The following is a 115,343-nucleotide window of genomic DNA, read 5'->3' as shown; positions in this document are numbered from 1 at the left end:
CCGCTGTTCGTCGCCGGCCAGCTCGGCATGATGATCTCGCACCCGTCCGACTACAATGTGATGCTCGACCTGCAGAAGAAGGCGACGGGCACCGACAAGGACAAGGCCCAGACCGTCATCGACAACATGCGCTACGGCCTCATTCCGACTGGCCCCGACGGCAAGCGCGCCGTCGTGTTCGGGGGATCGAACATACACATTTTGAAGCCCGAATATGTCGAGGGCGGCAAGGTGGACGAGCCGGCTGCAAAGGCCATCATCTGCATGTGGACGAGCCCTGAATGGTCGCTGAAGATGGCCTACGCCGGCTCCAACCCAGGCAACCTTAACGGCTTCAAGACCAAATGGATGAAGGAACGTCTGGACAACATCAAGTTCCTCGATGTCACGACGTCGATGCTGCCATACGGCATCCCATTCCCAGCACTGCCGCAGTCCCCCGAGATCATGAACATCATCATCCCGGACATGCTGCAGAATGCCCTGACCGGAGCGATGACCGTCGACCAGGCGGCGGACGACGCGGCCAAGAAGGTAAAAGACCTGATGGGTGGACTCTAGTCCAAGCCTGACCTGCGATCTGACCGGCTGCGCCAATAGCGCGGCCGGTTCGTTCCGAACAACAAGGGCATACCACAAGTGACGACCGTGACCGGCAAGGCCGAGGTTCGCCGAAGATTGCCACCCGGCAGGTTCGGCGTGCTGCGCAAGATATGGGAGCATCGCGCGGACTACGCCTACGTGCTCCCTGCGATCGCCGTGATGCTCGTCGTCATCGCCTATCCGATCTACTACACGATCGAACTGTCGTTCTTCAAGACGCCGCCTGGCCTGCAGCTCCGTGACAAGACCTTCATCGGCTTCGGCAACTACACGGCCATCCTCACCAGCGACGTGTTCTGGAGAGTCACCTGGAACACGGTGATCTGGACAATCGGATCCACTTTCATTTCCTTTGTCCTGGGATTTGCCGCCGCGCTGGCACTACACCGGGACTTTGTCGGCCGTGGTGTCCTGCGCGCTATCCTGATCATTCCCTGGGTCATCAGCGCGGTTGCCGCCTCCTATATCTGGAAGTGGATCTACCATTCGGACTTCGGGATCATCGGTGCGGTGCTGGTCGGCCTCGGATTGGCGGACCGGCCGCCGAACTTCATCGACAATGTCAGCACGGTACTGCCCTCCCTGATCGTCGTCAACATCTGGCGCGAGTTTCCGTTCGCCATGATCATGATGATGGCCGGCCTGCAGACAGTCCCCGACCAGTTGCTGCGCGCCGCGGAAGTCGACGGAGCCAATGCATGGCAGCGCTTCTGGCACGTCACCTTCCCGCATTTGCGCAACGTCTCGACGGTGACGATCCTGCTGCTCGCGGTGGCCAACTTCAATTCCTTCATCATCCCGTGGATCATGACCGGCGGCGGACCGTCCAACGCATCGCATATCTGGATCACGCACATTTATGAGCTCGCCTTCGGCCGGCAGCGCTGGGGCGTCGCATCGGCCTATTCGGTGCTCCTGTTCCTCATCCTGATGACGCTGGGCTATTTCTACGTCCGCGCACTAAGCGGCAACGACCGGAAGGAGGGGAGCCCATGAGCACGATTGCCGAGACAGCCTCTCGAGCTCAGACCCGCCGCCGCGTGCGCGTTGACGGATGGCGGTGGGGCGGACGCATCTTCCTCGTGTTCATGCTGCTTTACACCGCGGTGCCGATGATCTGGATGCTGATCACCTCGATCAAATCCGGGTTCGCGGCGACGCAATTCCCGCCGCAATGGTGGCCGGACGAGCCTACCCTCGCCAGCTACCAGAAACTGCTCGATCCGCAGAACAGCGTCGGCCAGGACTTCCTCCGCTTCTTCTGGAACAGCCTTTTCGTATCGACCGCCACGACAATCCTTTCCGTGATCGTGGCTGTCCCCGCGGCCTACGCGTTTTCGCGCTTCAGTTTCCCCGGCCGGAACTTCCTCTTCTTCACCGTGCTGCTGCGCAATATGTTCCCGGCGGTGATTTTTCTCGTGCCGCTTTTCATCCTGATGCGCGCGATAGGGCTGGTGAACACGCACGGCTCGCTGATCCTCACCTATCTCACCTTCGGCCTGCCGCTGGCGATCTGGCTGCTCAAGGGTTTCTACGACAACATCCCGGTGCAGCTCGAGCAGGCGGCGCGCATCGATGGGGCGACGCGGTTCCAGGCCTTCATCCTGATCGTGATGCCTCTCTCGACGCCCGGAATCATCGCCACCGCGATCTATTCCTTCATCGGCGCGTGGAACGAGTACATCTATGCCTATACCTTCCTTTCCAAGAACGAGCAGTTGACCCTGCCGGTCGGCATACAGCGTTTCTTCTCGGAAAATACGACGGACTTTCCCGGCCTGATGGCGGCCAGCTTCATGATGAGCGTGCCCGTCGTGGTGCTGTTCCTCGTCCTGCAACGATACTTCGTACGCGCCCTTACAGAAGGCGCGGTCAAGCACTAGGGAGTTGTTGCCGATGGCCCACGTGGTCCTCAAAGATCTCGTCAAGGCCTATGGCGGCTTCAAAGCCGTCAACGATGTTTCGCTGACGGTCAATGACGGCGAGTTCGTTGCGCTCGTCGGCCCTTCAGGCTGCGGCAAGACAACCACGCTCAATCTCGTCGCGGGATTGATCCCGGTCACATCGGGCGACATCGTCATCGGGGACCGGGTGGTCAACGACCTCGACCCAAAGGACCGGGACATCGCAATGGTGTTCCAGAACTACGCGCTCTACCCGCAGAAATCGGTCTACAAGAACCTGGCGTTCCCGCTGCAGATGCGCAGATTGCCCAGGGAGGAGATCGACAGGAAGGTCAAGGAAGCGGCACGCGTGCTCGACATGACGCATCTGCTCGAACGCAAGCCGCGCGAACTTTCAGGCGGGCAGCAGCAGCGCGTCGCCCTGGGCCGCGCGCTCGTCCGCGACCCGGCCGTGTTCCTCATGGACGAGCCGCTCTCCAACCTCGACGCCAAACTGCGCGTGCAGATGCGGTCGGAGATCAAGCGCTTCCACCAGGATCTCAAGGCGACGATCATCTATGTGACGCACGACCAGCTCGAAGCCGTGACGATGGCCGACAAGATGGCGGTGATGAACGGCGGCAACCTGCAGCAATATGATTCACCGGCGCAGGTCTTTGCCCATCCGGTGAACATGTTCGTCGCCAGCTTCATCGGCAGCCCGGCGATGAGCCTTATTCCGCTCACGGCATCGACCGCAAACGGCAGCACTGTGTTGACCGGCGCGGAGGGCTGGAGCCTTGAGCTCTCGCCGCACAACGCCCGGAAGGTCGCGAGGGCAACGACCAAGAAGGTGGTGCTCGGAGCGCGACACTCGACGATCAAGCTGCACAAGAGCGCCGTCCCCGGTGCCATTCCGGCCAAGGCCTACACTGTGGAACCAACCGGAGACGTCACCTTCGTGCAGGCATTGCTGTCCGGCGCCATCGTCAACATCAGTGTGTCGCCCAACGTCGCCGTCGCACCCGACGAGCAGATCTGGCTCGAATTCGACCAGGAGCGCACGCACCTGTTCGACGGCGAAACTGAAATGGCCCTCAAGGCCGACTGAGACAAGGCGGTTCGTTGGGTGGGCTGGATGACCGAGAAGCTTAAGATCACCGCGATCAAGCCCTACCCAGTGTGGGTAGGAACGCGCAACCAGATGCTCGTCAAGGTTGAGACGGATCAGGGAATCTTCGGCTGGGGCGAGAGCGGCTTGAGCGGTCGCGAGAAAGCCGTGGCCGGCGCGGTCGAGCACTATCGCGAGTTTCTCATCGGCCGCGACCCCATGCAGATCGGGCGGATCTGGCAGGAGGTCTATCGCAGCCAGTACTTCGAAGGCGGGCGAGTTCTGCAGGCGGCGATTTCCGCCATCGACATCGCCCTCCACGACATCAAGGGCAAGGCGCTGGGGGTGCCGGTCTACGAACTGCTGGGCGGCAAGCAGCGCGACCGCATCCCCACCTTCGCCTCGACCGGTGACGAGGCCGAGGGTGATGTTGCCATCGAACGCGCCCGCGAACTCCGCGCACAGGGTTGGCAGGCGATCCGCTTCTTCCCCATCGGGCAAAGCAGCAGGGACATCTTCGAGCCGCGCGAGTCGATCGGCGCTACCGCAAGTATGCTGAACAAAGCGCGCGAGGCGCTGGGCGACGACGTCGTCCTTGGCCTCGATTATCATCATCGCCTGTCTGTGGCCGAGGCGGCGAGCTTCTGCAACAAGCTCGGCCGCGGCGTGCTTGATTTCCTTGAGGAGCCGATACGGGCCGAGACACCGGAGGCCTACGAATCCCTGCGCACGATGACCGATATCCCCTTTGCCATCGGCGAGGAATTTGCCAGCAAGTGGGATTTCTTGCCCTACATCGAGCGCGGCATCCACCAGTTCAACAGGCTCGATGTTTGCAATGTCGGCGGGCTCACCGAGGCGATGAAAGTCGCTGGCTGGAGCGAGGCGCACTATGTGGACCTGATGCCGCACAATCCGCTTGGTCCGGTGTGCACCGCCGCGACCGTGCATCTCGCCGCCGCGGTGCCGAACTTCGCGTGGCTCGAGACCAGGGCACCCGAAAGAAAGCTGGGCTTCGACAATTCGGACTTCTTTCCCGTACAACCGCGGCTCGACGGCGCAGATTATCCGGTCGGGGATCTGCCGGGGCTCGGCATCGAAGTCAACGAAGCGGCGGTCCAGGCGCAGAGCCTGCGCTTCTGGGAAGCCCCTCACCTCAAGCGCCGCGACGGTTCTGTTACGAACTGGTAGTTCCCTTCAACCGGAGTCCGACAATGACGCATACTCCCGACATCACGAGGCCGCCCAAGGACCTGATCGATGCGCTGAGGGAGATCGGCGCCGCGACGGTTGCCGGCACGCTTGGCCACATGGGCTTCCGCAATCCGCACATGGTCGGTCCGGTGGCGCAGAACCACGGGAAATCGATCGTCGGGCCGGCCCTGACGCTGCAGTTCCTGCCGCAGCGGCCTGACCTGTTCAACGAAGGTGAATATGCCGATCCGGAAACGCAATTGCACCGGCACGTCCTCTACCATGCGCAGCAAGGCGATGTGGTGGTGGTCGACGCGCGCGGCGACATGAGTTCGGGCGTGTTCGGCGATATGATGTCGACCTATTTCAAGGGCAGAGGCGGCGCCGGCATCGTCATCGACGGATGCATGCGCGACCGGCCCAATGTCGAAAAGCTCGATCTGCCCCTATGGCTGCGCGGTTGGACGCCAAACTACCATGTGCAGACCAGCATCTATCCCAATGCCGTCAACGTTCCGATTGCCTGCGGCGGTGTTACTGTGATCCCAGGCGACATTATCGTGGCCGACGACGACGGGGTGGTGGTGCTTCCCGTCGCAATGGCCCGGAAGGTAATCGAAGAATCACAGAAGCATCACGATTGGGAGGAGTTCTCGCGAGAGAAGCTGATGGAGGGCGGATCGTTGCAACGCTACTATCCGCTGCACCCAAGCGCGGGCGAAGAGTACGAGGCTTGGCGGAAAGCCAATCCCAAATCTTGATAGACCGGACACGCTAAAGAAAACGCGACGAATCGAGAAGCTCGGCAACGCCGTCAAGTTCCTTGTGCAGGCGATGCCAGCGACGATCGAGATAGACCAGCGAATGCGCCTCAGGAGGGACTTCGTCCGGCTGCACCTCGCCCTCCAGCAGCTCCGCCGCGACCAGCGTCGCCCCCTCGATAGGCAGAACGCCGAGCCGGCGGGCACGGAACCAGGTCGAAACGCCGGTGTAGCGCGGTTCGCCAGTGGGCAGCCGCGCCCAGGCACCTCCCGGCGGGAACCGTTCCGCGCCGCTTGACGCGCAGAGTTGCGCCAGGTCGATGTCAGTGAAGCGGAGCAGATGGATCACCATCGTCTCGGCCCGCAGCAGGGGCTCGGACGAGGTGGATTTCATCGAGAGCGAGAAGGCGACGACCGGCGGCGCGGCACTTACCGAAATCAGCGAGGACACGGTCATCGCTACCGGCCGGTCACCGGGGTCGGCCGTGATCACGGCGACACCGGCTGGATGGCGGCGAAAAGCTTCGCGGAAGGCGTTGGTCATCGGATGCGGGAAGCTCATCGAAATATCTCTTCTGCAACATGAAAAGGGGGCCAGGCGGCGTCCGCTGCCCAGCCCTTCGAACTACTTCTTCTCGATCAGGTCGTAGAACTGCCAGACGCGATCACTCCACAAGCCGCCGATCTCACGCCCTGCCGAGGTGACGATCGAGGGTGCAATGGTGAAGTGGTTCGCAGCCACCATCATCTCGCGGAAGACGCGCTGCATCACGCCTGCGCGAAGCGATGCGCCGCCCGCCGCGCGATAGGCGAAGTTGCAGATATCGACGCCGACCTCATGGATCTCGGACTTGGCCAGGTGGACGAGGCTGATCTGCCGCGTGGAGGTTCTGTTGCCCGCCTCGACCGTCGCCTCGATGTCGCGCCAGACTTCGAAGACGAAGGCACGGGCCGCGCGATAGCGGGCTTCGGCACGGCCATAATCGTGCCAGAACTTCTCGCTCTCGCCGATCAGCCCGGCGCGGCCCGATTTGGTGCGCGCGAACTTGGCGATCTCGTCCAGCATCCGCCGTCCGGTGCCAAGAGCCCAGCCGGTATGGCCGATGGCGGCCAAGCCGACGACCCCGAGACTGAAGAACTCCTTCTGGCGCAGCGGCGGTGCGGTCATGATCGGAAAGACGAGATCGTCGGCGATGAAGACGTCCTCGGCCGCGTAGTCGATGCTGCCGGTGCCGCCGAGGCCCAGAACGTCCCAATTGCCGAGCTGCTTGTGCTGAGAGATCGGCGCATGGGCGCACATGATGATCATATTGCCCTTGTCGTCCTTGGCCGGCTTGCCGGTGCCATCGTCGACGAAGGCGGCACTATGGCTGTATGTGGCGTGGCTGAAGCCGCTGCCATAGCTCCACTTGCCGTTCAGCCTATAGCCGCCATCAACCTTCTTCAGCATGCCGAGCGGCGCGCCCTGCCCTGAGAAACGGTTGTCGGTGCCCGGTGCAAAAAGCCGCTCGACCGCACTGTCGGGCAAGAAGGCCGCCGACATTGCGCCGATGCAGCAATGCACCATGGAAACCCAGCCAGCCGACCCCGAATGCCAGGTGATCGCCTCTATGAGTTCGAGGCCTTGGGTGGGTGGCAGCTGCGCGCCGCCAAGGCTCTCGGCAGCGAAGATGTGCGACATCCGCAGCGGCTTCAACGCCTCGAACGTGCCCGGGGTCAGTTCGCCGCTCTCCTCATCGGCGGCGGCATTGGCTTCCAGGATCGGCCCGATCTCCGCGATCTTCTCCAGCAAGTCGCGATGATCGACTGTCGTCCCCCACGAGCCATGCTTGATAGGTTTATTCATGATCTCTTCTCCTCATTGAAATCGGTTGAGCGCGCGAGGAAATCGCCGATCTTGGTCAGGGTCCCGGGTTTTTCCTGCTGTACGAAATGGCCGGCGTCCTCGACCAGGATCAGCCGTGCGTCGGGCAGCGCCTCGACAAAGAGCGGCGCCTGGCTCGCCGGCAACATACGGTCCTTGGTGCCCCAGACGACCAGCGTTGGATTGGTGATGCGTGCCAGGAAGCGGCGCAGGTTCGGGTGCCCCATGCCGAAGGGCGTCAGCAGACGGCCGAGCGTCTCGCCCTCGCGTGCTCGGTCAGCGCCGAAGGCCTCCGCAAAGGCGGGATCCGAACCATCCGGGAAGTAGCGGAGCGCCACCGCGACGTCATGCGCCAGATAGGCCGGCAGGTCCTGTGGCGCGACTGCGCCCAGATCGGTGGCCGGATGCGCGGGGTCGTTGAGCCCTGCGGGGGCAATCAGCACCACCTTGTCGAAACGCTCGCGCGCAACGCCAGCGAGTTCGGTCGCCATCCAGCCGCCCATGGAAAAGCCCATGAGATGAGGCTTCTCCGGCAGGTCCAGAACATCGAGCAGGTTCAGATAGTGCAGAACCATGTCGGACATCGCAGCCACATGCGGCGCCGCGCCCGAAAAGCCGAAGCCCGGATGGCTGGGGCAGAGCACGCGGAAGCGGTCGGCGAGGCCTTCCGCGAAGTCGAAGCCTTCAAGCGTCGAGGCGCCATGCAGGAACAGCACGGGCTTGCCTTCACCGATGGCCTTGACCACAGTTTTCGTGCCACCGACATCGTATTCGAGCGTTTCGAATTGAACGGCCATTTCACTCTCCTCAAACAAGGTCCGGCCTCAAACCAGGGCCGGCTGGATCAGCACTTTGCATTGCGTGGTGCGGCGGCGAAGGCTCTCGAATATCCGCGGAACCGGCGAGAGGTCGATCCGATCGGTGATCAGCGCCTGCGGCGCAAAAGGTCCGCCGCGCAGCGCATCGAGGGCGACGCCGAATTCGTTGCGTTGATGGAAGAAAACCGAAAACAGCAGGTTCACTTCCTTCGTCAGCGCAATGAACGGGTCCCACTCGTCGCCGCCGATGCACAGGCCGACGCCGACCACCGTGCCCTGCAGCCGGACGGCTTCAACCGCCGCACCGATAAGGCCGCGCTTGCCGACGCATTCGAAGATGATATCGGGCGCCCCGCCGCAGAGATCGGCGAGGTTCTCGGCCAGCTTTTCGCCTGAGAGCGCGAAGCCGGTCGCGCCGAGAGCAAGCGCGCGCTCGCGTTGATGGCTGTGGATGTCGGCGACCACGGCACGCGAGGCCCCCATCCTCCGCGCCCAGAAAGCGACGAGCAGGCCGATCGGTCCGGCGCCCAGGATAGCGACCCGGTCTCCCGGCTTCATGCCCGAGCGAATGATGCAATGCAGCGCGACCGAGAGCGGCTCGGCCAACGCACCATCCTCGAGTGCCACTTCGTCGGGCAGGATGTGGCACTGGCGCGCGGCGACGGTCACGTACTCGGCATAGCCGCCGCCGATCAGCACCATCTCGGGGCAGCGCGCCGGATCGCCTCGTGCGCAGGCTTCGCAGTGCCCACAGCCGCGCATCGGTACGACGGCCACGCGGTCACCGATACGAAGACCGGTCACCTCCGATCCGGTGCCGACGACCTCACCCGCGAATTCGTGGCCGAGGACGAAACCGCCGCCGATGCCGAAGGGTGCCGGATCCTCGGTGATGTGGAGATCGCTGCCGCAAATGCCGCATGCGGCAACGCGCAGCAGGACTTCGTCGGGCGCCGGTGCCGGGTCGGGCACCATGGCGATCCGCAGCGGACTGCCGACCGTATCGAAAATGGCCGCTTTCATGAGATCCTCCCTGTCAGCGATACGAATCGACCAGCTTGCGCTGGATCGGGAACCATGGCGCGTCCCATCGTTTCGAAATCAGGCCCCAGACGCCGGTGCGGGCGTAGAGCGCCACCAGCAGCGTCATCAGCCCGAGGACGACGAAATAGGTTGCGCCGTATTCACCGAACCAACGGTCGGCGATGAAAAAGATCAGAGACCCGATCAGAACGCCCTCGATGGACCCAATGCCGCCAACCATGACAATGAAGATCGCGACGTTCGCCCACATCGGATCAAAGGCCGAACCCGGAGTGATGCGCAGCTGCGCCATGAAATAGATCGCGCCCACAAGGCCGCAGCCGACTGCCGACGCGACGTAGATCAGGAAGCGCAGCCTCACGACGTTCACGCCCTGGCTGGCGGCCGCGACCGGATTGTCGCGCATAGCGATCAGCGCGAGGCCGAAGCGCGAGCGAAGCAGCCAATAGCTGCCACCCAGCGTGACGAGCAGCATCCCCGCGCAGAGCAGCGACATGGCGATGTTCCGTTCGAAGGCCGAATAGTCCTTCATCACGCGCAGCGACATGCCGGCGCCGGAATTGACGAGCGGCAGGTTCGAGGCGGTCAGCCGGAAAACCTCGGCCACCACCCATGTGCCGATCGAAAAATAGGGGCCGTCCAGGCGATGAAGCAGCAGGTAGATCGGCACGGCCAGCGCGGCCGGCACCAGGAGCGAAAGGAAGACCGCCACAAACGGATCGACGCCGTAAGTCTGCGCCAGCACGAAGAGCGCATAGCCGGCCGCGCCCATGAAGGCGTGCTGGCCCACCGAGACGAGGCCGGCATAGCCGGCGAGCAGGTTCCACATCTGCGCCACGGCGATATAGCAGCACAGCACCAGGACCGACCGGATCGTGCCGGTCGAAGCCCACAACGGCATGACAGCGACGCCGATCATCGCCAGCACCGCCAGGGCCATCGCGATGCGGCCCGATGGCGTCTGGCGCTGAACCAAGACCTCGGGCACCTCCGTTGCGGCATAGGGGATTGCACTCATGACAACGCCTTTCCGAACAGACCCTGCGGTCGACTCGCCAACACCGCCAGGAAGACGATATGTCCGGCGAGCACGCCGAAGCCCGGATCGATGCGGAAGCCTATGGCCTGCGAGATGCCGAGAACCATCGAGCCGACGAAGGCACCCCACACCGTGCCCATGCCGCCGATAATCACCGCTTCGAACGCGTAGATCAGTTGGGCGGGTCCATCGGCCGGCGCAACGGTCGAGCGCAGCGCCTGGAAGACGGCCGCAAAGCCGAGGATGCCGACCGCAGCCGCCGTCGCCATCGCATAGACGGCGCGCGGGTTGATGCCGGTCATCGCCGCCGCCTCGACATCGGCCGACGCGGCGCGGAGCGCCCGGCCGAAGCGCGTGCGTTTCAGCGTCAGGTCGAGGCACCATGTCAGCCCCGTGGCGACGGCCAGCACGATCAGCGGCAGCAGGCCGACATAGATGCCGCCGATCTCGAGGGACTGGCTCTCGATCCCATGGCCGGGCAACGATCGGCTGTTCGCGGACCATATCTGGAGCATCAGGTTCTGCAGCGCGATCGACAGCCCGAAGGTCGCGATCAGCGAGGGCAGCGGGTCGCTGCCCACCACCCGGTTCAGCACGGCCTTCTGCAGCACCCAGCCCATCAGCACCGCCAGCGGCACCAGCACGACCAGCACCGGCAGCGGTCCCAGACCCCAGGCCGTGGCGATCGAGATGCCGATCAGCGACAAAAGGATCACCAGATCGCCATGGCTGATGTTGACGATCCGCATGACCCCGAACATCAGCGCCATGCCGAGCGCATACTGGGCATACATGCCGCCCAGCAGGATTCCCTGCACCAAGGCGTCAAACCACTGCATGGCCCGCTCCAAAATAGGCTTTGCCGATCTGCTCGCGCGTGATTTCGGCGGACCTGCCGGTCAGGGTCACGCGGCCCTCCAGCATGCAGTAAAGGCGGTCCGAGGCGGAGCGGGCGAGGCCGACATCCTGCTCGACCACGATCATCGCGGTGCCGGTGGCACGTATCTCGGGCAAGGCGGCATAGATCTCGCGGATCACCTTGGGCGCAAGACCGAGGCTGATCTCGTCGCAAAGCAGCACGCGCGGCTGGCAGAGCAGTGCGCGGCCGATTGCCACCATCTGCTGCTGGCCGCCCGAGAGGCTTTGCACCGGCGCGCGGGCCTTTTCCTTGAGGATCGGGAACAGCCGGTGCAGCCGCGGCAGCGTCCATCCACCCTTGGCGCCCATGCGCGCGGCCTGGTCGATGGCGACACGCAGATTGTCCTCGACCGACATACCGGTGAAGAGGCGGCGGCCCTCCGGCACGATAGCGACGCCCTTCTGCACCATGCGGTCGGTAGCGGTGCCGCCAACAGGCTCGCCGTGCAGCAGCACCATCTCGCGCCCGACCGGGAGCAGGCCCATGATCGAACGCAGGAGGGTGGATTTTCCTGCGCCGTTGGCGCCGATCAGAGCCACGGCCTCACCCTGGTGCAGCTCGATGTCGACGCCGTAGAGTGCCTGGAAGTCGCCATAGCGGGCCACGAGCCCGTGGGTGGAAAGAACGGCCGTCATGCTTCGATTCCCATGTAGACGCGCTGGACCTCGGGCAGCGCAATCACTTCGGCGGGCACGCCTTCCGCGATCTTTTCACCGAAGTTCAGCACCAACAGCCGGTCGGCCACCGCGAGCAGCGCGTGCAGCACATGCTCGATCCACACGATGGTGATGCCGCGATCGCGAATGCGGCGCACCAGCGCCACCAGCGCCTTCGATTCATCGTCGGTCAGCCCGCCCGCGATCTCGTCCAGAAGCAGCAGCTTCGGATCCGATGCCAGCGCGCGCGCCAGTTCCAACCGTTTGCGGTCGAGCAGTGTCAGGGCGCCCGCCGAGACATTGGCTTTGTCGGAGAGCTCGCAATCGCGCAGGACCTGGGCGCAGAACGCATAGCTTTGCTTCTCCGTGCGGCCGCCGCCGAACGCGGCGGCGACCAGCAGGTTTTCGAAGGTTGTCATGCCGGAATAGGGACGCGGGATCTGGTAGGTCCTCCCGATCCCCATCTTGCAGCGCCGGAAAGGCGGTTCGCCGCGGAGCACTGTGTCGCCGAGCTGGATCTCGCCGCCGGACGCCTTCAAATCGCCGCTGATCATGTTGAACAGCGTCGTTTTGCCCGCTCCGTTCGGGCCGAGGATGCCCAGCACCTCGCCCCGATGCACGTCGAAACTCACCTCATGCAGGACGCGGACGGCGCCGAAGGACTTCGACACGCTATGCGCTTTCAGCAGGACTTCTCTATCCATGGCTCTGCCCGCGTCCCCGCTCATGTCACCAGGCGATCGGCTTGATCGCCTGTTGGGGCGCGAAGAGCTGATTGACCGTGTTGTCGACGATCCTCAGGTCATAGGGCCATTTCTCGCCTTTCACCCACTGACCGCCGAAGATCGGCGTCTTGCAGATATTCTTGTGGGTAGAGCCGTCGAACTTGATGTGCCCGACCAGCGTCTGCAGATCGGTAGCGACCAGAGCATCACGGTTGGCAGCACGGTCGAGCGGATTGGAAGAGCGCTTCAGGACGTCGAGGGCAACCTCGAGCAGGGCGTGCGAATAGCCCAGTGGCTGTGTCCACTGGCGTTTCGTATCGGCTTCCCATTGGCTGGCGATGTCGTTGCTGACCTGTCCGGTCAGCGACGACTTGAACGGGAAGGCCGGCGTCCACCAGACCTCCGAGGACATGCCGTTGCCAAGAGGACCCATCGCCTCGACACCGCCCGGGAACAAGAGGGCCGCCGCCACCGTGATCGCCTTCGGCTTGAAGCCCTGCTGGTTGCACTGGGTGACGAACGTCTTCAAATCGTCTGGATAGGTGATGCCGCCGATGATCTCGCAGCCCTGCTTCTTGAACTCGGCGATCTGCGCGGAGAAATCATTGGTGCGCGGCTGGAAGTAGCCGGGCACCACGACCTCGTAGCCGGCCTTGCGGGTCGGCGCCGGCAGGCCGTATTCGTCGTTGCCCCAGGTCTCGCCGTCGATGTTCTGGGGAAACAGCATCCCGACCTTCTTGTTGGTCTCCAGATGGTTCCACAGTCCGACGAAGGTGTTCAGTGCCTCGTCGAGACCCCAGAAGAAATGATAGGTCCAGTCGAAGGTCTGCTTGCCGCCGCCGCGCGGCATGATCACCGCCTGCCAGGGAGCGCCCGAGGAAATACAGGGTGTCTCATAGAGCTCGGACTGCTCGGCGGCCGGCAGGATCGTGTCGGTGGTCGAGGCCGGAACGAGCAGATGCACCTCGTCGTTCAGGATGAGGTTGCCGGCGATTTCGGATGCCTTATTCGGATTGGACTGGCTGTCGCGATCGAGGATCTCGATCTCGTAAGTATTGCCGTTGGCGCATTGCAGCTGGCCGCCAAGCAGAGCGCGGATCTTCTGCAAGGTGTAGCCATCGGTTTCGCCAAAGAGGGCGAGCGGTCCGGTCGTCGGGCTGAGATAGCCGAGCTTGATCTTCCCCGCGGTCGCGGCGCGCACATAGGCCGGCATGCCCAGCGTGCTGGCGGCAAGGCCGGCTCCAATCCCCTTGAGCACGCTTCGGCGGCTGGGCCGCAATCCCGATTTCACCAGTCTGTTGTAATAGGTCACCGTCGTTTCCTCCCTTGGTTAAGTCTCTCCGGCCCGCCCTCTCAACGGGAACCGGCCACAGTTCAAAACGTGTTCAGGTCATCCGCAGCAACGAACCGCCATCGATGACGATCAGCGAGCCCGTGACGTAGGACGAGGCAGGCGAGGCCAGATAAAGCGCCAGACCCTTGATCTCTTCAGGGTCGCCGATCCGGCCGAGCAGCGACTGGGCCTCGAAGGCCTTGCGGTCCGCCGGATTGCGCAGCCGGCCGCCGGCGATGTTGGTGATGAACGGTCCGGGCAAGATGGCGTTGATGCGGATGTTATAGGCGCCGAGTTCCATCGCCATGTGGCGAACGAGATGGTTCACCGCGGCCTTGGCGGGCATGTAGGGCGTGCCCACGATGCTCTCGTTGATCAGCGAGGCGATGGACGACGTGACGATGATCTGGCCGCCGCCATTCGGCTTCATGTGCCGGACGGCATGTTTGATCGTGGTGTAGACCGAGGTCAGGTTGATCTCGATCACCTTGTCCCAGTGCTCGTCGGGCAGGTTCTCGATGGCGCCCTCGGGATTCCTTTCGCCGGTCGGGGTGTTGAAGCCAGGTCCGGCGTCGATCCCGGCATTGGCGAACACGACGTCGATCGAGCCCGCCTTCTCGGCCACCTTGTCGAAAGCTTCGGCCATGGCCGCACGGTCGCCAACGTCGACAATCTGGCCCCAGACATCGCCACCCGTCGCCCTGATCGCCGCCACGGTCTTCTCCAGCCCCGCGGGGTTCAGGTCGAAGATGCAGACCTTCGCCCCATGCTCGGCCATGATCTCGGCATAGGCCTGCCCGATGCCGCTTGCGCCGCCGGTGACGATCACCGACTTGCCTGCGACATCGAACATTTTCTCAAGTGCGGCCATCAGTTTCCTCCCGTTCGGCGCCTGATGCGCAGGGTCACTTGGTCTTCTTTCGCGAAAGCACGAAATCGAACTCCACGTCGTAGAACGGGGCCGCAACCTCGACCTTGGCAGCGGCCTCAGCGTCCTCGACCTTGCGAAATTCGGCGAGCAGGCTCTTCTTCACGCCGAAGACGGCGTCTGAATCGATGTACGGGTCGTCCGGATCGAAGATGTGCGTGGTCAGCGCGTCGAAGCCCTCGGCCTCGACGATATAGTGGAGATGCGCCGGGCGATTGGGGTGACGCCCCAGCGCGCCCAGCAGCTTGCCGACCGGGCCGTCATCTGGGATCGGGTAGTATTTGGGCTTCACGCCGCGGAACCAGTAGTGCCCGTCCGCGCCGGTGCGGAAGACGCCGCGCAGGTTGAAGTCGGGCTGGATGCCCTTCTGCTGCACGTCGTAGAAGCCCTCGTCGTTGGCCTGCCAGACGTCTATCTTGGCGCCTGCGATCGGATTGCCTTCTGTGTCGAGGATGCGGCCATGCACGAACATCGGCTCGCCCTTCTGGTCGAGGCAGATGTTCGAGCCCATCGGCAGTTCGGGCGCATCGGCGACGTGGAAGGGCCCCAACACCGTGGATTCCGAGGCGCCCGACGGCTTGCGATTGTTGATCGCATCGACCAGCATCGAGACGCCCAGGACATCCGACAGCAGGATGTACTCTTGCCGCCACTCGTTGCAGATCTGGCCCGTCTCCGTCAGGAACATGATCGCACCGAACCATTCCTCCTGTGTCGGCTCGATCTCCTTCACCGCCTCGTGCAGCTTGCGGGTGATGACCTCCATCAACTGGCCGAGCCGCTCGTCCTTGGCGTTCCTGTTCCGCGCCACGACGATCTCGGCCGAGTTCGCTTCGGTGAAATAGCCGGATTCGTGTTCGTCGATCATGGGATCCTCCTCAGCGCGCCAGAACGGATTTGAAGACCCGGCGCAGTTCGGCGAGAGGATCGGCCGCCAACCTCTCGGAGCGCCAGGCAACGTGGTGGTCGGGACGAACGATCAGGCAGCCGGCGTCGCGGATCTCCCGCGCGCCGGCCCAATCGCCGGCATGATCCTCGATCGCGCGGCGCGGGCCGATCACATGGCTGCGGATCGGCAGACCGAACTCGGCGGCAACCGTCTCCGCCGCGGCGACCCACGCCTCGCCGCCAATGCCGGTCAACATCGTGAACTCGCCATGCCCGCAAAGATCGAGCGTCGAGACCTTCCTGCCCGTGCGCTCGAAGACCCAGACATGCGGCAAGCGCGCGCCCGGCCAGGTCGTCGGCGCATAGTGCAACTCGCGATCCTTCTCGAAAGCCGGCTCGCACTGGCCGTCGGTCACCACCGCCCCCGACGCATAACGCTGGTTCATCTCGACGCCATGGGCGTCGAATTCGTACTTCTTGAAGGCGATGGCCTTGCGGAGCGCCCCGCGCTGCGCTTCGGCCGCGGGCGTCGCATCGGCGCGAGCCTCCATGTTCCTGTGGATCTTGTCGTGGTCCACGCCGCCATCCATGCCGAGCGCCTCAAAGATCGGGCCGAATTCGGCGATGGACCGGTTCGCGCGCGTCACGATCTGGCGCGCGATCGGTGCGCGCTCGGCCGAGTAGCTGTCCAGAAGCCCGATGCCTGCCTGCGCCTTGACGACTTTGGCAAGCTTCCAGGCGAGATTGAACCCGTCCTGGATCGAGGTGTTCGAGCCGAGCCCGTTCGAGGGCGGATGCCGGTGCGCGGCGTCGCCCATGATGAACACCCGCCCCTTCTGCATGTGCGTCGCGAAGCAGTTGTTCACGGTCCATGTGTTGGCGCCCAGGAGCTCGATCTCGAGCGCGGGATCTCCGACCAGCTGACGCGCGACGCTGGTGGCCAATTCCGGCGTCACGTCCGGCGGCGGCTGGTTGATGTCATAGCCCCAGACGATCAGCCACTCGTCCCACGGCCGCACCATGCGAACGAGACCCATGCCGATGCCGCCGACGTCGGCGCCGGGCTGCATGACCCAGTAGAGGACGCTCGGCCGGTGGGCGACAAACCTCGATAGATCGGCCCGGAACAGGATGTTCATCGACCCGCCGACGCCCATCTTGCCCTCGAGCGGCAGGCCCAGATGCTCGGCCACCAGCGAATTGCCGCCGTCGGCGCCGACCATGAACTTCGACCGCACGGTGAAATCCTTGCCCGTCAGCCGATCGCGGCAGGTCGTGGTCACGCCGTCCGCATCCTGGACATGGCTGACATATTCCGTGCTCATGCGTGCCTGCGTGCCGCGGGCACAGGCCGACTTGAACAGGATCGGCTCCATGAAGGTCTGGGGCAGATCATTCATGAAGCAGGGAGACGACAGGAGGTGTTCGGCCTTGGAGAGCGGGCCAGTGCCCCAGCTCTTCATGCGGCCGATCTCCTCGCCCGCCAGGCTTTCGCAGAACACGTTCTCGCCCATCAGTTCCTGCGGCGAGGCGTGCATCATGGCCTCGGCCTCGATCTCCGGCCCAAGGTCGCGCAGCACTTCCATCGTGCGCTGGTTGGTGATGTGGGCACGCGGCGTGTTCGACAACCAGCGATAGCGATTGACGATCATATTGGCCACGCCGTAGCTGGATAGCAGCGCCGCCGTGGCCGAGCCGGCTGGGCCCGTGCCGACGATCAGCACGTCGGTTTCGATATCCGCCATCAAATTCCTCCCTCGATCTTCGGACCGGTCAGCCTGCGGCGGACCGGAAACAGGTGCAGGCCACTGCGGGACGCGATCAGCCCCCACAGCCCCTTTGGCGCAAAAAGCATCACGACGACGGCGATGAGGCCGAGCGTCATCAGGTACCAGCTGCCGCAGTCCGCCAGCGCCGAACGCAGCGCAAAGAAGACCAGCACACCGAGGATCGGCCCCTCGATGGTGCCGATGCCGCCGATGACGACAATGAAGATGACGTTGGCGATCCAGTCGGTGACGGCAAAGGCCGCACCCGGCGAGATACGGGCCGTCTGCAGGAAGATCAGCGCGCCGGTCAGCCCGGTGGCGGCCGCGGCAATCAGAAAGACCGCCCATCTGAGCCGACCGGTATCGACACCCACCGATTGCGCCGCGTCGACATTGTCGCGCACCGCCGCCAGCGCCAGCCCGAGGCGACTGCGCAGCAGCCAATAGACGCCACCCGTCACAGCCACCACCAACGCCAAAGCCAGCCAATAGGCCAGCACGTCGCGTGCCGCGGCCTCACGGACGCCGAACAGCGCCCGGATCGCATCGGTGCCCATGATGCTGCTCGTCGCCTCGCGCGGCAGCGAGGTACCGGTGCCCCCACCGAGCGCCTTCCACTGCGCGACCAGCAGGCGCGTTACTTCAGCGATTACCCAGGTGCCGACGGCGAAATAGGCGCCCTGCAAGCGGAATGCGAAGAAGGCCGTCGGAACCGCCAGCACCAGAGCCGCAAGGCCGCCCAGCGGGATCGCCAGGACCGGGTTCCAGTCGAGCAGGATCACGCCGGCGAACATCGCATAGGCGCCGATGCCGACGAAGGCCTGCTGGCCCACCGAGACCAGGCCGCCATAGCCCGCCAGCAGGTTCCATATCTGCGCCAGCGTCAGCATGGTGAGGATGAAGAAAAGATCCTGCATGACGCCACGCGAGGCCAGGGCGGGCAGCGCGAGCGCGACGACGATAAAGACGGGCACGGTGATCGCGGTCACGGTTCCGGCGCGGGTGCGGGTTGTCAGTCGATACATGCCGCCCCTCAATCCACTGCGCGCGGAAAAAGCCCGCGCGGCTTGAGCAGCATCACGGTCAGGAAGGCGATGTGGCCGGCCAGGATCTGCCATTCCGGATTCAGCGCCGCACCAAACGTCTGTGCCACGCCGATGATGATCCCGCCGGCCAGGGTTCCCCATAGGCTGCCGAGTCCGCCGATGATCACCGCCTCGAAGGCATAGATCAGCCGCGCCGGCCCGATCGAAGGGTCGAAGTTCGCTCGCATGCCGAGATAGAGGGCCGCCAGCGTCACCACGACCATCGCGATCCCGGTGGCGACCGCGAAGATCCGCTTCGGTTCTATCCCCATCAGCCCCGCCGTCACGGCGTCGTCCGAGGTGGCGCGGAAGGCACGGCCGAGGGCCGTGTGGTAAAAGAGCCCGTTCAGGGCAATGATCGTCACGATCGCCGACGCAAAGGTCATCAACGGCATGATCCCCACCGTGACCAGCCCGAGATCGAGCGATGCCCCCTCCAATGCGCCCGCCGGGATGCGGCGGCTGTCGGCGGAGAAGAGCTCGAGCAGCCCGTTCTGCAGGGCGACCGACAGGCCGAACGTGACCAGAAGCGGCGGCAGGATGTCCTTGCCCAGCACGCGGTTCAAGACAGCGGCCTGCAACAGCCACCCGAGCGCGAACATCACCGGCATGGCGACCAGCGCGGCGATCCAGGGCGACAGACCGAGCAGCGTGACACCCATCAACACCAGATAGGCGGCAAGAATGATGAGGTCGCCATGGGCGAGATTCACCAGCCGCATGATGCCGAAGACGAGGCTCAATCCCGCTGCGAACAGGGCATAGAGCCCGCCCAGCAGGGCTCCCTGCACGAGGGTGTCCAGCCAGATCATCGCCGCGCCACCCCGTTCAGGCCACGAGAGCGCTGCGCGAGCAAACGAAGGAGCCTCGGTTCCCTTGTCATGCCGCCACTCCAAAATAGGCGGAATGGATTTCATCGCGCGTGACCTCGGCCGCCTTGGCGACCAGCGTGACGCGACCCTCCATCATGCAGTAGACGCGGTCTGCCACCGCCAGCGCCTTACCGATATCCTGCTCCACCACCACGATCGCGGCGCCGCCTTCGCGGATCCTGGGAAGCGCGGCGTAGATATCGCGGATAACGACAGGCGCGAGGCCGAGGCTGATCTCGTCGCAGAGCAGCAATTCGGGGTTCGACATCAGCGCCCGGCCGATCGCCACCATCTGCTGCTGGCCGCCCGAGAGCGTGGTGGCGGGGTTCTTGCGCCGCTCGCGCAGGATCGGGAAAAGGTCATAGACCGCGTTGAGGCTCCACGGCCCGGGCACCTTGCGCGCCTGCCCGCCGACCAGCAGATTTTCCTCGACAGTCAGCGAGGGGAACAGCCGGCGTCCTTCCGGCACCATGGCGATGCCGCGCTTCACGATCTCGGCCGAAGACAGCCCGCCAATCGGCTCGCCCCTGTGCAGCACCATGCGGGGCTCGTTGCCGATCACGCCCGTGATCGAACGCATCAGGGTGGTTTTTCCGGCGCCATTGGCGCCGATGATCGCCAGGCATTCGCCCGCGGCGACGGTGATATCCACACCGAACAGCGCCCGGAACTGGCCGTAATTCGCGGTGAGGTGGCGCGTTTCCAGCATCAGACCTCGAGCCCCAGATAGATGTCGCGAACCTCCTTCGAGGCCATGATCTCATTCGGCGCACCGATCCCGATCACGCGGCCGAAATCCAGCACGAGAAGCCGCTCGACCACCGACGTCAGGGCATGCAGCACATGCTCGATCCAGATGATGGTGGTTCCCCTCGCATGGATGGCTCTGATCGTCGCGACCAGGGCCTTGCATTCGCCCTCCGTCAGGCCGCCCGCGATCTCGTCCAGAAGCAGAAGCTCGGGGCCCGTAGCCAGGGCGCGGGCGAGTTCCAGGCGCTTGCGATCGAGAAGGCTCAGCGAGCCGGCCACGACGTTGGCCTTCCTGAGAAGCTCTGTCTCCTCGAGGATGCGCGCGCAATCGTCGACCATCTCGGCCTCGCGCCCGACCCGGCCGAAGGCGGCGGCGGTCAGGAGATTTTCGAACACGGTCAGCCCCTCGAAAGGCTGCGGAATCTGGAAGCTGCGGCCGACGCCCATGCGCACCCGCTCCATCGGCGGAGCGCGGGTCACGTCGCGGCCGAGGAAGTTGATGCGACCCTCATCGGCGAACAAATTGCCGGTGATCAGGTTGAAGAGCGTCGACTTCCCAGCCCCATTCGGACCGATGATGCCCAACGCCTCGCCGCGCGGCACCGTGACGGTCACGCCGTCCGTAACCTTCAGGGCGCCGAACGACTTCGAGACGTTTTCCAGCCTGAGCATCATTGCTGCCATTCTTGGGCCACCATCCTTGGATTGCGACGAACGACGACGGCGGCATCAGCCGCCCTCGGCAGCGTCAGACCAGGGCTTCCATCTTGCCGGCGGTGGGAATCCCGGAGGCAGCAGCGTTTTCGACGATCACCAGATCGAAACCGCCGCCGGCCCTCTTCCGCCACTGCCCGCCAACGAGCGGCGTCTTGCAAACATTCTTTGCGGCGAAAGGCGGCAGTCCCGCACCGCTCCAGGCCACCTTGCCGACCACGGTCGTCATGTCGGTGGCCGCTATGGCCGCCGCGATCGCCTCGGCACTGGTCGGATCCGAAACGCGGCCCATGACATTCGCCGCCACCTCGAACAGCGAATGGACAAAACCGATCGGCTGGGTCCAGGGACGCCCGGTCTTGGCGGTGAAATCCGCCGCGAGTTCCGCCGAGCTCTCGCCCGTCACGGACGATTTGAACGGGTGCGAGGCCGACCACCAGACTTCGGACGAGAGGTTGTGGCCGGCATCGCCGAGCGTCTCGACCGATTGCGGGAAGAGGATTGCCTTGGCCACCGTCACCGCCTTGGGCTTGAAACCCTGCTGGCGGGCCTGGTTCCAGAAGGTGGTGAAGTCGGGCGGAATGACCACACCGGTGACGATCTCGGCATTGGCCGCCTTGAAGGCGTTGACCTGCGCGGTGAAATCATCCGAGAGATTCTGATAGCGACCGGGATCGGCAAGACCGAAGCCGGCGGCATCGAGGCCCGGCTTCAACCCATTTTTCGGATCGCCCCAGGCATTGCCGTCGGCATCGTTCGGGAACAGTCCGCCCACCTTGCCATTGGTGGAAAGCTGCTTCCACATGCCGGTGTAGACAGTGATGATGTCTTCGAGACCCCAGAAATAGTGATAGGCGAAGTTGAAGGGCTTCCACGACGACGGATCGGCCGGATTGCCCTGCTGGCCGATGAACCAGGGCTGCCACGGCGCCATCGTCGAGATGACCGGCACGCCCTCCGCCTCGCAGGTTGTAGCCACCGGATTGGTGTTCTCGGGCGTGGAGCCGACGAGCATCAGGTTGATCTCGTCGTCGACGATCAGGCTCTTGGCCACCTCCGCCGCGCGATTGGGGTTCGACTGGCTGTCCTTGACGATGACCTCGAAGTTCTTGCCAGCCTCGGAAGCGAGGAAGGTCTTGATGTTGTAGGCATCGCTCTCCGCGAAGCCGGCGAGCGGCCCCGTCTGCGGCGAAACATAGCCCAGGCGGATCTTGGCGCCTTGTGCGATGGCCGGCGTCGCCAGGCGCGAACCGGCGAGCGCCAGGCTTGTCGCCGCCGAGGCCTTCAGTAGGTTCCGTCTTGTGATCATGGTGGTTCCTCCCTCTTGTTTTTGTTCTCAGTCCCCCGGACGGCGTCCCTCCCACGCCGCCTGAAGGAGTTCCCTTATGGATCCCGGATCGATTGGCCTCGGATTCGCATAGGCATTCTTCACCGCGATCGCCGCCGCGCGGTCGAGATCAGCCTCCTCGATGCCGATCGCCTTCAGGCTCAGCGGAGAGCCGACCGACTGTGCGAAATCCCAGAGCCCGCCGCCCGCCGAGCCACCACCGAATGCTTCGGCGATCGGGCGCAGCAGATCGGGCACCGCCGCTTCGTTGAAGGCGGTCGTGTACGGCAGCAGGATGGCGTGGGTTTCGGCGTGCGGCGTGTCGAACGAGCCGCCGAAGACATGCGCCAGCTTGTGATGCAGCGCCATCGAGACATAGCCGAGCGCGGTCGAGCAGCACCACGCCGCATAGAGCGCCTGCGTCCGCGCCGTGCGATCCTGCGGATCGCCGATCAGCCTTGGAATGCCGTCCCGGAAGGCAACCATGGCATCCCTGCACATGAGCACGACCACCGGATTGCGATCGGGAGCATAGAAGGCCTCCATCGCATGAGCGATCGCGTTCATCGCCGAGGTGACGGTGAGGCTTACCGGCAGGCTCAGCGTCAGATCGATGTCATAGATCACCGTCTCGGGGCGGATGTCCGGCGAGCGGCGGGTGGTCTTCTCACCGGCCGCCGTCTCGCCGAGGATGTCGGTCATTTCCGAGCCGGCATAGGTGGTGGGAATAACCACCTGGTCGGCGCCCGTGCGCACCGCAATTGCCTTGCCGAGCCCAGTGGTCGAGCCGCCGCCGAGGCTGACGACCGCCGAAGCGCCGCTGCCGCGGAAGGCATCGACGGCCTTTTCCGTAGTCTCGACGGGGGTATGCATGACCGCGCCGGCAAAGATCCCGGCGGCGAGGCCGCCAAGGTTTGCGGCCAGTCTCTCCGCATCGCCCTTCTGGTGCGGCGTCGACAGCACCATCACCTTGTCGTGGCCGAGCCGCCGGACTTCCTCCTCGACGCGAGCCATGGTGCCGGCACCGAAGACCACCCGTGTCGTCAGGCCCGGAAAGGTGAAGCTGTCCATCATCGCGCTGCCTCCATGCGCGGGCCACGCCCGGCCGCGAGGTCGTCGAGGATCGTGCCCAGCATTACGATCTCGGCGTCCGAGACCTCATGGCCCCGGCCCGGGAACAGGTCGGCCCGCAGGCTCGCGCCAACGCGGCCCAGCGATTGCGCGGCATCGGCAAACGCCGAGACCGGAATCCAGGGATCGGCATCGCCACCGGAAAGATAGATCGGCATTCGGGCCGGCACGGCCTCGGACCTTTCGTCGGCCGGAACACCGACACGACAGCCCGTGAAGGCCGCCAAGGCGTCCGGCGGCGGCAGCCCCGCGCAGAGATATTCGATCGAGAGACACGCCCCTTGCGAGAAGCCCGCGAGGAGAAGCGGCAGTCCGGGCAGTTCCGCCCGCGCCGCGGCCACTGCGGCCGCAAGGTGATCGAGCGCGTCGGAAAGCTGCGCGCGGGCGACCGGTGTCAACGGGTCGACGGCACGCGCCTCCCACCACATGCCGAGCGGCGCGCGCGGCAGGATGAAGGCCACGGCGGAAGCGGAAAGCCGCGACAGCACGTGGGACTGCATCTCTTCGGGCGATTGGCCGCGGCCGTGGACGAAGACGCAAATCGCCTTCGCCTCCGGGCCCCTTGGCCCAAGCCGGAGCGGACCGCTGCCCGAACTCATGCGAAATCCGCCTGCTCCAGGCCGGCCTGCAATTCGCTCTCGCGATCCTTGAACCACGGCGGGAAGACCAGCGTCTTGCCGATCTGGCCCGGGGGCTCGTCCTTGGCCCAGCCTTCCGGCGTCGTCCAGGCAATTTCGAACAGTGCGCCTCCGGGCGAGCGGACATAGCAGGACTTGAAGTAGTTGCGGTCCTTCTGCTCCGATATGTCCGTGAAGCCGAGGCCCTCGATGTGAGCGCGCAGTTTCAACTGGTTCTCTTCGTCGCCGGTGTTGAGAGCGAGGTGGTGGATCGTGCCGCCCGCGAGCGTCCAGGTGCCCTGCGGGCTATCGCGGTCGACAATGACCTCCACGCGCTGCGCGACGCCGGTCGCGTCGGGCACGCGGAACACGAGCCCCTCATGGTTGTCGGCCTCTTTCTCCAACGGCAAGGCGATGGTCAGAAAGTCGTCCATGGCGGTGCGGTCCATTACCGCCACCACGGCACCGTAGATTCCCTTGATGCCTTGGGCCTTGCCGATGCCCTGTGCCTCGTTGGTGATGGGCGCGCGCGGATCGCTGTCGCTTTCGACCAGCTCGTGCGGGATGCCACAGGGATGTGCGAAAGCCGCACGGTCGGCGCCAAAGCGTGTGATCTTGGTGGCCGCGATGCCACGCGCGTTCAACCGGTCCACCCAGAAATCCGCGGCGCCCTTGGGGATCGACTGCATGATGGTGCGCGACTGGTTGGTCCCGCGGCGGCCATAGATGCCTGGCTTGCGGAACGGAAATGTGGTGATGATCGTCGAGGCATCGCCGTTGGGCGAGCCGTAATAGAGGTGATAGACAGGGATGACGCCGTCGAACAAAACGGTGCGCTTCACCGAATGCAGGCCCAGTGCCTTGGTATAGAAATCAAAGTCTTCCTGAGCGCTGTCGGTCGACAACGTCAAATGATGGTAGCCGCTGACACGCGCCATCGTTTCATCTCCTCCCAGAGGTTGCGGTTTCGCCCCGCCGCCGCGGGCAGAGCACGAGGGTGAGGTCGAGCGCGTACTTCCGCTTTCCTCCATTGGGCGGCAGCGCGCGGAACTCGGCCATGAGTTCGGGCTTGACCCCGAAAATGGCATCCCGACCGATCGCGGGATCCGACCGGTCGAAGATGTGGGTCGTCAGCGTTTCGAAGCCTTCCGCCGAGACGCGGAAATGGATGTGGGCCGGCCGCTCGAGGCCCAGGCCAAGCGCTGACATCAATTGACCGACCGGTCCGTCCGACGGTAGCGCATAGCCCTTCGGCTTTACCGTCGTGAAGCGGAACTGGCCCTGCGGATCGGTCCGGAACCGTCCGCGCAGGTTGAACTCTGGCTGCTTGTCCGGTTCCTGGTTCTCATAGAGACCCTCGGCATTGGCTTGCCATATCTCGACCACCGCATCGCCGACCCCCCCGCCGTCAAGCGCAATGATCCGGCCCGCAACCTCCAGCGGCTCGCCCTTGTGATCGCGCGAGATATTCGCGCCAAGCGGCATCTCCGGCATATCGGCGCGGTAGAAGGGGCCGGCCAGGGTGTTTGGGGTCGCGCCGGCAGGGCGTGGGCTGTTTTGATCCTCAATGAGCGAAGACACGCCCAGGACATCGGCGAACAGCACCCACTCCTGGCGCCGCGCATCGGCGTAGTGGCCAATCTCGGTCAGAAAATCGATCGCCTGCCGGAATTCCTCGCCGGAGGGTCGCAACTCTACGGTCAGCGCGTGCAAACCATCCACGGCTGCCTGTGCCGCCGCCGCCAGACGGGACTGGCCGATTGCGGTCAGACGCCGCGAGAATTCCTCGGCCTGCGTCGAGATCGCGTTGGGAACTTCATCCCTCTTCGGGTCGTGCTGGCCGTGCATTCCGCCGGGGCCTCCCTTCCCCTTGCCAAGCGGGATAGCACGGCCCGACGCAATGCTTGATGAGATGTGACGTCCCTTGTATAGCGTTTTGTTATGAAGCTGAACGAGCGCCACCTCATGCAGCTCGCCGCGGTGCTGGATGCTGGCGGCGTGTCGGAAGGAGCGGCCATGCTGGGCCTGACCCAGCCGGCAGTCAGCCGATCGCTGGCCATGCTGGAGGCGCGGGTGGGTGAGCCGCTCTTCCTCAAGGGCCGCCGGCCGCTGCAGGCGACACCGCTCGGCTTCCAGCTGGCGGCGCAGGGCCGTACGATCATCACGGCGTCGCGCAAGGCGTCGGATGCGGTGCAGGGTTTCATGAAAGGCACGAAGGGTGTCGTCCGCGTCGGCGGCGTGCCTTTCTTCATGGATGCGATGATCAGCCGGATGATCGGAGAATTCCAGAAGCTCGAGCCCGAGGTCACCGTTCAGCAAAGCTATATGAACCTGCCCGAGATGGTCGCGGCGCTGGAGAGCAACCAGATCGATCTCGGGATCGTGCCGATCGGCGTGCTCGACCTTGGACCCGGCTTCGAATTCACCGAAATCCTGCCCGGACGCAATGTCGTGGCATGCCGGCCCGACCATCCTCTGCTGCGAAATCGCCGCCTCAGGGCGCATGACCTGACCAGCTTTCCCTGGGTGGCTCCCCTGCCCGGCTCTCCGCTGATGTCGGACCTGCAGATGATCCTGATGAGCATCGGCATGTCGGACCTCAACGTTCGCTATTCGGGAGGCTCGCTGATGAGCGTGATCAACTTCCTCGCCGAAACCGATGCGCTGGCCGTGCTGCCGTTCTCCGTGGTCTTCGCGCAGCGCAAGGAGAACAGGGTGACGGTGCTCCCCTATGAAATCCCGCAGCCCAGCCGCTCGCTCGGCATCCTGCGCCGGGTTAACGGGCCACGCTCGCCAGCGGCAGAGCGCTTCGCGGGCCACGTCACCACCGCCTTCGAAAACCTGAAGCACATCATCAAACGGCATGAGAATGCCGTAGTCTGGGGGCGGTGAGTAATCGGCCCGTCCCGTCGCCTCCAAGGCGCCCCGGGCGAGTTCCCGACGCCCTGGGGCCCTATAGTTGAGACGCGCCGCCATCCACCGGTAATTCGGCGCCCGTCGTGAAGGTCGCGTCGAACCCCAGGAAAGCAACTGCGTGCGCGATCTCGTCAGGATCGCCGAACCTTTTCATGGGATTGTTCTCCCGCATGGCGCCCCGCGCTTTGTCTGCCGCCTCTTTCCCCAGAGCCTTGTCGAGAATGGTCGTCGCGATTGGGCCTGGACTAACCGCATTCACCCTATAGCGATCACAACCTTGTCCTTGAAGCGTGGCATCATTCTTCTCGCAAACAGTGGGTAATCCCCCGACAACGGTCGACGACTATGAACGTTCCGGGAGAAGCTGAGTTGGCAGCCGACGGGGTCCAGGCTGATCTTCGACCTCGAACAGTTGAAGTTTGCCGAAGCGTGAATCGGCGGCGGTACTCGTCCGAGGAGATAGGCGCGTTGTTCGCAATTCCTATCCCCCAGCAGGTTCGAATCCCTCGGCCCGTCGGAGGGAACTCGACGTTCGCTTTTGTGCTTCGAAAGTCGCGCAAGCACTGTGGCACTTGCTCCCCAGACCTGATCTTGTATCGGGGTAGCCAGGCTGCCATCTGTTCTGTGACAATCTGCTTCACACCGCATTTGCTATGGCCCTCCTACAACGACTTGCAAAGAGCCACGATTTTCGAAGCGGCTCATAGCCCATAGGTGAGATCCTGGCTGGTCAGGGGAAAACATGGACATCCGACCTTTCAATATTCATGTCGATGAGCGTTTACTTGCCGATCTGAAGCAACGTCTCGAGAGCATTCGCTGGCCGCGGTCCCTTGACGCCGAAAGTTGGGACGACGGCGCCGGCCTCGCCTTCATGCAGCGCCTGGTGGGGTATTGGCGGTCGCAATTTGACTGGAGGGCGCAGGAGGCGCGTCTCAATCGACTCCCGCAATTCCGGGCGGAGATCGACGGCTTGTCGATTCATTTCGTTCACCAGCGCGGAATCGGGCCGGACCCCTTGCCGCTGATCATGACCCATGGCTGGCCCGGTTCTTTCATCGAAATGGAGAAGATCATCCCGCTGCTGACTGATCCAGGAACATTTGGGGCTGATCCTGACGATGCATTCCACCTCATTGTGCCGTCTCTGCCCGGCTATGGGTTTTCGCAAGCGCCGGATCGGCAAGGCTTCTCCTCGTCACGTATTGCCGAGTTGTGGCTCCAACTCATGGACGGCCTTGGCTATCCACGCTTCGGCGCTCAAGGCGGCGATATCGGTGCCGGGGTTTCGACCTGGCTGGCGCATCGTCATCCGGAATCCATCGTCGGATTTCACCTCAACTACATTTCAGGTGGCTATCGGCCACCGCTCGGCGAGGGGTTAGCGCCGGTCACCGCGGAAGAGCAGGCATTCCTTGACACTGCGGCCGCATGGGCCGCCGTCGAGGGCGCCTATGCGCACATGCAGGGAACGAAGCCGCAAACCTTGGCCTACACCCTGAACGATTCCCCGGTTGGCCTCGCCGCGTGGATCGCCGAGAAATTCCGCGCCTGGAGCGACTGCGGCGGGGATGTCGAGCAGGTTTTCAGCCTTGACGCGCTGCTGACCGACATTTCGCTCTACTGGTTTTCAGGAACGGTTGACGCCTCGATTCGAATATACAAGGAGAACCGTCTCCAGCCGCTTCACTTCAAACCTGGCGAACGCGTGCGGCCACCGCTCGGCGTTGCTGTTTTCCCGTATGAGCTGCCGATGCCGCCGCGCTCCTGGGTCGAGCGCTGCCACAACGTTGTTCGCTGGACAGAAATGCCTCGGGGCGGCCACTTCGCCGCGATGGAACAGCCCGAGTTGTTAGCGGAGGACATTCGCGCGTTCTTCAGGCCCCTGAGATGCTAGACGCGCCTGGGATCGCGCCGACTCACATGTAAACTGCTTCGAATTACGCGCGAGCCGCTCGAAATAGCGGAACCTGCGAACTGTTGGTCGGGATGAGAAAGTCGAATGGATATCAAGGGGATAGATCTCAATCTGTTAGTCTCTCTCGATGTGCTTTTGGAAGAGAGGAATGTCACTCGGGCTGCACGTCGGCTCCATTTGAGCCAGCCAGCGCTATCCGCTCAACTCAATCGCCTGCGCCATACATTTCAAGATCCCCTGTTGATTCCGGCCGACCTCGGGCGGGGAATGACGCCGACTGCCCTGGCGCTTGAACTTGTCGCTCCTCTCCACGCGGCCCTCCGGGATTTAGAGGTCGTCATCAAGCGCAGGCCCAACTTTGATCCAATGCGAGACATTCGCGACTTTCAGGTCGTGACGACCGACAACGGCATGGTCGTGGTCGGTCTGCCTTTACTGCGCCGACTGCAGAGTGAAGCGGGTCCCGGAGTTAGGCTCGCCTTCCAATTGCTCGATGCGGCGGGCGTCGTGGGAAAGATAGATCGGGGCGAGGTCGATCTACTGATTGCCCCGCCTAGTATGACCCCGCCAGCGCTAAAGACCCGCCATCTATACGACGAAGGCTATTCGATGGTTCAGCGTAAGGGTCATCCACGCGGCAACTTGCCGCCGAGCCTCGATGAATACTGCTCGCTCGATCACATCCTTGTATCCCTCGATGGCGGAGGATTCGCGGGGCGTGTCGATGGAGAACTCGCCAAGATGGGTCGAGGCCGGCGGATAGCGTTATCAGTGCCAAACTTTACTTTGGTGGCGCTTATTCTCAGGGCCACCAATTTCGTTTGCACGATGCCGACGCAGTTTGTTCGCACCCTAGGCGATGGCGCCGAGATCTGCGAGCTTCCTTTGCCCGTCCCACCTTTTGCCATGCGGATGGCTTGGCACATGCGCCATGACCGAGACCCCGCCCATCTTTGGCTCCGCCACCAGGTTCTTGTGGCGGCCGGATATTCAGATCCGAAAGGTTGAGCCCAGGTCCTGGAAATCCGATCTGTCGTCTGATCATGGCTCCCTGCAATCGATCCACCGGTACTATACGTCGCATAACGACATTCAATTTTATTGAGAAGAGATCGCGAGCTATCTCATCGCGAGCGGGAAGACATCGTCCCGAAGGTTGCGAGAGGACCAAGCTATGCGCATGACCCAGAAGCTCATTCTATCCGCAGTTGCGGCGACCATCCTGTCGCTTGCCGGCCCGGAAAACGCCGTTACGCAGGAACGAGATCTGCATCCGGTCACCGCGAGTGCTGCAGCCGACATCCCGGCCGGCTTTCAGTCCCGATTCGCCGATGGCATTGGCATCCATTACGTGATTGGCGGTAAGGGACCGCCGATTTTGTTGATCCATGGATGGCCAGAAGATTGGAGAGAGTGGCGCAAAGTCATGTCTCTCCTGGCAGCCAAGCACACGATTATCGCCGTCGATTTACCCGGATTCGGCGAGTCGCAAGTCGCTGCATCGGGCTATGACAAGAAGACACTCGCCGAGGATTTATTTCGGTTTATGGCGAGCCTCAAATATCAGCGCGCGACCATCGTAGGGCATGACTGGGGCGGGCCCATCGCCTACGCCTACGCGGCGATCCATCGCGAGGCGGTCGACAAGCTTGTCATCGTGGAAGGCGCGCCCGACGGTCCATGGACAGCGAAACAGTCCCTTCCTTTTCTTCACAATCCACTGTGGTTCTTTGGCTTCTTCGAGATTCCCGATTTTGCTGAGAGGGTCCTGGCGGGACACGAGAGGGAATTCCTAGACTGGTTCTACCGCAATAAACAATTTCACGTGGTTCCAGGTGGATTCTCCGAGGCCGATATCGCCTATTACGAAGGAGTCTACGCGCAGCCCGGCCGGCTCGCGGCAAGCCTTCAGGTCTACCGCACGATCGATCGCGATATCGCTGACAACATCGAGTTTTCACGCAAGCCACTATCGATCCCCGTGCTCGCGGTTGGCGCAAGCTACGGTCTAGGCCGGGCAGTGGCCGCAAGCATGGGCCAAGTGGCGGCCAATGTGAGCGCCGTTCTGATGCAGGACACAGGGCACTTCATCCCTGAAGAGAGACCCGAAGCCCTATCCGAACTGATCGACGCGTTCCTGAGTGGGCGCACCGTGCTCCAGGATTGGCGGCCGAATTAGTCAAAGCGGCGACCATAAAGTTAGTCAGCAGGGCTGAACTTCGGCGAGCAATACGCAGACCTGGGTCGCGGTCTTGGATTGCGGCGCCTCTTGATAGCTGCGTCGGCATTTAAGCGGCGCAGGCCGCAAGAGCGCCGGCCGCATGGGGCGGCTATGGCGACGAAAGGATCAGACCGTAAGAGCCCGCGAGCAGTCGGGCCGACCAACAACTATCAGCTACGCTCACTCGAGAACGGTTCTCCGCGATAGCCAACGCTCACCGCCATTCTTCCGACCGACTGTGTCATTCGAATTCACCACCACAGGCCGGGCCCTGGCTGCTCGGCGCAGCCTGCCTATGCACGAAGAAACCGAAGCAAATCGTCATCAAACATTCCCTACTCGAAGGAATAGGTGAAGCCCTCCTTGGAGGCACCGACGGTTACCTTTGTCATTTTTTCGCCCTCGAGCGAGCGGTTGAGCACGCCGCGGCTTAATTCCGGCAGCAACGTATTGGTCAGGATGGCATCGATCATCCGCCCGCCGGATTCGATCTCGGTGCAGCGGGCCTTGACCAGATCCATGACACCGTCGCCGATCACCAGCTCGGCATCGTTGGTTGCGCGCAGGCGGCGGGCGATCTTGGCGAACTGGTGACGGGTGATCGCTTCGATCATTGAATCCGAGAGCGGATAGTAAGGAATGGTCACCACCCGGCCGAGAAAGGCCGCAGGGAAGACCTTCAGCAGCGGGCTGCGCAAGGCAGTGTCCAGATCGTCGAGCCCGGCCTGTATCGTGCCGTTCCTGGTGCGATCCATGATGACCTCCGAGCCAACATTCGAGGTGAGCAGGATCAATGTGTTCTTGAAATCGATCCGCCGGCCCTCGCTGTCGTCCATCATCCCCTTGTCGAAGACCTGGAAAAAGATCTCGTGCACGTCCGGATGCGCCTTCTCGACTTCGTCGAGCAGGATCACCGAATAGGGTTTGCGGCGAACCGCCTCAGTCAGGATGCCGCCCTTGCCGTAGCCGACATATCCCGGCGGAGCGCCCTTCAAGGTAGAGACCGTATGCGCCTCCTGGAACTCCGACATGTTGATCGAGATCAGGTTCTGTTCGCCGCCATAGAGCGTCTCGGCCAAGGCCAAAGCGGTTTCGGTCTTGCCGACGCCCGAAGGGCCGCAAAGCAGGAACACGCCTACCGGCTTTTCCGGCGCGCCGAGACCGGCGCGGCTGGTCTGCACGCGCCTGGCGATCATCTCCATGGCGTGATCCTGGCCGACCACGCGTTCGGACAGGGTTGCGGCGAGCCGCAGCGCCTTTTCGGTCTGGCTCGACAGCATCCGTCCCGTCGGAATACCCGTCCAGTCCTGAACCACGGCAGCCACGGCGTTGCGGTCGACCGACGGCAGGATCAGTGGCGTCTCGCCTTGGGCTTCGGCCAGTTCGGCCATCAGTTCGCGCAGCCGGGCAAGATCAGCGGCCGGATCGGGTGAAGGGGCGGCAGCCGCCAGCGTCTCCGCGTCGGCCTTGGCTGTTTTGGTCTCAGGCATTTCGGTCTTGGATGTTTGGGACTTGGGCGGCTGAATTTCCACTGCGTCCGCGCCTGCCGTTTCGGCATTGGTCTCCGGCGTCTCGACCGCATCGAGCGGCACGCCTTCGCCGCGCAGCCTGGCGCGCAATTCGAGAATGTCGGCAACGAGGGCCTTTTCGCGATCCCAACGTTGCTGCGCTGTGGCCAGCGCGACCTCGCTTTCGGCTAACCCAGTCTCGACCCGAGCCTGCCGGTCAGTCACGTCGATGCCGATCGCCGCCTCGCGACCGATGATGCCGCGCTCGACCTCCAGTGCCTGGCGGCGGCGCATGATGTCTTCGACCTCGGCTGGCGTGGCGTGCTGCGATATGGCGACACGCGCGCAAGCGGTGTCGAGAAGGCTCACCGCCTTGTCCGGCAGTTGCCGTGCCGGAATGTAGCGATGCGACAGGCCGACCGCCGCTTCGATCGCCTCATCGAGTATCTGTACCTTGTGGTGCTGCTCCAGAACGCCGGCCACACCGCGCAACATGAGAACGGCCACCGCCTCCGACGGCTCGTCGATCTTTACCACCTGGAAACGGCGGGTCAGCGCCGGGTCCTTTTCGATGTGCTGTTTGTATTCGGCCCAGGTCGTTGCCGCGATCGTGCGGAGTTCGCCGCGCGCCAGCGCCGGTTTCAGGAGGTTGGCGGCATCACCGGTTCCCGCCGCACCGCCAGCGCCGATCAGGGTGTGGGCTTCGTCGATGAACAGGATGACCGGCGTTTCGGACGATTGAACCTCATCGATGACAGCCTTCAGCCGTTTTTCAAACTCACCCTTTACGCTTGCCCCCGCCTGCATCAATCCGACATCGAGCATGCGCACGCTGACGTTCTGCAGGGTGGGCGGCACGTCGCCCTCGGCGATACGCAAGGCGAAGCCCTCGACGACCGCGGTCTTGCCGACCCCGGCTTCTCCGGTCAGGATCGGATTGTTTTGCCGACGTCGCATCAGGATATCGACGATCTGCCTGATCTCCGGATCACGGCCAACGACCGGATCGATCTTGCCGTCGCGGGCACGCTGGGTCAGGTCGGTGGCGTATTTTGCCAGCGCCGAATCCCCGCCCAGAGCCCGCTTCGGCGCTTCGGCTGTGGGAACCGTGATGGCTGCGCCGGCTTCGAGCGAACCTTCCATGACGTCGGCGAACCGCGCGATGACCGCTTCGGCGTCGATCTTGTCAAACTCGCCGCTGATCTTCGACAGCAGACCCTCCAGCACCGGCGTCTTCAGGCAAGCAAGGAGAATATGTGCGCTGCGGACTTCCTCGACGCCGAACTCAAGCGTTGCCAGATTCCAGGCTTCCTGGATGGCGTGGAAGATATGGTCGGAAAATTCCTCGATCGACGTGGCGCCATAAGGCAGCTTGTCCACCGCGCGGGTCATATCGGCTGTAAACCGGCTCGCATCCACGCCCGCATCGGCGATTATCATTTGCACATCCGAGCGGTCGGAAAGCACCAGTTGCTCAATGAAGTGGACGAGTTCGACGTAGGGATTGCCGCGCAATTTGGCGGCGTCGGCGGCAGCCTTGAAGGCGCGCAAACCCACAGGATTGAGCTTGCCGACCAGTTCCTTGCGTTTGAAGGTCTGCGATGACCGGCGCTGTTCCATCGAACGTGCTCCTGCAATCTGCCAGTCGATAACCTGCCACATAAGCCGTCACTTGACAAAGCGGGTGACGGACCGATGTCTCGCTGCCCGGTTCAGCCGGCTCCTTCCGTTTGTGGAAGGTTCCGCGGCACGGGCTGCAAACAACCACGGAATTGGTGGCCCTGCGCGGTGCATTTCGCATATGCGTTCGGCGATCACGCCACGGATTTCGGCACTCAGGCGGAGGTTGCGTTTAGCTTCTGTTAATTTTTGAGCAGTCGTTGAATTGTGGTAAAGTACAACGGTGTGATAACGTTGGGTCACATACGGTTCGAGGGCCGGTCGCTGGGGGTTTGTGTGATTGATGTCGCACTCTGGCTTGCTCCACTCGACGGTGACAATCCGTCCGGGGAGGATTTGCGCAACGACCCGGCTTTTCATGAGCTGGAGCGCCTGACAGAACCCGAGATCAAGGTTGTCCACGACGGCAACAACAGAGCCACCTCGCAAAGCACCATCCCGGTCGACTGGCCCGCCGTGCTTGCAAAGGCGGAGGCATTGCGCGCGCATGGCCGGGATCTGCGCCTGCTCGTCATCGTCACACGGGCATTGGCCAATGAACAAGGACTGGCCGGGCTTGCGCAGGGTCTGACCCTCATTGCGCAGACCTTCGGTCAGCATTGGGAAACCATGCATCCGGCATTGCGGCCCAACGCGTCGCCACGCGATGCCGCATTGCGCCGCATCAACGCGCTGCTCGACCTCCAGAATGGTCAGGACGGGTTGCTGGCGAACCTGCGGCGAATGACGTTCTTTGCGCCACGTTCGATCGGGCCAATCAGCGGACGCGATCTGGAACAAGGCGCGCTCGACGACCGTGTCATGCTCCAGGAAGCCGCCTCGGGATTGAATGCAGCAGAAAAGGCCGCACTGGTCAGTGCGCACGGACAATTGTTGAACCGGGTGCGTGCCGGATGCGCGGCACAGATGGATCAAGCCAACGCCGAGATGGTCTCGCTGGTCGCCGACGCCCGGGCAGCGATCGCAGCCCTTGATGCGGTCGAGACCGCCCTCAATGCTCGTCTCGAGGGCGGTGGCGCTCCTGTTCCGGAATTAAAGCGGTTCCTGCAGCGTTTGCTGACGACCCTCGAACGGAATTCGGCAGCCGGTGCCATGGCGAATGGCGCGGCCAAGCCGCCCCCGCCGGCAGAACCGGCAACGCCTGCTCGAAACGGTCATGGAGCCGACACTATGGCAAGTGTGGCAAGCTACGCGGACTCGAGCACGGGGCTTCCGGACCGGATTTCCTCGCGCGACGACGTGGTGAAATGCCTCGACCTCGTCGTCGCCTTCTATGACCGCACCGAACCATCGAGCCCGATTCCGCATTTGGCGCGGCGTGTGCGCCGGATGGTGCATATGGATTTCGTTGAACTGATGGAAGATCTCGCCCCGTCGGGGCTGAAGGAATTCCGGCTCCTTGCCGGTGTTCCCGAAGTCAAGAAGACGGCCCAGAAGGATGAAAGGTAACAGCACATGCCAGCCGAAAGCAAAGCGAAGGTCATCGAACGGAATCGCGCGCCGCGGGTGCAGATCGCCTATGACGTGGAGACTTACGGCAGCCCGACGACGATCGAACTGCCGTTTGTGATGGGCGTGATGGCCGACCTTTCAGGTGCATCGCAAACCAAGGAGGCGTCAAAGTCGGTGCTTGACCGCTCCTTTGTCGAGACCGACGCGAACCGCTTCCCCAAATTCATGGAGGCGCTCGGGCCCCGCGTCAAAGCCCGGGTGAAGAACACGCTGCCGCAGGCCGAAGGCCAGGAGCGCGATGAGGAACTGGCGCTCGATCTTACCTTCTCGAAAATGGGCGATTTCGCTCCGGACAAGATCGCCGAGCAGGTGCCGCAACTGGCCGAGATCCTCAAGATGCGGCGCCAGCTCGAGGAGTTGCTCGGCTTCATGGATGGCCGCGTCGACGCCGAAAAACGCATTGCGCAGCTTCTGAACAACGAGCCGCTGCTTGGCAGGATCGCCAGCCAGGCACTGGCCGACGACGACAAGGCAGGGGAGTGAATCATGGCCGAACAGCAAAAGACTGCCGCCGTCACCGCCGAGGCCGAAGCCATCGACCTCGGAGAATTCAGCGGGCTCCTCGAGAAGGATTTCAAGGTCAAGAAGGACGATAGTGAGAAGCTGCAGCAACTCGTCCGCAATCTCGCGCTCGCGGCACAGTCGCGTTCCGACACCACGACCATCTCGTCCAATGCGATCAAGTCGATCAAGTCGCTGATAGCAGGCATCGACAAGATGTTGACGACACAGGTCAACGAGATCCTGCATGCGCCTGAAGTGCGCGAAATGGAAGGCACATGGCGCGGCCTCTGGTATCTCGTCAACAACACCGAGACGGATCAGAAGCTGAAGATCCGGGTGATGAACATTTCCAAGGAACAGCTGGCCGACACGCTCGAAGACTATGAAGGTCAGATGTGGGACCAGAGCCCGATCTTCAAGAAAGTTTATACGGACGAGTATTCGATGCTGGGCGGCGAGCCGATCGGTTGTGTGCTTGGCGCCTACGAATTCTCCAATCACCCGCGCGACGTCGGTCTGTTGCGCAATATCTCGGGCATCTGCGCCTCGGCGCACACGCCGTTCATCGCAGCCGCCTCGCCGCGGCTGTTCCGCATGGACAGCTGGCAGGAATTGCCCAACCCGCAAGACCTGCAGCAGATCGTCTCCAACCCCGCTTACGCCTCGTGGCAATCGCTACGCGAAAGCGAGGACGCTCGCTACATCGGTCTGACCATGCCTCGCGTCCTGGCCCGGCTGCCCTATGGCACCGATACCGTTCCGGTGAAGGGCTTCACCTTCGAGGAAGAGGTGCAGGGTGATCACAACAAATATGTCTGGATGAACGCCGCCTTCCCGATGGGCGTGAACATTAACCGCAGCCACAAGCTCTATGGCTGGGGCACGCAGATCCGCGGCGTCGAGAATGGCGGCACGGTCCTCAACCTGCCGGTGCACAGCTTCCCGACCGATGATGGGTCGATAGCCATGAAATGCCCGACGGAAGTCGCCATCGACGACCGACGCGAGGCGGAACTGGCCAAGCTCGGCCTGATGCCGATACTGCATCGAAAGAATACCGATCTCGCTGCATTCATCGGCGCACACTCACTGCAGGACGACGAGACACGGGCGGGACGGCTGGTTGACCCCGACGCGCAGTCCAATGAGAGGCTGAGCGCCAACCTGCCCTATCTCTTCCCGGTCTCGCGCTTTGCGCACTACCTCAAGGCCATTGCACGCGACAAGGTCGGCTCGTTCAAGGAGCGCTCCGACATGCAGATCTGGCTGACCGAATGGATCAACCGCTACGTGCTGGCCAACCCTGCCTTTGCCGACGACAAGGCGCGCGCCAAACGCCCGCTTGCCGCGGCCGAAGTCCAGGTGGACAGCGTGGAAGGACGGCCGGGCTACTACAATGCCCGCTTCTATCTACGCCCGCATTACCAGTTGGAAGGCATCAATGCCTCGCTCCGGCTGGTGTCGGAACTCCCTTCCGTGAAGACTTGATTTGCAGCAACAACATCTTGGTTTTTTGAAAGCGGTGGAGAAAGACAATGCCCACGAGCATGAAGATTGATGGCTTTCTAAAAGTTCCGGATATCAAGGGCCCGAGCGTTCGAGACGGCCACTCGGACGAAATTGAAGTCCATGGCGTCGATTACAAGATAGTCGCCCCTTACGATCCGAATTCGCTCTCGCGCCGGGGTCGTGTCTCCTTGGGCATGATCAAGTTCACAAAGCACTATGACAAATCCTCGCCCTACCTGAAAAAGGCGTTGTTCGAGAACAAAGCCCTGGACGAAGTGGTGTTCTCGGCACGCCGAACCATCGATGGCGAGACCAAGGATTACCTGGTCGTCACCCTGACCGATGCCTCGATCATGGAATACGACATGTCGCAGGCCGAGGATGAGGAAGACCTGATCGAGGAGGAAGTCAGCTTCGCCTACAAGAAGATCAAGTTCGTCTATGACGGCAATGACGAAATTGAAATGGATGTCTATGTCGGCAAGTGAGGGCCGGCGGCCCGACGCGGACAAGCTGCAGGGTACCGGCAGTTCGCGAGCAAAACGCGAAGCGGTCCAGCCCTCTCTCTGGGACCGCCTCGTCAATGACCTGCCGGGCATGACCTCCGAGATAGACGGGCTGCATCGGGCCTTGCAGGACGAGCTCGGCCTGGACCGGCTGGAGACCTTGGTCACAGGCAACGCTCGGCTCGTCGATGCCGATGCGGAGCTGACAGCCGATCAGAAGCGGCGTCTGCACCGCTTGGCCTTTCAGACCCAGCACCGCGCGGAGATAGAAAGCCGCGGGGTGGTCGTGTCGGCCCGTGTGCTCAGGGAGGCCGTGCGTCGCGATATCGAGGCCCTGTTCAACACCGAGCGCTTCGAGGCTGTCCCGCTTCTTTCCGATCTTGAAAGCGAGCAGGCAGGCGACAACCCACCGTCGCTCGCCGACTTTCCGGAGGTGCGCCGAAGCGTGGTCAACTATGGCGTGCCCTCCTTCTCTGGTCGTTCGTCCCGCGACTTTGATCGCGAAGCCCTGGCGCGGGAAATCCGCTCGGTGCTTGCAACGTTCGAACCGCGTCTGAAGGAAAGCGCGACGAATGTCACGGTGACGCTTGGCGACAAAAGCGTGGGCCTGAAGATCGAGATTGACGCGGTTCTGATCATGACGCCGACGCCGGAACGAATGCGCCTGCGCACCACGATCAATCTCGATAACGGCCTGGCGCGGACCGAATTCAGGGAGGCCTGAGATGGATCGGGTCTTCGTAGAATATTACGAGGAGGAACTGACCCATATCCGTGCGCTCGCGGCGGAATTTGCCGACATGCACCCGGCGGTCGCCCGCAACCTGTCGCTCGACACGGTTCCGTGCCCGGATCCATATGTCGAACGGTTGCTTGACGGCGTCGCCTTTCTCGCCGCGCGCACACGACTGAAGGTCGATGCGGAACGCTCGCGGTTCTCGCGAAGCGTGCTCGACGTCCTCTATCCCGATCTGGTCACGCCTGCGCCGGCAACCGCGATCGTGGTGTTGAAACCTGGTCAACAGGTCCAGACGATGGTCACCGGCCATGTCGTCAAGCGCGACACCCGGCTGGTCTCGGGCCTGCAGCCTGGCCTTTCGACGCGCTGCACGTTCAGCACCGCCCAGGACATCACGCTGTGGCCGATAGCGATCACCTCGGTAAGCTATTTCCAGGATCGCAGCGCGCTGGCGGCGGCGGGCATAGCGCCGATCGGCGGTGCGGGCGGCGAGGCGGCGCTGCGAATCGTGCTGGCCCGAACCGGAAAAGGCAGGCTCGACGAACTGGCGCTCGACCGGCTTGATCTCTACTTTGCCGGACGCACCAAAGCGCCGCTGCTTTTCGACGCCATCTTCGGCGCTTGCTCAGCCGTCGGCGCACGTGCGGAAGGCAAGACCAACCCCCTGTCGCCCCTGCCGGAACCCGAAATGATCGGCATCAGCGACGACGAGGCCCTGATGCCCCGTACCCGTCCGACATTCGAGGGGTACCGTCTGCTACGCGAATATTTCATGATGCCCGAGCGCTTTCACTATGCGCGGGTATGCGGGCTGCAGCCCGTCGTGCGCCGCTGCGCGGCAGGGCTGGAGATCGTCTTCATGTTCAGGCGTCCAGTGCCTGAGCTTGCCAACCTGACACCGGCTGATTTCGAGCTTTTCGCAACGCCGATCATCAATCTCTTCGAGCGTGAGTGCAACGTCATTGAGCTTGATCCGCGCAAGACGCGCCAGGTGCTGCACGCCGACCGAACGCGGGCGCGCGACTTCGAAATCTACCGGGTCATCCGCGTCGAGGACGCCGACACAGGGGGCAGCGACGCCGAAATTCCGGAGCTCTTCAGTCTCGGACAGAACCGCGGCAGCGGCTGGGTCTATTCCACCGAGCGGCGCCCACGACGCGCCACAGAAGAAGAGCGGCGCGATGGGCTGACCCGCACGTCCTACACGGGGGATGATGTTTTCCTGGCGATTTCACGCCCGGTGGAAAGCCAGGCGAACCGGCCGCTTAAGCGTGTCGACGTCGTGGCGCTTTGCACCAACCGCGATCTGCCGATCCTCGATGACAATCCTACCTTGACGCTGGAAGCCGGCGACCCGGTCGAAACGGTGCGGCTTCTCGGTGCGCTGCGTCCGCCTCGCCCGGCTATCCCCGCGGCGCTGCCGGCGGGCGCGGCGGGCGAATCCCGCGCCGACAATCTCGCCTGGCGGCTCGTGGCACAGCTGGCGCTCAATTTTCTCAGCCTCGCCAAGGAAGGTCGCGGCGTCGATCCGCTGCATGCGCTGCTTGATCTTTATGCCGACCGGGGCGATCCGAGCCTCGCCCGCAACGTGCATTCGATCGTCCGCATCGACTCACGGTCGGTCATCGAACGGCTGCAGATCGACGGGCCAATGTGCTTCGGACGCGGCACGGAAGTGACATTGCATGTGGACCAGTCAGTCCTGGCAGGCCAAAGCACCTTGCTGCTTTCGGCCTTGCTCGCACGGCTGTTTGCCCGTCATGCCGGGATAAATGGCTTCGTGCGTACCCGTACGCGGCTGCTGCAGAAGCAGGAGGATGTGCCATGGCCGATGACGCCCGGCAATCGCTACCTGATCTAGACATGACCGACCCGAACCGGGCCGAGGGGTTTTCCGAGACGTTCGACTTTTTCGAACTGTTGCGCAGGCTCGAACGGCGGGGCGGGCTGTTCGGCTATTCCGGCTCGCCGGAGCGCGAGCCGGCAAGGCTCGGGCAGCATGTGCGTCTCAGCTTTTCGGCCAGGGACGTGGTTGAATTCCGCGATGCGAACGACAAGGCTCCGGCCCGGGTCACGATCGCAAATCTCGGCCTGATGGGACCCGAAGGCCCCATGCCCCTTCATTTGACGCGCTGGGTGCTCGATCGTCTGTCGCAGCGCTGGTTTACCGGCGCCGACGCGCAGCAGACCAGCGACACGACATTCGTGGACTTCGTCAACATTCTGCAGCACCGCATGATCGCCCTTTATTATCGGGCATGGGCGGATGCGCATCCGGCCGTACAGGTTGAACGCGCCGTCGGTGGGCGCGTTCGCGCCATGCTAGAAGCCATGGCTGGGATTGGTCTTCCAGGCACGCAGAATCCCGATCTCGATACGGTAAAACTTCGCCAGGCGGCTTCGCTCGCCAGCCAGGTCGATGGCCCGGAACGGCTGACGCTGTTCCTGGCGGAAGCATTCAAGGTACCGGTTGAGATCAAAGAGTTCATTGCCGCCTGGATAACGATACCAACCGGGCTCCAGACCCGCCTTGCAAAAGCCTATGCAGCGCTCGGCCGGGGGGCGACGATCGGCCCTCGGGTTTTCAACCGTCAAAGCAGGATCGAACTGCGGGTCGGCCCTCTGGATTATGAGGCCTTCAAGGCGTTCCTGCCTGGCGGCCAGCGGCTTAAACTGTTCAAGCAAGCCGTTCACGACATGGTCGGGGAATCGCTCGACGTCGACCTGCGCATCGTGCTTGCGCGTGAAGCCGTGCCGCCGCCCCGCATCGGAGCGGTGCGGCTCGGCCGGACCGCCTGGCTTGCGCGGCCCGCTGAAAGGGGCGATGCTGACGACATGCGGCTGCGGACAATCGTCGGATGGCGGCCGGAGATGGCGGGGGTCGCGGCATGAGTCTGCTGCTGACGCTGGAGCAAGGGCCACGCAACCAGGCGGTGCGGCAGACCCGGCTGGACGAGGGCGAGCTGGTGATCGGCCGCAGCGCCGATGCGGGCTGGCAGATCGACGATCCCGACATGTTCGTTTCGCGGGCCCATTGCAAGATCTCTGGCGGGCGCGACGGATATTTCGTGACCGATACGTCGAGCAGCGGATTGTTCATAAATGACTCCGACAGTCCGCTCGGTCCCGGCAAGTCGACACGCCTTCACAGCGGCATGCGGCTGAGGCTGGGCGACTACGTCATCCATGTCGACCTGCAGATACCGACCGCCCAGGCACAAGCTGCCGGCCATCCGGTTCCGGACCGCCTGCCGCCGGCATCGCGGGCGCCGGTGAGCATCGGCCGCGATGACTTCTTCTCCGCCAAGGTCGAGGAGGCGCCGCGACGGCCACGTCCGGCCGACCTGCCGAACCCGTTCGAGCAGCCGGTCGCGGGCGCGTTCGGGCGTGCCACCTCCGACAAGCGCAGCTCGCCTGCTTTCGATGACCCGTTCAGCCTCGATCCGGTTTCAACACCTGTTTCGAAAGGCGTGGCCCGTCATCTCGAACAGGGCGGCGTGGCGAACCAGGCGGACCCGTTCAGCCTCGACCCGGTGCCGTCCCTCAACCGCGCAGCCGACGTCGTTGCCGGAAAGCCGTCCGATTTCAGCGACGATTTTGGTTTCGGACCAGCCCCGCCACCCAGTTCGGTGAACGGCGCCGGCGCGGCTGGAAAGCGCGAGCGCGTCGCCGAAAGACCGCAATCCGCCAACCCCTGGGATTTGCCCGTGCAGACGGGGGAAGCCGCTCTTTTGCCTCGAGCGAACGCTGCTCCCAGACCAGCCCGGTCGCCGGCAACGCCGCCGCAGGCGGACATGGCGCTTCGTACCGCATTCCTGCACGGCATGGGCATCGAGGAAGCTGACTTCCCCGGCCGCGACACGATCGCCGAGATGGAGAAGTTTGGCCGCGAATATCGGCTGATGATGGAAGGCCTGATGCAGCTTCTGCGCAAGCGAGCGGAGGAAAAGGGAAACGCGCGTGTCGCCCAGACCATGGTCGGAGCTTCCGAAGTCAATCCGCTCAAATTTCTGCCGACGGTCGACGATGCCATCGTCACGCTTATCGCCGAGCGCAGCCCCGGCTTTCTGGCGGGCGAAGCGGCAATCGCCGACGCGGTTCGAGATCTCGCTCAACATCACGTGCGTGCCTGGCGCGGCGTACAGGGCGCCTTGCGGCGGATGATCGACCGTTTTGATCCGGCAGCGATCGAGCAGGAGCTGAAATCGAATTCCGCGATCGGCACCCTGCTTTCGGGCGGGCGCGGCGCCAAGCTGTGGGAGCTTTACCAGAAACGCCATCGTGAAATCGCCGAGAGCGCGGAAAAAAGCTTTCTTGGCGAAATCGGCGCTGATTTTCGGGACGCATATGAGGAGGAGTGAGGCATGATCGATCGACGCGAATTTATCGTTGCCCTGGGCGCAACCGGGCTGCTGGCGGCGTGCCAGAGCGGTCCGCCGAAACCTTCGGTGATCACCGTCAACGTGACCGGCGGGGCCGGCATGAACCCGGGACCAGGCGGCGGCGACCGGCCGGTAACCGTCCTCGTCATGCGGCTGCGCGGCACCGGTAAATTCAATTCCGCCGATTACTTTGCCCTGCAGGGCGATGCCGGCACCGCGCTGGCAGGTGATCTCATCGGATCCGACCAGATCGCCGTCGGGCCGGGAAAGAGCGCGTCCAAGACCATCACCGTCGAGCCGGACGCGACGGCGCTGGGCTTTGTTGCGCTGATCCGCGAGCCCACTGGCAGGAACTGGCGGACAACCAAGTCCGTGTCGCCGGGATCAAAATTCACCATCAATGTCACGCTTGGCAGCGGCGGCATTTCCGCTTAGCGGCCAGGGCAAGGGGAGCTCAATGCAGAGAGTAGCGGCATGAGCGATGCAAACAGGGTGCTGTGGTCCGAGGGCCTTTTCCTGCGGACCCAGCATTTCCAGCAGCAGGATCGCTTCTTCGAGGCGACGGTGCGCGGCGCGTTGCAGGCCGGCCAATTGCACACGTTTGGCTTCCAACAGTTGACGCTGGACCAGGCATTGCTGGAGGCCGGCCAGATCTCGATCCTGTCCGCACGGGGCATCTTCCCGGACGGGACACCTTTCTCCATTCCAGACCTGATGGACGCGCCGCGACCGTTGCCGGTCACTCCAGATACGGGCGCTGGACCGGTGCTGGTCGCCTTGCCGCTGGAGCCTCCCGGCGGTGTCGGCTTCGATCCGGCACACGCCGCCGCTTCGGGCGCGCGCTATCACGGACGGATCGTTTCGGTGCGTGATGCCGTCCAGGGCGGTTCAGACCCCGAAGAAATCGAAATCGCCCGGCCACAGGCGCTGCTGCTTGCACCGGGCAAGTCGGTCGGTGGCTACACCGCCTTGCCGATCGCCGACCTCAAGGGGGTTCGAGCCGATGGTGGTGTCTCTCTGGACGAGGCGTTCCTGCCGCCGGCGCTGGTGACCGGCGCCGTGGGCTGGTACCGGCAATTACTGCTGGAAGTGGTCACGGGCCTGGATCAGATCGCCGAAGCACATGGCAAGATGGTCATGGGCGGGCCAGGACGCAGCGTCGAAGACCTGTTGATGCTCAATCTCGCCAATGCGGCGCGTCCGCGGCTGGCCCACATGCTGGCTCAGGACGTCTTCCATCCGGCCGAGCTTTACCTTGAACTTGCCGGGCTCGCCGGTTCGATGGCGACCTACGGATCGAGTGCCCGGCGGCTGGGCGAGTTGCCGGCCTACGATCACATGGCGCCCGGCCCTGCGTATTCGGCGCTGGCGGATGCCCTGCGCTCACTGATCCTCAGCCTGCGCTACATCGAGCCCAAGTCGCGTGCGCTGCCTGTCATGCGGCATTCGACCAATGTCTGGAAAATCCGCATCGACAACCCGAAGCTGCTGGTGGCCAGCCGGATCGTCATCCGGGTCGGTTCGGAGCTGTCGGAGGACGCGCTGCGCAAGATCTTCGTCAATCAGGCGACTGTCGGCTCGGCCGACCAGTTCGAGGGCCTGTGGAAATCGCGTCTGCCCGGCATTCCGCTGAAACCGCTTCATTCCCAGCCGCGCGAGATCCCCTACGATGGCGATCGGCTATGCCTCGAACTGGACCAGAAAAGCGAGCATTGGGCGTCGCTGCTCGATGCCCCCGGCTTCGTCATCGGCGTTTCGGGCGTGTTGCCCAGTGAGCCGCAGGTGGACTGCTATTCGGTGAACAGGTGAGATGATGAGCCGCGATGATCCTTTCGGACTGTCGGAGGATCGCGAACGCACCCGCATACGGCTAACCGGCGCGCCGATGCCGCGGCCGATGGCGCCGCTGTTGTCGGGTGCGGCAGTAAAGCGGTCTCGCACCCATCCGAACGCGCTTGTCAACGCATTCGCGCCCTTGTTGGAATTCGCGCCCGAGCTTGAAAGCGCGTTGCCGCCGGAGAATCCGGAAGCTTTGCGCACCCGTCTGCTCGAAGAACTGGTTCGGGCACGCGACACGGCAATGGCGACGGGGTCCTCGCTGGAGCGGGCCGACCAGGCAGCATGGGTCGTGGCGGCATTGCTCGACGATCTCGCCCTGAACACGCCATGGGGCGGGGCCAGCGCCTGGCCGCGGCAGCCGCTTGTGGTGATGCTGCGCGGCGATGTCGATGCCGGCACGCAGTTCTTCACGCGTCTCGACGAACTGGAGCGCCATCCCAACCGCGACCGCGAATTGCTGGAACTGCAGTATGACTGCATGGCGCTCGGCTTCCGCGGCAAATATCGCGTGCCCGGCCGGTCAGGCGACCGCTCGCTCAACGCCGTTCGCGTGGCGGCGGCTCGCTTCCTGCGCGATGCCGATGCCGAAGGCGCGCCGCTGTCGCCAAACTGGAAAGGTGTGATCGCGTCCGACGAGCCGCAGCGCTTCATCGTTCCAATCTGGGTCATGGCGCTTGGTGCGGCGGTTATTGCCACGGCAATCCATGTCGGGCTCTCGATGGGACTGAGCAGCCAGGCGGTCGAGCTTTCCGCGCTTGTGCGCGCATTGCCGCCGCCTGAACGCGGCGACATCAGCCGTACGTCGCCCAAGGTCGAGGCCCCGCCGCCGGAGAAAGTGGATTTTGCGCTGTTGCCGGAATTCCAGGCAGGCGCACCGGCCGACCTGAGGTCAGCCCTCAGCGGCACCGAAAGCGTTTCGCTGGCCAAGCTGATCATCCAGGCTTCCAACCCCGAACTGTTCCAATCGTCGCGGCCACAACTGACCGAAGGCTTCGAGCCCCTGATCGGTTCGATCGCCAAGGTGATCCTCGCCAATCAGGAGCTGATCGGAAACATCACGGTGATCGGTCACACGGACAGCGTTCCTCTGCAAAAGACCAATCCGCTGTCGACCAACCAGCGACTGTCGGAGGCTCGCGCCCAGACGATTGCCGACATGCTGATCCAGAACGGCGTGCCGCAGGACCGTATTCATGCCGAGGGCCGTGCGGCCACCGATCCAGTGGCCAGCGACAGCACGCGCGAGGGGCGAGCCTTGAACCGCCGCGTCGAGGTGCTCGTCGAAAAGAGGCTGTGAGATGTTCATCCTGCGCTTCCTCTGGGCAGTTCTGACATCACGCTGGCTGTGGACGCTGATCGGCATCACGCTGCTTTCCCTGGTTATCTGGGTGTTCGGTCCGATCGTCAGGGTCGGTCCCTACGAACCGTTCGCCTCTGAAAATGTGCGCATCGTCATCATCGCGCTGCTGGTCATTTTCTGGCTGATCTGGCTGATCGTCGCCCAACGCCGGGCGATCCGCGCCAACCGCATGTTCGTCGCCGAGATCGCAGCACCTGTGGCGGAAAAGCCGCTCAGCCCCGGCGAAGAAAACGTCGCGGCCGTGGGTGCCAAGTTCGCCGAGGTGATGGCCGAACTGAAACGCCGCAAGCTGGGTGGACGCAAGTTCCTGCGCGAGATGCCGTGGTATGTGATCGTCGGGCCACCGGCCACCGGCAAGACCACGGCCCTGCGGCAGTCCGGACTGAATTTTCCGATCGACCTCACGGACGACCTGCAGGGGGTCGGCGGCACCCGCAACTGCGACTGGTTCTTTTCCGAGAACGCGGTTCTGATCGACACCGCCGGCCGCTATGTCCAGCAGGAGAGCCAGCCTGACGTGGACGCGGCGGAATGGCTGGGCTTTCTCGACCTTCTGAAGAAGCATCGCGGCCGCCGGGCGCTTAACGGCGTGATCGTCGCGCTTTCGATCGACGTGCTTTCGGAGGGCGACGAAGCGATCAAGGCACACGGCCGCAAGATCCGACGCCGGCTGGCCGAACTCAACGACCGGCTCGAAATCCGCCTTCCGGTCTATCTGATGCTGACCAAGGCCGATCTGATCAAGGGCTTCGAGGCTTTCTTCGGCGGTCTGTCCACCGCCGCGCGCGAGCAGGTATGGGGAACGACTTTCGCGCTGGACGCACGTGTGGATGCCAAGGCTATCGAACGTGAGATTTCGACGCTGGCAACGGAACTCGAGCGGCGGCTGGTGCCGCGCCTGGAGGATGAGGACAAACTCGCCGCCCGTGCCGAGATCTTCAGATTTCCTGCCCAGTTGTCCAGCCTGTCCGAACCGATCCAGGTGCTGGTCGAGGCGATGTTCGGCGAAAGCCGGTATGAGGAGGCCGCCTGGCTGCGTGGCCTCTATCTGACGTCGGCGACGCAGGAAGGAGCACCCATCGACCGGCTGACCGCGGCGCTGTCTTCGTCCTTCGGCCTTCCGCCACGGCGGGTCCTGCCCGCACCAAGGGTCGAGAAACGCAGCTTCTTCCTGAAGAACCTGCTCACCGATGTCATCTTCAAGGAAGCCGGTCTCGGAACGTTCGATCCGCTGGCGCAACGCCGCCGCGCCTGGATCTGGCGGGGCGCGGCGGCGGCATGTGGCGTAGCGGCATTGCTGGCCGGCGGGCTGTTCACCTGGTCCTATTTTGACAATCGCAACGCGATCACGGCGCAGGCGAGCCAGTTTGAGGCCCTGCAAACGCCGCTGACCTCTGCCGCCGCAACTCCGGCATCGGTGGAGCAGCCTGCCATCGACAGCGCGCTCGAGGCGATGGACGCGGTCGCCAATGCACGGACAGCGCCGCCGGGAGCCGCCCAGGATCTGCTGGGGCCATCGGCCTCGGCGGAACTGGTGCGGGCACAGGCCGACACCTACGACCACGCGCTGCGCAACGTCCTCGAGCCGCGGATGATCGCACTGCTCGAGGCGACCATGTGGCGGCAGATCCGCGATCCGGATTTCATGCTCGGCGCGCTGAAGACCTATCGCATGATGACGGGTCTGTCGCAGATGGACCCCGATTTCGCCCAGAACTGGTGGGTGAACAACTTGCCCGAATTCGCCGCCGCGGCACCATTTCCGACCGCCGATGCCGAGGAACATCAGCTTGCCGCCATCCGCCGGATGACGGTCGACGAAAGCTATGTCGCGCCGGACCAGGCCCTGGTTGCCGAAGCGCTGAAAACGGTGTGCACGATCTCGTTGCCGGCCCGTGCCTACAAACAGTTGCTGGCCGATCCGGCGGTGGCCGGGCTCAAGGAGTGGATCCCGGCCAATTTCGCCGGCCCCAATGGCGGCAAGGTGTTTGCGCGGCGTTCCGACAAGACACTTCGCGTCGGCATTGCCGGGGCATTCACCTATTCCGGCTTCCACGACGCCATCCTCGACGGCATCGACGATGTCGCCGCCCAGGCGGCACTCGACCGTGCGGTTTTCGCCGGCGGCTGCTCGGAGAATTCCGAAACGTCGGTCTCGGCGCTGTCCGAGGATATTCTGAAGCTCTACTATGACGACTATATCGCACAATGGGACAGCTTCCTGCGGGACATGAGGCTCGCGCCACTGACCGATCTCAATGTCGCCAGCGAGAACCTGAAGGATCTCTCGAGTGCTGATTCAGCACTGAAGCGGCTGCTGACAGCGATCGTCCAGGAGACCGAACTGACGCGCTCCGACGAGGCGCCCGCCGACGACAAGGCGGCGGCGAAGGGCGCTTCCAAACTGCTCGGCAAGCTGGGCAAGCTCGGCAAGCTGGCGACAAGCGGTGCGAAGCTGCTTCCCCGCGCCGGATCAGCCAGCGAGGTGGACATGACCGGCAATCTGGTGGCCGAACATTTCAAGCCGCTCAAGAGCACGATTGCTGAGGTCGACGGCCAGCCGCCGGCACTGGATGCCGCAATTGTCGCGCTGACCGCGCTTTCGAACGTACTGCAGACTGTCACCGCGAACCCCAATCCGCAGGATGCCATCAAGAAGCAGGGTGGCCTTGCAGAACTGACGGGCGCGGTGGGCAGGCAGGCACAGATCCTGCCCGACCCTATCAACAGCTGGCTGGGCGGGATTGCCGGTGACACCAGCAATTTGACCCAGAAGGCGGTCGCTTCAGAACTCAATGCCATCTGGCGGGCTGACATTCTGCCTTTCTGCCAGGCGGCGCTGAACGACCGCTATCCGTTCAGCGCCGACAGCGCGGTCGACGTCAATGTGCGTGATTTCGCCAGGCTGTTCGGACCGGCTGGGCTGATCGACGGTTTCATCAACGACCACCTGATCAACTATGTCGACACGACCAGCCAGCCATGGAAATGGCGCGCCGATTTCGGCCTCGATCCTTCGGCGCTGGCGGCGTTCGAGCAGGCCAGGCATATCCGCGACGATCTCTTTCCCGGGGGTACCGGACCGGTGATGAGCTTTACGCTCGAACCGAAGGACCTGTCTCCGAACGTCACGCGCGTGACGCTCAATCTCGACGGCCAGACCCTTGCCTACTACAACAATGCGACGCGGCCGCAACCGATGACGTGGCCCGGCAAGGATGGCACCGGCGTGATTTCGCTCGCCTTCCAGCCGATCGACGGGTCGCCCGAAATCCTGCTCAACGAGACCGGCAGCTGGGCATGGCTGAGGATGCTGCGCAGCGGCCGCTTCGCCGGCACGTCGCTGTCCGATGTCTACAGCCTGCGCCTGGGAACGAAAGGCATGTACGCCGATTTCGAACTCAAGGCCGCCAGCGTCGAGAACCCCTACAATCTGGAAATGTTCAAGAAGTTCACATGTCCGCCGCAGATATGAGCATCGGTTTCTTCGGCAAGATCCCGGCAACCGGAGACTTCGTCGCCTGGAACCTGCCGCGCACCTTCATCGACCGCTGGGACCGATGGATGTCGATGGAATTGCTGGCACGGCCCGATGAGCACGAGGACCTCGATGACCGCGTCTGGCGCTTCGTCGTCCAGGGCGCGATTTTTGCTGAACAACCTTGCGCCGGTGCTTGGCGCATGAGCCAGGACCGTATCGGCCGCCGCTATCCGTTCGCTGTTGTGAGCATTGGCGCGATGCCAGAGGCAGCGGATCCCTGGTTTGAGGGCATGGCGAACATCGCCAAACTGACTGTGAAGGAGCTTTGGGACCAGCAATACATCGCGGCGCGCCTGCGGGCGCTGGAACCGCCAAGACAGTTCTCCGCACTGAATCGCATCGTTTTCTGGACGGATGACTGGGAGGTGCGTGAACTCGCCTTCGCTGACATTCATGACCTCGCCGACAACGCGCTGCCGGCAATGCGCGCGGCGCGTGCCGTGCCGCAGGAGTCCTGACCATGGGGCTGAGCGTCTATGCCGAGAAGATGGGCTTTTTCCATAAGGGCAGCAACGGCCAGGGCATTGCGCCCGGCGATGTCTGTCTGTCGCCGCCATCCCCGCCCGCGGGTCCGGTTCCGGTACCCTACGTCAATATGCTGTCATCATCCGACCTGACCAAGGGCACCAAGAGCGTCAAGATCGATGGCGAGCCGACAGCTATCGAGAATGCGTCGGAAATCTCGACCAGCACCGGCAACGAGCCCGCCACCCAAGGCCTCGGCGCGGGCGTCATAACCCATAAGATCAAGGGGAAGGGCGTCTTCAAGCTGTGGTCGTTCACGGTAAAGGCGGAAGGCAAGGGCGTCGACCGTCATGGCGACACGATGGACCAGAACACCGCCAGCGACCCGCCGCCCAATTGCGTCAACCCGGCCGCGTTCAACAAGTTTCTGGCGACGTTGACCACCGATCAGAAGACGACGAAATGCGCGGTCAAATATGATCGGGTCGCGCACCGTCCAAAACGCACTGATGACCAGTCGGCCAAGGTCAACGGCAAGGCCTGTTGGCAATGCAAGAAGACCCGACGGGGTCGCTACTCAAAACTGGTTCCAACGCCTCCCAACGACGAGATGAAGCAGGAGATGGTCCATGATCATCAACCGCCGCTCTGCGTTGCGTGGGAGATGGGTGGGTGTAACATGAAGAATTCGCCCGACGCCTTCCTGGCTCATTTCTCGACGCCGGAATCGGTCAAACCCCATTGTGGTCGATGCTCGACATCGCAAGGCTCTCCAGCCGCGAAATATGCCAAGAACTTTATCGACGATATGCCCGTGGCAATTGGGTGACGAGCAATGCGCGGTATAGAAGAAATCAGAGACAGCTACATCAGCGAACTGATCACCATCCAGCCCGAGTTGGAGGATTGGTGGGATGACATGATCGCCGACGAAGGGCAGGCTGTCTGGAAGCGCTGGCCGACCGGGATCGCGGGGCACCCACGGGTGCTTGCGATCTTCCGCAAGCATTACCTTGAGATTGTGGCCTGGAACAATGCGCAACGCCCTGAGGGCGATGAGCCAGAAGAGAAGTGGGGCGTCGATAGCGGTGGCCGAAGCCAGGGTTTCGAGTGGCCGGTCGAAGTCCTCATCATCAACGTCCGGCATTTTGCCCCGGAACTCCAGCCCCTCATCGATGGCCTGTGCTTTGTGCCGATGGCCATGAATCCCGAAGACGAGGTTGAATAGTGGCCCTGATCACACGCTATAGTTCAGATCTCGGTATCAGGCGCTTACTCGCGCAGCCCCGTGATGTCGCCCCGCCGCACGATATCCGTGTCGCTCGCAAGCACGACGAGGCCAGCCCGATGCACAGGACCTTGTTCGCCGAGTATGTGGCGGAGCTGACGGATGCCTACGACATCGCGGCCGAATGGTGGGCAGACATCATTTCCACCGAAGAGGAGCTCCAGGGCAGCCGCGAGAAGGCCCTTGAGAAAGCCTTCGATGACCGTGTCGCGGGTGCCGCAGCCAGTCCGCAGGTGGTCTGGGTGATACGCCGCTACTGGCTGAAATGCGTCACGGTCAATGTCAGCGCGGGTGAAGAAACTGGCGTCGCGGCCGAAATCTTCCTGCTTCAATGGCTGATCGACGCCGGCGAGGAGGAGTTGGTCAAGCTCGTCGCCTGCATGCCGTATTGGCCTATCGGCCAGAACGAAAAAGGCAATTGGTGCTGATCCATGATGTTCGCGGTCTGGATCGAGAATCGCACGCCGTTCGTTGCCGGCACCTTTGTCCAGGCAAATGCTGACGGCAACGAGGTTTTCCTGGCGGTTTTCTCGGCCAGCTTCGATATGCCGGGAGATGCCACGCAATTTCAGCCAGCCGTGGAACAACTGCCGGTAAGCTTTGGCGACGTGCCATTCGGCGACCCTGCCTGCTCGTCAACCCGCTATGAAGGCGAGATCGCCTGGACCAAGCCGGGGATCGACATTATCTTGAACGGCCAGGCATATGCGCCGCGCGAGGGGCGCGTCCAAGAGATGCAGGTCGGGTTGAAGGTGGCAAGCATCCGCAAGGTGCTCAACGTGACCGGCGACCGCCTCTACGATGCGGGCAGCTACAGCCAGCCACACCCCTTCGCGAGGATGCCGATCATCTACGAGCGCGCTTACGGCGGTACCGATGACAGCGGCAGGACCGATCCGCGTAACCCGCTTGGCGTCGGTTTCCATCACGCCCGCTCCGCCGACAGGGCCGTGAAGACGCATGCACCAAACGTTACCTATGCGAGTGAGCCGTTCCGTAGCCCGTCCGATCAGCCAAGACCGGCCGGGTTTGGGGTGATCGGGCGTGGCTGGCATCCAAGGCTGCCGTTAGCGGGCACTTACGATCAGGCTTGGATCGACAATCAGTGGCCTCTTCCGCCAAGGAATTTCGATCCGCGCCACAATCTCTGCGCGCCCGCCGACCAGCAACTGCAGCGGTTGAACGAGGGCGAGGAGGTCAGCGTCATCGGCATGACACCGGATGGCCGCTGGGACTTCCGCATACCACGTGTCGTGGCTCCGATCCGCCTTCTTTACGATAACCGCGCGGAGGATCATCCGTTCCACATCGACACGGTCGTCATTGAGCCGGACTTGCGCCGCGTCACGCTTAAATCGCGCTTGTCCATGGTTACCAGGCGCAACACGCCCGTGCTCAGGGAGATCGTCTTCGGCCATGTGACGCCTGCCTTTCTCCTCGCGCGACGCAAGCGCAAGGCCTATCTCAGCCCGCGCGGCGACGACGGACTGATCGCCGCGAGGGCGACATGGCTGGGCTGAGGGCTCCGATCTACATCATGGGCGGTGGCGCCGTGACACCAGCCGGCCTCAATGCCCGCCAGACACTTGCAGCAATCCGGGCCAGCCTTTCCGCGTTCGAGCGGCGTACCCTCACCGACCCGTTCGGCGAGGATCAGACCGTTTCCCGCATCCCCTCACACTATTCCCTTCGCCTCACCGAGAACGCGTGGCTCACCAGCATGGCTGCGCGCGCGGTGGGCGAGGCGCTCGAAAAAAGCGGTGTTTCTGCTGGCGCCAGCGCTCTGCTGTTGGTGACGCCGGAGGCGTTCCGGGACCACCTGGCTTTCTCGGAGATACCGGCCAGCCAGTTTCTCGCCGGCCTGCAAGACAACCTGGGCGAAAGGTTCCATCCATCCTCGCGCGTCTTCGATGGGGGCGCAGCGGCCTGCATCGGGCTGCTGGATCGGGCGGCGGACCTCCTGGCAACGTCGGGAGTCGAGCAGGTTCTGCTGGGTGGCGTCGACAGCCTAGTGAACGACAAGGACATCGCGCGGCTCATGGCTGCCAACCGCTTGAAGGCCGAGGACAATGCGCAGGGTCTTGTGCCAGGCGAAGGTGCAGCCGTCGTCTGTCTGCGCCGCTCGCCCGGTCGCGGTTTGGCCGCCCAGTGCACCATTCACGGGGTCGGCGCCGCGATGGAGGAAAACTCCGTGCTGTCGGAAAACAACAGCCAAGGCAGGGCGTTGGTGGCTGCCTGCCGTACCGCGATCGAAGGCAAGGGGCCGACCGAGTCCGACATCAAATTCATTGTTGGCAGCGACAATGGCGAACGGTACAGCGCGTGGGAGACATTGATCGGGCGTGCACGCTTCTACCGGACACGCCGCGAGACCTTTCCGATGGCCTATCCCGCAATGACGATCGGCGACATCGGCGCCGGAGCTGGTGCGCTCACCCTGCTTATTGCCGCCGACAGTTTCGCCAAGGCCTATGCTCCCGGCCGTGTCGCCATGTGCGAAGCCGCATCAGAGGCCGGCATGCGTGCTGCCGCGCTTGTGAGCGAGGTTCGTTAGTGTGTGATTGAATTGAAGCGCCCCGCGTCCTTAGACAGTCCTTCACATCCACGCCGGAATTGGGCGTGAACGCCTCCAATTGGTCAGCGCGATCTCCGCGTTGGCAAGCGCCTTCCTCATTGCGTCCAGCTTCAGCCGCCGCATTGATTGAAATTTATCGAACCTCGCCGGGCCTTTCCCATTGTCCCACCAGGCCTGGGTCCGCGAAGCGGAAGGCAGCAGCGTCGCCTCTATAGTCTCGAACTCCGGCCCCAGCTTGGCCGGCTCCGTGACGAACACGTCGGTGTCGTTGAAGTCAATCTCGATCAAGTCGCGAAGGGCGAGCCCAGCTGCATAAGCAAGTTCCGGCGACTGCATCTTCTCGATCAGCCAGGGCATGATCGCCATGTCACCCAGCAGTCCGCTCGCCGCGACTGCCGCTTCCCGCGTTGCCGAGGTGGATACGAATTGCTGCCACCATGACCGCGCCGCGATCGACGGTGTGGTGAGCAGCCGGATTTCCATGACGGCTCCCGCAAACTCCGGATAGCCGACCAACATCTTGTCAAGCACGGGTTGCGCCAGCCGAGCCTCGCCCAGCAAGGATACCGCGACCGCCGCCTGCAGCCGTTCCTCCGCGCAACGCGCTTCCATACAGGCCGCAACCTCGACGATCACATCGCGACGCCGCCGCGCACCGGCGAGCTTCAGCGCCCTACGCCGCACTTCGGCGTCGCGGTCGGTCAGCAGCTCCGCGAGCCTGGGCCCGGGATTGGCTCCATGGTGATACAGCGCGCCAACCCCCAATGCACGCTCCATTGCGACCGTCGAATCCAGCCAACGCGCAACGAACGGCTTCAACCTGTCCGGCGAGCTGCGCGCAACCGCGCCCGACAGCGCCGACAGCCCGGACTTCCCAAGCGGTCCCGCGCTCTCAAGGGCAAACTTGATGGCGGGCGCGGATCGCCATTCGAACGCCAGGGACCCGAGTAGAAAAAGTTCGGGCGGCTCCTGGTAGTCGGCAAAGCGTGCCGCCACGAGATCCCACGCCGCCTGGCCGGCTGCGAACAGCCCGTCGAGATTGGCGTCGAGCCGCTGGTCGATGCGGCCTATGTCGAAGGGGCCCATCAGGTGGCCATCGATCTCCCGTGCACGACGGTGCCACAGGAACGCGGCATCCTCGACATGCTGCTCGATGATCGCCGGGATCGTCGCAATCCGCTGCATGGAGTTCTCAATTGAGGTGAACAGCCGCACCCCGCACGCGGTTCACGCCGCTTGCCTGGCTGCTCAGCTGACTGCCGCGTATCGAGATGCGGCCATTCTTCTCCAGAATGATGGAGGCCAGGCCGCAACGCAGTTCGATGCGCTCCTTGGCATTCAGCGTCACCGTTTCGCCGTCGCGAACCACCTGCACTTGGTCGCTCGGGCGTGCAGGATCCACAATACGTCCGACGACGAGCGGGCGGCCCGGATCGCCACCTTCGAAGAGCAGCGCCACCTCCGCGCCTACCGCCGAGGAGTCGAACCTCGCCAGGCTACGGGCCCTGAGTGCCGTCTCGCCGGGATTGCCGACGAACACCACGAGCGGCGCGCCATCCTCGAAGCCGATCAGCAGCCCGATAACGACACCATCGATGCGTTCGACCGATCCGTCTTGTCCAATCATTTCAGTTGTTGAAGACATTGCTACCCTTGATCTTGACGTCGCCGTCAGCTTTGACCTGGACATCGCCGCTGCCTTGGATGCGGATATCCTTGCCCTTGATGGAAATCGTGCCATCCTTTTTCATGTTGATGGAGGCGTCGCCGCATATCAGCGTGATCTCGTCGCCGGCATCGATCATCAACTTCTTGCCGACCTTGATCGAACTGTCTTCGGCAACTTGAATACCGCTGCCCTTGCCGACCTTGAGTGCGTGGCCGCCGCCGATTTCGGTGCTGTCGTCGGCGGCAATGCTGGCGCTACGTGCCGCGCCGACACTGAAGGTTTGGGCACTGCCAACGGTGACACTCTGGTCAGCTCCGACATTGATCGTTTGCGCCGCTCCCACGTTCCAGCTATCCGCAGTGCCGATGTCGTGGCTCTGTGCCGAGCCCACAGTGACGGAGCGTGTTGCGCCGATGGTGTTGGTCTGCGCCGCGCCCACGGTTCTGGTCTCGGTGGCGCCCACCGAGTCGACCCGGGCCGCGCCGACGCTTACCGTCTGGACGATCGCGACCGTCTGTGAGTGATTGGCGCCAATGGTTTCGGTGGAGTTCGAGCCAATACTGATCGTCTCGTTGGACCCCACCGTCAGGGACCGGTTCTTGCCCACCGTTTCGGTATCGTTCGAGCCGATGTTCGTGGTCTGGTCGACGCCGACCTTGACCGTCTTGTTATTACCAACGTCCTCGTCGAGGTTGTGGCCGACGGAATGCTTGGCGTCGTGATCGATGCGGTCGGACTGGTCGTGCTGGACGAGCTTCTTGCGATCATGCTTGATCAGAAGGTGGTGGTCTTTCTGCGCCTGGAAATTGACCAGTTCAGAGCCGGCCTTGTCCTCGAACATCAGCTCGTTGTAACCGCCGCCGCCTTTCGAAGAGTTGGATTTCCAGCCCGATTGCGTTGCGTTGCCCGGTAAGCCGTAAGGCGGCATCTGCGAGGCGTTGTAGACCCTGCCGGTGATGATCGGCAGGTCAGGGTCGCCTTCGAGGAAGTCGACGATCACCTCCTGGCCAATGCGCGGTATCTGGATGAAGCCCCAGCCGCTGCCGGCCCAGGTCTGCGAGACACGGACGAAGCAGGAACTGTTTTCGTTCTTCTTGCCCAGGCGGTCCCAGTGGAACTGCACCTTCACCCGGGCATATTTGTCGGTGAATATCTCCTCGCCTGAAGGGCCGACCACCGTCGCCGTCTGCGGCCCGCGCATGATCGGCCGCGCCGTGATCCGCGGGGAACGATAGGGCAAGGCAGTCGGCGCGACAGCCAGCACGACCTTGAAATTCTCGCTGTGGACTTCGTTCTGGGTTCTGTAGCCCGGATCGAACAACCTGTATTCGGCGCTGACCACCAGATACTCCTGGTTCTGGTCATCGCGCGGAAAGCTTTCCAGCTTGAAAGTACAGCCGGAATGGAGACCCCGCACGGTTCCGACAGCAGTGATGCGCTGGTGCACGGCCTGGAGTTCCTCGCGCCGGATACCGGCCAGGGTGTCGCCGCGCCCCACATCGAGATGCGCCCCAGGCTGGCGATAATTCTCGCCGGAGGCTTCCTTGTGACTGAACGGCTGGGCGGACTTCGCCATCAGATCGGCGCCAGGCTTCTGGAAATCATAGTCGGTGTGGGCATAAGCGCCCGGCCGTACCGAACTCCCCGGAATCCATTCGGTGATGTATTCGACGTCGCGCCGCGAGCCATGTCCCTCGAAATTATAAGGTATCTTCTCGTAGCCCGGCGCTGGCTTCAGCTTGCTCATCGCGTCGCACAGCACGAGCGTGTGCTTGCCCTCATCGTGCTCGAAGAAATAGAAGATGCCTTCGTGCTCGAGCAAGCGCTGCGCGAAATCCAGGTCGCTCTCGTCGTACTGCACACAGTATTCGCGCGAGGGATACGACCCTTGCAGCCGCTTCTCGAATTTCGCCGAACCGTATTTCGAGAAGATCTTTTCGACGATCTCGACAGCGGTCATGTTCTGAAAGATCCGGCAATCGGTGGTGTTGCCGAGGAACCAGAGCCACGGCCTGACGACCGCTTCGTAGTAGGCCAGCCGGTCCTCAATGCGTGTCAGGCGAAATTCGGACACCAGGCCGCTGAACCACCGTTTCGGATCGGATTCCCCTTCGACCGAAACCACGCCCCCCAGCATCTTCAGCGGATCAATGTCGGAGCTGGGGCTGACGAACCCAACCGTATAGGCATAGCAACGGCTGATCTCGTCGCGGCCGACAAGATGCGTGAAGGTCAGTTCGGCGCCAACGGGTGTCTGCACAACCGTGGCACGTTCGTTCGGCATGGGTCGTGCCCCTCCTGGACGCGGCCGCCAGCGCGGTGGAACTTTTTTCGACCCGCCGCACAAGGCCATGTTGAGCCTACCACATGAGTCCTGCTGACCAAAGAGGACGCACGGTGACTGGCCCTTGGCCCCTGCCGATAGGTCAGCTCCAAACGCTGCTGTCCTGTTGTGCGCGCAAACTGCTAGAATGGTGGAGTATCGATCAGCGTTCGACGGCGATCCTGGATGTACATCAGTCTGCAAATCAACAATGTCGACGCCCTGCCCGCCGGCATCCCGACCGGCTACGCAGCGCGGGATCGCAGCTTTGAAATCGGACGCGATGCTAGTGACTGGACCTTGCCGGACCCCGACAAGTTCATCTCGGGCCGGCATTGCGAGGTTCGATACGAGGCCGGCGTGTTCTGGCTGCACGATGTCTCGCGCAATGGAACCTACCTCAACGGATCAAACCAGCGAATGACCGGCCCGCATCGGCTGAGCCATGGCGACCGGATGCTGATCGGCCGTTATGTCATCTTCGTATCGATCGACGAGGAGCGCGCCACGGCAAGCCATCCCAGCCACAGTTCGACACAGCGGGAAATGCCGGCGGTGGCAGGCCGGTCGCTGGAATTCGGAGATGGGCCTTTCTTCGATCCTGCGGAGCAACGGTCCGGACAGCGGGTTTCAGCGCCGACGTTCCCGTCGCAACCCGCGCCTCTCCCCTCGACCGGCGACGAAGTGCTGCGGGAGATCGCGATCGCGGCCGGCATCTCGCCGGAATTGCTTCAATCGCGCGACCCGCGTGAAGTTGCCGCCGAAATCGGCGCGGTCCTGCGGACAGTGGTCGAGGAACTGACCTTGCTGCTGAAAGCGCGCGCGGCCGCGAAAATGCTGGCCAAGAGCACGCAACGAACGATGATCAGCGCCGCCGACAACAATCCCCTGAAGTTCGTTCCAGGAACCGACGACATCCTCGAAATCATGTTCGCACGGCGCCGAGCCGGCTATCTTGATGCGAGACGTAGTATCGAAGATGCGTTTCGCGATCTCAAGACGCACGAATTCGCCACCTATGCCGCGATGCAAGCTGCGCTGTCGCGGCTGCTTGACGACCTGTCTCCCGAAGCGATCGGCAAAAAGCTTCCGCCGACGTCGTTCTCGTCGAAGAAGAGCCATGCCTGGGACGCTTTTGTTGCGACCTGGCGAACCATGGAGGAAGCCCATGAGAACGGCATGCTGGATATATTCCTGGCCTATTTCAGCGAAGCCTATGCCAAGGCCGACAAGCAAAAATAGCTTTTGAAGGGAGCCGTCGCACTGCAGTCGACGAAGAAAACCTCTTCGGTGCGAGGCATCCGGTTCCATTCGAGAGTTTCTGAGATTACCATCACATACGACAATTCGCTAAGCGGGTAAGGCTGATCGACCTGGGGGTCTGCGGCAAATGTCATCTTATGGCGGGATTGTAAGATATAGCCGACCTTCCTCCGGACACTGCCCTGGCATGCAGGGTTTGCATTCGCTTTACCTGACCGCGAACCGCTTTGCGCCCATCTGGCGCAGACGCGGGCTCCGCGCGTGGACGGACGATCGGCGATGAGCTCGAAGGACGATCCTTTCGGCCCAGCGGGCAAGACCGTCATTCGCGTCACCCCACGGCGTGAGCGAAAACCGGCGCCAGCCCCTCAGGAGCCCGTCGCGGAGGGCGGGCAATCCCCACAGATCAAGGAATCGACAGTGTTCGATCCCGGCGTTGGCCGGCATAAACCGCCGGGCTGGACATCCGGAACAGTGATGTATCAAGGAACTCCATCCGCCGTGGCGGCCGGCGCTTCCGCGGCAACGCCGAAATCGGCTCTGCGGCAGGAGACCCTGTTCAATGTCACCGACAGTGTCAGATATTCCGCTGCAAACCCGATCCTTGCCGCAGCCGCACCGTTGCTGATGCTTTTCGGCCAGCTCAGGCTTGTCCCGGTCGAGAGACAAGCGGAAACGTTGGCCGAACATGTCACTGAGGCGATTGATAGGTTCGACAGGGCACTGGAGAAATCAGGCGTTGCCGAAGAGGATGCGCGGATTGCGAAATTTGTCCTCTGCGAGACCGCCGACGATCTGATCGGCAACCTGCCCTGGCCGCGGAAAGACGCTTGGGCGCAGCACAGCATGTTGTCGCAGTTCTTCCACGTCGAGCCCAACGGCACGGGTTTCTTCGAAGCGCTGAACAAGACCCTGGCCAGCCCGGAGGCACATTACGACCTGCTCGAACTGATGCACATCTGCCTGTCTCTGGGGTTCGAGGGCCAGTATCGCGGCTTGACACGCGAAGACACCAATCTCGAACGCGTTCGCCGCGACGTCTACGAAACGCTTCGTTATTTCAAACCTCGCGCCGACGATGACATCTCGCCCCGCTGGCAGGGCCTGGCGGCGACGATGACACAGTCATCGGTACGCCTGCCGCTCTGGGTGGTTGCGGCAGCAGCGTCGGCGCTGCTGACAGCGGCATACTTCGCGCTGCGGGTCTTGATCACCAATGAAGGCGACGCCGCCGCCGGTGAGTTGCTGGCACTCAACCCATCGACGCCGATCGCCATCGAGCGCGCCAGCGTGGCGCCGTTGGCGGAACCGGCGAAAGTCGCTCCACCCGCCGCCACAACCACACAGATCGATCGTATCCGCTCTGCACTGGCCAAGGAAGTCGAAGGCGGCGGCCTGACCATCGGCTCCAAAGGCGACTTCATCGTGGTCGAAATCAACAATCTCCTGCTGTTCCAGTCCGGCAGAGCCGAAGCCAAGCCAGAATTCCAGCCCATCGCCGCCGATATCGCCGCGGCCCTGGAGCCCGAGCGTGGACCAATCAGGATCGTCGGCCATACGGACAATGTGAAGCCGCGAAAATCGAGCCTGTTCAAGTCCAACTTCGACCTTTCCGTCGCCAGGGCGAAGGCTGTCGAAACAATGATGGCACCGAAATTCAGCGATCCCTCGCGGCTGGCCGTCGACGGCAAGGGCGAGGACGAACCAATTGCCGACAATAGGACGCCGGAAGGCCGCGCCAAAAACCGCCGTGTCGATGTGATGATCGCCAAGGAGGAAACATTGTGAGCATGGCCCGTTGGAAGTGCCGATGAAGCGTTGGCTGCTGCGGATTTTCAGCGTGATCGCGCTGGCCGGTTTTGCGACGGCAGTGTGGTTTGCCGGACCTTTGATCCGCTTCGCCGATACCCGTCCTCTTGGACCTGTCTGGCTGCGCGCGACGATCATCGGTGTGATCGTGGCGATCGTGGCGCTCTTCTACGGATTGCGTTTCTGGCAGATGCGCAAAGCGCAGAAGGCGCTCGAAACGGTCGTTGCCCGCAACGACGACAGGGATGACGACTCGCAGGTGCTCGAGGCGCGCATGAACGAGGCGATCGCTGCGCTCAAACGGTCGAGCGGCAAGCGCAATTTCCTTTATGAGACCCCCTGGTACATCGTCATCGGCCCGCCCGGCGCAGGCAAGACGACGGCGCTGGTCAATTCGGGCCTGAATTTTCCGCTGGCTGGTTCGGGTGATGCCCAGCCAGTCGCCGGTGTTGGAGGCACCCGCTCCTGCGACTGGTGGTTTACCGACGAGGCCGTGGTGATCGACACCGCGGGACGCTACACGACGCAGGATTCCAATGCCCAGAGCGACAAGAAGAGCTGGCTCGCCTTCTTGTCGCTGCTCAAGAGATACCGCACACGGCAACCGATAAACGGTGTCATCCTGGCTATCAGCCTTGCTGATCTCATCAGCCTCGACGATCAGCAGCTTGACGCTCACGTCGTCGAGATACGCAGTCGTCTGCGGGAAATCTACGAGACGATGAAGATCCAGTTTCCAGTGTATCTGCTTTTCACCAAAGCCGACTTGGTTTCCGGATTCATGGAATATTTCGGCGCTTTTGAAGAGCCACGCCGGCGCAAGGTCTGGGGCGCGACATTCCAGACCGCGGATCGCAACAAGAACATGGCCGGCGAGGCCCCGGCCGAATTCGATGCACTGGCAAGACGCCTGGCGGAGGAGATGCCAGACCGTCTACAGGAAGAGGCTGATCCGGTCGCACGCATATCGGTCTTGGGCTTTCCGGCGCAGTTTGGCGCGCTGAAAGGCCGAATTTCGAATTTTGTCGCCAGCCTGTTCGATCCGGCTCGCAGCCAGGTGAATGTCAGCCTGCGCGGGCTTTATTTCTCGTCAGGCACACAAGAGGGAACGCCCATCGATCAGGTGCTGGGCGCGATAGGCCGCAGCTTCGGCAGCTATTCCCGCGCCCATCTGTCCGGAACCGGCAAAAGCTTCTTTTTGCATGATCTGCTGACGAACGTCATTTTTGCTGAATCCGGATGGGTCTCGTACGACAAATCGGCTGTAAGACGTGCGGCGATCGCCAGATTTGCGGGGCTTTGCGCCGTCGCGTTGATCGCCGCGGCGGCCCTCGGCACCCTGGCCCTGAGCTTCACAGCCAACAGATCGCTGATCGCTTCCACCACGCAGGCCATGAGCCAGTATCGCGAGACGGCGGACGCGCTGCTCAAAAGCACCGAGGTGACCGATGTCGACCTCGAAAACGTCATCGGCCCGCTCGACCAGTTGCGCAATCTGCCGACCGGGTTCGGGACCAGTGAAGTGCCGACACCAATCGAGGAGACGTTCGGCCTAAGCCAGCGGGAGAGACTTCTGTCGGCATCCAAGACGGCTTACAGGCAAGCGCTGGAACGAATGTTGCGATCGCGCCTGCTTGTTCAGGCCGAGCGAACGATCCAGGCCAAAATGGCCGATCCCGCCGCGCTCTACGAACCGCTGAAAATCTATCTGATGCTTGGCGGCAAGGCGCCGAAGGTCGAGGACGCGCTGATCATTTCCTGGATGAAACAGGATTGGGAGCAAAACCGGTATCCAGGCGAAAACAACCGCGAAGGACGCGAGCAGCTCGAAAAGCACTTGCGCGCCATGCTTGCTTTGGATGACGCATATGATCCGGTCTTCGAACTCAACCAGCCGCTCGTCGAAGCCGCTCAGCGCTCGCTCGGGCGGATGAGCCTTGCCGACCGGGCCTCGGCGTTGATCAAGTCGGCGGTATACGCGGCAGCGCTGGATGATTTTTCTGTTGCCGTGAAGGGCGGCCCGGAAGCGCAGCTGCTGTTCGAGCGCGCCGATGGCGGCGATCTGTCGGGCCTTCGTGTTCCCGGCCTCTATACTTATGCCGGCTTCAGCCATTTCTATCTCCGACAACTCTCACGCATCGCGCAGACGCTCGTCGACGACCAGTGGGTCCTTGGCGGCGGCGGCGAACAAGGCGGCATCGATCAGGAGTTGCTCAAGCTCGGCCCCGAACTGCTCGATCGCTATGGGAAGGAATTCGCAACGGCGTGGAACAGCGTTCTCGATGGGTTGAAACTCAAAGCGATGCTGAAAGACAAGCCACACTATTTCGCGCTTTCCGCCGTCGCCTCGCCAACCTCACCGATCGAACAGCTGTTTACGGCGATCGCCGACGAAACCGCTCTGACACGGGACAATGCTTCCGGCAAGGACTCAGGCACCGAGGATGGAACCGGCGCGGTTCAAGGCCAGTCACAGGATGCCACGAACATGGCCAAGGGTCTGGCTCGCATCGGCATTCAAATCGCCACCGGAAAGTCGCAAAGCCGCGCCGGCACAGGATCGGCGAACGCGCAAAACCAGAATCCCGGGGCCAACATCGAAGCGCAGTTCAGGTCATTCCAGGCCTTGGTGAGTGGTCCTGCCGGACACCGCCCGATCGATGCCTTGACCCAGAATTTCCGGGACATCTACCAGAGCCTGCAACTGGCGACCGACGTGCCTTCGCAAACGGAACGCGTCAATGCGAATCTGCAGCTCCAGATAGCCACCCTCCGTGCCAATGTCTCGCGCCTGCCCAAGCAACTCGCCAGAATGGTCAATGCGACGGCGGACGAGTTCGAAGGCAACGTCGCCGAGACCTCGGTGGCGAATTTGAACCAGATGCTCGACCAAGCGGTCACGGCTCCCTGCGAGGCGGCGGTCAATGGCCACTATCCTTTCGCCGGCAATGGCACCGATGACATTGCGATGGCGGATTTCGCGAGATTGTTCGCCCCAGGCGGGCTGATGGACCGGTTCTTCGCGCAACATCTCGCATCGCTGATCGACATGACCGGCCAGGACTGGAGCTGGAAACAGGATGCCCGCTTTGGGCGCGACCTGTCGAAGTCGACGCTGAAAGATTTCCAGCTGGCGGCCGAAATCCGCAGTGCTTTTTTTCCCCAGGGCGGTTCGGTGCCCTTAGTCAGCGTTACCTTCACGCCGTTCTCACTGCATGGCGATGCCGATGCTGCGGTGCTCGATATCGATGGTCAGACCGTCCAAAGCAACCAGGCGGGCAACGCGCCAAGCACCGTGACCTGGCCGAGCGGCACCGCCTCCGGGTCCGCCAGCCTGAGCCTGACGCCGGAGATGCCAGGCCGAGAATCCACCATCAAGTTCGAAGGGCCGTGGGCGCTGAAGCGGCTGCTGGACAAGGCGACCATCACCGGCAACGACAGCAATGTCGAGGCGCGCTTCGTGATCGGCGGACGCGACGTCACCTATACGATCCAGACCGGCTCCGGCCCCAGCCCCTTCTTCCTTCCCGCACTTTCCGGATTCAGCTGTCCGAAGGCGTTTTGAGATGCGCTTCGAGCTTTTCAATCCTTGGACACCTCCTATGAACCTCAGGAGCCCATCCCTTAATTTCGATACTTTAATGGTCGAGCCTGTGGCAAAGTGGCGCGAGCGAGCGCCCGGGAGTGCGCCGCAGAGGACGCTTGAGAAGCGCTTGGTGGCAAGTTGAGCGATGTCGCCCTTCCCGTTGACAGTTTCGGCGTGAGCCACAAAGGCTGTGTCCGCGAGCACAATGAGGACAACTACCTGCTCGAGCCACGAACCGGTCTTTGGGTGGTGGCCGACGGAATGGGCGGGCATGAGGCCGGAGAGGTCGCCTCAGCCAGCATTGTCGACCATCTGGCAACGATAGGTATCGCAAGCTCCGCTCCGGATCTGCGGGCGCGCTTCGAGGACAGGCTGAGCCGGGCCAATGCCGAGATCCGCAGTATCTCCGAGTCACGTGGCATTACCATCGGCTCAACGGTGGCCGCCCTGTTGGCGATGGACGGACGGTTTGCCTGCCTGTGGGCGGGTGACAGCCGGGTCTATCTGATCCGCAACGCCTCGATCTCGCAGATTTCGAAGGATCACACCGAAGTGCAGGAACTGCTCGACCAAGGCATGATCAGCGCAGCCGAGGCGCTCACCTGGCCGCGCCGCAATGTCATCACGCATGCAGTCGGCGTCAGCGACGAATTCGTCATCGATTTCCAGCAAGGCGAACTCATGCCGGGAGACATTTTCGTGTTGAGCACAGATGGGCTGACGGCACATGTCACCGACGCGGAGATCGAGGCGGCGGTGGTATCGGCGACACCTCAGGCGGCGTGCGAAAGTCTGCTGGAAACGGTGCTGGCGCGGGGTGGAACAGACAACGTGACTATCGTGCTGGTGAAGATCGGGAACAGACGCAATGGACAGTCGCTGCACCCTGATCTGTCCAGAGCGGAGGGCTGAGGTCGATGAGCGCCGACGACAAGACGCGAATATCGCCTCAGTTGGCCAACACCGCCGTGGGCACGCAGCTCAGCGGCATCTACGAACTTGACGAGCGGATCGCGTTCGGCGGCATGGGCGAGGTCTACCGTGGCCACAACATCCAGACCGGCGACCACGTCGCGATCAAGATCGTGCTGCCCGAGTTTGCCCGCGATCAGACAATCCTGTCCTTGTTCCGCAAGGAGGCCTCGATCCTCAATCACCTGTCGCATGACGCGGTCGTGCGATACCACGTGTTCACGATCGATCCCGGGATCGGCCGTCCCTACCTTGCAATGGAATTCGTCGACGGCGAGTCGTTGTTCGACATCATGCGACGTGGGCCGATGCCGACGAAAGAGGTTCGCAGGCTCTGCCATCGCCTCGCATCCGGTCTGAGCGCCGTGCATCAGGCCGGAGCAATCCATCGCGACCTCTCGCCGGACAATATCATCCTGCCGGGGGGCCGGGTCGACCGCGCGAAGATCATCGATTTCGGTATCGCACGATCGGCGACCGTAGGCGGGGAGACGCTGATCGGCGGAAAATTCGCGGGAAAGTACAACTACGTCTCACCCGAGCAGCTCGGGCTGTACAGCGGCGACGTCAGTGAGCAGTCCGACATCTACAGCCTTGGCCTGGTGCTGGCTGCCGCTCTGCGCGGAAAACCAATCGATATGAGCGGATCCCAGTTCGAGATCATCGAAAAGCGCCGGACCGTGCCTGATCTCTCCGGCATTGACGACGATTTTCGTGGCATTGTTGAAGCCATGCTGCAGCCGGATCCGGGAGACCGGCCGGTCAGCATGGCGGACATCGCCAGGATGACGCGTGACGAAGACGAGGGGACAACGCCGCCGACGTCGATCACCCCCCGCGACCGGCCGGGTTTGCAGCGAGCCGGGCAAACCCTTGCGCCTGGCCCCAAGGCCCAGCCTCAGCCCTCCAATATCGCGGGGCACAAGGTGCCGACGGCAACAGGTCCCGGCGAACAGCGCTTCGTCCCGCATGTCCGGCCTGCGCATTTGTCCCAACCGCAGCCTTCGCCGGCCGCCGGCCCGCCCCGCGCGCGCGCGGCGGATGCGCCTGCAAAATCCGCAAAGACCCGAACCATCGCGATCGCTGCCCTGGCGACATTGGCTGTCGCCTCAGGTGCCGGCCTGTACCTGAGCGGCTTCATGACGCCTGCCCTGCCGATTGCCGGTAAGACGTCGCTTTCCGCGCCCGAACCATCAAAGCCTACACCGGAAACGTCAGAGCCGGCCCAAACCGACAAAGTCGCGAACGCTCCTGAGCCGGCAAAGGCGGTTCTGCCCGCGCAGCCGCAAACAGGGACCGCCGAACCGCCGCCTGAAAATCAGGCCGATGCCGTGGCGGCTCAAAAGCCGCAGCCGGCACAGCCCGCCGAGGAACCCTCGAAGCCGCCAACAACGGAAGTGCAGCCGCAAACGGAGGCGAGCCCGCCGCTGGCCGGAAGCCAGGCAGATGCCAAGGCAGTGCAAGCGCCGGAGCCGGTGAAGCCCATTGCTCCCCCGCAAACCAAGGAATTCCCGAAGCCATCCGCAACCGATGCGCAGCAGCCGCCCGAAAAGGCACCGCCGGCAATACAGCCGGACAAGATGGCCAGCGGTGTTCAAACGCCAGCTCCGCCTCCTGTCACGACCGCTCCAGCCCCGCCAGCGGAGAAGGTCTCAACGCCGCCGGCCCAGCCGGAGGTTGTGGGGACCCAAAAGGCCGAGCCACAGATCAGCCAGCCGACAGCGCCCAAGGCGACCGAGCCGGCGCCCAAACCCACGGCAAGCCCGACGGATGTCGCGAACGACGAGAGTCAAAAGGCGGTATCACCGGCAGCCAAGCAGCCAGATCAACGTGTCGCGTTGAATGTGCCCAAACCAGCAATACCCCCGGTCGTCGCCGACAGTGCGCAACGCGTCTCCTGGGTTCGCGACTTCGGCGGCGGCGATTGTTTCTATGCGACCATGACGACGTCAACCGACACAGCCGCCGCGATCGAAGGATTTGGCACGGCGGTCCAGCCATTCGAGAGGATGCTGGGCGATTTCCAGGCAAAGTTCCATGTCGAGCCGGACATCAGCGTCCGCCTCATTGAGCCAAGCCAATGCGAAGTCACCAATTTTCTGCGCTTTCTGGGACAGAGTGCGGCCGACAAGCCGCAGCTGGTTCTCGACCGGACATCGGTGCCGAACGGCACGCCGATCAGTGGCACGCTGGTGACGCGTGGCGGGCTCATCTCCAGCGTGCTGCTGATCGATCACAAAGGCATGGTGTTCAATCTCGACGACCGCATCGTCGCACAATCGGACAAGGCTTCCTTCAGCATCCCGATTGGTCTCGGCGCGGCGGACAAGGCCGCTGGAAAGGCCGTGCCGCAGATCATAATGGTGATCACGGGCCCTCAGGATATCCAGGCGGCTGCATTCTCGACGCCGACGCCAGCCTCGGTGCTGCTGCCCAAGATTCTCGAAGAGATCGAGACCAACGGATCTCAATTTTCAGCCACTGCCAAGTATTTCCGGCTCGGCGGATAGCATGGGCGCCCGATGGAACTCCGCCGCGCGTGTTTGCCCCACTCGTCCGCCGGCCTGCCGATAAAGCAGCGTGATCCGGTTCGAACCTTGCCAGCCCTGACAGGCCGCATGAAGCTTGCCGTCATGGCAGGAGCGGCACTGCTGGCCGTGCTGTCGTCCACCGAGGCGCGCGCCGAATTCACGGTTTGCAACCAGACACTGGACGTCGTCAATCTCGCGGTCGGCCAGAAGGTCGACAATGCCGACCAGACCGACGGCTGGTGGACCATCGGCGCGAATCAATGCGTGAACGTCGTCCGCGACGAACTGACCAACCGCTTCATCTACATCTATGCGACGGACGTCTTTGGCCACGCGATCCTCACCGGATCGACCGAGATGTGCATCGAGCGGCGACGTTTCTCGATCCGTGGCATCGACGAATGCTGGCAGCGCGGTCATATCGCGGCGCAATTTCTCGAAGTCGATACGCTTGAACAGGTGCGGTGGACCTTCTTCCTGACCGGAAGCAATCCGTGACGCACAGTATCGACACGAGCTTCAAGCAAAAAAAGCAGGCGCGCGCTGCCCTGCGCAGGCGAAGGCTTTGGCGCAGGCTTGTTGCCGGTCTCGCTGTGTTTGTCCTGCTTTCCATCGCCGCCGGTTTCTACCTCACCGCGGACTATTGGTCGTTCGGCGACGAAGACGAGGAACTGCACGCGGTCGAGGGTGCGGACGACGTGCCGGCCGATGCATCCGTCTATGTGCCTGCCATTATCGACCTGGCCGGAGACCCGATGTGGATTACCCTCGCGCCCGATGTCGGCGCCGCGACGAAAGGCCAGGCAGTCCCGCGCCCGGCAGAACTCGATCAGGCGGGCGTTTCGCCCCAGATCGAGATTCTGTCCGACGTCATGCTTAGCGCCAGCGAAAAATTCATGACGACGATACCATCGACGCAGGAGGATTTCGCATTCTTCCAGGCGCAACGAAAGACTGCCGCCGCGCCATCCAACGATCTGCAGAACGATCTTCAGCCATCGCCCGCCACCAACGAGGCCCCCGCGGCAGGCCCGCAGGCGGACGCCGACGATCCCGAAGCCGGCTGGGGGGAGACGATCGACGCCGGCGACGCGGCGCTGCCCGCATTCCAGAAGACCCAGATCGAAAACAATACGAGCGTCGCGGTCGTCACCAATGAATATCAGCGGTTCGAAGCGACCGAAGACACGTTCGTGAAGATCCTCAACGACCGCAGCCTCGACAGCGTCGCGCTCGATGCACATTTCTCCGCCGACGACGCCAAGCTGGCGGGCGAAGCCCTGAAGGCGCTTTTCAACCGGGACGGCCTGGAGCCGGGTTATGTCGTTGCGATGCGCGGATTCCGGCCGAACCGCGAGACGACAACAATGTCCCTGATGCAGGTCTCGATCTACGCCAAGAATGTTTTTGTCGGCACGCTGACACGCAACGCCGCGGGCGCCTTCGTGTCAGGTGTCGATCCCTGGGTCCGCGAAGATCTGTTCAACTATTCGGGCTCACAGGAGGAAGGCACGCACAAAAGGCAGTATCGTCTGCTCGACGCGATCTACTCGACGGCGGCCCGCAACAATGTTCCGACGGGTGTGATCGGCGAGGCGATCATGTATCTGTCGAGAGGACAGGATCTGGACGCTTTTGCAAGCGAGGACCAGCGCCTTGTGCTGATCTATTCGCAGACGCCGCGCGGCAAGGACGAGGGTGCCGGGCGAGTGCTGTATGTGGGCGTGCAGGGCACCGAGAAAAGCCTCGACTGTTTCGTCTTCCAGCAGAGCGACGGCCAGTTTGCATGCGTTACAGGTGACGATCAGGTCCGCTCGCTGACAGTCACCAACGGCATGGTCACGCCGGTCAACGGGGTCATGACCTCCACCTTCGGGCCACGCAAGCATCCAATTCTGGGAACCGTTCGCATCCACAAGGGCGTCGACTGGGCAGCTCCCGTGGGCACGCCGATCGCGGCGGCGTTCGACGGCGAGATCACCTTCCAGGGCGATGGCGGGAGCTACGGCAATTTGGTGAAGATTTCGCACGGAAACGGGCGCGAAACGCGCTATGCGCATATGCAGAAGTTTGCAATCGAGGCTGGTGTCGGCACCAAGGTGAAAGCCGGCGACATCATCGGCTACATCGGCACCACCGGCCTTTCGACCGGGCCGCACCTGCATTTTGAGCTCTATCAGAATGGCGAGGCGATCGACCCCCTGGGTACGGTCACTGCGGTCGCTTCGACGGATTCCGCTGTCGAAACGCTGACCGAGCGTATCGTTCATGTCGAAAGTGGCGGCAGCGCTCGCGCCAAGAACCCCAATTCTTCAGCCACCGGCGCCGGCCAGTTCATAACGAAGACCTGGATCAGGATGATGAATACCTACCGCCCGGAACTTGCACGCACGCTGTCGACCGCCGACCTGCTCGCTCTGCGTTACGACGCCACGATCTCGCGTGAGATGGTGCGCAATCTGGCGCGCGAAGGCGAGGCCTATCTTCGCGCACGCGGTCACGAGATCACGGCAGGCCGGCTCTATCTCTGTCATTTCCTGGGAATGGAAGGCGCGCATCAAGTGCTGTCGGCGCCAGGTTCGGCGCTACTGAGCGCCGTGCTGGGGTCGCCCGTGATCCAGGCCAACCCGTTTCTCACCGGCAAAACAGCCAGCTATGTGGTGGACTGGGCCGAAAGAAAAATGGGCCAGAAACTTATCCGTGTGGCCACCGATGCCAGCCCGCAGACAACGACAACGGAGATCCGCCAGACGTCGCCGGAGTTCGAAAAATACAAGCAAGCCGTCGCCGCCCTGATAAGCTCGATTCAGACTACGCTTTAAACCGAGCCGTGGCGGCATCAGTCTTTCAGCCCTTTGGTGTTGCCATAGGCAGCTTTTTTCGGGCCCTTTGTGAACCAAAACCGCGGTCAAGATCACATACCTTCAGGAGCTATTTTTGGCACAAGCGACCCAGTCGCTGACGAAATCCAGCTGCGCAGACATCAACACTGCACACTGGTGGATGGAGGGAATGGTCCATGAAAGCGTTGGCGGTTTTTCTGAGCGGAACTGCGCTGTTTTTCCTTGCCGCCTTCGGCGCCGGGGCCGCGGCACCTGACGCCAAGCGCGTCGCGCTGGTGATCGGCAACAGCAAATATGTCCATGCGGTTGCCTTGCCCAACCCCGCCAACGATGCCCACCTCATCGCATCGACGCTGCGCAATGCCGGGTTCGAGGTGATCGAAGGGGTCGACCAGGACAATGCAGGCATGCACAGCCTCATCAGCCGGTTCACCGAGCAATCCTACGACGCGGACCTCGCGGTCATTTTCTATGCCGGTCATGGCATGCAGGTCGACGGCAAGAACTACCTGATACCGGTCGACGCCGATTTGACGTCGCCGGCCTATCTCAAGACCCGGACCATTCAGATCGACGACTTCATGGCTGCGTTACCGCCCGACCCGGCGATTGGCGTCATCATCCTCGACGCCTGCCGCGACAATCCGCTGGCAAGGACGCTGGCGGCCTCACTGCCGAAAAGCCGCTCCACTTCGTTGGGCGCCGGTCTGGCACCAGTCGAAGCAAGATCGGACGGTGCCGGCACTGGCGGCCTGCTGATTGCCTATGCAACGGATCCGGGCGCCATCGCTTTCGACGGCGACGGGATCGACAGTCCCTACTCAACGGCGCTCGCCAGGCATCTGACAGAACCCGGCGTCGAAATCCAGAGCGCGCTGACACGCGTGCGCGGCGAAGTGACCGAAACCACGCAAGGCCGCCAGAGGCCCTGGCATAACGCATCGCTGGGACGCGAGGTATTCCTGGGAAAATCCGTCGCGGCAGCGGCGCCTGCTGCAAATCCCGTGACCGACGCTTCAAACGCCGCGGCGGCATCCGCTCCCACCCCAGTTGCCAGTGATCCTCCTTCGTGGGAAGTCGAGCAACGCCTTTGGGATGAGGCATCGAAGCACAATTCCGTTCCGTTCTACCAGGCCTATCTCGACCAGTTTCCGAACGGTCGCTTCGCCACCGTGGCACGGCTGAACATCGACGAATCGAACGGGCCGAAAACCCAAAATCGGCAGGTCGCGGCACTCGCTGCGGACCAGGCGAACGGCAGTTCCGGATCTGCCGTGCGCACCACGGTCAGCGTTCCGGACGAGGTGAAGCAGATGCCGGGCACCGAGCTGACGGAACGTTCGATCGGTCTCGATCGCCAGGGTCGCATCGACCTGCAATTGCGGATCGAAGCGTTGGGCAACGAGCTTGGGCGCATCGACGGGACCATAGGCGAACAGACCCGTCAGGCGATCGGCGTCTGGCAAGCTAAGAACGGTCTGCCGCAAACCAGCTATCTGACGCGCGAGCAACTGGCGTTCCTCGTGATCCAGACAGATCCGATGATGGAAACCGTGCGTGCCAGATATGCCGCCGATCAAGCCCACGCGGCGCAGCCGAAAAAGCAGGTGACGCATAAAGTCCGAACGCTGAGGCCGGTGGCGCAACCCCGCAAACAACAGAGGTGGCGCAACCGCGAGATCATAGTGCGGCAGGACGATCCTCCGCCGCGGGACAACTTCCTCGCCAACGCACTGATCTTCGGCGCCGGCATGGCCGTGGGTGGCGTGCTCAAATAGTGAGAGCTAAGCGCTACTGCGTCTTTATCCGCATTTCCACGCGGCGGTTAAGCGGATCGTACGGGTTGGGACTGCGTGGATTCTTTTCGCCCATGCCGATCGCGTTGATGCGGGCAGGCTCGATACCGTTGGCCGTCAGGAAAGCGGCCACCGATTTCGCTCGCCGTTGTGACAGGCCTTCATTGTAGTGCACCGTGCCGGTGGCGTCGGTGTAGCCCTCGACGACGAAGCTGAACGTGCTCAGCCGGCTGTCCTTCAGCGCCTTGGCGAACTCATCGAGTTCGGCGCGCGCGACGGTGTCGAGCGCGGCCGAATCCAGGCCGAAATTGATCCGCATATCGAGGCTGGATTTTTCTCCCGGCGCGTCTTTTGCCTTGGTCTTGCTTTTGCATTCTTCCTCGGTGCCGACACAAATTCCTCGCGACTTGCCGAGATCGGCAGCGCCAGCAAAAAACTTCACGATGTCTTCTGATTTCTGAACGGGGTCGGCGGAAGCGTGGGTCGAGAAAAACACGACCGCCAACACAAAGGCTGAACTGCCCCACCGCATAGCGGTTACTCCTGTTTGAGCATCCGATTTCGATGATCGATCATACCAAAATCCAAGGCAATTGTCTGTCGATAAACGCTGGGAGCACGATAGTGCCGCCGGTTGTTGCCGCGTCACCAGTTGAGACTTGACCCGCGCCGCGCCTGAGGCTTGAGTGGCCAGAGCTTCTCGATGAAGGCGTTGCGATCATGGCCAATGGGCTCCGATTCAAAACGGCACGGGATCTTTTCATGGGTTGTCCCGCTATTGCCCGGGACATGAGAACCTTTCCAACCGATCAACACTCGATCGCGTTTTGCCGCGACCTCCTCGCCGGGCACGTTCCCGAGGAAGCGATCACCTTCTGTGCCTATTTGCTTCCCGAGAGAGCCGCGGTCTGGTGGGCGCATGAATGCCTAAGCCACCTGAGCGACCTGTTCGATGAGACCGATCTCCAGTTGCTCGCGCTCGTTCGCGACTGGGTGGGCGAACCGGACAGCCCCCGTCACCGGGCAGCCGTCAGCGCAGCCGCGGCGACACCGCCAACAACGCCGGCCGGCTGGATTGCGCTGGCCGCGGGATGGCGGGACAATGGTTCGGCTGTAACGGCGACGATGGTATCGGGCTTGCCATTTCCAGCTGCCCATGCGGTCAATGCCGGGATTCTGGCCGGACTGGCCCGTGTCGCACTCACGGACCGGTTTTCCGTGCTTTCGGCCTTTGTCGAAATGGGCATCCAGATGGCCGAGATCGAGGCACTGGGCCAATCGGCGGATGCATATTAGAGCAATTCCAGTTAGAGCAATTCCAGAAAAAGTGTGAAACGGTCTTCCCGGGAAAAGCGCGTAGCGCTTTCCCTTGGGAATTGCGTCAAACTGAGAGATAGAGCCGGCATCCCGGCAGAAATCGGATGGATGCCATCACCCTTCCTCCCCTATTTGCAGCCGCCTTGCGCCCATTTGGCAAGCGCCACCTTGAAGCGGGTTCCAAGCGGATGCTGCAGGCGCAAAACAGAGACATCGTTGGCGGCGAAATTCTTCGCCTGATCGCACAACCGGGCCTCGTTCCATTCATGGCAGCCGTCGCAGTGCTTGCCCTCCCAGACCGACTTGTCCAATCCCTCCACCGGGCTGAACAGGGGCTTGCCCTTGATCAATTCGGCGATGCTCTTGCCGTCGATTGCCGCATCGCCGAAGTCGATCGGACGGTCAAAAAGGATCGGGGCATCCGATGCCAGCTTGGGGATTCTCTGGCGCAGCACATCGAGCGCAAGCTGGTCGTCAGTTTGGCCTGATGCACCTGCCGCCCCGGTGTTGCGCGCATCGGAGCCGCCTTCGGTCCGGGGTGTGTTTGCCTCGCCCACGATCAATGGCGCGTTGAGATCGACCCTGTGCAGGACGACGTCCGTGGTCAGTGAAACATTGATCCAGGGGCGTTGCTTGCCGCCGGTTGCCTTGAAGACGTCGCTGGTGACCCTGTTCATCGCCTCGGTGATGGAGACGTTGGACGCGCCGATATTCTGAAGCAACGCTGCGGTGAACGGCGAATGCTCACCCGACCCGTCATAGGCGAGTTGATTGGGGCTGGCGGCGAAGGCGACGAGCGTGCCGGCGCCACCATTCTCTATCGGGATCTCGGCCAGGCCGCTGCTCGCGCCGTTGACGCCCGCGGTCTTGGCCAGCACCTCCGCGAGGGGATTGTCGCGGCACGCGTCGAGAAACACCAGCCTGATGCTGGTCTCGCGCGACATCTGGCGCAGAATGAAGTCCATCGAAACAGCCTCGAAGTCGAGAGAAGTCTCGTCCTCCAGCGCCGCGTCGACCGGAAGCAGGTAGTTCTTTCCCGAGACCTGCAAGCCGTGGCCGGCGTAGAAGAACAGCGCGATATCGGCACCACGCACCTGTTTTGCGAACTGGGCGATCGTCGCCTGCGTCTGCGGCTTGGTCAGGTCGAAGCCGGAAACCACCTCGAAATCGAGCTTCTTCAAGCGTTCGGCCATGGCCTGGGCGTCGCGCACCGGATTGGCGAGAGGCGCTGCGTGCTGGTACTGGGCGTTGCCGAGGACAAGTGCTACGCGGCGCTCGGCACTGGCGGCCGTCAAAGTCAAAAGCAAGGAGAGCGCGGCGAGGCCGGCGGCGCGAAAGAGGCCACCGCAACCGGCGATCAGATGGCACTTCACCGCAACCTCAGAGCTTGGTGGCGGAAAACTCGATCCGCCGATTGAGCGCCTTGTTCTTTGGCGTGTCGTTGGCGGCAACCGGCCGCTCCTCGCCATAGCCGGTCGCCGTGATCTGCGTGCGAGGAATGCCGGCGGCCACGATGGCGTCGGCAACCGCCTGGGCCCGCCGCTCCGACAGCAGCTTGTTCGCGTCCGGCGACCCGTCGGAATCGGTGTGGCCGGAAACCTCTACCTTGAGGCTCGGGCATTTGCCGACGACACCTTCGACCTCCTCAAGCAGCGGCCGGCTCTTCGCATCGAGCCGCGCGCTGGCCGGCCGGAAGTAAATGGCCCCGGTGCGTGAGAGCACGGCGAACCGGTTCAGGCATTCCTCGTCGCTGAAGTTCGCCTTGGCGGCATCGGTGGCAACAGGCCCGACATCGGCTGGACTCGCCGCGACGGTCTGGGCGGCGGCCGGCTTGCTGCCGTCGGCGGTGAAGACGAAATCGAACGACACCGACGCGGTGGGCACGATGTTGGTGACATTGGCGGCCTGCTGGAGCTTGTCGACGTTCGGCAGCAAGCCAAAATCCTCCACATGGACAGCGACCGGAGCTTCCGAAGCGACCGACACCATGTTGTCGCTGATCATGGTGACCACGACGCTGGCCTCGAGGTCCTTGTCGACGCCGTGCAGGCTGAGGCGGAACGGCAAGGTTGCCTTCACCCTGCGCTTTGTCGCCAGATCGGCGAACGCCGCAGGATCCACCTTCGCCGTCAGCTCGGCCGTCGGGTATTTGAATGTCTCGAAGAACAGGAAGCGCATGCGGACATTGCGCAGGTCAACGCCGGTATCGACCGAATTGAGGTCGAACGTGACCTTGGCGTCACCCACCGAGCTAAGCGTGCCGGTGATGTTCCTGATCTTGTTGGTCTCGACGATCGTGTTCTTCTTGACCGACTGATAGGTGATCACAGAAGCGGTGGGATCGAGCGTCCAATTCGGCGCGGCGCTGACGGCTTGCGATCCGAGCAACAGCAGGCCGGATAGCGCTACGATCACGCCGAGAGCCTTTGTGGTGAGGCCTCTAAGCCCAGTTTTCCACCAGAATGCGACGACTTCGAACATCGAACCCCCTGCCCAGGACAGCCGTATCGATACCGACACCAAGCCGGAGCATAAAGCACTTGCGACTGGTTGGCGAGCAGTTGCGGTCAGTCTTCCGGTCGAGGCCTGGGTTACGGAATTGGCATGCCAAACGATGCGGGCGATCCATGGCAACAGGCACCGAAGTCAACGCACTGCGCCGCGAAGACCTTGCCTGGCTATTGAGCGCTCATCCCCAGCCGCCAGTACCCCCGCCACCAGTGCCGCCGCTCCCGCCGGTGCCGCCGGTGCCGCTATTGCCACCGCCCAACGGTGGAACGACAACAGGTGCGGTTTCGTCAACCGGCTTGACCGCCCTCTTGGCGATGACCTTCTTCTGCTGGCCGATCTTTGGCGAGGTCGTCGTGCGAACCAGCTTTGGCCTGTGCTTCGTCGTCGTCAGCGTTGGCTCAGTCTTGGGCGTCATGGACATGCAGCCCGTGAGCGCCGCCAGAGCACCGGATAGAATTGTCGCAATCAATGCCTGCTTCACTGCCCTGCCCACCATTGCCTCCTTGTTGATCAAAACAAGTCCCGACGCGGATTGGCCTGCTCCCAGACCGCTCTGGCCGCGTTGACCAGTTGGTCGTCCAGCGAGCCGTTCGCCGGAATCTTAGCCTTGAGTTCTCCGCGCAATTGCTTGAGCGCCGCCGTTTTCACCTTCACTCCGAATTTTGTCAGCGTCGTCTGGGCGCCCGGCAATTCCTTGCGAAGATCAAGTGCGACCGCGAAGGCCAGATAACGCACCGCTGTCGCCTGGTCGGCGTTGTCGCCCTTCTCCATTTCGAGAGCCGCACGATCATAAGCGCCAGACTGATCACCGCGCGCCGTGGCCAGTTCGAACAGTCTTTGCGCTTCGGCGAGGTTTTGCTCCACGCCCACGCCGTCCCGGTACATGCGGGCGAGGCTGCCCGGAGCGTAAGGCTGGCCGAGATCCATGGCCTTCTGGAAGAGCCCCTGCGCCTGCCCGGGATTCTTCTCGACGCCGACGCCGGCCAGGTAGTTGCGGCCGAGCAGGTTCATCGAATACATGTCCTGCCGCTCTACGCCAGCTTTCAGGAAGGCCACGGCGCGGGCCGGATCGGCGGGTACGCCGTTGCGGCCCTCCGTGAAGATCGCGGCGAGATCGTTCATGGCGTAGGTATGACCCATAGCTGCCGCCTTGAGCAGCAGGTCCAGTCCCTTGCCGGTGTCGCGCTCGACGCCATAGCCGTTGAACAAGGCGCGACCCCATGACGTCATCCCGTAAGGATCGCCCTTGTCCGACGCCATCGCATAGAAGGTATTGGCCTGCTTGCGGTCGGCGGGCATTCCCGTTCCGGTCGCATTGAGGTAGCCGAGCTCGAACACGGCGCGAACGTGACCTTTGTCGGCTGCCGCCTGGATGGCTTTCTTTGCCTGGTCGACCTTGCCGGCCGCAAGCAGCGCGCGCCCGAGTTCGTAGCGGAAGCGGGCGACATCGGGATAGGCCTTCACCGCTGCCTCGCAGGCGTTCACGGCCTCGGCGCCGATTTCGTTCGGGAGCAGGCCGGGGACGACGCCTTGCAGGTCGAGAGGCTCGCCGGCTGCCTGATCGCAAGGATCAACGCTTGGCGAAAGCTTCATGGTGGCGGGCTTGGATGATGAGCTGCTGGCGGCCCGGATCTCGAAACCGACCTCGACCGGCTGGGCAGTACCGATCTGGGGTTCGTAACGTAGCTGGTCAACCTCATCCGCCATCAGGCTCGACTCGGGCGACAGGGTACGATCCGGGAGGGACAGGGTTCCCGTTGCCGGATAGCTCGCGAGTTTCAGGCTGACCGCTGGATCCTTTGTCGGGAAGTCCAGCTTCAGCGGAACCGGACCGACACCGACCGGAACGCTGATCTCGCGGTTTTCGATCGCCTCGGCGGCGCCGGTGATATGGATGCCCCGCTCCAGCACCTGCTGCTTCTGCTCGGTCTCCAGCGAGGCCACAATCTGTTCGCCTTGGGCGCCCTGGCCGTCCTTGACGCGGAAAACCATGATGCCCTGGGCTTCGCCACCCCAATTGTCATGCGTGGCGTAGGCCAGCATGTCCACCTCTTCGGCCGCACCGACGCCCTTGGGCACCTCCATCTTCAGGCGCGGCAGGTCCTTGCCCTCGATCTGTCCGCCCACCGAGACAGCCTTGCCGTCCAGCAGCAGGCGTCCGAGCGCAGGCGGCCTTTCGATGCTGACGGTGATCGACCCGCCATCGACATCGACGGGTTCCGGCAGGTCCAGGGCAACAGGCCCGACACCGGACGGCACAACCTTCTCCAGAACCGGCGGCAGCGAAGGCCGGCTGGCGCGGCGCATCAGGACAACCTCATCGATGAGAGACGAATTTTCCCAGGGAACCTGCTTGCCGTCGGTGGCCTCGACCACATCGCGGCGCACCGCGGCCATGACCGTGCGTATCTCCTGGTTCGGCGCCAGTGCCCGACGAGAGAATGCGGATGAAAACGGGCTGAGGTCTCCCGCTCCATCATAGGCGACCGCCCCTGGTTCGGTGGCAAAGGCAATCAATGTGTTCAGCGAGCTCTTGACCTGCGCGAGGCCGGTATTGCCCGCCGTGATCAGCTGGTCCCTCAGCCAATAATCCTTGCGCGGAAACGGATTGTTGCGACAGGCATCGAGGATGATCACCTGGATCTTCGATTTGGCGCGCAATTGCAGCAGGACATCGTCGAGCTTGACCGCCTGGACCTCTATGTCGGCGGCGTTCTTCAGCGAGGCATCCACGGGGATCAGGAAATTCTCGCCACCAATCTGAAAGCCATGACCTGAATAGTAGACGACCGACAGATCGGCGCCGTCCGCCGCCGCGAGGTAGCTGCGGAACTGCTCCTCGAACTGCAGTTTTGTGAGATCCTTGGCGACGAACACGTCGAAGCCGGCCATCCGAAACGTCTTGGATACGTCCTCGGCATCCTTGTCGGGATTCTTGAGAGCAGGGATTTCCCGGTACTGGGAATTGCCGATCACCAGTGCGACCCGTCGATCGGCCGACGCGTCGAAGGTCGTAAAAGCCGTTACGAGGAAAAACGCGATCAATCCGCAAAGTCGGAGCATGGCAACTGCCTCAACCGCCACTACCTGACGACCACAAGCTCCCCAGATTGCGGTATCAAGTCTGTTGAAGAACTCACAATCCGCCGAGACAGCAACAGAGTGAAAGGGGTCGCGACAGCAGGCACCTTCCCCGTCCGATCAAGGTCTAAATTACCTCAGAGCCGAACCATCCGCAATGAGTGTCGACCAGCACCGGCGTGCCTCACCGGATCCGAAGCAACCGCCAAGCTCGATCCAGCGACGGATGCGCTGAAGACACCGGGGTCCCTACGGCTTACTCGCCTGTTTGCATGACATGAAGCGTCACCCCGCACATGCGGGCAATGGGCCCTTGCAGTGCTCCTCACTAGCGAGGTGGAACTCAACGCTGATCTATTCCCACGGTGGCGATATTCAGTCCTTGTGCTGCACGATGTAACGACTGCTCACAGCGTCGACCCCTACACCCCGGGTGACGACAACCGTCCTATACCCGGCAGGAAGGGAATCTGTGACGGTGAGGTCGACTGGACGGCAACGCCCGATGAGGTCCCCGTTTGGAGCGCCTGCCAGTCTGTCAGCCAACGCGTTCCGGCATTCGTCGACCGATGTAAACATGGCTGGTGGCGTGGAAACCGGTTTGCAGACAGTAGCCGCGCCTGGGCTGCAATGGAGCAAAACCATCGCCACAGCAGTTGCCGGATCCATCCATCGCGCTCCAGTGGAACGGTCCACAACGCAGAACGGCGATCTTGGTTGCGTTGAGCAGAGGACCGCCGCCTCATGGGCGGGCGGGCTCATTTCGTTGGACGGCTTTCGTCGATTCAGCGAGTCGCTGGCGACAACGCCGACCGCACGCTCGCGCTGGAGAAAACCACGAACGCAAATGCCAGAACGGCAGCAGCCACAATCAGCGAACCGACGGCGACGATTGGCTCAACGGCCGTGTTGCCTCCATGCAGCATCAGATACAGCGCCGGCAGCATGATCACCAGCCCGAGGTTGTAGAGGCCGTAGTGGATCAGTGCGATTTTCCGCTCTGCCTTAGCCGGGTTAAGGGCGTAGTACCCACCGAATATCGCGCTGGTCACCCACCCGAGCAGATTGATATGAGCATGTGCCGGAAAGGCACCATGATCGCCCGATATGGCCATTTGCAAGCCTGCGGCGATCCCCAGGATGAGCCACACGACAGCTGTCTTGAAGAAAAGATCTGAAACCTTGGGCATGACACTTCCCCCTCAAAAAAATGCCGATTTCAACGCTGACCCTTCTTTGCTTCTGCCAAGCGTCAGCGATTCAGCGGTCATCATCAGGAATGATATTAGAGTTTCCTAAAAAAGAAATGCCAATCCAAATTAAAATCCCGGCCGCTCACGGTGGCAGGGTTTCGTCCTCGGCTGACCTATCCGAGAGTTTGACTGGCGAGAGCATAGGTTACCGATGTAGCTGCACCGTCGACCGCAAAATCGGTGAGGCGTTTGCCCATCGACATGGTCAATACCGTGTCAAAGACCGGCATTCCGCTGTGCGCCAGAAAGGCGGCGAATTCGCCATTGTCCATGTGGGTATCGACCCTAAGGAAAGATCCCGAATGGTCGGCCACGTGCGGCCGCACGACCGCCATGGCGTCCGCGTCGCTTTCCGCCACGACCGGCCCCACGACATGCCCCCGCCCGAACGGCCGACAGAGCGCGAACGCGTTCAGCGTGTCACCCTTGAAAAGACCATAACCGGCCGAGTGCGCGAAGAGCTTTTCGATGAGCGCCGCCCTCCTGACGCCAAATCCCATCGCGTCGAGCTCGATTACCGAGGGAATATCTCTTGCATCCAGAGCCCGGATATCTCCTCGCGTCACCGTCGATCCACCCGTCGTCTGCGCGCGGGCAATGCCCTGGCATTGATAAACGGTCTTCTCCGGCTGAAAGTCGAGCGAGAGATAGAGCCGCCTTGCCGCCCGGGTTGCATTGAGCCGCAGATCGCGCCCGACGACCCTCTCGAAGACCTGCTTCATCAGCCATTGGCCCGCCCCCAGCGTCTGGAGTCGCGGCGAGGTTATAACCATGCCCACGGTCGCGAAATCGGCGCCATGCGCGAACCACATGGCCGAACCGAGAACCCGGCCGATTTCATCAAGCGCCACGAACCCATGTCCCGATTCACGCAGGAATTGCCAGTCTTCGGCCCGATGCGGCCATCCCACGGACAGGGAGAGCGCGTGCAACCGGTCCAGCTCGACGCCATCGATGTCGCCGATGCGCATCGAGAAGGCATCGATTTTCAAGCTTCCGGACGGCTTCAATTCCATGCCTCTGAAAGATTACCCGCAAATTGAGGGGCGACACGCTGCAGCGGCCTCTGCTCGCCAACGCTAAACAAACCGGCCCCGTACGATTTGCTCGAAAGCCGCGTGCTAACGCAAGATTCAACTGAAACATTTCCGCTTTCGGCACGCAATCGCGAAAGAATGCGGACATCCTTGACGGTACCGGCCCGGCGAACCCGGAATGCCAAATCCAAATGCCTTGAGGGCTGGAATGGACGTCTTCGACATCCTCGACCGTCTCGTCGCCTTCCCATCGGTCGCCGGCGAGCCGAACGGCGACATCGCTGGCTGGATCGAGGCCTATCTCACGGAATACGGGGCGCAGGTCACCGTGATCCTTGGACCGGAAGGCGACCGTTCCAATCTTTTCGCGACGATCGGCCCCACCGATATCCCCGGCTACATCCTGTCCGGCCATATGGACGTTGTTCCCGCCAATGAGCCGCAATGGAGTTCGGATCCTTTCGCGCTGCGCAAGGAGGGTGAAAGGCTCTACGGACGCGGCACCACCGACATGAAGGGGTTTCTCGCCGCTGCGCTGGCGGCTGTGCCCATGCTGGCTGGACTGCGCCTCGCCAAACCTATCCATCTCGCCTTCTCCTATGACGAGGAAGTGGGATGCCGCGGCGTGCCACATCTGATCGCCCGGCTTCCCGATCTTTGCGCCAAACCGCTCGGCGTCATCGTCGGCGAGCCGAGCGGCATGCGCGCCGTGCGTGGCCACAAGGGCAAGGCAGCCGCCCGCGTGACCATCAAAGGGCGCTCCGGCCATTCTTCACGGCCTGACCTCGGGCTCAACGCCATCCATGCGATGTCCGAAGCACTGAGCGCGGCCGTGAGCGAAGCCGAGCGGCTGACGCACGGTCCGTTTAACCCCGCCTTCGAGCCGGCCTATTCCTCGCTGCAGACCGGTGTGATCGCAGGAGGACAGTCGGTCAACATCATCCCCGACACCTGCACGCTGGACCTGGAGGCACGCGCCATACCCGGTGTCGATCCGGCGAGCCTGCTCGCGCCGGTCAAGGCGCGGGCCGAGGCCCTCGCAGCCGACGGCTTTCTGGTCGAGTGGACGCCGATGAGCGCCTACCCTGCGCTGTCGCTGCCGCAAGGCGCAGCGCTGGCGGCACTGCTGAGCGAACTGACCGGCGAAGCGCCGCTAACGGCCGTCAGCTACGGCACCGAAGCCGGGCTCTACCAAGCCGCCGGATTGGATGCGATCATTTGCGGCCCCGGCGACATCGGTCGTGCTCACAAGCCGGACGAATATGTTCTTGCCAGCGAACTCACTGCTTGCCAGCGAATGATCGAGGCGCTCGGCGCCCGCTGCATGATCTAAAAGAGACAGCGGCGATGACATTCCTGTTCAATTCCGATGCGCGGCGCGGGGCGATCTTCGCCGAAGCGTTCGCGAGAGAACTGCCGGACATCCCCTTCACGATCGATGCCGCAACGGTCGATCCCGACGCGGTGCACTATCTGATCAGCTGGACCGTGCCGGATAATCTCGCCCGCTACAGGAACCTGGAAATCCTGTTTTCCATTGGCGCCGGCGTCGACCAGTTTCGCCTCGATGCAGTACCTGCGAACGTGGCAATCGTGCGCATGATCGAGGAAGGTATCGTGCGCATGATGCAGGAATATGTGACGCTGGCCGTGCTGGCACTTCACCGCAACCTGCCGGCCTATCTGGTACAGCAGCGCGCCGGCGAATGGAGCGACATCGCGCAACTCCAGGCCAAGTCGCGCCGGCTCGGCATACTCGGCCTCGGGCAGCTCGGCCAGGCCGTCCTCGACCGTTTGAAACCCTTCGGCTTTCCGCTCGCCGGATGGAGCCGCTCGCCGCGGCAGATCGAGGGCGTGACCTGTCATCATGGCGAGCTTGGACTGGAACAGATGCTCGCGGCCAGCGACATACTGGTCTGCCTGCTGCCGCTGACCGAAGACACGCGCGGTTTCCTCGATGCCGACCTGTTCGCGAAACTGCCCAACGGCGCGGCGCTTGTCCACACGGGCCGGGGGCCGCAGCTCGATCACGAAGCGCTTGTCGCCGCGCTCGACAGCGGCCAACTTTCGGCGGCGATGATCGACGTCACCGATCCCGAACCACTGCCGGCCGGCCATCCTTTCTGGTCGCATCCGAAGATCATCCTGACCCCGCATGTCGCCAGCGTCACCCAACCAGCGACCGCCGCGCGGGCCGTTGTCGAAAACATCAGGCGCCACCGCGGCGGGCTCGACCCAGTCGGGCTCGTCGACCGGTCGCGCGGCTATTGAAGTCCAACCTGAAAGGCCATCCCTTGTCCCTGCTCAAAACCGTCGACACCAGCCCTGCCTTTCCGCCACGCGAATCCAGCGCATTGCCCGAACGGCTGATTGCCGGCAACCCCGCCTTCAAGACCTGGGCGCAGGACGCCGCCAAGGGTGATCTCGTCCATACCGGCGTGTGGGAAGCGACGCCGGGCGAGACGCGCTCGATCAAGGGTGACACGTTCGAGTTCTGCCACATCCTCTCCGGCGTGATCGAAATCACGCCCGACACCGGCGAGGCCGTGACCTACCGCGCCGGCGACAGCTTTGTGATGAAACCGGGCTTCACCGGTGTCTGGAAGACAATCGAAACGGTGCGCAAGATCTACGTGACCGTGGGATAACCGTGTGAGGTGCTGGCCTGCGCGGAAGATTTTGCCGTCCTCCAGGTCTGGCACGCAACATTCGTCGGTGGCGGATCACCGAACGGTGCATGCTGCGCGCCAGCATGCGCTAGACTCCCGCCGATGCTGCCAGAGTGATGGATTGCCGATGAGCCTGAGCTTTGATCCCGATACGATCCCCCTTCCCGTCGGCCACTTCATCGGCGGGGAGCTGATCTCGGCTGAGGGCGGGATCGAGATGCGCCGCCCTTCGGACGGTAAGGCATACGCCGCCTGCCCCGTGGCCGGCGTCGACATGGTCGACCGGGCGGTGGAAAGCGCCAAGGCGGCGCTGAAGGCCAGCAACTGGGGCGGCGTTCGACCGCGCGAGCGCACCAGGGCACTTCAGGCCTGGGCCGATCTGATCGAGGCGGAAGCCGAAACGCTCGCCAGGATCGAGGCGCTATGTTCGACGCGACCCGTTGGCCAGCTCGTCGCCGGCGACATCGCCGTGACCGCCGAGCAGATCCGGTTCTTTGCCGAGTTCGCCGACAAGGAGGGCAGCGAGCTCGTGCCGACCGACGACGCCAGTCTCGGCATGATCATGAGCGAGCCTTATGGCGTGGTCGGCGCCATCACGCCGTGGAATTTTCCCATCTCGATGGCCGGCTGGAAGCTTGGCCCGGCACTCGCCGCTGGCAACGCGGTTGTCCTGAAACCCTCCGAGATGACGCCGTTCTCGACAGTCTACATCGCGCAACTCGCTGTAAAGGCAGGCCTGCCCGCGGGGCTCATAAACATTGTGCTCGGCGACGGCCCGACAACCGGCACGGCGCTGACCGGCCACCCCGAGATCGCCAAGATCAGCTTCACCGGCTCGACCCGCGCCGGCTCGGCCATCATGGAGAACATCGCCCGCACCGGCGTTAAGCCGATGACCCTGGAGCTCGGCGGCAAGAGCCCGCAGATCGTCTTTGCCGATGCCGATCTGGACAAAGCCGCGGCGGCGATCGCCGGCAGCGTCACCTTCAATGCCGGCCAGGCCTGTGTGGCCGGCACGCGCCTGATCGTCGAGAGGAGCGTCGCCGACAGGCTGACGGCTGCCATCCTGGAACGCATCAAGACGGTACGCCCGGGCCCGACCTGGGACGAGGCGACGCAGTATTCGCCTGTTATCTCGGAACGGCAGCGGGCGCGTATCGACGGCATCGTGCGAGCCGCGGTCGAGGCTGGCGCCGAATGCCTGACCGGCGGCACCGTCATGGACCACACCGGCTATTTCTACGAGCCGACGCTGATTGCCAATGTCGATCAGGCGAACCCGGCGATCGTCGAGGAAATCTTCGGCCCGGTCCTGACCGTCCAGACATTCGAGACCGAGGAAGAGGCGCTGGCGCTGTCCAGCCATCCGACTTACGGGCTGGCTTCCGGCGTGTTCACCTCCGACCTGTCCCGCACCATCCGCTTCGCGCGCAAGCTCGAAGCCGGCACCGTCTGGGTCAACCGCTACAGCCGCTCGCGCGACCATATCCTGCCGACAGGCGGCTACAAGCGCTCCGGCATCGGCAAGGACCTCGGCCGCGACGCCTATCTCGCCAACCGCAGGACCAAGAGCGTCCTGATCAGCCTGTGAAGAGATGCCGATGAAATCCTATTCGATCGCCCTGATCCCTGGTGACGGCATCGGCGGCGACGTGACCGCCGCCGCCTGGACAGTGCTGGAAACGGCAGCCAAACACTTCGGCTTTGCCCTGACGAGCACCGAATTCCCGTGGTCCTGCAAATTCTACAAGGATACCGGCCGCATGATGCCGGAGGACGCCATCGAGACCTTACGCGGCTTTGACGCCATCCTTCTCGGCGCGGTCGGCTGGCCGGCGGAAGTGCCGGATTCCGTTTCGCTGCACGGCTTGCTGCTTCCAATCCGCAAGGCATTCGTGCAATACGCCAACATCCGGCCGCACCGCCTGCTGCCGGGCGTGACAGGCCCGCTGCGGGCGGAAAACTTCGACATATTGTGCATCCGCGAGAACACCGAAGGCGAATACTCGGGCGCCGGCGGGCGCGTACATCAAGGCACGCTGGACGAGGTCGCCGTGGAGACCTCAATCTTCACCCGCGCCGGCGTCGAGCGCATCCTGCGCTTCGGCTTCGAGCAGGCGCGGACACGGCGCGGAAAGCTCGCCTCCGTCACCAAATCCAACGCGCAGAAATACTCGATGGTTTTCTGGGACGAGATCACGCGAAAGCTGGCTGCGGAGTACTCTGACGTCGCCGTGACCAGCTATCACGTCGATGCGCTAGCGGCGCGCATGATCATGGCGCCGGAAAGCCTCGACGTGGTGGTCGCCTCCAACCTTTTCGGCGACATTCTGACCGACATCGGCGCGGCGATCCAAGGCGGGCTCGGTTACGCCGCCTCCGCCAACATCAACCCCGGCCGCTCGGCGCCGTCCATGTTCGAGCCGGTCCACGGCTCGGCGCCCGACATAGCGCATCTCGGCATCGCCAATCCGATCGCCGCCATCTGGTCCGGCGCCATGATGCTCGGTCATCTCAGTGAAACGGCCGCGGCCGGCCGCATCATGAAGGCGCTCGAAGCGACAACCGCGCGCGGCATTGGAACCACTCCCGGCAAAGACCGTACGGAGGCCATAACGGCCGCCATCGTCGCGGCGCTCACCTGATTGCAAGGTCGTTTTCGATGAAAAACCTGAAAGACAAAAGTCTCTTCCGCGAAGCCGGCCTGATTGGCGGCGAATGGGTCGCTGCCGGCTCCGGCAAAACGGTCGATGTCCTGGACCCGGCAACCCAGTCGCCGATCGGCACAGTGCCCGACATGGCCGGTCCGGAGACCCGCGCGGCCATAGAGGCTGCGGCTTCCGCCTATGGAGATTGGCGGAAGAAGACCAATGCCGAACGCGCTTCGCTCCTGGAAGCATGGCATGGCCTGATGCTGACACATCTGGACGATCTCGCGCTGATCCTGACCACCGAACAGGGCAAGCCGCTGGACGAGGCCAAAGGCGAGATCCGCTACGGTGCGTCCTTCGTCAAATGGTTCGCGGAGGAAGCGCGCCGCATCAACGGCCACACCATCCCCTCGCCGACGCAAGACCGCCGCATCATCGTGCTGAAGGAGCCGGTGGGCGTTTGCGGCATCATCACGCCATGGAACTTTCCCAACGCGATGATCACCCGCAAGGTCGCGCCGGCGCTGGCCGCCGGCTGCACGGTGGTGATCAAGCCGTCCGAGTTCACGCCCTATTCGGCGCTGGCGCTTGGCGTGCTCGCCGAACGCGCGGGCATTCCCGCCGGCGTCATCAACATCGTCACCGGGATGCCGGCCGAGATCGGCAACGAGATCATGGCGAACGAGACCGTTCGCAAGATCTCCTTCACCGGCTCGACGCGGGTCGGCTCGCTGCTGATGCGAGGGGCGGCCGACAGCGTGAAGCGGCTCAGCCTCGAACTCGGCGGCAACGCCCCCTTCATCGTCTTCGACGACGCCGATCTCGACCTCGCCGTCGAGGGCGCGCTGGTGTCGAAATTCCGCAATGGCGGCCAGACCTGCGTCTGCGCCAACCGCATCCTCGTCCAGGCTGGAGTCTATGAAACCTTCGCCGCGAAGCTTTCCGCCCGCGTCAACGCCATGACGGTGGGGCCTGGCACACAGCCCGGCGTCGCCATCGGGCCGATGATCAACATGGCGGCGGTCGAGAAGATCAACCGCCACGTCGAGGACGCGCTCGCCAAGGGTGCCGCGATTATCACCGAGAAGCCTGCGTTGCCCGACGGCCCTCAGTATGTCGCGCCGCTGGTGCTGAGCGGCGCTACAAAGGACATGCAGCTCGCCGGCGAAGAGACGTTCGGCCCGGTCGCACCGCTTTTCCGCTTCGAGACTGAAGAGGAAGCGATCGCGCTGGCCAATGGCACGCCCTACGGGCTTGCCTCCTACTTCTACACCGAGAATTTGAAACGCGCCTGGCGCGTCGGCGAGGCGCTGGAGTTCGGCATGGTCGGGCTCAACACCGGCTCGGTCTCGATCGAGGTCGCCCCTTTCGGCGGCGTCAAGCTGTCCGGCCTCGGGCGAGAGGGCGCGCAGGCCGGCATCGAGGAATATCTCGAGATGAAAACGTTCCACATGGGAATAGGGCAATAGGGAATAGGCAATAGGCAATAGGGAATAGGCAGTAGGCAGTAGGCAGTAGGCAACAGGAAGATACACCTACTGCCCACTGCCCACTGCCTACCTCACCTGATCGAGCGCCTTGTAGTAGAGCCCGACCATCGGCAGGAACCAGGGTTTGCCGGAATAACCGGGAATGGCAGGCCATTCGAGGCCCTTCATCGGATTGCGGTCTTCGCGGCCGAGCATGGCATCGGCCAGGATCATGCCGAGATGGGTGGAGAGCTGCCCGCCGTGGCCGGAATAGCCCATCGCGAACCAGACGCCGTCATGGTAACCGGCCCGCGGAAAGCGGTCCTTGGTCATGTCGACCAGCCCGCCCCAGCAATAGTCGATCTCGACTTTGGCGAGTTGCGGAAAGATCGCCGCGAGGCCTGCCCGCAAGATCTGTCCGCTCCTGGCGTCGGAGCGCTGGTCGGATGTCGCGGAGAAGCGTGCGCGGCCGCCGAAGATCAGCCGGTTGTCAGGCGAGAGCCGGAAGTAGTTGCCGATGTTCATCGAGGTCACGCATGTCCGGTTGCCGGGCATGGTCGCGGCGATCTCGGCGTCGCTCAACGGCCGCGTGGCGATGATGAAGCTGCCGACGGAGATGATCCTGCGGCGGAAATAGCCGAAATTCGGCGTGGTGTAGGCGCCTGTCGCCACCAGCACATTGTCGGCGCTGATCCGGCCGCGCGAGGTGGTCAGTTCATGCCTGCTGCCGGCTTGCTTGCGGTCCGTCACCCTGGTGTTCTCATGGATGACGGCGCCATGGCGGGTGGCGGCCGTGGCGAGACCCGCCACATAGCGGCCCATATGCATCATGGCGCTCTTCTTCGACAGCATCGCGCCATGGAACGGCGAGCCGATCTCGGACTTGAGGTCGGCAGCCGAAAGCAGCGCCGTGTCCGGATCCACTTCGGCATGGAGGGTTTCAAAGTTGCGGGCTATGGCTTCGAAATGCTGCGGCTTGGAGGCGAGCTTCAGCTTGCCGGCGCGGCGGAAATTGCAGTCGATGCCTTCCTCGGCGACCAGCGCCTCGATGGTGTCGACGGAGTCGTCGAGCGCCCGGTAGAGCGCGATTGCGCGCTCCTTGCCGAGCTCCGCCTTGGCCGAGAGGTAGCTGTGGGCAAGGCCGTTGTTCAGGTGCCCGCCATTGCGCCCGGACGCGCCCCAGCCCACCCGCTCCGCTTCCAGCACCGCCACCTTGGCGCCGGACTTCGCCAGCTGGCGCGCAGCGGCGAGACCGGTGAAGCCGCCGCCGATGATGGCGGCATCGTAATGGCCCTCGACAGGGCCCTGCGCGCCGCCGGAAAAGACCGGGGCCGTGTCGTGCCAGTAGGAGACCAGCTTCATCGACAATCCGCCTGTTTCAAAGCCCAACCACGCCCGGAAGACCGGAAATGTCCGATATCTCGACGTAGCCGTAGTAAGGGTTGGCCGGCTCGTGGCCGCGATTGACCCAGACCTTGTTCTTGATGCCGAGATCGTGTGCCGACATCAGGTCATAACGGAACGAAGACGAGCAGTGAAGGATATCTTCCGGGCCGCAGCCCAGCATGTCGAGCATGTATTCGAACGCCCTGAAGCGGGGCTTATAGGCCTGTGCCTGTTCGGCCGTGTAAACGGCATGGAACGGCGCGCCGAGTTTCTCGACGTTGGACATGATCTGCGCGTTCATGGCGTTGGACAGGATGACCAGCGGAATTTCCTTGGCGACCTTGGCGAGGCCGGCCGGGACGTCCGCGTGGGGACCCCAGGTCGGGACACGTTCATAGACCATCCTGGCGTCGTCGGGGCTGAAGGCGACGCCATTGCGCTTGCAGGTGCGCTCGAGCGCGTTGTGGACGACATCGGCATAGGGCTTCCAGTCGCCCATGATCTCGTCGAGCCGGTACGCCGCGAAGTTCTTGATGAATTCTTGCATGTGTGGTTCGTCGAGCCGGCTGCCGTAGAGGTCGCGTGCCGCCTCCGCCATCTGGAAATGGGTCAACGTGCCATAGCAGTCGAAGGTGATGTATTTGGGCCTGAAAGAAGCCATGTCCGTCGATCTCCGGTGGAAGCACACAAGCGTTGCGATGCACTTCATCATAAGCCGGCAGGCGACCAGCCACCTGACCGAAATGGGCTTGCCGAAAGCAGAAAGTTCCGTATCCGCCATCGGGTTTGGCACGCTGTAGCATCTTGCCTGTCAAGAAGCGCCATCCGCGACTGTGAAGCGCATCCGCTGGCGGACAGCGCCAGCAGAAGATGCGGCGCACGCCCCGCGCAAAGGCGAAAGATATCGCCGAGACCGAAGCCTTCAGACGATCTTAGGTGCGCCGATGGTCGAGACTTGAAGGCAGACGGAAGGATGTCTCATGCAACAGGACGAGATCGAAATCCGGACCTTCGGACCGGATCATATCGAGGGTGCGGTAGCGCTTTCTCGTCAGGAGAACTGGCCGCATCGCCCGCAGGACTGGCAGATGGCGCTGCAGCTCTCGATCGGTGCAGTCGCGCTCGACGGCCATGGCCAAGTCACCGGAACCATCCTGGTTACGCCCTATGGCGCCGATTGCGCCATGATCAACATGGTGATCGTCGACAGGAATGTGCGAGGCAAGGGACTCGGACGCCGGCTCATGGAACAGGCATTCGCCCTTGCCGAGGATCGTCCGTTGCGGCTGGTAGCGACGACGGACGGCATGCCTCTCTATGAGAAACTGGGCTTCGTACCTTCTGGCGCCGTTCTGCAGTATCAGGGCAAGGTCGCAGAGCTTGACGCGCCTGAAGGCGTGGAAGCCGCGAGCATCGACGATCTGCCTGAAATCAAGGCGATGGACCGCGAGGCCTATGGCGCGGATCGAGAAGCTCTGATCGATGCGCTGGCCGAGCGCGGCGAATTCGCTGTCATCCGCCGCAATGGCGCCATCGAGGCCTATGCCGCAATTCGCCCGTTCGGACGCGGCGAGGTGATCGGCCCGGTCATCGCCGGAAACATCGAGGACGCCAGGGCACTCATCAGTTTTTTCGCCACATCGCGCCCCGGCGCCTTTCTGCGTGTGGATACCGACAGCCGGACCGGCATCGCCGATTGGCTCGGGGAAATCGGCCTCGCCCATGTCGGCGGCGGCGTAGCCATGGACCGCCCGCCCAAGAAGGACGCGCAATACGCCAGGCCAAGAGTTTACGCCCTCGCCAATCAGGCGCTCGGCTAGAGCCGGATGATTTCAGGTCGAATGACCTGAAATCTGAATCCGTCTCTAAATCAAAGAGATAGAGCATGATGTCGTCCGAAGACCGCCTCACACTTTTCGGCATCATGCTCTAGCCCGGAGGACAACAATGCTTGCCAATTCCCTGATAGAACTCGACCGCGCCCACCTCATCCATCCGGTCTCCTCATATCGCGGCCATGAGGCGCTCGGCGTGCGCGTCTTGAAATCGGCGAAGGGCGCGACTGTGACCGATGCGTCCGGCCGGCAACTCGTAGACGGTTTCGCCGGGCTGTGGTGCGTCAACGCCGGCTATGGTCACGACAGTATCGTAGAGGCCGCTGCCCGGCAGATGCGTGAGCTTCCCTATGCCACCGCTTATTTCGACCTCGGCTCGGAGCCGGCCATCCGGCTCGCCTCGGAACTGGCCGAGCGCGCGCCCGGTGACCTCAATCATGTCTATTTCACGCTGGGGGGGTCGGACGCGGTCGACAGCACGATCCGTTTCGTCCGCTACTACTGGAATGCCAGAGGCGAGCCGCAACGCGACCAGTTCATTTCGATCGAGCAGGGCTATCACGGGTCATCGGTGGTCGGCGCTGGTCTCACCGCGCTGCCCGCCTTTCACGCCGGCTTCGGCATTCCCTTCGAATGGCAGCACAAGATCCCCTCCCCCTATCCCTACCGCAACCCTGTAGGCGAGGACGGGAACGCGATCATCGCCGCATCGCTCGCCGCGCTGAAGGCCAAGATCGAGGCGATCGGCCCGGAGCGGGTTGCCGCCTTCTATGCCGAGCCGATCCAAGGGTCCGGCGGTGTCATCGTCCCCCCGAAGGGTTGGATCAGGGCGATACGCGAGCTCTGTCGGGAATACGGCATCCTGTTCATAGCAGACGAGGTGATCACAGGATTCGGCCGCACCGGGCCGCTGTTCGCCTGCACGGAGGAGGACATCGTTCCCGATTTCATGACGACCGCGAAAGGCCTGACCTCTGGCTATGTTCCGATGGGCGCCGTGTTCATGGCCGATCACGTCTATGATGTCATCGCCGATGCCGCGGGCAGCTCAGCGGTTGGCCACGGCTACACCTATTCGGCCCATCCCGTCAGCGCCGCCGTCGCGCTCGAGGTGTTGAAGCTCTACGAAGACGGTCTGTTGGAGAATGGCATCAAGGCCGGCGCTCGGCTTATGGCGGGCTTGGAGGGCCTGAGGGATCACCCGCTCGTCGGCGACGTGCGCGGTCGCGGCATGCTTGCCGCGGTCGAGCTGGTGACTGACAAGCAGAAGAAGACGCCGCTTCCCGCAGCGGCGATGCCGGCGCGACGGGTCTTCGACAGGGCGTGGGACAACGGCCTGATCATTCGTGCCTTCGCGCATGGGGTTCTGGGCTATGCACCGCCGCTCTGCTGCACCGACAGCGATATCGATGCGATCATCGAGCGAACGCGCCGAACGCTCGACCAGACGCTGGACGATCCGGATGTCCGCAAGGCTGTCGCATGATGGCGGCGAAATATGTCGCGTCTCGAAATATCGCCGGGGCAGACGATTTCGCAATTTTGTGCCGCTGCCCCGCGCCTTTTCGGCGAATCCAGCGCGGGGGAAGTGCCAGACTGCAATTAAGACAAGGCCAGAAACCCGAGATTTACGGGCTTTTCAAAAAGGCCAACGCCCCGGACAGCACGGAATTTTGTTCTGTTCAGAACATGCAATTCGGCCGCGCGCAGAGGAGAGCTAGATTTGGCCAGGGGCTTTAGCGAACTCAAATACATGACCTTCGATGTGGTCGGCACGCTGATCGACTTCGAAGGCGGCATCACGACCTGCCTGGCCGGAATTGCCGCCGAGGCCGGCGTTGCCATCGACAGCGAGGAAGCGCTGAGCCTTTACCGGCAGGGCCGCTATATGCCCGATGCGGGCTTGTTTCCCGACGATCTCGTCCGTGTCTACATGGTCATCGCGCCGCAGCTCCGGCTGCCGGCCGAGGAGAAATACGGCGTCCGCCTGCGGGACTCCGCCAGCGCCTGGCAAGGGTTTCCCGACAGCGCGGCGGCGTTGGCGGACCTTGCGAAGTCGCACAGACTGATCGCCATGACCAATGCCCGGCGCTGGGCGCTCGATCATTTCGAGAAGCAGCTTGGATCGCCCTTCTTCGCCACCTTCACCACCGACGACACCGGCACGGAGAAACCGGACCCGGCCTTTTTCCGGAAAGTCTTCGATTTCGTAGCCTTCCAGGGCGACAGCAAGGATGACATCCTGCACGTCGCGCAAAGCCAGTATCACGATATCGGCATATCCCGGGCGCTTGGCTTGACCAACTGCTGGATCGAGCGCCGGCATGCCCAGAAGGGCTATGGAGGCACGATCGAGCCCGAGCGCTTCACCACGCCGGACTACCACTTCACCTCAATGGCCGCGTTGGCGGCGGCCGTGCGGGAAAGCCTGAAGGAACGGACCTGAGCCCAAGCCCGGAAAGCCGCAACAAGACGAGCATCCCGACCAAACAAAGAGAAAACAAACAGAAAGGGGAATGATATGACCAACAAGATCACCAACTGGACCAGCGCAGACGATGCCATGGTCGAAAACGCCATCCGGCGTGGCGCGAGCCGCCGCGAACTCCTCAAGATGCTGTTGGCCGGCGGTGCCGCGGTTGCCGCGGGCAGCGTGGTGCTTGGCCGTGCCACTCAAGCTCTCGCCGCCACGCCGGTATCCGGTGGAACTTTCAAGGCCGCCGGCTGGTCGTCCTCGACCGCCGACACGCTCGATCCGGCAAAGGCGTCGCTGTCCACCGATTATGTCCGCTGCTGCTCGCTCTACAACCGCCTGACCTTCCTCGACAAGGATGGCGTCACGCAGATGGAGCTGGCCGAGAGCTTCGACAGCAAGGACGCCAAGACCTGGACCGTGAAGCTGCGCAAAGGCGTCACTTTCCACGACGGCAAGGACCTCACCGCGGACGACGTCGTCTTCTCGCTGAAGCGCCATCTCGACAAATCGGTCGGCTCCAAGGTTGCCAAGATCGCCGCGCAGATGACCGGCTTCAAGGCCGTCGACAAGTCGACCGTGGAAATCACGCTGGCCGATCCGAATGCCGACCTTCCGACTATCCTGGCGCTGCACCACTTCATGATTGTGGCTGACGGCACCACCGACTTCTCCAAGGGCAACGGCACCGGCGCCTTCGTGCTCCAGACATTTGAGCCGGGCGTGCGTTCGGTCGTCACCAAGAACAAGAACTACTGGAAGTCGGGCAAGCCCTATCTCGATTCGTTCGAATTCATCGCCATCAGCGACGATAGCGCCCGGGTCAACGCGCTCTTGTCCGGCGACATCAATTTCGCCGCTTCCATCAATCCGCGTGCGATGAAGCTCATCGGCGGCCAGCAGGGCTTCGAATTGTCGAAGACGACCTCGGGCAACTACACCGACCTCAACATCCGGCTCGACATGGATCCGGGTAGCAAGGCCGATTTCGTGGCCGGCATGAAGTATCTCGTCAACCGCGAGCAGATCGTCAAATCGGCGCTGCGCGGCCTCGGCGAGATCGGCAACGACCAACCCGTTTCGCCTGCGAATATCTTCCACAATGCCGACCTCAAGCCGAAGGCTTTCGACCCGGATAAGGCGAAATTCCACTTCAACAAGGCGGGCCTGCTCGGCCAATCCATCCCCGTGATCGCCTCCGATGCCGCAACCTCGTCGATCGATATGGCAGTGATCATCCAGGCGGCCGGTGCCGATATCGGCATGAAGCTCGATGTCCAGCGCGTCCCGGCCGACGGCTATTGGGATAATTACTGGCTCAAGGCGCCGGTCCATTTCGGCAACATCAACCCGCGTCCGACGCCGGATATCCTGTTCTCGCTCCTCTACGCCTCCAACGCGCCCTGGAACGAAAGCCAGTACAAGTCCGAGAAGTTCGACAAGCTGCTCGTCGAGGCGCGCGGCTCGCTCGACCAGGCCAAGCGCAAGGAAATCTACGGCCAGATGCAGACCATGGTCTCCGAGGAGGCCGGCACCATCATCCCGGCCTACATTTCCAACGTGGATGCCCTCTCCAGCAAGGTGAAGGGTTTGGAGGCGAACCCACTCGGTGGCATGATGGGCTACGCAATGGCGGAATATCTCTGGCTCGAAGCCTGAGAGGCGCCTGCCAGGGGCCGAACAGCCGGTCCCTGTCACCCTATTGCGCAACATGGCTTGGCCGAACGCAACCGCAGGAGCGCTTCCATGACATCTGGGGTTCTAAACCTCGTGCTGAAGCGGCTGGCAATCGCGGTCGTCACGCTTCTGATCGTCCTGTTCGCCGTGTTTTTCGCCACCAACATGCTGCCTGGCGACACTGCGTCGATGCTGCTCGGCCAGGCGGCGACTCCCGAAGCGGTAGCCGGCCTGCGCGAGGCCATGCATCTCAACGACCCGGCGATCCTGCGCTTCCTGCGCTGGCTTCTCGGTCTGCTCCACGGCGATCTCGGCACCTCCTACGCCAATGAGATGCCTGTCGCGGCGCTGATCGGCGGGCGCTTCGTCAACACCATGGAGCTCGCCGGCATCACCACGCTGCTCTCGGTGCCGCTGGCCCTGACGCTCGGCATCACCGCCGCCATGTTGCGCGGCTCCCTCTACGACCGCACCGTCACCGTCCTTTCGATCGGCGTCATCTCCGTGCCGGAGTTCATGGTCGCGACCCTCGCGGTCCTGCTCTTCGCAGTCTATCTCAGATGGCTGCCGGCGCTGTCCTCGGTCAACGAGGCGCATTCGCTGACCGACCTGGTGCGCATCTATGCGATGCCCGTAATCACACTCACCTTCGTCATTTCCGCCCAGATGATCCGCATGACCCGCGCCGCGGTCATCGAAACGCTTGCAACGCCTTATGTCGAGATGGCGCTCCTCAAGGGCGCCTCGCGCGGCCGCATGGTTCTGAGGCACGCGCTTCCCAATGCGCTCGGGCCCATCGTCAATGCGGTTGCGCTCTCGCTGTCCTATCTGGTCGGCGGCGTCATCATCGTGGAGACGATCTTCAATTATCCCGGCATCGCCAAGCTGATGGTCGATGCGGTCGCGACCCGCGACCTGCCGCTGATCCAGAGCTGCGCGATGATCTTCTGCCTCGGCTACCTCGTCCTCATCACGGCCGCCGACATCATAGCCATCATGTCCAACCCGAGGCTCAGGTGACGATGGCGCGCGTGGCAGCTTCCCGACGGTCCTTGCTGGGCCACAGCTACAATCTCGTGGGCGTGGTGGCCGCGCTGGTCATCGTGGCATGGACGCTGATCGCCATCTTCGCGCCCTACATCATTCCCCATTCGATCGGCGACATCGTCGACGACGATTATTTCGGCCCGATGCGCCAGGGGCTGTGGCTCGGCTCCGACTATCTGGGCCGTGATATGCTCTCACGGGTTCTGATGGGCGCACGCTATACCGTCGGTATATCGCTCGCCGCCGTCTCCATCGCCTGCTTTTCCGGCGTCGTGCTGGGGATGATAGCGGCCGTCGCCGGCGGCTGGCTCGACACGTGCCTCAGCCGTTTCATGGACGCCATGACCTCGATTCCCAGCAAGCTGTTCGGCCTTGTCGTCGTTGCGGCGGTCGGTTCCTCGATCCCGGTGCTGATCCTGACGCTCGCCGTCATCTATATACCCGGCGCCTACCGCTTTACGCGGGCGCTCGCCGTCAACATCAACACCATGGACTTCATGACCGTCGCCCGTGTCCGCGGCGAAAGCACCGTTTATCTCATCGGGTCCGAGATCCTGCCCAACATCATCCGCCCTGTGCTGGCTGATTTCGGCCTGCGCTTCGTGTTCATCGTTCTGCTGCTCTCCGGCCTGTCCTTCCTCGGGCTCGGTCTGCAGCCGCCACTCGCCGACTGGGGCGCGCTGGTGCGCGAGAACATCGGCGGCCTGCCCTTCGCGGCCCCGGCCGTTATCGTGCCTTCGCTGGCGATCGCCAGCCTCACCATCAGCGTCAACCTGCTGATCGACAACCTGCCGCAGAAGATCAGGGACAGGAACCCATGACCAATCTCGTCGAGGTCAGGAACTTGAGGATCGAGGCGACGACCGACGCCGGACGCGTCGTCGAAATCATCAAGGGCGTCAGCCTCGACATCGCCGATGGCGAGATCGTCGCCCTGATCGGTGAAAGCGGCTCCGGCAAGACAACGGTGGCGCTCTCGCTCATGGGGCACACACGGCCGGGTTGCCGGATCACCGGCGGCGTGATCAATGTCAACGGCAAGAACATGGCCGCACTTTCCGAAAAGCAGCGCGCCAGGTTCCGAGGCACCGCCATTGCCTATGTTCCGCAAAGTGCCGCCGCCTCCTTCAACCCCTCGTCCACCATCATGGAGCAGGTGATCGAGGTTACGCGCATCCACAGGCTGATGCCGCCCGAGCAGGCGCGAAAGCGAGCGGTCGAGCTGTTCCGGGCCTTGTCGCTGCCGGACCCGGAAGGAATCGGCGCGCGTTATCCGCACCAGGTTTCGGGCGGGCAATTGCAGCGGCTGTCGGCGGCCATGGCGCTCATCGGCGATCCCAAGCTGATGATCTTCGACGAGCCGACGACGGCACTCGACGTGACGACGCAGATCGATGTGCTGAAGGCATTCAAGTCGGTCATGCGGGCGGGCGGGATAGCGGGTGTCTACGTTTCCCACGACCTCGCGGTCGTCGCCCAGATCGCCGACCGCATCGTGGTGCTGAAAGGCGGCGAAGTGCAGGAGACCGGTACCACGGCTCAGATTCTTTCGGCTGCCCAGCACCCCTATACGCGCGAACTGCTGGCGGCCTTCGAGCCGAGGCCGCGGCAAGTGCATGCGGACGCAGATGCCGGCGCGAAACCGTTGCTTCGCATCGACAATGTGACGGCAGGTTATGGCGCGGTGCGGGATGACGGACTGCCACTCATCCGCGCTGTCGATTGCATCAACCTGGTCGTCGAGAAGGGGCGCAACCTCGGCATCATCGGCGAATCCGGCTGCGGAAAATCGACGCTCGCGCGCGTCATCGCCGGCATCCACCCAGCGGCGGCCGGCGACATCATCTTCGACGGCAAGGAATTGCAGCGCGCCGCAGGGAAACGCAGCCAGGACCAGCTGCGCGAGATGCAGATCGTGTTCCAGTATGCCGATACCGCGCTCAATCCGGCCAAGCCGGTGGAGGACATCATTGCCCGGCCGCTGGCCTTCTATCACCGGCTCGACAGGCAGGCGCGCTCGAAGCGCGTCGACGAACTGCTCGACATGGTTCGCCTGCCCAGGGCGCTGCGCTACCGTCGCCCGTCGGAGCTCTCGGGCGGCCAGAAGCAGCGCGTGAACTTCGCGCGCGCTCTGGCGGCCGGACCCAAGCTCATCATCTGCGACGAAATCACTTCGGCGCTCGACACGGTAGTGGCGGCCGCAGTGATCGAGCTGCTCAAGGAACTGCAGCGAGAGTTGGGCCTTTCCTACATTTTCATCAGCCACGACCTCTCCGTCGTCGAAGCGATCTGCGACGAAATCATGGTCATGTACAACGGGGAGCGGGTGGAGCAGATCACACCCGACAAGCTGAAGGCGCCCACCCACCCCTATTCCAAGCTTCTGTTCTCCTCCGTGCCGAAGCTCGATCCGACGTGGCTCGATGGCCTTGTCCGAGACCCCGAGCTCGTCAGCCAGTACGGCCATCGCTGACTACCTCGGAAACAGGCTGGGCAGCGGCATGTGCGCCTTGACGATAGGCGACTTCAGCACGACGAAGCTGAAATACTTGTCGATGCCGATATCCATATCGGTCAGCCGCTCCATGATCGTCTGGTACTCGGCTATGCCGGCGGTCACGAATTTCATCAAATAGTCGTAGCCGCCCGATACAAGGTGGCATTCGATGACCTGGTCGATCTTCTCCACGACGGCGAGAAAGCGGGCGAAGTCCACCTGGCGATGGTTCTTCAAGGTGATTTCGGTGAACACGGTCAGCGTCTGGCCGAGCTTGCCGATGTTGACCTGGGCGGAATAGCCTTCGATGTAGCCTTCCGACTGCAATTTCTTGACCCGCATCAGGCACGGGCTTGGTGATAAATGCACCAGATCAGCCAGTTCCACATTGGTGATGCGGCCGTTCTTCTGCAATTCGTGAAGAATTTTGATGTCGATCCGATCCAGTTTCACGGTCGTCTCCGCAGAATGCGTGCCACAGCACAAAATGCTGCCTTGCCAATCACCGTCGACACTACCACAGCCCGCCTGCCTGTCCATCCGAACGAACAGCGCTTTAAAACGCACGGGCTCTCGAATTGTGCGGGTTCGTCGGAATAAAATTCTGCCTCGGCCTCAACTGCAGCAGCGGCTGCCTGTGCAACGCGGTAGATTGGCGCTTCAAGGCAGAGAGACCATGCGCGCACCGCTACAGCAAATCGAGACATCCGGCGAACTGCCGCAATCCGCGGACGCGGTGGTGATCGGCGGCGGCATCGTAGGCATATTCGCGGCCTATTACCTGGCACGGCGCGGCATGAAGGTCGCGCTTGTCGAAAAGGGGCGCATTGGCGCCGAGCAGTCCTCCAGGAACTGGGGATGGTGCCGGCAGCAGAACCGCGACGCCCGCGAGCTGCCGATGGCGACCCACAGTCTCGATCTGTGGGAGCGCTTTGCGGCGGAAACGGGCGAGGACACCGGCTTCCGCCGCTGCGGTCTGCTCTATCTCAGCAATGACGAGGCCGAACTGGCCGGCTGGGCGCGCTGGCGTGAGTTCGCCAAAACAGCCGGCGTCACCACGCACATGCTCGGCAGCGCCGAGGCCAGCGCGCGGGGTCGTGCCACCGGCCGGACCTGGAGGGGCGGCGTCTTCTCGCCGACCGACGGCACCGCCGACCCGTCGCGGGCCGCGCCTGCGGTCGCCCGCGCGATCCTGAAGCTCGGCGGCACCGTGCACCAGAATTGCGCCGCACGCGGCATCGAGACCGAAGGCGGGCGCCTGAGCGGCGTGATCACGGAAAGCGGAACGATCCGGACGAAGATGGCGGTGCTGGCCGGCGGCGCCTGGGCCTCCTCGTTTTGCCACCAGTTCGGGTTCCGCTTTCCGCAGGCGTCGATACGCTCCTCCATCCTGTCCGTCTCGCCCGGCGCGGAGGGCCTTCCGGATGCGCTGCACACGGCAAGGATTTCGGCCACGCGTCGCAGCGACGGCGGCTACACGCTCGCCATCAGCGGACGCGGCCGCGTGGACGTGACGCCGCAGCAGTTGCGCTTCTCGTCGCAGTTCCTGCCCATGTTCCTGAAGCGTTGGCGGAGCCTCGCGCCGGGCGGCCTGCAGGGCATGCGCTCGGGCCACGAGACGCTCCGACACTGGCGGCTCGACCAGCCGACGCCGATGGAGCGGATGCGCATCCTTGATCCGGTCCCGGATCAGGCCACCATCCAGCTTACCCATGCCCGCGCGCTCGAGCTGCTGCCGGCACTGCGCCAGACCAGGATCAGCGCGGCCTGGGCCGGCTACATCGACAGCACGCCGGACGGCGTGCCTGCCATCGGCGAGATTGATACCGTTCCGGGTTTCTTCCTGGCTGCCGGGTTCTCGGGGCATGGCTTCGGCATCGGACCCGGCGCCGGACACCTCGTCGCCGATCTCGTTACTGGCTCCAAACCGATCGTCGATCCGAAATCCTATGATCCCCGGCGCTTCGACGCGTCGGCCTGGGGGAAGGTCGCCGATTTCTAACCTGATCCGTGCCGACATCCAGCCTCTGGAACCGCATCAGCCTTCCCGGAGAAAAGCGTCGATGGGCGCCGGCCGGACAGGGGCCTGCCCGCGAAACCGGCCGACAGCGGCTGGCGTACAGCCGGCCTGCACCGCTGCGAGCTCAACGGCGGCCAACTGGCAATAGCGCCCCTGGCAGCGGCCCATGCCGACGCGCGACAGCGACTTCACCCGGTTGGCCTCGCCGCCGCCGAAACCCGCACTCTGGCGTACGTCTCCGGCGGTGACGTTCTCGCAGCGGCAGACGATCGCGTCGTCGGGGAGTGCCTGCACCATCGCCGCCGGCCATGGAAAGGCGCAGGCCAGACCGCGGGCAAAGCGCTCCAGCCGCGCGAGCTTGCGCAGATCGGCACGGAGGGAAGGTGCCGGCAATCCGAGATCGGCAAGGCACGCCGCCGCGGCAAGGCGTCCCGCGATCTCCGCGCCGTCCGCCCCGAGGAGACGAACTCCATCGCCCGCAAGATAGACTCCGTTGCCGGCCCGACCCATCTCGTCGGTCTTAGGCAGCCATTGCCGCCACTGCTCATCATAGGTGAAGCTACATCCCGCCAGATCGGCCAGATGCGTCTCCGCCCGCAGGTGCCAGCCCATGCCGATCATGTCGCAAGGCGTGAGGCGCGCCCGGCCGCCGGCATCGCGCCAGCGCATCGCTGTGACACCCTGCCCGTCGACCTCGATCCGTTCGAACGCCACGCCCGCATGGTAGCGGCCGCCGAGCCTCGCCCGCAGGGCCAGACCGCGCAGCGCGACAATTGGACGGGCGGCAAGCTGCCAGCCCCCCCGCATCTGCTGATGCCAGCGAGACGTGTCCAGCACTGCTGCCACATCCGCTCCTGCCTTGAGGAGTTGGGCACCGACCAGCGTCAGCAGAGGCCCCGATCCGATCAGGACGATCCGCCGCCCGAGGGCTACGCCCTGCGCCTTGAGCGCGATCTGCGCCGCGCCGAGGCTGTAGACGCCGGCGCTCTGCCAACCGGAGACCGGAGCGACGCGGTCCGATGCTCCGGTGGCAAGGATCAGGCGGTCGTAACCGATCACCTGCACGCCACCCTCCCCCAGCACATGCAGCCGACCCTCCTGCACAGCGATGACCGAGCTTCCCGCGCAAAGGGTGAGCCGCCCGTCTGCCGCCAACCGGTCGAAGAGTGCATGCAGCGCACGCGCCTTCGCCGCCTCCGACCCGTAGAGCTGCTCTGGCGTGCGGAGAAACCCAGTAGGCGGGCGACGATAGATCTGTCCGCCCGCGCGATGCCCTTCGTCGATCACCACTGGATGGAACCCGGCCTCGACCAGGGTCGCCGCCGCCCTTATGCCAGCGGGACCGGCACCGACGATCACGACCAGCGGCGATGAGGCATCACTCACGGCCAGCTCTCCGGCGGCGTCGTGCGCAGCCGCATGCCTTCCGTGACAAGGGTCGAGCATGCCCGCAGGCGCGGTCCTTCCTCCTGCCACACCCAGCAATCCTGGCAGGCTCCCATCAGGCAGAACCCGGCACGCAGCTCGGGTCCGAACTCGAATTTTCGCAACGCGTGCCCTGAAGCCAGCATTGCGGTCAGCACCGTATCGCCCACCAGTGCAGCACACATCTGCCCGTCGAGAAAGAAACGCAGCTGCGCCCGGTCGAACTCGGCGAGCCGGACGACGCGGCCGGCCGTGATCATTCCGCGGCCTCTCGCACCGGGCGAGGACGCGGCAATTCGGGGAACCGTTCGCAGACCGCATCGAATGCCGCCCCGACACCCTCCGGTCCCGAGCGCCCCTTCATGCGACGGAATATCTCCGTCTTGGCGAAGAACCGCCAGTGGATCGGCAAATCCCTTAGTATGGCGGTGAGCCGTTCATAGGCGGCCGGCGTCCACTGCGTTTCGTAACCTTCGCGCTCGGGACCGAAATGGAAATGGTTGGGGGCCGGCCCCTGCCGCGGGCGCAGCCTTTCCGTCGCCTGTTCGTCGACCTTGCCGCCGCGGATGACGACGCCATAGTCGCGTTCGGCCGCGACCGGCGAGACATAACCGCGCCGCACATCCTGCATAACCCGCCAGGGCTCGCGCTCAAGCGGATCGCCGCGCCCGCCGCCCCCGGCGGAGCGGATATCGAGTACGTCGCCAGGCTGCAGAACCGCGGTGTCGATGTTGCCCAGCCGCCGCTCGTGCTCGGTTCCCGGATTGACGACCATATCCGACAGACCGGCCGCCTTGCCGCCCAGCACGCCCCAGGGACGAAAAAAACTGCGGTCGCGGTTGCGCGCCGTGATCCTGGAATCGGGGGCAAAGACGCGAAAGGCCATCTCGGTCGCCAAGCCGCCGCGCCAACGCCCCGCACCGCCGCTGTCCCTGGCGAGCCCGTATTTCAGGAATTCGACCGGGGTCTCGGTCTCGGTGATCTCGATCGGCGTGTTCTTGAGATAGGCTGCGTCCGCGCCCGATCCGTTGGTCCCGTCGCGATGCGGCATCGCGCCGCCGCCGCCCACCACGGGGTTTACCGCCGCGATGACGGTCCGGCTGGTCCGCTCGTCCGTGGTCATGACGTTGACGATGCAGTTGTTGCCGGCCGGCGCCGCGGGCACGCGCTCCGGCACCGCTTGCGAGAAGGCGCCGAAGATGACCGACCGCAGCCGCGCGCAGGTGAGCGAGCGCATGCCTACGGCGGCGGGATGGACCGGATTCAGCACCGAACCTTGAGGTGTGATGCAGGTGAAGGGCCGGGTGAGGCCCGTGTTGAGCAGGATCTTCGGGTTGAGCGTGTAGAGCACGTAATAGACACCCACCAGCAGCATGGTGTGTCGCGGGTCACCGCCTGAAGGAACGTTGAGCGAGGAGCCTAGCTGCGGATCGGAGCCGGTGAAGTCGAGCACCGCCTCGTCACCCCTGATCGTCAGCGTCAGCTTCAGCCGGCAGGGATTGGCCTCGACCGAATCCTCGTCGGCGTAGTCAGCGAATTCCCAAGTGCCGTCGGGCATGGAGCGCAGCACGTCACGTGCCTGCGCCTCCGCATGGTCGAGAAGAGCGGCAACGCCTTCGACGAAGCCGGCCTTGCCGAACTTGCTCACCATCGCCTGGATCTTGCGCTCGCCGGTGTTGAGCGCGCCGACCAGCGCCTTGATGTCACCGATGTTGAGGTCGGGCTTGCGCACGTTGGTGCTCATGATCCGCAGGATCGTCTCGTCGAAGACGCCATCTCTCACCAGCTTCATGGGAGGAAAGCGGATGCCTTCCTGATGGATTTCAGTCAGCGCCCGGCTGAGCGAAGCCGGCACCGCACCGCCCATGTCGGTGTTGTGGATATGCCCTCCGGTCCAGGCGACGATCTCGCCCTCGACAAAGACCGGCTTCCACAGATGCGTATCAGGTGCGTGCGTGGCGACATAACCGGAATAAGGATCGTTGGTGAACGCAACGTCTCCCGGCCGGTAGTCGTCGACCATCGCTATAGCGCGGTGATACGAAAGCCCCGGATACCAGGTGGCGCCAAGTTCCATCGGCACAGCGAAGGTTGCCCCTGAACTGTCCATCAGCATCACCGTGAAGTCCTGCGTCTCCTTGACGAAGGCGGAGTGGGCGGTGCGGTGCAGCGTGTGTGCCATGTTCTCGGCCGCCGCGCGGGCATGGTTCGCCAGAACCTGAAGGTTTGTCCGGTCAAACAAGTCATCACTCCGGGAAGGTCAGCAGAAGGTTGAGATGGCGGTCGACCCTTGCCTGCACTCCAGCGGGAATGACGAGGGTGGTGTCTTCCTGAACGACCACGGCAGGCCCATGAAACGTGCTGCCCGGCACAAGGACTTGCCGGTCATGGAGGTCGATGGTCTCGACGCTCAGGCCCGTGTAGACTGGGAGCCGGCGCGCCGGAATGGCCGGAGCGTCGATCACATCGACCTCAGGGAAAGAGAGTTTCGGCCCCGCGCCTATGGCGGATAGCCGGACATTCACAAGTTCGATCTCGCCGTCCGGGTCGTGGAAATCGTAGAGCCGCTCATGGGTGAGGTGGAAGGCCTGCGCGATGGCGGCCGCATTGCCGTCCGTCAGCCATTCTGGCGACAACACGACCTCGATTTCATAGCTCTGCCCGATATAGCGCATGTCGCATGAGAGATTGAGTTGCGCGGCCGCGTCGTGCCCCTGCGCCGCGAGCCAATCGCGGCCCTCTTGCGCGAGGGTCTCGAAGGCGTCGCGAATTCCGGAGAGCGATGTCCCTGACAGCGGGCTGAAGATGGTGCGAATGAAGTCTCCGCGCAGATCAGCCACCAGCCCCCCAAGCGCCGACACCACGCCGGGGCGGCGGGGCGCCATGACCCGCTTCATCCCGAGCTCGCGGGCAAGGAAAGCTCCGAGCATCGGGCCGCCGCCGCCGAACGGCATCAGCGTGAAATCGCGCAAGTCCACTCCGGCGCGCGAAGCAAGTTTCTCGACCTCGACGAACATTTCCGACACCGCAATGTCCAGGATCGCTTGCGCGGTCTGCTCGGCCGGGCGGCCGAGTCGGGCGGCAAGGTCGCCGATGGCGCGATGAGCCAGTCCGGTATCGATCCGCAGCTGGCCGTAGGCCATCTCGCTGTGACCGAGCCATCCGCACACCACCATGGCGTCCGTCACCGTCGGCCGCTCGCCGCCACGGCCATAGCACGCCGGTCCCGGCGTCGAACCGGCCGACTCCGGCCCGACCCGCAGCACCCCCTGCGCGTCGACACTGGCGATAGAGCCGCCACCGATGCCAATCGAGCTTACCGAGACAGAGGGTATGTGCAGCGGAAATTCGCCGATCAGTTCACCGGTGCCGAACTGCGCCTCGCCGCCGATGATGAGCGCAAAGTCGGCCGAGGTCCCGCCGATGTCGAGGGTAAGGACCTTGTCTTCCCCGGCCTGACGCGCCAGCCACGAGGCGCCGATGACGCCGGAGGCCGTTCCCGACAAAAGCATGTTCACGCAGGCGTGCTTGCCTTCGGCGGCGTTCATCAGCCCACCATTCGACTTCGTCAGCATGGGGCGGGCGGGCACGCCGAGACCCCCCAACCGCTCTTCCAGCGCCGTCAGATAGCCCGAGACGCGTGGATGGACATAGCCGTTGAGGATGGCGGTCGAGCTGCGCTCATATTCGCGGATGACCGGCCACACCTCGGCCGATGAGAAGACGAAGAGGTCGGGGGCAAGACGCGCGATCGCCGCCTTGACCGAGGCCTCCTGCGCGGCATTGCGCCATGAATGGAGGAAGGACACGATAATCCCTAGCGCCCCGCTCGCCTTCGCCGCCGCGACCGCCTTCTCCACCGCCGCCATGTCCGGTGCCTGGAATTCGCTTCCGTCGGCACGCATGCGGACCGGAATGCCGAAAACCATGTCGCGCGAGATCAGCGGTTCCGGTCGCGAGCAGAACAGCGAATACATGTCCGGCATTCGCAGCCGCGCGAGTTCGATCACGTCCTCGAAGCCGGCATTGGTGAACAGCGCGAGCGGCGCGCCCTTGCGCTGGATGATCGTATTGATGCCGACCGTTGTGCCGTGCACGAAGCGCGTCATATGGGCAGGATCAAAGCCTTCGCGTTCGGCAAGAAGGGTGAGGCCTGTCATGAGCTCGGCACCCGGATCTTCCGGCGTCGTCAGCACTTTCAGCGAGGCGACGCGACCGGAACGGGCTTCAAGCGCGCAGAAATCGATGAATGTCCCGCCGATATCGACGCCGACTTTCCAGTCGGCTCCGTTCTGCGCTTCGTTCGCTGCGATGGCACCATCCATGATGCGTCCCTTCCTGTCTGCCGACTGAAGCTGGCATGGCCGAATGGTTCGGGTCCAAGATGGATGACAGGCAAGGATATAAGTCTGGCTTATGCTCCTGCGGGATCTCCCCGCAGGACAGCAGAACAGGCTGCGCGGATTTCATCGCGCATCATCTCATCGGCCCGTGAAAGCCCTCGTGCGCGCGAGGTGAGCAGCGCGATCGGAAATTCCGGCCCCGCCGCGAGCGGCCGGACGGCAAGCCCGGCAAACTGGTGCCACGGCAGCAGCGCGTCGACGAGCGCGATACCCAAACCGGCCTGGACAAAGCCGACTGCGGAGATGGATACGTCGATCTCGAGCGACAGCGAAAGCGTGACGCCCTGTGCGCGGGCCGCATGGGCCAGTTCGTCGGCGGGACGGGTGTTTCCGCGATAGGATATCAATCCTTCGCCGACGAGATCGGCGAGCGTTAGCTCGGCACTCCCAGCCAAGGCATGCCCGGCGGGCAGCAGGCAGGCGAAGCCGACGCTGCCGATCACTTCCGCCTCGATGTCGGGAGGCAAACGGTCGTCCATGGCCACGCCGACGCTGGCATCGCCAGCGCGCAGCATGTCGATGATCGCCGCGATCGGCGCACTATGGGAACGCAGCAATATATCGGGATGCTGCGCCCGGAACTTCGTGAATGCGCGCGGCAATATCGCCATGGCCGGCGGCGGCGAGGCCGCGACCCGCACTAGCCCTGTCCGGCCCAATCGCAGATCCGTGGTCTTGCGGCGCAGCCCGTCCAGCCCTGCCGACAGCCTCTCGGCATCGGGGAATATCTCCAGAGCCTCCGGAGTCGGGCGTAGCCGGCCCTTCACCCGCTCGAACAACGCGAAGCCGAGTTCGTCCTCTGTGTGAAGCAGAATCTGGCTGAGCGCAGGCTGGGAAATGTTCAGGATCCGCGCTGCGGCGGTCACGGTCCCCGCGCGCATGACGGCGATGAACACTTCGAGTTGCCGAGCTCGCATTGCCACTCCATAGGTTAAGCTTATGGCTGTTGCCAAAACCCATCTTTGACGCAATGCCGTGGCGCGAACAAGATGGGCGCATCCAAGGATCAGCCGCTCTGTGCTAGGGAATGACTATGGATGTGATCGTGCTGGGCGGCGGACTGATGGGGTCGGCTTCGGCCTATTTCCTCGCCAGGCGTGGCGCACGCGTAACGCTGATCGAACGCAACCGGATCGGCACCGGGGCAACCATCGCCTCCTTCGGCAACATCCGGCGCACGGGGCGTCATCTCTCCCAGCTCCCGCTGGCTCACCGCTCACTTCGGTTGTGGAGTGAGGCCGAAAAAATGCTTGGGCGCGACGTGGAATTCCGCGCCACCGGTCATATCCGGCTGATCTTCGATGAAGGCGGTCTCGCCGACATGCGGGCTTATGCCGAGGCAGCGCGACCCTGGGGGCTTGAGCTGGAGGAACTCCGACCACGTGAGATCCGTGCAGGCTTTCCCGGGCTCGGTCCCGAGGCGATAGCGGCGTCGTTCTCGCCGCAAGATGGCAGCGGCAATCCGCGGCTGATCGCGCCGGCCTTCGCCGAAGCTGCCCGCAAGCTCGGCGCGGAAATCATCGAGGACGCTGAGGTCGGCAAGATCACGTACACGGGCTCCGGTTTCCTCATCGCCAGTTCCAAAGGTACATTGGCCGCCGGCTGCTTGCTCAATACAGCCGGAGCCTGGGGCGCTCGCATCGCCGCACAGTTCGGCGAAGAGGTTCCGCTCGACGCCCGCGGCCCGCAAATGGGCGTGACCGAGCCGCTGCCGCATCGGATCCTGCCGGTCGTCGGAGTCTGGACCCGAGACAAGGATCATGGCGCCTATCTGCGTCAGGTCGAGCGGGGCAACATCGTCTTCGGCGGGGCGGCCGAAAGGGTGGCGGTTAACCTGGATCCGGGCCATGCGAACGCGGACCCCATGCGTCTGCCGACGCAGTTGCGCGCCGCCGCACGGTTGCTGCCGGCAATCGCGCAGGTCGCGGTCATCCGCACGTGGTCCGGCTGCGAGGGTTATATACGGGACATGCTGCCGGTCATGGGACGCTCGGCGACGACGCCAGGCCTGTTCCACGCCTTCGGCTTCAGTGGACACGGCTTCCAACTCGGACCGGGCGTGGGCGACGCCATGGCAGAACTCATCACGACCGACCGATGCGAAACGCCACTCGATGATTTCAGGGTCGATCGCTTCCGCCGCGCCGCCTGAAGGAGCAACCGTCGACATCCACGCAACGACGGCCCTGGCCGCAAGGGCGGACAATCCGTCTCGCCGCCGCCTTCGAGTATGAGGATCTCAAAACGCGCGCTGCCCTCTAGATCTAGCGTCACTTCGAGGCGGAATTGCCGGAACGAAGAGGTTCATGGCTGCTCCACCGCAAGTAGGCAGAGGCAGTGCCCATCCGCCAACTGGTACTTCACCGAAAAGCGATTTGTCGGAAGCGCATGCGAGCGCGCCAGCGGATCAAGTTCGAGGTCGATCGCATCATTGTGGAGGCCGAATAGTTTCACATCGTGGAATTCGATTACCCGCCGGGTAATCGGGTAGATTGCTTTGTAAAGAGCCTCCTTCGCCGCGAATGCTAACGTGACAAAGGTTGCGGAAGACATAGCAAGTGGCCGAAACAGTTTCTCGACCGGCGTCACAATCAGTTGCGAGAGCGCCTCAGCCTGATCGTTGGGCATTACAGGCTCAAGATCAACGCCAAGCAATTGATAGAAGGCTCTTGAGGCAGCCACCGCTAGCGCCCTATGGTCGGTGTGCGTGATGCTTCCGAGCAAACCCTCTGGCCAACACGGACTGCGATCAGGCTGAACGGGTATCGCATGCGCTATGCCGCACAACTCCTCGATCGCCAGCATTGCGCAAAGTCGGCCGGCAAAAAATTCGGCGCGCCGTTTTGGCACGGCTTGGATCAATGTAGGCGGCGCGTCGACAGCCAGGGCTTCCTTACCGGTCAGGGGCTCGGCGACGTCGATCTCCGCCGTGCGCGCTTCACGCCAATTGGTGCGGTCGCACCAGATTGTGTTCGCCGGTCGCTTTGGCGTCCATCGAAAGTGGCAGGACCGAGTGGTCAATCGCAATTGATCCATTGCTGGACTGTCGGATGTCCGCGATATCAACAAAACCATGACGCCTCGCCGTCATCCGGGCATGCAATGACTATTGTCATCGGCGGCACCCCGAGGTCTTCGAGACTGGGATTGCCCCGTGATTTGCACGAGTAGGCAGAACATCCGGGTTCTGTTACCAAACTTTTCGACAATGAATGGCGGGCACGAGAGCGATCCTGTTTTCCGGAAATTGCATCATGTTCAAGGGGCACCGTTTCGACCAGTCGATGATCTTGCTGTGCGTGCGGTGATATCTCGCCTACGGGTTACCGGGCCATCGACAGCGTCCGCGATACAGTCAAATTCCGGTTCAGCGACCAGCAAACTCCTCCTCCGCCATGGCAAAGACGCTTTGGATTTCAAGGGCATCCTCGTCGGTGGGGGGATCATCTACAAGAAAAGTACGAAGACCCATTTTGAAATAGCCAACCAGTTCCCGAGCGACATCCTCGCGCGATCCAACCAGGAAGGGGCAGGAGGCCTGGTTGTTCCTGTAAGGGCCTAACCAATAGGGGTGGCCCTCAGGAATGACCACTTCCAAACCCAATTCCTTGACCCAGACGGAATCGGATACTCGGGTGTAGTACTGCCGCACTTCCTGTCCGAGTTCATCATCGGGATACCGGCTCCTGGCAACGGCCCAAGCATCTCCGGTTGTTGCGCGCGAAACGATGCCGAGTCGCGTTCCATATTGAATGCCCTCTGGACGTGTTATGCCATCGTAGTGGTTAGCTGGGCGAAGATACTCGATCGCCCGCGCGCCCAGGCGTCTGGCAACAGCCATACCTGCGGGTGACGACCCGGAGACGGTAAAGATGGGAGCACAATCGGGATTCATGCGTGCAGCAAGTTTCAGATGGAGCCCGTCAACCTGATAGTGCGTGCCGTGGTAGGTCAGAGGTCGCTTCGTACTCAACAGATTGCGAACAATCTCTCCGTACTGCCCCACACGCTCGTATCGCTGATCATGACTATTTTTATCGCAGAACGCCTCGAGGTCATGGGGAAAACCCCCAGAGATGAAATTCAAGTGCACAGGTCGATCATAGATCAATGACAAAGATGCCACCAACTTTGCAACGGTGAATGGGTGCGTATAGAGAGGCTGCACGGCGACGAGGGGTGAAATATTTTTCGTGAAACTCATAAGATGGCTGGCCGCCAGCCAAGGATCGAATTGTTGATGGTCGGAGTATACGAGCATTGCGGAAAAGCCGTGGCGTTCGGATCGGATAGCGGAAGTTTTTATTTCCTCTATATATTTGTCGTTAGTCATCGCATCGTCAAAGGTTGGGCAAGCGCCGATTATTGTAAGCGCGGATGGCATCATTGTATCTCCTCCTAGAACTTTTAGCTTCTGCATTCGTATTATTACAACGCCTGACGCTCAAACAATCTTCGATATAGACCAAGATCCCGCAGAATAAGCTGCTCGTGGGTCCCCTCTTCGACAATTTTTCCCTTGTCGAAAACAAGAAGGCGATCGAGCGCTTGAACAATCGACAGCCTATGCGCAATCACGAACGTGGTGCGGCCAACCATTAGTCGGTCCATTGCCGTCCTGATCATCAGCTCAGAGTCTGAATCAAGGTTCGACGTTGCCTCGTCCATAATCAAAATCGAGGCATTTGCCAGAAATGCACGGGCGATCGCTACGCGCTGACGCTCTCCACCAGAGAGCTTTACGCCTCGTTCTCCGACCACCATGCCGTAGCCCTTCGGAAGGCCCGCAATAAAGTCGTGCGCATTGGCAAGGCGTGCCGCCTGCTCGATCTCCGACATCGTCGCATTTGGCCGAGCATAAGCGATGTTCTCCGCAATCGAGCGATGAAACAAGACTGGTTCCTGTGGAACAATGGCAATCTGTCGCCGCAACGAAGCTTGGGTCGTCCTGGCAATATCCTGGCCGTCGATGAGAATCGCGCCCCCGTCTACATCGTAGAGTCGCTGCAGCAACTTGATGAATGTTGTCTTGCCTGCCCCGGACGGCCCAACCAAGCCTATGCGTTCGTTTGAACGGATCGACACTGAGAAATCGCGGAAAAGGGGCTCGCGATGACCAGTGTATCGGAACGTCACACGATCAAAACTGACCGAAGCGTTTGCGATCTTGATTTCGGCGGCATCGCGATGGTCAGAGATGCCGAGCGGCTTGCTGGCTATTTCCGCAAGCTCTTCCATGTCGTTCACCGTGCGCTGCAGATTGTGCAATTCACGACTGACCTGTCGAAGATAGCCCTCCAACAGGAAGAACGCCGCCAGGACGAACGTAAGATCACCGGCCGTGGCCTGACCATAGATCCATAGCCACAGAGCCAAACCCAGTACTGAAGTTTTTAGTAAAAGCAGGGCTGTGCCCTGGCTGACGCCAGCAATACTGACCCGCATCCAGGTACGAAGCGTGCGCTTCCGCCACTTCTTCAGAACCGCGCCCAGCCGCTCGTCCTCGCGCAACTCGGCGGCAAAACTTTTTACAATGGCATTGCAGCTCACCGTGTCGGCCAGCGCGCCACCCAGTTTCGAGTCCCATGCATTCGAAAGGCTGGCCGCAGGTGCAACAAACGCAAGCGAGAACCATCCTGCAAGAATGATAAACAAGGCTGAACCCAAGGCGATAGCCATGCCTAGCACCGGCCATAAAATCCCGAACACCAGCGTCGTGCCAACCAGCACCACCAGTGTCGGAAACAGAGAAATCAGTACCGTGTCGCCGAATGCATCGAGAGCCCACACCGCTCGAGTAATCTTACGCACGGTGGAGCCGACGAAATTGGTGTCATGCCAATCCGTCGAGAGACGCTGAACTTTGTAGATTGCATCGGACGCCATGTCCGTCATCGTTTTTAACGAAAGTAACGATATACCTGCAAACGCGATTTGCCTGAATATCAGGCTCGAAATCGCAAGAGCAACAAAGACAGACGGCGCATTTATCGCACTGCTGTACGAAAGATAGCTATCTTGCGCTCCGACCGACATCGCATCCACCAGCCGCCCGGCAAACAATGGCATCAACACATCGGCCACGGCTGCCAGCGTTGTTGTGACAAAAATGAACGCGACGTGCCATATTTTCCTACGCCAATACACGCCGACGAAGTAGAATACCTTCGCAAAGGTGCTGCGATTTACATCGAAACGAAACCGGGTCACAGTTCGCGTGGACGCGATGCGCCCATCCTCAAAATTGGTTCCGCTGCAAAACCCTGCAGGCTCAAGCCGTAGATCGGATACCAGCAGATGCGCAGCCGGATCGCCGAGCGGTCGGAATAAAGGCCCTCGAACACTCTCACGCCTCCTCCTGTACGCTATCGGACGGCGTAGGTTGGCGAGCTTGCAACGCTGCTGAGACCTGTCGGCCAAGAATGGCTCTGTTTGCAGGCTCTGTGATCATCGTCCAGTGGTCGCCGGGAACGGTGTGCACGTGCAAAAGGGATGACGGCAGGACGTCGCGCCACCGCATCATTGACCATCCATGCTCGCCATCGGCGGCACCAAACGTGCGCGCATTGAACTGGTGAACGGCCACAGGCAACCGAGGGACCTTGTAGGATCGGACAAGCTTCTCGAAGTGTCTGCGTTGATCCCGCATCTTGGCCCCAGCAGGAGCATCAAGATCAGCGTCCACGGTATTCGGCCTTTGTCCTTCCTGCATCACTTGAGAGACAGAGCGATCTGCGTGTTCACGAAGCAATGTACGTTCTCCGGGGTGTTGCGGCACATCGGTTGCCTCGAACCGTGCAAGGAGCTCCGCCGTTGATTTCAGATCGGAGGGCAGATGGACGTCGATGAGTCCCAGAAACGAGACGGCCTCACCACATTCGAGGAGATCGTGCGCCATCGCGTAGGCGAGTATGCCGCCGGACGAATATCCGGCTAGGCGATAAGGGCCGCGAGGCTGGATCGTCCGCATCATCGACAGCGCGCGTGTCGCCATTGCCCCTAGTGTGTAGGTGAGCGGTTCATCCGCGGCCGGCCACGGCAAGGCATAGACGGGGGTGTCTGGATCGAATTCCCGGGCCAGCTCAAAGACATATGAATGATCGCCCAAGCCCGAAGGCAGGAAGAAGATGGGTGGTGCATTCCCGGTCCGGTGCACCGGAATAGGTTCCGGACGGTCTTCTTGCAACGGGAGGCCTCTGCTTTTCCGGGCAAGATCCTTCAAAACGGGGTTCTGGAAGAGATCATTTATGGTCAAGTCGAGTCCGGCGTTCGGCGCACGGCTCACCAGTTTCACTGCCAGCAGCGA

At 62.9% G+C, this 115,343-nt stretch carries 98 protein-coding genes (1 of these 98 running past the window's edge); 52 read left to right on the top strand and 46 right to left on the bottom strand.

Annotation, left to right across the window (positions count from 1 at the left end):
• From JT360_RS16430 to JT360_RS16405, 6 genes are all read left to right on the top strand, one after another.
• A protein-coding gene (locus JT360_RS16430) for an ABC transporter substrate-binding protein (protein ID WP_214472697.1) crosses the window boundary here: on the top strand, positions 1 to 561 show its end. The gene continues 918 nt to the left of window position 1, outside the view; 561 of the gene's 1,479 nt are visible here — the last part of the coding sequence; the start codon falls outside the window, past its left edge; its stop codon occupies positions 559 to 561.
• A 78-nt stretch (positions 562 to 639) separates the two neighbouring features.
• Entirely contained in the window at positions 640 to 1,599 is a 960-nt protein-coding gene (locus tag JT360_RS16425) for a carbohydrate ABC transporter permease (RefSeq protein WP_214472696.1), read from the top strand.
• Positions 1,596 to 2,486: a carbohydrate ABC transporter permease gene (locus JT360_RS16420; protein WP_214472695.1), complete on the top strand. Its 891-nt coding sequence runs from the start codon at positions 1,596 to 1,598 to the stop codon at positions 2,484 to 2,486. The genes JT360_RS16425 and JT360_RS16420 overlap by 4 nt, the downstream gene beginning before the upstream one ends.
• A 13-nt stretch (positions 2,487 to 2,499) precedes the next feature.
• Complete coding sequence (locus JT360_RS16415; protein ID WP_214472694.1) at positions 2,500 to 3,597, top strand: ABC transporter ATP-binding protein; 1,098 nt, start codon at positions 2,500 to 2,502, stop codon at positions 3,595 to 3,597.
• A gap of 27 nt (positions 3,598 to 3,624) precedes the next feature.
• Complete coding sequence (locus JT360_RS16410; RefSeq protein ID WP_214472693.1) at positions 3,625 to 4,788, top strand: mandelate racemase/muconate lactonizing enzyme family protein; 1,164 nt, start codon at positions 3,625 to 3,627, stop codon at positions 4,786 to 4,788.
• 23 nt (positions 4,789 to 4,811) lie between these two features.
• Entirely contained in the window at positions 4,812 to 5,552 is a 741-nt protein-coding gene (locus JT360_RS16405; protein ID WP_214472692.1) for a ribonuclease activity regulator RraA, read from the top strand.
• Positions 5,553 to 5,565: 13 nt separating this feature from the next.
• On the opposite strand, the gene JT360_RS16400 is transcribed toward JT360_RS16405, so the two are convergent.
• From JT360_RS16400 to JT360_RS16300, 21 genes are all read right to left on the bottom strand, one after another.
• Complete coding sequence (locus JT360_RS16400) at positions 5,566 to 6,114, bottom strand: flavin reductase family protein (RefSeq protein ID WP_214472691.1); 549 nt, start codon at positions 6,112 to 6,114, stop codon at positions 5,566 to 5,568.
• 63 nt (positions 6,115 to 6,177) lie between these two features.
• Positions 6,178 to 7,398, bottom strand: a complete 1,221-nt coding sequence (locus JT360_RS16395) for an acyl-CoA dehydrogenase family protein (protein WP_214472690.1) — start codon at positions 7,396 to 7,398, stop codon at positions 6,178 to 6,180.
• Positions 7,395 to 8,213 (bottom strand): alpha/beta fold hydrolase, encoded by an 819-nt coding sequence (locus JT360_RS16390; protein WP_214472689.1) that lies wholly within the window; start codon positions 8,211 to 8,213, stop codon positions 7,395 to 7,397. Before JT360_RS16390 ends, JT360_RS16395 begins: the two co-directional genes overlap by 4 nt.
• A 27-nt stretch (positions 8,214 to 8,240) precedes the next feature.
• Positions 8,241 to 9,257 (bottom strand): zinc-dependent alcohol dehydrogenase, encoded by a 1,017-nt coding sequence (locus tag JT360_RS16385; RefSeq protein ID WP_214472688.1) that lies wholly within the window; start codon positions 9,255 to 9,257, stop codon positions 8,241 to 8,243.
• A 13-nt stretch (positions 9,258 to 9,270) separates the two neighbouring features.
• Complete coding sequence (locus JT360_RS16380; protein WP_214472687.1) at positions 9,271 to 10,296, bottom strand: branched-chain amino acid ABC transporter permease; 1,026 nt, start codon at positions 10,294 to 10,296, stop codon at positions 9,271 to 9,273.
• Entirely contained in the window at positions 10,293 to 11,156 is an 864-nt protein-coding gene (locus JT360_RS16375) for a branched-chain amino acid ABC transporter permease (protein ID WP_214472686.1), read from the bottom strand. The genes JT360_RS16380 and JT360_RS16375 overlap by 4 nt, the downstream gene beginning before the upstream one ends.
• Positions 11,143 to 11,871 (bottom strand): ABC transporter ATP-binding protein, encoded by a 729-nt coding sequence (locus JT360_RS16370; RefSeq protein ID WP_214472685.1) that lies wholly within the window; start codon positions 11,869 to 11,871, stop codon positions 11,143 to 11,145. The genes JT360_RS16375 and JT360_RS16370 overlap by 14 nt, the downstream gene beginning before the upstream one ends.
• On the bottom strand, positions 11,868 to 12,596 hold the full coding sequence (locus tag JT360_RS16365; protein ID WP_214472684.1) for an ABC transporter ATP-binding protein: 729 nt from the start codon (positions 12,594 to 12,596) through the stop codon (positions 11,868 to 11,870). The genes JT360_RS16370 and JT360_RS16365 overlap by 4 nt, the downstream gene beginning before the upstream one ends.
• A 25-nt stretch (positions 12,597 to 12,621) precedes the next feature.
• A complete protein-coding gene (locus JT360_RS16360) occupies positions 12,622 to 13,929 on the bottom strand; it encodes an ABC transporter substrate-binding protein (protein WP_214472683.1) in 1,308 nt (435 codons plus the stop codon).
• Between the two features lie 73 nt (positions 13,930 to 14,002).
• Positions 14,003 to 14,821, bottom strand: a complete 819-nt coding sequence (locus JT360_RS16355) for an SDR family NAD(P)-dependent oxidoreductase (RefSeq protein WP_214472682.1) — start codon at positions 14,819 to 14,821, stop codon at positions 14,003 to 14,005.
• Between the two features lie 34 nt (positions 14,822 to 14,855).
• Complete coding sequence (locus JT360_RS16350) at positions 14,856 to 15,746, bottom strand: intradiol ring-cleavage dioxygenase (RefSeq protein ID WP_214472681.1); 891 nt, start codon at positions 15,744 to 15,746, stop codon at positions 14,856 to 14,858.
• A 10-nt stretch (positions 15,747 to 15,756) separates the two neighbouring features.
• Positions 15,757 to 17,511 (bottom strand): FAD-dependent oxidoreductase, encoded by a 1,755-nt coding sequence (locus JT360_RS16345; protein ID WP_214472680.1) that lies wholly within the window; start codon positions 17,509 to 17,511, stop codon positions 15,757 to 15,759.
• Positions 17,511 to 18,560, bottom strand: a complete 1,050-nt coding sequence (locus JT360_RS16340) for a branched-chain amino acid ABC transporter permease (protein WP_214472679.1) — start codon at positions 18,558 to 18,560, stop codon at positions 17,511 to 17,513. The genes JT360_RS16345 and JT360_RS16340 overlap by 1 nt, the downstream gene beginning before the upstream one ends.
• Positions 18,561 to 18,568: 8 nt before the next feature.
• Positions 18,569 to 19,432 (bottom strand): branched-chain amino acid ABC transporter permease, encoded by an 864-nt coding sequence (locus JT360_RS16335; RefSeq protein ID WP_214472678.1) that lies wholly within the window; start codon positions 19,430 to 19,432, stop codon positions 18,569 to 18,571.
• Positions 19,433 to 19,499: 67 nt separating this feature from the next.
• Positions 19,500 to 20,201 (bottom strand): ABC transporter ATP-binding protein, encoded by a 702-nt coding sequence (locus JT360_RS16330; RefSeq protein WP_214472677.1) that lies wholly within the window; start codon positions 20,199 to 20,201, stop codon positions 19,500 to 19,502.
• Positions 20,201 to 20,917, bottom strand: coding sequence for an ABC transporter ATP-binding protein (locus JT360_RS16325; protein ID WP_214472722.1), 717 nt, complete (start codon positions 20,915 to 20,917; stop codon positions 20,201 to 20,203). Before JT360_RS16325 ends, JT360_RS16330 begins: the two co-directional genes overlap by 1 nt.
• Before the next feature lie 73 nt (positions 20,918 to 20,990).
• Positions 20,991 to 22,265, bottom strand: coding sequence for an ABC transporter substrate-binding protein (locus JT360_RS16320; protein ID WP_214472676.1), 1,275 nt, complete (start codon positions 22,263 to 22,265; stop codon positions 20,991 to 20,993).
• A 27-nt stretch (positions 22,266 to 22,292) separates the two neighbouring features.
• The gene (locus JT360_RS16315; RefSeq protein ID WP_214472675.1) at positions 22,293 to 23,357 is read right to left on the bottom strand and encodes a maleylacetate reductase; all 1,065 of its coding nucleotides are present in this window, start codon (positions 23,355 to 23,357) and stop codon (positions 22,293 to 22,295) included.
• A complete protein-coding gene (locus JT360_RS16310) occupies positions 23,354 to 24,013 on the bottom strand; it encodes an alpha/beta hydrolase (RefSeq protein WP_214472674.1) in 660 nt (219 codons plus the stop codon). The genes JT360_RS16315 and JT360_RS16310 overlap by 4 nt, the downstream gene beginning before the upstream one ends.
• Positions 24,010 to 24,969, bottom strand: coding sequence for a VOC family protein (locus JT360_RS16305; RefSeq protein WP_214472673.1), 960 nt, complete (start codon positions 24,967 to 24,969; stop codon positions 24,010 to 24,012). Before JT360_RS16305 ends, JT360_RS16310 begins: the two co-directional genes overlap by 4 nt.
• A gap of 4 nt (positions 24,970 to 24,973) precedes the next feature.
• Positions 24,974 to 25,879: a dioxygenase family protein gene (locus tag JT360_RS16300; protein WP_214472672.1), complete on the bottom strand. Its 906-nt coding sequence runs from the start codon at positions 25,877 to 25,879 to the stop codon at positions 24,974 to 24,976.
• A 93-nt stretch (positions 25,880 to 25,972) separates the two neighbouring features.
• Here JT360_RS16300 and JT360_RS16295 point away from each other — a divergent pair, with 93 nt between their 5' ends.
• On the top strand, positions 25,973 to 26,923 hold the full coding sequence (locus JT360_RS16295) for a LysR family transcriptional regulator (RefSeq protein ID WP_214472671.1): 951 nt from the start codon (positions 25,973 to 25,975) through the stop codon (positions 26,921 to 26,923).
• A 61-nt stretch (positions 26,924 to 26,984) separates the two neighbouring features.
• Here the strand turns inward: JT360_RS16295 and JT360_RS16290 are convergent, their stop codons facing one another.
• The gene (locus JT360_RS16290) at positions 26,985 to 27,206 is read right to left on the bottom strand and encodes an SDR family oxidoreductase (RefSeq protein WP_214472670.1); all 222 of its coding nucleotides are present in this window, start codon (positions 27,204 to 27,206) and stop codon (positions 26,985 to 26,987) included.
• A 483-nt stretch (positions 27,207 to 27,689) separates the two neighbouring features.
• On the opposite strand from JT360_RS16290, the gene JT360_RS16285 reads away from it, so the two are divergent.
• The 3 genes from JT360_RS16285 to JT360_RS16275 all read left to right on the top strand — a co-directional run bounded on the left by JT360_RS16285 (position 27,690) and on the right by JT360_RS16275 (position 31,044).
• A complete protein-coding gene (locus tag JT360_RS16285; RefSeq protein WP_214472669.1) occupies positions 27,690 to 28,844 on the top strand; it encodes an epoxide hydrolase family protein in 1,155 nt (384 codons plus the stop codon).
• Between the two features lie 105 nt (positions 28,845 to 28,949).
• Positions 28,950 to 29,873, top strand: coding sequence for a LysR family transcriptional regulator (locus JT360_RS16280; RefSeq protein WP_214472668.1), 924 nt, complete (start codon positions 28,950 to 28,952; stop codon positions 29,871 to 29,873).
• Positions 29,874 to 30,045: 172 nt separating this feature from the next.
• Entirely contained in the window at positions 30,046 to 31,044 is a 999-nt protein-coding gene (locus tag JT360_RS16275; RefSeq protein WP_214472667.1) for an alpha/beta fold hydrolase, read from the top strand.
• A 377-nt stretch (positions 31,045 to 31,421) separates the two neighbouring features.
• On the opposite strand, the gene tssH is transcribed toward JT360_RS16275, so the two are convergent.
• Positions 31,422 to 34,214, bottom strand: coding sequence for a type VI secretion system ATPase TssH (gene tssH, locus JT360_RS16270; protein ID WP_214472666.1), 2,793 nt, complete (start codon positions 34,212 to 34,214; stop codon positions 31,422 to 31,424).
• Between the two features lie 336 nt (positions 34,215 to 34,550).
• On the opposite strand from tssH, the gene tssA reads away from it, so the two are divergent.
• From tssA to JT360_RS16180, 18 genes are read left to right on the top strand one after another with little or no spacing between them, the layout of a single operon-like run.
• Complete coding sequence (gene tssA, locus JT360_RS16265; protein ID WP_214472665.1) at positions 34,551 to 35,723, top strand: type VI secretion system protein TssA; 1,173 nt, start codon at positions 34,551 to 34,553, stop codon at positions 35,721 to 35,723.
• A 6-nt stretch (positions 35,724 to 35,729) separates the two neighbouring features.
• The gene (gene tssB / locus JT360_RS16260) at positions 35,730 to 36,269 is read left to right on the top strand and encodes a type VI secretion system contractile sheath small subunit (protein WP_214472664.1); all 540 of its coding nucleotides are present in this window, start codon (positions 35,730 to 35,732) and stop codon (positions 36,267 to 36,269) included.
• Positions 36,270 to 36,272: 3 nt separating this feature from the next.
• Complete coding sequence (gene tssC, locus JT360_RS16255; RefSeq protein ID WP_214472663.1) at positions 36,273 to 37,778, top strand: type VI secretion system contractile sheath large subunit; 1,506 nt, start codon at positions 36,273 to 36,275, stop codon at positions 37,776 to 37,778.
• Between the two features lie 47 nt (positions 37,779 to 37,825).
• A complete protein-coding gene (locus tag JT360_RS16250) occupies positions 37,826 to 38,287 on the top strand; it encodes an Hcp family type VI secretion system effector (RefSeq protein WP_250888842.1) in 462 nt (153 codons plus the stop codon).
• Complete coding sequence (gene tssE / locus JT360_RS16245; RefSeq protein WP_214472721.1) at positions 38,274 to 39,029, top strand: type VI secretion system baseplate subunit TssE; 756 nt, start codon at positions 38,274 to 38,276, stop codon at positions 39,027 to 39,029. The genes JT360_RS16250 and tssE overlap by 14 nt, the downstream gene beginning before the upstream one ends.
• A 1-nt stretch (position 39,030) precedes the next feature.
• Complete coding sequence (tssF, locus tag JT360_RS16240) at positions 39,031 to 40,905, top strand: type VI secretion system baseplate subunit TssF (RefSeq protein WP_214472662.1); 1,875 nt, start codon at positions 39,031 to 39,033, stop codon at positions 40,903 to 40,905.
• The gene (gene tssG / locus JT360_RS16235; RefSeq protein WP_214472661.1) at positions 40,869 to 41,936 is read left to right on the top strand and encodes a type VI secretion system baseplate subunit TssG; all 1,068 of its coding nucleotides are present in this window, start codon (positions 40,869 to 40,871) and stop codon (positions 41,934 to 41,936) included. The genes tssF and tssG overlap by 37 nt, the downstream gene beginning before the upstream one ends.
• Positions 41,933 to 43,405, top strand: a complete 1,473-nt coding sequence (tagH, locus tag JT360_RS16230) for a type VI secretion system-associated FHA domain protein TagH (RefSeq protein WP_214472660.1) — start codon at positions 41,933 to 41,935, stop codon at positions 43,403 to 43,405. Before tssG ends, tagH (JT360_RS16230) begins: the two co-directional genes overlap by 4 nt.
• Before the next feature lie 3 nt (positions 43,406 to 43,408).
• Positions 43,409 to 43,861 (top strand): type VI secretion system lipoprotein TssJ, encoded by a 453-nt coding sequence (gene tssJ / locus JT360_RS16225; RefSeq protein ID WP_214472659.1) that lies wholly within the window; start codon positions 43,409 to 43,411, stop codon positions 43,859 to 43,861.
• 39 nt (positions 43,862 to 43,900) lie between these two features.
• Positions 43,901 to 45,235 (top strand): type VI secretion system baseplate subunit TssK, encoded by a 1,335-nt coding sequence (gene tssK, locus JT360_RS16220; RefSeq protein ID WP_214472658.1) that lies wholly within the window; start codon positions 43,901 to 43,903, stop codon positions 45,233 to 45,235.
• 4 nt (positions 45,236 to 45,239) lie between these two features.
• The gene (icmH, locus tag JT360_RS16215) at positions 45,240 to 46,562 is read left to right on the top strand and encodes a type IVB secretion system protein IcmH/DotU (RefSeq protein WP_214472657.1); all 1,323 of its coding nucleotides are present in this window, start codon (positions 45,240 to 45,242) and stop codon (positions 46,560 to 46,562) included.
• A gap of 1 nt (position 46,563) precedes the next feature.
• Complete coding sequence (gene tssM / locus JT360_RS16210; protein WP_214472656.1) at positions 46,564 to 50,100, top strand: type VI secretion system membrane subunit TssM; 3,537 nt, start codon at positions 46,564 to 46,566, stop codon at positions 50,098 to 50,100.
• Positions 50,082 to 50,624, top strand: a complete 543-nt coding sequence (tagF, locus tag JT360_RS16205; protein ID WP_214472655.1) for a type VI secretion system-associated protein TagF — start codon at positions 50,082 to 50,084, stop codon at positions 50,622 to 50,624. The genes tssM (JT360_RS16210) and tagF overlap by 19 nt, the downstream gene beginning before the upstream one ends.
• Positions 50,625 to 50,626: 2 nt before the next feature.
• Complete coding sequence (locus JT360_RS16200) at positions 50,627 to 51,460, top strand: DUF4150 domain-containing protein (protein WP_214472654.1); 834 nt, start codon at positions 50,627 to 50,629, stop codon at positions 51,458 to 51,460.
• Positions 51,461 to 51,466: 6 nt separating this feature from the next.
• A complete protein-coding gene (locus JT360_RS16195; RefSeq protein ID WP_214472653.1) occupies positions 51,467 to 51,859 on the top strand; it encodes a hypothetical protein in 393 nt (130 codons plus the stop codon).
• Positions 51,859 to 52,347 (top strand): hypothetical protein, encoded by a 489-nt coding sequence (locus JT360_RS16190; protein ID WP_214472652.1) that lies wholly within the window; start codon positions 51,859 to 51,861, stop codon positions 52,345 to 52,347. Before JT360_RS16195 ends, JT360_RS16190 begins: the two co-directional genes overlap by 1 nt.
• A gap of 3 nt (positions 52,348 to 52,350) precedes the next feature.
• The gene (locus JT360_RS16185; protein WP_214472651.1) at positions 52,351 to 53,439 is read left to right on the top strand and encodes a DUF2169 family type VI secretion system accessory protein; all 1,089 of its coding nucleotides are present in this window, start codon (positions 52,351 to 52,353) and stop codon (positions 53,437 to 53,439) included.
• Positions 53,440 to 53,456: 17 nt separating this feature from the next.
• Entirely contained in the window at positions 53,457 to 54,473 is a 1,017-nt protein-coding gene (locus tag JT360_RS16180) for a hypothetical protein (protein WP_214472650.1), read from the top strand.
• A gap of 42 nt (positions 54,474 to 54,515) precedes the next feature.
• On the opposite strand, the gene JT360_RS16175 is transcribed toward JT360_RS16180, so the two are convergent.
• From JT360_RS16175 to JT360_RS16165, 3 genes are read right to left on the bottom strand one after another with little or no spacing between them, the layout of a single operon-like run.
• A complete protein-coding gene (locus JT360_RS16175) occupies positions 54,516 to 55,679 on the bottom strand; it encodes a hypothetical protein (RefSeq protein ID WP_214472649.1) in 1,164 nt (387 codons plus the stop codon).
• 7 nt (positions 55,680 to 55,686) lie between these two features.
• Complete coding sequence (locus JT360_RS16170; RefSeq protein WP_214472648.1) at positions 55,687 to 56,121, bottom strand: DUF6484 domain-containing protein; 435 nt, start codon at positions 56,119 to 56,121, stop codon at positions 55,687 to 55,689.
• 1 nt (position 56,122) lies between these two features.
• Complete coding sequence (locus JT360_RS16165) at positions 56,123 to 58,447, bottom strand: type VI secretion system Vgr family protein (protein ID WP_214472647.1); 2,325 nt, start codon at positions 58,445 to 58,447, stop codon at positions 56,123 to 56,125.
• A 225-nt stretch (positions 58,448 to 58,672) separates the two neighbouring features.
• On the opposite strand from JT360_RS16165, the gene tagH (JT360_RS16160) reads away from it, so the two are divergent.
• From tagH (JT360_RS16160) to JT360_RS16125, 8 genes are all read left to right on the top strand, one after another.
• A complete protein-coding gene (gene tagH, locus JT360_RS16160) occupies positions 58,673 to 59,728 on the top strand; it encodes a type VI secretion system-associated FHA domain protein TagH (protein ID WP_214472646.1) in 1,056 nt (351 codons plus the stop codon).
• 300 nt (positions 59,729 to 60,028) lie between these two features.
• On the top strand, positions 60,029 to 61,537 hold the full coding sequence (gene tssL / locus JT360_RS16155) for a type VI secretion system protein TssL, long form (RefSeq protein WP_214472645.1): 1,509 nt from the start codon (positions 60,029 to 60,031) through the stop codon (positions 61,535 to 61,537).
• Positions 61,538 to 61,559: 22 nt separating this feature from the next.
• A complete protein-coding gene (tssM, locus tag JT360_RS16150; protein WP_214472644.1) occupies positions 61,560 to 65,123 on the top strand; it encodes a type VI secretion system membrane subunit TssM in 3,564 nt (1,187 codons plus the stop codon).
• Positions 65,124 to 65,282: 159 nt separating this feature from the next.
• Positions 65,283 to 66,056, top strand: coding sequence for a PP2C family protein-serine/threonine phosphatase (locus JT360_RS16145; RefSeq protein ID WP_214472643.1), 774 nt, complete (start codon positions 65,283 to 65,285; stop codon positions 66,054 to 66,056).
• Positions 66,057 to 66,061: 5 nt separating this feature from the next.
• Positions 66,062 to 68,626, top strand: a complete 2,565-nt coding sequence (locus tag JT360_RS16140; RefSeq protein ID WP_214472642.1) for a serine/threonine-protein kinase — start codon at positions 66,062 to 66,064, stop codon at positions 68,624 to 68,626.
• 108 nt (positions 68,627 to 68,734) lie between these two features.
• Positions 68,735 to 69,145 carry a DUF1036 domain-containing protein gene (locus tag JT360_RS16135; protein ID WP_214472719.1) on the top strand — a complete coding sequence of 137 codons (411 nt, stop codon included), beginning with the start codon at positions 68,735 to 68,737 and terminating at the stop codon, positions 69,143 to 69,145.
• Positions 69,142 to 71,469, top strand: a complete 2,328-nt coding sequence (locus JT360_RS16130) for a M23 family metallopeptidase (protein ID WP_214472641.1) — start codon at positions 69,142 to 69,144, stop codon at positions 71,467 to 71,469. The genes JT360_RS16135 and JT360_RS16130 overlap by 4 nt, the downstream gene beginning before the upstream one ends.
• 197 nt (positions 71,470 to 71,666) lie before the next feature.
• Positions 71,667 to 73,268: a caspase family protein gene (locus JT360_RS16125; protein ID WP_214472639.1), complete on the top strand. Its 1,602-nt coding sequence runs from the start codon at positions 71,667 to 71,669 to the stop codon at positions 73,266 to 73,268.
• Between the two features lie 13 nt (positions 73,269 to 73,281).
• On the opposite strand, the gene JT360_RS16120 is transcribed toward JT360_RS16125, so the two are convergent.
• Positions 73,282 to 73,818: an OmpA family protein gene (locus JT360_RS16120; protein ID WP_214472718.1), complete on the bottom strand. Its 537-nt coding sequence runs from the start codon at positions 73,816 to 73,818 to the stop codon at positions 73,282 to 73,284.
• Positions 73,819 to 74,006: 188 nt separating this feature from the next.
• On the opposite strand from JT360_RS16120, the gene JT360_RS16115 reads away from it, so the two are divergent.
• Entirely contained in the window at positions 74,007 to 74,582 is a 576-nt protein-coding gene (locus JT360_RS16115) for a DUF6931 family protein (protein WP_214472637.1), read from the top strand.
• A gap of 149 nt (positions 74,583 to 74,731) precedes the next feature.
• Here the strand turns inward: JT360_RS16115 and JT360_RS16110 are convergent, their stop codons facing one another.
• The 6 genes from JT360_RS16110 to JT360_RS16085 form a co-directional block, all read right to left on the bottom strand.
• Positions 74,732 to 75,976, bottom strand: coding sequence for a caspase family protein (locus tag JT360_RS16110; RefSeq protein ID WP_352127587.1), 1,245 nt, complete (start codon positions 75,974 to 75,976; stop codon positions 74,732 to 74,734).
• A 7-nt stretch (positions 75,977 to 75,983) separates the two neighbouring features.
• Positions 75,984 to 77,084 carry an OmpA family protein gene (locus JT360_RS16105; protein ID WP_214472636.1) on the bottom strand — a complete coding sequence of 367 codons (1,101 nt, stop codon included), beginning with the start codon at positions 77,082 to 77,084 and terminating at the stop codon, positions 75,984 to 75,986.
• A 208-nt stretch (positions 77,085 to 77,292) separates the two neighbouring features.
• On the bottom strand, positions 77,293 to 77,529 hold the full coding sequence (locus JT360_RS16100; RefSeq protein WP_250888840.1) for a hypothetical protein: 237 nt from the start codon (positions 77,527 to 77,529) through the stop codon (positions 77,293 to 77,295).
• 95 nt (positions 77,530 to 77,624) lie between these two features.
• Entirely contained in the window at positions 77,625 to 80,177 is a 2,553-nt protein-coding gene (locus JT360_RS16095) for a caspase family protein (RefSeq protein ID WP_214472635.1), read from the bottom strand.
• Between the two features lie 803 nt (positions 80,178 to 80,980).
• Positions 80,981 to 81,385: a cbb3-type cytochrome c oxidase subunit I gene (locus tag JT360_RS16090; protein WP_214472634.1), complete on the bottom strand. Its 405-nt coding sequence runs from the start codon at positions 81,383 to 81,385 to the stop codon at positions 80,981 to 80,983.
• A gap of 176 nt (positions 81,386 to 81,561) precedes the next feature.
• Entirely contained in the window at positions 81,562 to 82,464 is a 903-nt protein-coding gene (locus tag JT360_RS16085; protein ID WP_214472633.1) for a GNAT family N-acetyltransferase, read from the bottom strand.
• A 229-nt stretch (positions 82,465 to 82,693) separates the two neighbouring features.
• On the opposite strand from JT360_RS16085, the gene argE reads away from it, so the two are divergent.
• The 6 genes from argE (at position 82,694) to JT360_RS16055 (ending at position 89,274) form a co-directional block, all read left to right on the top strand.
• On the top strand, positions 82,694 to 83,818 hold the full coding sequence (gene argE / locus JT360_RS16080; RefSeq protein WP_214472632.1) for an acetylornithine deacetylase: 1,125 nt from the start codon (positions 82,694 to 82,696) through the stop codon (positions 83,816 to 83,818).
• A gap of 14 nt (positions 83,819 to 83,832) precedes the next feature.
• Entirely contained in the window at positions 83,833 to 84,756 is a 924-nt protein-coding gene (locus JT360_RS16075; protein ID WP_214472631.1) for a 2-hydroxyacid dehydrogenase, read from the top strand.
• Positions 84,757 to 84,779: 23 nt separating this feature from the next.
• Positions 84,780 to 85,133: a cupin domain-containing protein gene (locus JT360_RS16070; protein WP_214472629.1), complete on the top strand. Its 354-nt coding sequence runs from the start codon at positions 84,780 to 84,782 to the stop codon at positions 85,131 to 85,133.
• A 148-nt stretch (positions 85,134 to 85,281) separates the two neighbouring features.
• A complete protein-coding gene (locus tag JT360_RS16065; protein ID WP_214472628.1) occupies positions 85,282 to 86,745 on the top strand; it encodes an aldehyde dehydrogenase family protein in 1,464 nt (487 codons plus the stop codon).
• Positions 86,746 to 86,755: 10 nt separating this feature from the next.
• A complete protein-coding gene (locus JT360_RS16060) occupies positions 86,756 to 87,799 on the top strand; it encodes a tartrate dehydrogenase (protein ID WP_214472626.1) in 1,044 nt (347 codons plus the stop codon).
• 17 nt (positions 87,800 to 87,816) lie between these two features.
• Entirely contained in the window at positions 87,817 to 89,274 is a 1,458-nt protein-coding gene (locus tag JT360_RS16055; protein WP_214472625.1) for an NAD-dependent succinate-semialdehyde dehydrogenase, read from the top strand.
• 87 nt (positions 89,275 to 89,361) lie between these two features.
• On the opposite strand, the gene JT360_RS16050 is transcribed toward JT360_RS16055, so the two are convergent.
• The gene (locus JT360_RS16050) at positions 89,362 to 90,636 is read right to left on the bottom strand and encodes an NAD(P)/FAD-dependent oxidoreductase (protein WP_214472623.1); all 1,275 of its coding nucleotides are present in this window, start codon (positions 90,634 to 90,636) and stop codon (positions 89,362 to 89,364) included.
• A gap of 16 nt (positions 90,637 to 90,652) precedes the next feature.
• Positions 90,653 to 91,321 carry a haloacid dehalogenase type II gene (locus tag JT360_RS16045; RefSeq protein ID WP_214472621.1) on the bottom strand — a complete coding sequence of 223 codons (669 nt, stop codon included), beginning with the start codon at positions 91,319 to 91,321 and terminating at the stop codon, positions 90,653 to 90,655.
• A 319-nt stretch (positions 91,322 to 91,640) separates the two neighbouring features.
• Here JT360_RS16045 and JT360_RS16040 point away from each other — a divergent pair, with 319 nt between their 5' ends.
• From JT360_RS16040 to JT360_RS16010, 7 genes are all read left to right on the top strand, one after another.
• The gene (locus JT360_RS16040) at positions 91,641 to 92,480 is read left to right on the top strand and encodes a GNAT family N-acetyltransferase (RefSeq protein ID WP_214472620.1); all 840 of its coding nucleotides are present in this window, start codon (positions 91,641 to 91,643) and stop codon (positions 92,478 to 92,480) included.
• Positions 92,481 to 92,607: 127 nt separating this feature from the next.
• The gene (locus JT360_RS16035; RefSeq protein WP_214472618.1) at positions 92,608 to 93,981 is read left to right on the top strand and encodes an aspartate aminotransferase family protein; all 1,374 of its coding nucleotides are present in this window, start codon (positions 92,608 to 92,610) and stop codon (positions 93,979 to 93,981) included.
• A gap of 267 nt (positions 93,982 to 94,248) precedes the next feature.
• The gene (locus JT360_RS16030; RefSeq protein ID WP_502845470.1) at positions 94,249 to 94,941 is read left to right on the top strand and encodes an HAD-IA family hydrolase; all 693 of its coding nucleotides are present in this window, start codon (positions 94,249 to 94,251) and stop codon (positions 94,939 to 94,941) included.
• 75 nt (positions 94,942 to 95,016) lie between these two features.
• On the top strand, positions 95,017 to 96,627 hold the full coding sequence (locus JT360_RS16025) for an ABC transporter substrate-binding protein (protein WP_214472615.1): 1,611 nt from the start codon (positions 95,017 to 95,019) through the stop codon (positions 96,625 to 96,627).
• Between the two features lie 87 nt (positions 96,628 to 96,714).
• Positions 96,715 to 97,665, top strand: coding sequence for an ABC transporter permease (locus JT360_RS16020; protein WP_214472614.1), 951 nt, complete (start codon positions 96,715 to 96,717; stop codon positions 97,663 to 97,665).
• Between the two features lie 2 nt (positions 97,666 to 97,667).
• The gene (locus JT360_RS16015; RefSeq protein ID WP_214472612.1) at positions 97,668 to 98,513 is read left to right on the top strand and encodes an ABC transporter permease; all 846 of its coding nucleotides are present in this window, start codon (positions 97,668 to 97,670) and stop codon (positions 98,511 to 98,513) included.
• The gene (locus tag JT360_RS16010; RefSeq protein ID WP_214472611.1) at positions 98,510 to 100,165 is read left to right on the top strand and encodes an ABC transporter ATP-binding protein; all 1,656 of its coding nucleotides are present in this window, start codon (positions 98,510 to 98,512) and stop codon (positions 100,163 to 100,165) included. The genes JT360_RS16015 and JT360_RS16010 overlap by 4 nt, the downstream gene beginning before the upstream one ends.
• On the opposite strand, the gene JT360_RS16005 is transcribed toward JT360_RS16010, so the two are convergent.
• Positions 100,166 to 100,642, bottom strand: a complete 477-nt coding sequence (locus JT360_RS16005; RefSeq protein ID WP_038644676.1) for an Lrp/AsnC family transcriptional regulator — start codon at positions 100,640 to 100,642, stop codon at positions 100,166 to 100,168. It abuts the gene before it with no gap.
• Positions 100,643 to 100,865: 223 nt separating this feature from the next.
• Here JT360_RS16005 and JT360_RS16000 point away from each other — a divergent pair, with 223 nt between their 5' ends.
• Positions 100,866 to 102,191: an NAD(P)/FAD-dependent oxidoreductase gene (locus JT360_RS16000; protein ID WP_214472609.1), complete on the top strand. Its 1,326-nt coding sequence runs from the start codon at positions 100,866 to 100,868 to the stop codon at positions 102,189 to 102,191.
• 36 nt (positions 102,192 to 102,227) lie between these two features.
• Here JT360_RS16000 and JT360_RS15995 read toward each other — a convergent pair whose 3' ends face one another.
• The 5 genes from JT360_RS15995 to JT360_RS15975 form a co-directional block, all read right to left on the bottom strand.
• The gene (locus JT360_RS15995) at positions 102,228 to 103,595 is read right to left on the bottom strand and encodes an FAD/NAD(P)-dependent oxidoreductase (protein WP_214472608.1); all 1,368 of its coding nucleotides are present in this window, start codon (positions 103,593 to 103,595) and stop codon (positions 102,228 to 102,230) included.
• Positions 103,592 to 103,894 (bottom strand): (2Fe-2S)-binding protein, encoded by a 303-nt coding sequence (locus JT360_RS15990; protein ID WP_214472607.1) that lies wholly within the window; start codon positions 103,892 to 103,894, stop codon positions 103,592 to 103,594. The genes JT360_RS15995 and JT360_RS15990 overlap by 4 nt, the downstream gene beginning before the upstream one ends.
• On the bottom strand, positions 103,891 to 105,876 hold the full coding sequence (locus JT360_RS15985; RefSeq protein WP_214472606.1) for a hydantoinase B/oxoprolinase family protein: 1,986 nt from the start codon (positions 105,874 to 105,876) through the stop codon (positions 103,891 to 103,893). Before JT360_RS15985 ends, JT360_RS15990 begins: the two co-directional genes overlap by 4 nt.
• 4 nt (positions 105,877 to 105,880) lie before the next feature.
• Positions 105,881 to 107,959 carry a hydantoinase/oxoprolinase family protein gene (locus JT360_RS15980; protein WP_214472604.1) on the bottom strand — a complete coding sequence of 693 codons (2,079 nt, stop codon included), beginning with the start codon at positions 107,957 to 107,959 and terminating at the stop codon, positions 105,881 to 105,883.
• 89 nt (positions 107,960 to 108,048) lie between these two features.
• Positions 108,049 to 108,954 carry a LysR substrate-binding domain-containing protein gene (locus JT360_RS15975; RefSeq protein WP_214472603.1) on the bottom strand — a complete coding sequence of 302 codons (906 nt, stop codon included), beginning with the start codon at positions 108,952 to 108,954 and terminating at the stop codon, positions 108,049 to 108,051.
• Positions 108,955 to 109,070: 116 nt separating this feature from the next.
• Between JT360_RS15975 and JT360_RS15970 the strand changes: the two genes are divergently transcribed.
• Positions 109,071 to 110,189, top strand: a complete 1,119-nt coding sequence (locus JT360_RS15970; RefSeq protein WP_214472601.1) for an NAD(P)/FAD-dependent oxidoreductase — start codon at positions 109,071 to 109,073, stop codon at positions 110,187 to 110,189.
• Between the two features lie 152 nt (positions 110,190 to 110,341).
• Here JT360_RS15970 and JT360_RS15965 read toward each other — a convergent pair whose 3' ends face one another.
• The 5 genes from JT360_RS15965 to JT360_RS15945 all read right to left on the bottom strand — a co-directional run.
• Positions 110,342 to 111,112: a 4'-phosphopantetheinyl transferase family protein gene (locus tag JT360_RS15965; protein ID WP_214472600.1), complete on the bottom strand. Its 771-nt coding sequence runs from the start codon at positions 111,110 to 111,112 to the stop codon at positions 110,342 to 110,344.
• 292 nt (positions 111,113 to 111,404) lie between these two features.
• Positions 111,405 to 112,424, bottom strand: coding sequence for an LLM class flavin-dependent oxidoreductase (locus JT360_RS15960; protein ID WP_214472599.1), 1,020 nt, complete (start codon positions 112,422 to 112,424; stop codon positions 111,405 to 111,407).
• A 41-nt stretch (positions 112,425 to 112,465) separates the two neighbouring features.
• Entirely contained in the window at positions 112,466 to 114,247 is a 1,782-nt protein-coding gene (locus JT360_RS15955; RefSeq protein WP_352127574.1) for an ABC transporter ATP-binding protein, read from the bottom strand.
• On the bottom strand, positions 114,244 to 114,381 hold the full coding sequence (locus JT360_RS15950) for a hypothetical protein (protein ID WP_214472725.1): 138 nt from the start codon (positions 114,379 to 114,381) through the stop codon (positions 114,244 to 114,246). Before JT360_RS15950 ends, JT360_RS15955 begins: the two co-directional genes overlap by 4 nt.
• A 2-nt stretch (positions 114,382 to 114,383) precedes the next feature.
• The coding region (locus JT360_RS15945; RefSeq protein WP_214472598.1) for a thioesterase domain-containing protein at positions 114,384 to 115,343 on the bottom strand (960 nt) is incomplete at its 5' end.

Source organism: Mesorhizobium sp. dw_380 (genome assembly GCF_018588885.1).
In the GTDB taxonomy this organism is placed as follows: domain Bacteria; phylum Pseudomonadota; class Alphaproteobacteria; order Rhizobiales; family Rhizobiaceae; genus Mesorhizobium.
The sequence above is the reverse complement of the archived record's forward strand: the minus strand, read 5'-3'. Positions and strand labels throughout refer to the sequence as shown.

Bases quoted from the DNA above. Each gene is read 5' to 3' on its own strand.
- tssJ (WP_214472659.1), top strand. From the start codon at position 43,409: ATGATCGATCGACGCGAATTTATCGTTGCCCTGGGCGCAACCGGGCTG.
- JT360_RS16050 (WP_214472623.1), bottom strand. From the start codon at position 90,636: ATGAAGCTGGTCTCCTACTGGCACGACACGGCCCCGGTCTTTTCCGGC.
- tssM (WP_214472656.1), top strand. From the start codon at position 46,564: ATGTTCATCCTGCGCTTCCTCTGGGCAGTTCTGACATCACGCTGGCTG.
- JT360_RS16250 (WP_250888842.1), top strand. From the start codon at position 37,826: ATGCCCACGAGCATGAAGATTGATGGCTTTCTAAAAGTTCCGGATATC.
- JT360_RS16395 (WP_214472690.1), bottom strand. From the start codon at position 7,398: ATGAATAAACCTATCAAGCATGGCTCGTGGGGGACGACAGTCGATCAT.
- JT360_RS16400 (WP_214472691.1), bottom strand. From the start codon at position 6,114: ATGAGCTTCCCGCATCCGATGACCAACGCCTTCCGCGAAGCTTTTCGC.
- JT360_RS16345 (WP_214472680.1), bottom strand. From the start codon at position 17,511: ATGGCGGATATCGAAACCGACGTGCTGATCGTCGGCACGGGCCCAGCC.
- JT360_RS16010 (WP_214472611.1), top strand. From the start codon at position 98,510: ATGACCAATCTCGTCGAGGTCAGGAACTTGAGGATCGAGGCGACGACC.
- JT360_RS16120 (WP_214472718.1), bottom strand. From the start codon at position 73,818: ATGCGGTGGGGCAGTTCAGCCTTTGTGTTGGCGGTCGTGTTTTTCTCG.
- tagF (WP_214472655.1), top strand. From the start codon at position 50,082: ATGTCCGCCGCAGATATGAGCATCGGTTTCTTCGGCAAGATCCCGGCA.
- JT360_RS16405 (WP_214472692.1), top strand. From the start codon at position 4,812: ATGACGCATACTCCCGACATCACGAGGCCGCCCAAGGACCTGATCGAT.
- JT360_RS16385 (WP_214472688.1), bottom strand. From the start codon at position 9,257: ATGAAAGCGGCCATTTTCGATACGGTCGGCAGTCCGCTGCGGATCGCC.
- tssL (WP_214472645.1), top strand. From the start codon at position 60,029: ATGAGCTCGAAGGACGATCCTTTCGGCCCAGCGGGCAAGACCGTCATT.
- JT360_RS16195 (WP_214472653.1), top strand. From the start codon at position 51,467: ATGCGCGGTATAGAAGAAATCAGAGACAGCTACATCAGCGAACTGATC.
- tssG (WP_214472661.1), top strand. From the start codon at position 40,869: ATGGCCGATGACGCCCGGCAATCGCTACCTGATCTAGACATGACCGAC.
- JT360_RS16300 (WP_214472672.1), bottom strand. From the start codon at position 25,879: ATGCACGGCCAGCACGACCCGAAGAGGGATGAAGTTCCCAACGCGATC.
- JT360_RS16200 (WP_214472654.1), top strand. From the start codon at position 50,627: ATGGGGCTGAGCGTCTATGCCGAGAAGATGGGCTTTTTCCATAAGGGC.
- tssC (WP_214472663.1), top strand. From the start codon at position 36,273: ATGGCCGAACAGCAAAAGACTGCCGCCGTCACCGCCGAGGCCGAAGCC.
- JT360_RS15970 (WP_214472601.1), top strand. From the start codon at position 109,071: ATGGATGTGATCGTGCTGGGCGGCGGACTGATGGGGTCGGCTTCGGCC.
- JT360_RS16000 (WP_214472609.1), top strand. From the start codon at position 100,866: ATGCGCGCACCGCTACAGCAAATCGAGACATCCGGCGAACTGCCGCAA.
- JT360_RS16415 (WP_214472694.1), top strand. From the start codon at position 2,500: ATGGCCCACGTGGTCCTCAAAGATCTCGTCAAGGCCTATGGCGGCTTC.
- JT360_RS16375 (WP_214472686.1), bottom strand. From the start codon at position 11,156: ATGCAGTGGTTTGACGCCTTGGTGCAGGGAATCCTGCTGGGCGGCATG.
- JT360_RS16060 (WP_214472626.1), top strand. From the start codon at position 86,756: ATGAAATCCTATTCGATCGCCCTGATCCCTGGTGACGGCATCGGCGGC.
- JT360_RS16335 (WP_214472678.1), bottom strand. From the start codon at position 19,432: ATGATCTGGCTGGACACCCTCGTGCAGGGAGCCCTGCTGGGCGGGCTC.
- JT360_RS15965 (WP_214472600.1), bottom strand. From the start codon at position 111,112: ATGGTTTTGTTGATATCGCGGACATCCGACAGTCCAGCAATGGATCAA.
- JT360_RS16305 (WP_214472673.1), bottom strand. From the start codon at position 24,969: ATGGCGCGTGTCAGCGGCTACCATCATTTGACGTTGTCGACCGACAGC.
- JT360_RS16125 (WP_214472639.1), top strand. From the start codon at position 71,667: ATGAAAGCGTTGGCGGTTTTTCTGAGCGGAACTGCGCTGTTTTTCCTT.
- tagH (WP_214472660.1), top strand. From the start codon at position 41,933: ATGAGTCTGCTGCTGACGCTGGAGCAAGGGCCACGCAACCAGGCGGTG.
- JT360_RS16115 (WP_214472637.1), top strand. From the start codon at position 74,007: ATGGCCAATGGGCTCCGATTCAAAACGGCACGGGATCTTTTCATGGGT.
- JT360_RS16165 (WP_214472647.1), bottom strand. From the start codon at position 58,447: ATGCCGAACGAACGTGCCACGGTTGTGCAGACACCCGTTGGCGCCGAA.
- JT360_RS15960 (WP_214472599.1), bottom strand. From the start codon at position 112,424: ATGATGCCATCCGCGCTTACAATAATCGGCGCTTGCCCAACCTTTGAC.
- JT360_RS16295 (WP_214472671.1), top strand. From the start codon at position 25,973: ATGAAGCTGAACGAGCGCCACCTCATGCAGCTCGCCGCGGTGCTGGAT.
- tssF (WP_214472662.1), top strand. From the start codon at position 39,031: ATGGATCGGGTCTTCGTAGAATATTACGAGGAGGAACTGACCCATATC.
- tssB (WP_214472664.1), top strand. From the start codon at position 35,730: ATGCCAGCCGAAAGCAAAGCGAAGGTCATCGAACGGAATCGCGCGCCG.
- JT360_RS16365 (WP_214472684.1), bottom strand. From the start codon at position 12,596: ATGGATAGAGAAGTCCTGCTGAAAGCGCATAGCGTGTCGAAGTCCTTC.
- JT360_RS16085 (WP_214472633.1), bottom strand. From the start codon at position 82,464: ATGGAATTGAAGCCGTCCGGAAGCTTGAAAATCGATGCCTTCTCGATG.
- tssM (WP_214472644.1), top strand. From the start codon at position 61,560: ATGAAGCGTTGGCTGCTGCGGATTTTCAGCGTGATCGCGCTGGCCGGT.
- tssH (WP_214472666.1), bottom strand. From the start codon at position 34,214: ATGGAACAGCGCCGGTCATCGCAGACCTTCAAACGCAAGGAACTGGTC.
- JT360_RS16275 (WP_214472667.1), top strand. From the start codon at position 30,046: ATGACCCAGAAGCTCATTCTATCCGCAGTTGCGGCGACCATCCTGTCG.
- argE (WP_214472632.1), top strand. From the start codon at position 82,694: ATGGACGTCTTCGACATCCTCGACCGTCTCGTCGCCTTCCCATCGGTC.
- JT360_RS16045 (WP_214472621.1), bottom strand. From the start codon at position 91,321: ATGGCTTCTTTCAGGCCCAAATACATCACCTTCGACTGCTATGGCACG.
- tssK (WP_214472658.1), top strand. From the start codon at position 43,901: ATGAGCGATGCAAACAGGGTGCTGTGGTCCGAGGGCCTTTTCCTGCGG.
- JT360_RS16075 (WP_214472631.1), top strand. From the start codon at position 83,833: ATGACATTCCTGTTCAATTCCGATGCGCGGCGCGGGGCGATCTTCGCC.
- JT360_RS16310 (WP_214472674.1), bottom strand. From the start codon at position 24,013: ATGAGTTCGGGCAGCGGTCCGCTCCGGCTTGGGCCAAGGGGCCCGGAG.
- icmH (WP_214472657.1), top strand. From the start codon at position 45,240: ATGAGCCGCGATGATCCTTTCGGACTGTCGGAGGATCGCGAACGCACC.
- JT360_RS16370 (WP_214472685.1), bottom strand. From the start codon at position 11,871: ATGACGGCCGTTCTTTCCACCCACGGGCTCGTGGCCCGCTATGGCGAC.
- JT360_RS16420 (WP_214472695.1), top strand. From the start codon at position 1,596: ATGAGCACGATTGCCGAGACAGCCTCTCGAGCTCAGACCCGCCGCCGC.
- JT360_RS16315 (WP_214472675.1), bottom strand. From the start codon at position 23,357: ATGATGGACAGCTTCACCTTTCCGGGCCTGACGACACGGGTGGTCTTC.
- tagH (WP_214472646.1), top strand. From the start codon at position 58,673: ATGTACATCAGTCTGCAAATCAACAATGTCGACGCCCTGCCCGCCGGC.
- JT360_RS16390 (WP_214472689.1), bottom strand. From the start codon at position 8,213: ATGGCCGTTCAATTCGAAACGCTCGAATACGATGTCGGTGGCACGAAA.
- tssE (WP_214472721.1), top strand. From the start codon at position 38,274: ATGTCGGCAAGTGAGGGCCGGCGGCCCGACGCGGACAAGCTGCAGGGT.
- JT360_RS16410 (WP_214472693.1), top strand. From the start codon at position 3,625: ATGACCGAGAAGCTTAAGATCACCGCGATCAAGCCCTACCCAGTGTGG.
- JT360_RS16140 (WP_214472642.1), top strand. From the start codon at position 66,062: ATGAGCGCCGACGACAAGACGCGAATATCGCCTCAGTTGGCCAACACC.
- JT360_RS16175 (WP_214472649.1), bottom strand. From the start codon at position 55,679: ATGCAGCGGATTGCGACGATCCCGGCGATCATCGAGCAGCATGTCGAG.
- JT360_RS16090 (WP_214472634.1), bottom strand. From the start codon at position 81,385: ATGCCCAAGGTTTCAGATCTTTTCTTCAAGACAGCTGTCGTGTGGCTC.
- JT360_RS16105 (WP_214472636.1), bottom strand. From the start codon at position 77,084: ATGTTCGAAGTCGTCGCATTCTGGTGGAAAACTGGGCTTAGAGGCCTC.
- JT360_RS16040 (WP_214472620.1), top strand. From the start codon at position 91,641: ATGCAACAGGACGAGATCGAAATCCGGACCTTCGGACCGGATCATATC.
- JT360_RS16095 (WP_214472635.1), bottom strand. From the start codon at position 80,177: ATGCTCCGACTTTGCGGATTGATCGCGTTTTTCCTCGTAACGGCTTTT.
- JT360_RS16100 (WP_250888840.1), bottom strand. From the start codon at position 77,529: ATGACGCCCAAGACTGAGCCAACGCTGACGACGACGAAGCACAGGCCA.
- JT360_RS15990 (WP_214472607.1), bottom strand. From the start codon at position 103,894: ATGATCACGGCCGGCCGCGTCGTCCGGCTCGCCGAGTTCGACCGGGCG.
- JT360_RS16185 (WP_214472651.1), top strand. From the start codon at position 52,351: ATGATGTTCGCGGTCTGGATCGAGAATCGCACGCCGTTCGTTGCCGGC.
- JT360_RS16055 (WP_214472625.1), top strand. From the start codon at position 87,817: ATGAAAAACCTGAAAGACAAAAGTCTCTTCCGCGAAGCCGGCCTGATT.
- JT360_RS16020 (WP_214472614.1), top strand. From the start codon at position 96,715: ATGACATCTGGGGTTCTAAACCTCGTGCTGAAGCGGCTGGCAATCGCG.
- JT360_RS15980 (WP_214472604.1), bottom strand. From the start codon at position 107,959: ATGGATGGTGCCATCGCAGCGAACGAAGCGCAGAACGGAGCCGACTGG.
- JT360_RS16320 (WP_214472676.1), bottom strand. From the start codon at position 22,265: ATGATCACAAGACGGAACCTACTGAAGGCCTCGGCGGCGACAAGCCTG.
- JT360_RS16285 (WP_214472669.1), top strand. From the start codon at position 27,690: ATGGACATCCGACCTTTCAATATTCATGTCGATGAGCGTTTACTTGCC.
- JT360_RS16350 (WP_214472681.1), bottom strand. From the start codon at position 15,746: ATGATCGACGAACACGAATCCGGCTATTTCACCGAAGCGAACTCGGCC.
- JT360_RS16035 (WP_214472618.1), top strand. From the start codon at position 92,608: ATGCTTGCCAATTCCCTGATAGAACTCGACCGCGCCCACCTCATCCAT.
- JT360_RS16025 (WP_214472615.1), top strand. From the start codon at position 95,017: ATGACCAACAAGATCACCAACTGGACCAGCGCAGACGATGCCATGGTC.
- JT360_RS16330 (WP_214472677.1), bottom strand. From the start codon at position 20,201: ATGCTGGAAACGCGCCACCTCACCGCGAATTACGGCCAGTTCCGGGCG.
- JT360_RS15975 (WP_214472603.1), bottom strand. From the start codon at position 108,954: ATGCGAGCTCGGCAACTCGAAGTGTTCATCGCCGTCATGCGCGCGGGG.
- JT360_RS16340 (WP_214472679.1), bottom strand. From the start codon at position 18,560: ATGTATCGACTGACAACCCGCACCCGCGCCGGAACCGTGACCGCGATC.
- JT360_RS16355 (WP_214472682.1), bottom strand. From the start codon at position 14,821: ATGGCCGCACTTGAGAAAATGTTCGATGTCGCAGGCAAGTCGGTGATC.
- JT360_RS16030 (WP_502845470.1), top strand. From the start codon at position 94,249: ATGACCTTCGATGTGGTCGGCACGCTGATCGACTTCGAAGGCGGCATC.
- JT360_RS16380 (WP_214472687.1), bottom strand. From the start codon at position 10,296: ATGAGTGCAATCCCCTATGCCGCAACGGAGGTGCCCGAGGTCTTGGTT.
- JT360_RS16135 (WP_214472719.1), top strand. From the start codon at position 68,735: ATGAAGCTTGCCGTCATGGCAGGAGCGGCACTGCTGGCCGTGCTGTCG.
- JT360_RS16280 (WP_214472668.1), top strand. From the start codon at position 28,950: ATGGATATCAAGGGGATAGATCTCAATCTGTTAGTCTCTCTCGATGTG.
- JT360_RS16065 (WP_214472628.1), top strand. From the start codon at position 85,282: ATGAGCCTGAGCTTTGATCCCGATACGATCCCCCTTCCCGTCGGCCAC.
- JT360_RS16325 (WP_214472722.1), bottom strand. From the start codon at position 20,917: ATGATGCTCAGGCTGGAAAACGTCTCGAAGTCGTTCGGCGCCCTGAAG.
- JT360_RS16015 (WP_214472612.1), top strand. From the start codon at position 97,668: ATGGCGCGCGTGGCAGCTTCCCGACGGTCCTTGCTGGGCCACAGCTAC.
- JT360_RS16180 (WP_214472650.1), top strand. From the start codon at position 53,457: ATGGGCGGTGGCGCCGTGACACCAGCCGGCCTCAATGCCCGCCAGACA.
- JT360_RS16170 (WP_214472648.1), bottom strand. From the start codon at position 56,121: ATGATTGGACAAGACGGATCGGTCGAACGCATCGATGGTGTCGTTATC.